This window comes from Pseudomonas sp. LFS044, assembly GCF_047978245.1.
Classification (GTDB): Bacteria; Pseudomonadota; Gammaproteobacteria; order Pseudomonadales; family Pseudomonadaceae; genus Aquipseudomonas.
On sequence record NZ_JBFPFX010000004.1, the window covers coordinates 112,517 to 224,440 of the forward strand.

A 111,924-nucleotide genomic window follows, 5' to 3' on the forward strand; every position below is an offset into this window, starting at 1 on the left:
CGCGGGCGTCATCGGCCTGGAGCTGGGGTCGGTATGGCGTCGCCTGGGTAGCCAGGTCACCGTCATCGAATACCTCGACCGCATCTGCCCGGGCACCGACGAGGAAACCGCCAAGACCCTGCAAAAAGCCCTGGCCAAGCAAGGCATGGCCTTCAAGCTCGGCAGCAAGGTGACCCAGGCCACAGCGTCGGCGGACAGTGTCAGCCTGACCCTCGAACCGGCTGCCGGCGGTGCGGCAGAAACCCTGCAGGCCGATTACGTGCTGGTCGCCATCGGCCGTCGGCCCTACACCAAAGGCCTCAACCTGGAGAGCGTCGGCCTGGAAACCGACAAACGCGGCATGCTCACCAACGAGCACCATCGCACCTCGGTGCCGGGTGTCTGGGTGATCGGCGACGTGACGTCCGGCCCGATGCTGGCGCACAAGGCCGAAGACGAAGCGGTCGCCTGCATCGAACGCATCGCCGGTAAACCCCATGAGGTCAATTACAACCTGATCCCGGGGGTGATCTACACACGCCCTGAACTGGCCAGCGTTGGCAAGACCGAAGAGCAGCTCAAGGCCGAAGGCCGTGCCTACAAGGTTGGCAAGTTTCCCTTCACCGCCAATAGCCGGGCCAAGATCAACCACGAGACCGAAGGCTTCGCCAAGGTCATCGCCGATGCCAATACCGATGAAGTCCTGGGCGTGCACCTGGTAGGCCCAAGCGTCAGCGAGATGATCGGTGAGTTCTGCGTAGCCATGGAATTCTCGGCCTCGGCCGAGGACATCGCCCTCACTTGCCACCCACATCCGACGCGTTCCGAGGCCTTGCGCCAGGCGGCGATGAATGTGGACGGGATGGCGATGCAGATCTGAGTTTCAAGCGCCTGAAACAACAAAACCCCCTTTCGGGGGTTTTGTTCTACAACCATCAATTACCGTGGGTTATTCCACAGTCACCGACTTCGCCAGGTTACGTGGCTGATCCACATCAGTGCCCTTGAGCACCGCCACGTAGTAAGACAGCAGCTGCAGCGGGATGGTGTACAGGATCGGCGCCAGCGCGTCAGCGATGTGCGGCACCTTGATCACGTGGGTGCCTTCGCCGTTGCTCATGCCGGCGTGCTCGTCGGCAAACACCACCAGCTCACCGCCACGGGCGCGAACTTCCTGCAGGTTCGACTTGAGCTTTTCCAGCAGTTCGTTGTTCGGCGCTACGGTTACCACCGGCATGTCGTTATCCACAAGCGCCAGCGGGCCATGTTTGAGCTCACCCGCTGGGTAGGCTTCCGCGTGGATGTAGGAAATCTCCTTGAGCTTGAGCGCACCTTCCATCGCTACTGGGTACTGCGCGCCACGGCCCAGGAACAGGGTGTGGTGCTTGTCGGCGAACAGCTCGGCAACCTTCTCGACGGTGCGGTCCATGGCCAGCGCCTCACCCAGACGCGCCGGCAGGCGACGCAGCTCTTCGACCAGTTCGGCTTCCACACCGGTCTCGAGCGTGCCGCGCACCTGGCCCAGCGCCAGGGTCAGCAGCATCAGGGATACCAACTGTGTGGTGAACGCCTTGGTCGAGGCCACGCCGATTTCCGGCCCGGCCAGGGTCAGCAGGGTCAGGTCGGATTCGCGCACCAGCGAGCTGATACCCACGTTGCAGATCGCCAGGCTACCCAGGAAGCCCAGTTCCTTGGCATTGCGCAGGGCGGCCAGGGTGTCGGCAGTCTCGCCGGATTGGGAGATCGATACGAACAGGGTGTCAGGCTGCACCACCACCTTGCGATAACGGAACTCGCTGGCCACTTCGACCTGGCAAGGGATGCCTGCCAGGCTTTCCAGCCAGTAACGGGCAACCATGCCGGCGTGGTAGCTGGTACCGCAAGCTACGATCTGCACGTTGCGCACTTTGCCGAACAGCTCGGCAGCCTGCGGGCCAAAGGCCTGCACCAGTACATGGTCCTTGCCCAGGCGGCCTTCCAGGGTGCGCTGCACCACGGACGGCTGTTCATGGATTTCCTTGAGCATGAAGTGGCGATATTCGCCCTTGTCAGCCGCTTCGGCACCTTCGTGATACTGCACGGTTTCGCGCTGGACTGGGTTGCCTGCCTGATCCCAGATCTTCACCTGATCACGGCGGATCTCGGCGATATCGCCCTCCTCCAGGTACATGAAGCGGTCGGTAACCTGGCGCAGCGCCAACTGGTCGGATGCCAGGAAGTTCTCGCCCAGGCCCAGGCCAATCACCAGCGGGCTGCCACTGCGAGCGGCCACCAGGCGGTCAGGCTGCTTCACGCTGATCAGCGCCAGGCCATAGGCACCGTGCAGGCGCTTGACTGCGGCCTTGAGCGCGTCAGCCAGGTCCGGAATGGTCTTGAGGGTGTGGTGGATCAGGTGGACGATGACCTCGGTGTCGGTCTGGGAGGCGAACACATAACCCAGGCCTTTGAGTTCTTCACGCAGCTCTTCGTGGTTTTCGATAATGCCGTTGTGCACTACCGCCACTTCGTCACCCGAGAAATGCGGGTGAGCATTGCCTTCGGTGGGCGCGCCGTGGGTAGCCCAGCGGGTGTGAGCAATGCCCAGCTGGCCGATCAACGGCTCGGCTGCATTGGCAGCGTCCAGTTCGGCGACCTTGCCGATGCGACGGCGGCGCTGCAGTTCACCGTCTTGGGTATATACGGCCAGGCCAGCACTGTCGTAACCACGATACTCGAGGCGCTTGAGGCCTTCGATGAGGATGGCGGTGATGTTTCGTTCAGCTACGGCACCAACGATTCCACACATGTTTATTGCTCCTGGCTGATCGCGGCGCAGATCAGGTTGATGCCGCGGGCTTGAATGTGTTCGCGCGCTGCTGCGGGCAGGCGCTCGTCTGTAATAAGGGTGCTGACACTGCCCCAGGGCAGCTCGAGGTTGGGGATCTTGCGCCCGACCTTGTCAGACTCGACCATCACGATCACTTCGCGGGCCACCTCGGCCATGACTCGGCTCAGGCCCAGCAGTTCATTGAAGGTAGTGGTGCCGCGGTTCAGGTCTATGCCGTCCGCGCCGATGAACAGCTGATCGAAATCGTACGAGCGCAGTACCTGCTCGGCGACCTGGCCCTGGAACGACTCGGAGTGCGGGTCCCACGTACCGCCCGTCATCAACAGCACCGGCTCGTGCTCGAGCTCGCTGATGGCACGGGCCACGTTTAACGAATTGGTCATCACAACCAGGCCGGGCTGGCGGCCGAGTTCGGGAATCATGGCGGCAGTGGTGCTTCCGCTGTCGATGATGATCCGCGCGTGCTCGCGAATACGGCCCACGGCGGCGCGGGCGATGGCCTTCTTGTAGGCGGAGACCGGCAGTGCGGTTTCGCCAAGCATTTCTTGCGGAACCGGCACCGCGCCGCCGTAGCGACGCAATAACAGCCCGTTGGCCTCAAGGGCGGCAAGGTCCTTACGAATGGTCACTTCCGACGTCTCGAAGCGCTTGGCCAGCGCATCGACACTGACCTCGCCCTGCTCGCTGAGCATGGCCAGGATGTTGTGTCGGCGCTGGGGGGTATTTCGTTTCGACATGAGTGGTTAAGTTTCGATTCGAAAGATAATGATTGCAATCAAAACCTAATATGCGCGATTCGTCAAGCGCCGCTGGCCCCGTGCAGGAGCCGCACCACGCCCACAAAAAAAGCCGACTTATCCACATAAGTCGGCTTTCGATCGAAACAGCTGTGGATAATCAGCTCTTCTTGATCTTCTCCGGCCGCTTCCAGCCATCGATGTTGCGCTGACGCGCCCGCGCCACAGCCAGCTGCCCAGGTTCAACCGCCTGAGTGATGGTAGAACCCGCAGCAGTGGTAGCACCGGCCTTGATATCCACAGGCGCCACCAGCGAGTTGTTCGAGCCGATGAACACGTCCTCGCCCATGACCGTCTTGAACTTGTTGGCCCCATCGTAGTTGCAGGTGATGGTGCCAGCACCGATGTTGGTGCGCGCGCCGATTTCGGCATCGCCCAGGTAGCTCAGGTGGCCCGCTTTGGCGCCTTCGCCCAGGTGGGCATTTTTGAGTTCTACAAAGTTACCCACATGGGCCTTGGCGTCGAGCACGCTGCCGGGGCGCAGGCGAGCGAACGGGCCGGCATCGCTGCCCTCGCCCATCACGGCGCCTTCGATATGGCTGTTGGCCTTGACCACCACGCCCTTGCGCAAGGTGCTGTTCTTGATCACGCAGTTGGGGCCGATCTGCACGTCGTCCTCGATCACCACCTTGCCTTCGAGGATCACGTTGATGTCGATCAGCACATCACGACCAACGGTCACTTCGCCGCGTACGTCGAAACGCGCCGGATCACGCAGGGTGACACCCTGGGCCATCAGGCGGCGGCCTTCGCGCAGCTGGTAGTGGCGCTCCAGTTCGGACAACTGGCGACGATCATTGGCGCCCTGCACTTCCATCGGGTCGTGCGGCTGCTCAGTGGCAACCACCAGGCCATCGGCCACCGCCATGGCGATAACGTCGGTGAGGTAGTACTCGCCCTGGGCGTTGTTGTTCGACAACCGGCCCATCCAGTCGGCCAGGCGTGCGGCGGGCAAGGCCAGAATACCGGTGTTGCCTTCTTTGATCGCCTTCTGCGCTTCGCTGGCGTCCTTGTGCTCGACGATCGCGGTAACCTTGCCGTCGGCGTCACGCACGATGCGCCCGTAGCCAGTCGGGTCTTGCAGGGTAACGGTGAGCAGGCCCAGTTGCTGTTCGCTGACTTTGGTCAGCAGGCGTTGCAGGGTTTCCACTTCAATCAGCGGCACGTCCCCGTACAGCACCAGCACCGTGTCGGCTGTAATGGCCGGCAGTGCCTGCGCAACAGCGTGACCAGTACCCAGTTGCTTGTCCTGCAGCACGAAATTCAGGTCGTCGGCCGCCAGGCGCTCGCGGACCTGTTCAGCACCGTGGCCAATCACCACGTGAATACCCTGCGGCTGCAGTTGGCGGGCGCTGTGGATAACATGGCCGAGCATGGAATTGCCAGCGACCGGGTGCAGCACCTTGGGCAGCGCCGAGCGCATGCGGGTACCTTGGCCGGCGGCGAGAATAACGATATCGAGTGACATTGACTGGCTACCAATCCTGGGCGGTCAGTGAAATGACCGGGGGGGGGAAATTCGGAAAAAGAAAAAGGGTAGCCGAGGCTACCCTTTTACTCAATCGCAACAGAAGTGATCAGCCGTTAGCCGATTACTTGCCTTTGCGCATTTGCTGGACGGTACGCAGCTGGGCTGCGGCCTCGGCCAGACGTGCGGCGGCGGCGCCGTAGTCGAAGTCCGCGCCTTTCAGATTCAGGGCGTTCTCGGCAGCCTTGAGGGCTTCCTGAGCCTGCGCTTCATCCAGGTCTGCAGCACCTTGCACGGTATCGGCAAGCACCTTGACCATGTTCGGCTGAACCTCGAGGAAACCACCAGAGATGTAGAACACCTCTTGAGCGCCACCCTGCTTGGTCAGCGTGATCGGACCAGGCTTGAGATTGGTGATCAGCGGCGCGTGGCCCGGAGCGATACCAAGATCACCCAGGTTACCGTGCGCAACTACCATCTCGACCAGGCCGGAGAAAATCTCTCCTTCCGCGCTGACGATATCGCAATGGACTGTCATAGCCATCTGCTTGCCTCAACCTGATAGCGCCCCTTGCGGGGCGCAGGAATTACAGTTTCTTGGCTTTCTCGATCGCTTCGTCGATGCTGCCGACCATGTAGAACGCTTGTTCTGGCAGGTGGTCGTAGTCACCTTTGAGGATGCCGCTGAAGCCAGCGATGGTGTCCTTCAGGGAAACGTACTTGCCTGGCGAACCGGTGAAGACTTCGGCCACGAAGAACGGCTGCGACAGGAAGCGCTGGATCTTACGAGCGCGGGCTACCAGTTGCTTGTCGGTCTCGGACAGTTCGTCCATACCCAGGATCGCGATGATGTCCTTCAGCTCTTTGTAGCGCTGCAGAACATACTGAACGCCACGAGCGGTGTCGTAGTGCTCGTTGCCGATCACGTTCGGGTCCAGCTGGCGCGAAGTCGAGTCCAGTGGATCGACCGCTGGGTAGATACCCAGGGAGGCGATGTCACGGGACAGAACGACGGTGGCGTCCAAGTGGGCGAAGGTGGTCGCTGGCGACGGGTCGGTCAAGTCGTCCGCAGGTACGTATACGGCCTGTACGGAGGTGATCGAACCTTCCTTGGTGGAGGTGATGCGCTCTTGCAGAACGCCCATCTCTTCAGCCAGGGTCGGCTGGTAACCTACTGCCGAAGGCATACGGCCCAGCAGTGCGGATACTTCGGTACCGGCCAGGGTGTAACGATAGATGTTGTCGACGAACAGCAGAACGTCGTTACCTTCGTCACGGAACTTCTCAGCCATGGTCAGGCCGGTCAGCGCTACACGCAGACGGTTTCCTGGTGGCTCGTTCATCTGACCGTAGACCAGCGCTACCTTGTCGAGAACGTTGGAGTCCTTCATCTCGTGGTAGAAGTCGTTACCCTCACGAGTACGCTCACCCACACCAGCGAACACGGAGTAACCGCTGTGTTCCATGGCGATGTTACGGATCAGTTCCATCATGTTAACGGTCTTGCCGACACCGGCACCACCGAACAGACCAACCTTACCACCCTTGGCGAACGGGCAAACCAGGTCGATAACCTTGATGCCGGTTTCCAGCAGGTCGTTGCCGCCTGCCTGGTCAGCGAACGAAGGCGCTGGCTGGTGGATACCGCGACGCTCTTCTTCACCGATCGGGCCGGCTTCGTCGATCGGGTTGCCCAGTACGTCCATGATACGGCCGAGGGTGGCCTTACCAACTGGAACGGAAATGGCAGCACCGGTGTCGACGACATCCAGACCGCGCTTCAGGCCTTCGGTCGAGCCCATCGCAATGGTACGAACCACGCCGTCGCCCAGCTGCTGCTGAACTTCGAGGGTGGTTTCCGCGCCTTGTACTTTCAGCGCGTTGTATACACTCGGCACGACGTCACGTGGGAATTCCACGTCGATGACGGCGCCGATGATTTGAACGATACGTCCGCTACTCATAGCTGGATCCTCTGAATATTTGAACCGTTAAACCGCGGCAGCGCCGCCGACGATTTCCGAGATCTCCTGGGTGATCGCAGCCTGACGCGCCTTGTTGTAGATCAGCTGAAGCTCTTTGATCAAATCACCGGCGTTGTCTGTGGCGTTCTTCATGGCGATCATCCGGGCCGCTTGTTCAGCAGCGTTGTTCTCGACCACCGCCTGGTATACCTGCGACTCCACGTAACGCACCATCAAGCCGTCCAGCAGCTCTTTTGCGTCGGGTTCGTACAGGTAATCCCAGTGATGCTTGAGATCCTGATCCGGGGTTGCCACCAACGGTACCAATTGCTCGACCGTCGGCTTCTGGGTCATGGTATTGATGAACTTGTTCGAAACCACGGAGAGGCGATCGATACGGCCGTCCAGGTAGGCGTCCAGCATCACTTTGACGGAGCCGATCAGATCGTTGATCGATGGCTCTTCGCCCAAGTGGCTGATCGCTGCTACGACGTTGCCGCCAAAGATGCGGAAGAAAGTCGCACCCTTGCTGCCGATCACGCACAGGTCGATTTCCACGCCCTGTTCGCGGTTTGCGTTCATGTCCTTGACCAGGGCCTTGAACAGGTTGGTGTTCAAGCCACCGCACAGACCACGGTCACTGCTCACCACGATATAACCGGTGCGCTTTACAGGGCGCTCGATCATGAAGGGGTGGCGGTATTCCGGGTTGGCGTTGGCCAGATGACCGATCACCTGGCGGATACGCTCCGCGTAAGGACGGCTAGCAGCCATGCGCATTTGTGCCTTGCGCATCTTGCTGACCGCCACTTTCTCCATGGCGCTGGTAATTTTTTGCGTGCTTTTGATGCTCGCAATCTTACTGCGAATCTCTTTTGCGCCTGCCATGTATCACCTATCAGGTTAGCAAGCGGGGGCCTGAGCCCCCGCTGCGGCTTACCAGGTCTGGGTGGCCTTGAACTTCTCGATGCCGGCTTTCAGGCCTGCGTCGATTTCGTCGTTGAAGTCACCCTTCACGTTGATCTTCGCCATCAGTTCAGCGTGATCACGGTTGAAGAAGGCGATCAGTGCTTGCTCGAAGCTGCCGATCTTGGAGACTTCTACGTCAGTCAGGAAGCCACGCTCAGCGGCGTACAGCGACAGAGCCATGTCCGCGATGGACATCGGCGCGTACTGCTTCTGCTTCATCAGCTCGGTAACGCGCTGACCATGCTCCAGCTGCTTGCGGGTCGCTTCGTCCAGATCGGAAGCGAACTGGGCGAATGCAGCCAGCTCACGGTACTGAGCCAGAGCGGTACGAATACCACCGGACAGCTTCTTGATGATCTTGGTCTGAGCGGCACCACCTACGCGGGATACCGAAACACCGGCGTTCACTGCAGGGCGGATGCCCGAGTTGAACATGGCCGATTCCAGGAAGATCTGACCGTCGGTGATCGAGATCACGTTGGTCGGAACGAACGCGGAAACGTCGCCAGCCTGGGTTTCGATGATCGGCAGCGCGGTCAGGGAACCGGTTTTGCCAGTTACAGCACCGTTGGTGAACTTCTCGACGTACTCTTCCGAAACGCGCGATGCACGCTCCAGCAGACGGGAGTGGAGATAGAACACGTCGCCTGGGTACGCTTCACGTCCTGGTGGACGGCGCAGCAGCAGGGAGATCTGACGGTAGGCAACGGCCTGCTTGGACAGGTCATCGTAAACGATCAGTGCGTCTTCACCGCGGTCGCGGAAGAACTCGCCCATGGTGCAACCGGCGTATGGCGCCAGGAATTGCAGTGCGGCGGATTCCGAAGCACTGGCAACCACCACGATGGTGTTGGCCAGGGCGCCGTTTTCTTCCAGCTTGCGAACGATGTTGGCAACGGTGGAACGCTTCTGGCCGACAGCTACATAAACACAGAAAATACCGGAGTCTTTCTGGTTGATGATGGCGTCGATGGCCATGGCGGTCTTGCCGATCTGACGGTCACCGATGATCAGCTCACGCTGGCCACGGCCGACAGGGATCATGGCGTCGACGGATTTGTAGCCAGTCTGTACAGGCTGGTCTACCGACTTACGCCAGATCACGCCTGGAGCAACTTTCTCGACCGCATCGGTCTCGGTGTTGCCCAGCGGGCCTTTGCCGTCGATTGGGTTACCCAGTGCGTCGACGACGCGACCCAGCAGTTCCTTACCAACCGGAACTTCCAGGATGCGGCCGGTGCACTTGGCGCTCATGCCTTCGGCGAGGGTGTCATAGGCACCCAGGATCACTGCACCTACGGAGTCTTGCTCCAGGTTCAGGGCCATGCCGTAGACGCCGCCCGGGAACTCGATCATTTCGCCGTACATGACGTCGGCCAGACCGTGGATCCGCACGATACCGTCGGAAACCGAAACGACGGTACCTTCGTTACGGGCTTGAGAGCTCACATCGAGGTTGTCGATGCGGCCCTTGATGATTTCACTAATTTCGGAAGGATTGAGTTGCTGCATTGCTCTGCTGCCCCTTCAAACTCAAGATTTCAATGCTTCGGCCAGTTTCGCGATCTTGCCGCGAACAGAGCCATCGATTACCAGGTCACCAGCGCGGATGACGACGCCGCCAATCAGGCTGGCATCCTCCGACGCGTGCAGGCGCACTTCCTGGCCTAACCGTGCACTGAGAACCTTGGCGAGTTTGTCTTGCTGTTCTTGGTTCAACGCGAAGGCACTGGTGACTTCCACGTCCACGGATTTCTCTTGCTCGGCCTTGTACAGGTCGAACAGAGCGGCAATCTCCGGCAGAAGCAGGAGACGGTCGTTTTCCGCGGCAACATGAATGAAATTCTGTGCCTGTGCATTGAACTTGTCACCGCACACGTCAATGAACGTGGCGGCCTTTTCTGCGCTCGTCAGTCGCGGGGCCTTGAGCAGGCGCTGCATGGTGTCGTCTTGCGACACCGCAGCAGCCAGGCCGAGCATGGCTGACCAATTGGCCAGTTGCTGATGGGCCTGGGCATGCTCAAAGGCAGCCTTAGCGTAAGGTCGGGCCAACGTGGTCAGTTCTGCCATGATCGCCCTCGCTTAAATTTCAGCGGCCAGTTTGTTAACCAGCTCCGCATGCGCGTTTTGATCGATTGTGGCGCCAAGGATCTTTTCAGCACCGCCGACAGCCAGAGCACCCACTTGGGCACGCAGGGCGTCTTTAGCACCGTTCAGTTCCTGTTCGATCTCGGCCAGAGCCTGAGCCTTCACACGGTCAGCTTCGACGCGGGCCTGTTCACGGGCTTCCTCGACAAGCTGAGCAGCGCGTTTCTTGCTTTGCTCAATGATTTCGGCTGCCTGTGCTTTAGCTTCACGCAGTTGCTGACCCGCTTTCTCTTGGGCCAGCTCCAGGTCGCGAGCTGCGCGGTTGGCAGCGTCCAAGCCGTCGGCAATCTTCTTTTGGCGCTCTTGCAGAGCAGTAATGACCGGAGGCCATACGTACTTCATGCAGAAGAGTACAAAAATCAGAAAAGCAACGGATTGGCCAATCAGGGTTGCATTAATGTTCACGCCAACACCTCGCTCGGTCTTAATTCATACAGCCATCAACTCGTGAATACGAGTGATTAGCCGGCGATCTGACCAACGAACGGATTCGCGAAGGTGAAGAACAGAGCGATACCAACACCGATCATGGTTACGGCGTCGAGCAGACCGGCAACGATGAACATTTTGACCTGCAGCATCGGAACCATCTCAGGCTGACGAGCAGCACCTTCCAGGAATTTGCCGCCCAGCAGGCCGAAACCAATGGCGGTACCCAGAGCACCCAGGCCGATCAGCAGAGCAACAGCGATAGCGGTCAGACCAACTACAGTTTCCATCTTTCCTCCCGACTTTTACGTCGTATTGGTTAGGTTTTTAGTTTGAAGCGGTAAAACAAATCGTTTGGAACAGCTGCCCTTGCGGACTTTTTAAGCCCTCCCCCCAAACGAGCGGGGAAGGCTATCAGACACGCCAGGCGGTCTTAATGGTTATCTTCGTGAGCCATCGACAGGTAGACGATGGTGAGCATCATGAAGATGAAAGCTTGCAGGGTGATGATCAGGATGTGGAACACAGCCCACGCCCACTGCAGCACCACACCCAGGCCGCTCAGCCACAGCAGGCCGGAGCCGAACATCACGGCGATCAGGATGAACACCAGCTCGCCGGCGTACATGTTGCCGAACAGACGCAGTGCCAGCGAGATCGGCTTGGCGATCAGGGTGACGAATTCCAGCAGGAAGTTCACCGGGATCAGCAGGATCTGCACAAAGATGTTCTTGCTGCCGAACGGGTGCAGGGTCAGCTCACCGATGAAGCCGCCCAGGCCCTTCACCTTGATGCTGTAGAAGATGATCAGGGCGAATACGCTGAAGGCCATGGCCAGCGTCGCGTTCGGGTCGGTGGTCGACACGGCGCGGAACGGAATGTGCGGGTCACCGGAGATCAGGATGGCCAGCTGAGGAATCCAGTCGACCGGGACCAGGTCGACGGCGTTCATCAGGAATACCCAGACGAAGATGGTCAGCGCCAGCGGTGCGATCACCGGGCTACGGCCGTGGAAGGAGTCCTTCACGCTGCCGTTGACGAAATCGACCATCACCTCGACGAAGTTCTGCAGACCGCCAGGTTGGCCGGAGGTCGCCTTCTTCGCCGCCATGCGGAAGATGAACAGGAAGATCAGACCCAGCGCGACGGACCAACCCAGGGTGTCCAGGTGGAACGCCCAGAAGCCCATTGCCTTGGCTTCTGCAGCCGAATGGGCGAAGCCCCAGCTGCCGTCTGGTAGTTGACCGTAGGTCAGGTTCTGCAAGTGGTGCTGGATATAGCCCGAAGCGGTTTCTGCTGCCATGGTTGCCTCAAACGCCCTAAGGTCTCGAAAGTCTTTTATTCATCAGCAGGGGCGCAAACCAGCTGACCAAAAGGGTCAACACGAAGACGCCGAATACTGCTAACGGCGCCAGTGGCTTCACTCCTGCGAAGGTCAGTGCGAACAGCACTGCCGTCAAAATCATCTTGCCAGCCTCGCCTGCGTAAAACGACTTGACGATGGCTTGTGCCGCCCGGGCTCCGCTAAAGCGAAAAGCCTTCCAGGCGAAATACATGTTGGGTAGCCAGGCAATCAAACCTCCGCAGAGACCTGAATATCCACTGACCGCCCCTTTCCACTGCCACAACACCAACGTTGCCAGCAGCAGTACGACAAATTGAGCCAACAGTACCGGAAAAACCGCCCAGCGATGGAAAGGCAGGCGGTTTGGCGTGCGGATTTCCATCACAACTGCTCCTCGGAAGTCGACCAACAAGTCAGTATCGACTTGGCATAATTTGTGCCGACAAAATGCGCGCAGAGTATAGGGGTGGATTAACCCCTATTCAACTCTTCGGTAGTGATTTCCGACTGCGCGCTACAACGGGAATTGTTTCAGCGGATGTGAGAAAGGACGCCCTGCAACTCGTCAAGCGAATTATATCGAATAACCAACTGGCCTTTTCCCTTGTTCCCATGACGTATCTGCACGGGGGAGCCCAGGCGCTCTGCGAGCCGCTGTTCAAGGCGCTCGATATCCGGATCAGGTTTGCTCGGTTCTACCGGATCAGGTTTGCCGCTGAGCCACTGGCGCACCAGTGCCTCGGTTTGGCGCACGGTGAGGCCGCGTGCGACAACATGACGCGCCCCCTCTTCCTGCCGATCTTCTTCCAGGCCGAGCAAAGCACGGGCGTGGCCCATTTCCAGATCGCCGTGGGCGAGCATGGTCTTGATCGCTTCAGGCAGCGAGATCAGGCGCAGCAAGTTGGCCACGGTAACCCGCGACTTGCCGACGGCATCGGCCACCTGCTGCTGGGTCAACTCGAACTCCTGCTGCAGGCGCTGCAGTGCCAGGGCCTCTTCCAGCGGGTTGAGGTCCTCGCGCTGGATGTTCTCGATCAGGGCCATGGCGATAGCGGCTTCGTCCGGCACTTCACGGACCATTGCCGGGATGGTGTCCAGCCCGGCCTGCTGCGTGGCGCGCCAGCGGCGCTCACCGGCAATGATCTCGAAGCGGTTGCCATCGACCGGGCGCACCACGATCGGCTGCATCACGCCATGGGTGCGGATCGAGTGCGCCAGCTCTTCCAGCGCTTGCGGATCCATGTCCCGGCGCGGCTGGTATTTGCCACGCTGGATCAGCTCGACCGGCAGGTGTTGCAGTTCTTTCTGGTCGATCTTCACAGCCTGCTCTTCGAGCGCGCTGACGGACGGACCACTGAGCAGTGCATCCAACCCACGTCCGAGACCCCGTTTCTTAACGGCCATGCGGATTCCTTAAGTTGTCTGTGCAGTGCGTGATTGACGGCGTTGACGGCGAACCAGTTCCCCGGCCAGGGCCAGGTAGGCCAATGCGCCACGCGATTGCTTGTCGTACGCCAGCGCCGGCATGCCGAAGCTCGGTGCCTCGGCCAGGCGGATGTTGCGCGGAATGACGGTGTCGTACAGCTGCTCGCCGAAGTGTTCCTTGAGCTGCGCCGAAACATCGTTGTTCAGGCTCAGGCGCGGGTCGTACATAGTGCGCAACAAGCCTTCGATCTTCAGCTGAGGATTCAGACGAGCGGCAATGCGCTTGATGTTATCCACAAGGTCGCTGAGACCTTCCAGTGCGTAGTACTCGCACTGCATCGGGATAATCACCCCATCCGAAGCGACCAGCGCGTTGAGCGTCAGCATCGACAGCGACGGTGGGCAGTCGATGAGGATGTAGTCGTAGTTCTCGCGGATCGGCGCCAGGGCATTGCGCAGGCGGCTCTCCTTGACCTGCATTTCCAGCAGCACCACTTCCGCGGCAGTCAGGTCGCGGTTGGCCGGCAACAACTGGAAGCCGCCGTGCTCGGAGTAGTGCATGGCCTGGGCAAGGTCGCATTCCCCGATCAGCAGGTCGTAGACCGAGTGCTCGAGTTCATGTTTGTCCACGCCGCTGCCCATGGTGGCGTTGCCCTGCGGATCGAGGTCGATCAGCAGCACACGACGTTTGGTCGCGGCCAGCGATGCAGCGAGATTGATACAGGTGGTGGTTTTACCCACACCACCTTTCTGGTTCGCGATTGCGAATACCTTAGCCATTGTTGCGTGTGTTCCCAGTCATGCCTTGCGGCGCAGTATCAGCAGATGGCGCTGGCCCTGGCAACCTGGAACGGTCAGGGCCTGCTCGCTTTCCACTGTGAAGTCTGCGGGCAATGCTACCAGTTCATCGGCAGGATGCAGCCCCTTCATTGCAAGCCATTGCGTCCCGGTGTCGCCCAAGTGGCGGGTCCAGTTGGTGAAGTTCTCCATGCTGCTGAAGGCGCGGGAGATGATGCCGCTGAACGGCTGTGGTGGCTGGAAGGCCTCGACCCGGCTGTGGATAACCGAGAGGTTGTCGAGCTTCAACTCCATTTTCACCTGGGTGAGGAAACGGGTTTTCTTGCCATTGGCATCCAGCACGGTCACGCGTTTGTGCGGGTGCAGGATAGCCAAGGGAATACCCGGCATGCCACCCCCGCTGCCGACATCCAGCCAGCTGTCGCGCTCGTTGTGGATAAATTCCATGACGCTGAGGCTGTCGAGCAGGTGGCGCGAAACCATCTCGTCCGGGTCGCGCACCGCGGTCAGGTTGTACGCTTTGTTCCACTTGATCAACAAGGCCAGGTAGCCGAGCAGACGTTCATGTTGTTCGGCGCTCAGCTCGACACCGAGCTGGCGCGCGCCTGTGGACAACTCTTCAGCGTGTTGCGGGGTGACCAGGGAACTCAAGCGCTTTGCTCCAATTCGCGGCCAGCGCCGCGTTTTTTCAGATGAATCAGCAACAGGGAAATCGCCGCAGGCGTGACGCCTGGGATACGCGAAGCCTGGCCCAGGGTTTCCGGGCGAGTCTGGCCGAGCTTGCCCTGAATCTCCTTGGACAGGCCGGAAATCGTTGTGTAGTCGATATCCACAGGCAGGCGGGTGTCTTCGCTGGCCCGCAGGCGCGCGATCTCATCCTGCTGGCGGTCGATGTAACCGGCGTACTTGGTCTTGATCTCGACCTGTTCGGCAACCTGAGGGTCGATTACCTCACCGCCGGTGGCTTCGATCAGCCCGGCGTAGTCGATTTCGGGACGCGCCAGCAGGTTGAGCAGGCTGTATTCGTGGCTCAGTGGGGTACCGAACTTATCCACAACGGCCTGGCCTTGCGGTGTGTTCGGGCGGACCCAGGTCGACTTCAAGCGTTGTTCTTCGCGCTCGATGCCGTCGCGCTTGGCGCAGAACGCCGCCCAGCGCTCGTCGTCAATCAGGCCAAGCTCACGGCCTTTCTCGGTCAGGCGCAGGTCGGCGTTGTCTTCACGCAGGATCAGCCGGTATTCGGCACGCGACGTGAACATGCGGTACGGCTCCTGGGTACCCAGGGTGATCAGGTCGTCGACCAGTACCCCGATGTACGCCTCGTCACGGCGCGGGCACCAGCTTTCGCGGCCCTGCGCGCGTAATGCGGCGTTGGTCCCGGCCAACAGGCCCTGGGCGCCGGCTTCTTCGTAACCGGTTGTGCCGTTGATCTGGCCCGCGAAGAACAGGCCGCCGATGACTTTGGTCTCGAGGCTGTACTTGAGGTCACGCGGGTCGAAGTAGTCGTACTCGATCGCATAGCCCGGGCGCACGATGTGGGCGTTTTCCATGCCGCGGATCGAGCGAACCAGCTGCAGCTGCACGTCGAACGGCAACGAAGTTGAAATCCCGTTGGGGTACAGCTCGTGGGTGGTCAGGCCTTCCGGCTCGATGAACACCTGGTGGCTTTCCTTGTCGGCAAAGCGGTGGATCTTGTCTTCGATCGACGGGCAGTAACGTGGGCCGACGCCTTCGATTACACCGGAATACATCGGCGAACGGTCGAGGTTCGAGGCGATGATCTCGTGGGTGCGCGCGTTGGTGTGGGTAATCCAGCAGCTGACTTGGCGCGGGTGCATCGCCGCGTTGCCCATGAACGACATGACCGGGATCGGCGTGTCGCCCGGTTGCTCGGTCATGACCGAAAAGTCCACCGAACGCCCATCGATACGCGGTGGGGTGCCGGTTTTCAGGCGGCCGACGCGCAGCGGCAGTTCACGCATGCGGTGAGCCAGAGCAATCGAAGGTGGGTCGCCGGCACGCCCACCGGAATGGTTCTGCAGGCCAATGTGGATAAGGCCGCCGAGGAAAGTGCCGGTAGTCAGTACGACGGAGTCGGCGAAAAAGCGCAGCCCCATCTGCGTGACCACGCCTTTGACCTGGTCCTGCTCGACGATCAGGTCGTCACAGGACTGCTGGAATATCCACAGGTTGGGCTGGTTTTCCAGGATCTCGCGTACCACAGCCTTGTAGATGGCGCGGTCTGCCTGTGCACGGGTGGCGCGCACGGCCGGCCCCTTGCGGTTGTTCAGGACGCGGAACTGGATGCCGCTCTTGTCGGTGGCCAGTGCCATTGCACCGCCGAGCGCATCGATCTCTTTGACCAGATGGCTTTTGCCGATGCCACCGATGGCCGGGTTGCAGCTCATGTGACCGAGGGTTTCCACGTTATGGGTCAGCAGCAGGGTTTTTACACCCATGCGTGCAGACGCAAGCGCAGCCTCGGTACCGGCATGGCCGCCGCCGATGACGATCACTTCAAAACGGGAAGGGAAATCCACCACGCACCTCGTGCCTGTTTTTGCGAATAGAGAAGGTAAGCGGACAAGTATAGGGACTTCACCCCCTCTAAAGAAACCTTATGGGCAAATTTTGACCAGGCTGTGGATGAGTGGCAGACAACAGAAATCAGAGAGAAGAAATTTAAAAAGCTTTGTTTTTATGTTTATTCTTATGCACGGCATGTTCTGTGGATAAGGTTCTGTAGCCCACTATATTCGCTGTGTACAGCAAAATTAAAACCTGTGCCTGGAGTGCCCTGAGGGCTCTGGATAAGCCGATTTAGCCTGTGGATGAAATGCCCATTTACCCACAGGCGGTTTTGTCCTCATGAAAAAAGCAGGGTTATCAACTGATCCTATGGTTAGTTTTCCACAGGGCTCCTGAGCGTAGATTTGCGGTCTTCGCTTGAAATTTTCTTGCCCAGGTACGCGTCAGGTTTCTGGATTACTCGAATTTCAGGCAAAAAAAAGCCGCTCCGTAGGGAGCGGCTGTGGATGGTTTGGCGAAAAAAACTATTTGCCGATGCAGAAACTGGAGAAGATCCGCCCTAGCAGGTCATCGGAACTGAACGCCCCAGTGATCTCGGCAAGCGCTTGTTGTGCCTGCCGCAGGTCCTCGGCCAGCAGCTCTCCAGCACCGGCCAGGGTCAATTGCGCACGGCCATGTTCCACGTGGGTGCTGGCCTGATGCAGGGCATCCAGGTGCCTGCGACGGGCGCTAAAGCCGCTCTCGGCGGTCTGTTCATAGCCCATGCACGCCTTCAGGTGATCGCGCAGCAACTGCAGCCCCTGGTCGTCGCCCTTGGCGCTCAAAGTGATCGTCACGTGGCCGTCGTCGCACTGCTCAAGCCCCACCTGCTCGCCACTGAGATCAGCCTTGTTACGTATCAGCGTGACCTTGCCCGGCTCGGGCCGCTGGTCCAGAAACTCAGGCCACAGGGCGAACGGGTCGCAGGCTTCCGGCGCGGTGGAGTCGACCACCAGCAACACCCGATCGGCCTCGCCAATGGCCTTGAGCGCGCGTTCTACACCAATCTTTTCCACATGGTCGTCGGTGTCGCGCAAGCCCGCTGTATCGACCACATGCAGCGGCATGCCGTCGATGTGGATATGTTCACGCAGAATGTCCCGAGTGGTGCCGGCGATGTCGGTGACGATAGCCGCCTCACGCCCGGCGAGGGTGTTGAGCAAGCTCGACTTGCCGGCATTGGGCCTGCCGGCAATGACGACTGTCATGCCGTCGCGCAGCAATGCACCCTGCCCGGCTTCACGCTGCACTGTGGACAACTCGGCGCGCACGGTATCGAGCATCGACAAGACATGGCCATCGGCGAGGAAGTCGATTTCTTCCTCAGGGAAGTCGATGGCCGCCTCGACGTAGATACGTAACGCGATCAGCGCTTCGGTAAGGCTGTGCACACGTTTGGAAAATTCGCCCTGGAGCGAGCGCAGGGCATTGCGCGCCGCCTGGCTGGAGCTGGCCTCGATCAGGTCGGCGATGGCTTCGGCCTGGGCCAGGTCGAGCTTGTCGTTGAGGAATGCCCGCTCGCTGAACTCGCCGGGGCGCGCCAGCCGGCAGCCGACCTGTACGCAACGCTGCAGCAGCATGTCCAGCACCACCGGGCCGCCGTGCCCTTGCAACTCGAGCACGTCTTCACCGGTGAACGAGTTCGGCCCAGGGAAGAACAGCGCAATGCCCTCATCCAGCACCAGCCCTTCCTGGTCGCGGAACGGGCCGTAATGGGCATGGCGCGGCGTCAGCGTGCGGCCGGTAATGAGCTGGCCAGCCTGGGCCGCCAGTGGCCCGGACAGCCTGACGATGCCCACGCCTCCACGGCCTTGGGCAGTAGCGATGGCAGCGATGGTTTCACGCACAGTGTTCATGCTCGAAAGCCTCTACGACAAAAACGACAGATAGCAAAAACGCCCCCGAGGGGGCGTTTTTATTCACAGGCTAGCGCAGTAGCCCGTCAAGCAGCAGCTTTTTTGGTCGCTGCTTCGATACGGCGGGTGATGTACCACTGCTGCGAAATCGACAGGCAGTTGTTCACAACCCAGTACAGCACCAGGCCCGCCGGGAACCACAGGAAGAAGAAGGTGAAGATGATTGGCATCATTTTCATCACCTTGGCCTGCATCGGATCCGGCGGCGTCGGGTTCAGGCGCTGCTGGATGAACATGGTCGCGCCCATGATGATCGGCAGGATGAAGAACGGATCCTTGATCGACAGGTCGGTGATCCACAGCATCCATGGGGCTTGGCGCATCTCTACGCTTTCCAGCAGTACCCAGTACAGGGCCAGGAATACCGGCATCTGAACCAGGATCGGCAGGCAGCCACCCAGCGGGTTGATCTTCTCTTTCTTGTACAGCTCCATCATCGCCTGGGACATCTTCTGGCGATCGTCACCGAAGCGTTCCTTCAGCGCAGCAAGCTTCGGCGCAACGGCACGCATACGCGCCATCGAGCGGTAGCTGGCAGCCGACAGCGGGAAGAACAGGCCCTTGATGAGCATGGTCAGGACGATGATCGACCAGCCCCAGTTACCCAACAGGCTGTGGATATGTTGCAGCAGCCAGAAGATCGGCTGGGCGATGAACCACAGGAATCCGTAGTCGACGGTCAGTTCCAGGCCTGGGGACAACTCCTTGAGCTTGGACTGAATTTTCGGACCGGCGTACAGCATCGCGCTGGTTTCGACCTTACCGCCAGCAGGTACGCTGATGGCTGGGCCGGTGTAGCCGATGATGTAGTTGCCCTGGCTGTCCTTGCGCGTCTGAACAACGTTGTTGTCGGACTTGGCAGGGATCCACGCAGTCACGAAGTAGTGCTGCAGCCAGGCAACCCAGCCGCCGGACACATTTTCTTTCAAACTACCTTTGTCGATGTCCTTCATCGACACTTTCTTGTACGGCTCGCCAGCTGTCCACAGGGCAGCGCCCAGGTACGTGGCAGTACCGGTTGCAGTGCTCGAAGATGGATCGCCGCTGGCGTCACGCTTGAGCTGAGCAAACATGTTGCCGCTCCAGGCCTGGCCGCTCTGGTTGTCGATCAGGTAGCTGACGTTCAGGTCGTACTCACCGCGCTTGAAGCTGAAGCGCTTGATGTAGTTGACGCCGTTGTCGCTGAACTTCAGGTCGACAACCAGTTGTTCCTGGCCGTCGGCCAGCTGGTAGGACTTCTGCTCGGCTGCATAGAGCGGACGGCCGGTAGAACGGGCATCCGGGCCATTGGCGCCGGTCAGGCCGCTCTGGGCCAGGTACACACGCTCGCCACCGTTGTCGAACAGCTGGAACGGAATGTCCGGATGGTCCTGACGGCGTGGGTACTTCGGCAGGTTCAGCTGGACGATGTCACCGCCGACTGGGTCGATAGCCAGTTCCAGCACATCGGTCTTGACCCGGATCAGATCCTTGCTGAGTGCAACGGGTGCCAGTTCGGCAGGGCTCGCCTCGCCGTTGGCGCTCGGTACATCGGCGCTGGCGCCGTTGTTTGCGGCAGGTACGCCATCGGGCAGGCCCGGAGCAACTGTGCTGGCAGCAGTATTCTGAGTCGGCAGGGCAGCCTGGCCGTAGTCATCGTTCCACTTCAGGACCATGACGTAGGACACGATTGCCAGGGCGGCGATCAGGATCGTGCGTTTAATATCCATGATTACTCGGCTATCGAAGAAGTTCGGGAGGAAGGCGCGGGGGGAACGGGATCGAAACCACCGTCGTTCCACGGATGACAACGCCCCAGGCGACGAACGGTTAGCCACCCGCCACGCAAGAGGCCATGAGTTTCAATGGCTTCTAACGCATAACAGGAGCAACTGGGGTAGAAACGACAGTGGCTGGCCATCAGAGGACTGATGGCGTAACGGTAAAACTGGATCGGAACGAGGGCCAGTTTACGCATTTTGACTGTCTACCCCTGCGGAATTGGCGTCTGCCGCTGGAGTGGGCCGGCTGCGCGCCAGGCGTTTCCAGAGCTTGCCAAAGTGTTGGTGCAATTCCGGGTTTTCTATCTCACCCAATCCCTTGCGCGCGACGATCACTATGTCCAGGCCAGCCAGCATGTGCTGGTGCAGACGGAAGGAATCGCGCATCAAGCGCTTGAGGCGATTGCGTTGAACAGCGAGCTTGACGCTCTTCTTGCCGATCACCAAGCCGAGGCGTGGGTGATCGAGACCGTTCTCGCGAGCAAGGATCAGCAGGTTTTTCCCTGGAACCTTGCCGGTTGGGGAGTCGAAGACCGCTTTGAAATGCCGGGGTGTAAGCAGTCGCTTTTCCCGACTGAAGTCCTGACTCACCACCTGTGCCGAAAAATCAAATGGCCAGACGCTTACGGCCTTTGGCACGACGACGCGACAGAACAGCGCGGCCGTTCTTGGTAGCCATACGGGCACGGAAGCCGTGGGTGCGAGCGCGCTTGATGGTGCTTGGTTGGAAAGTACGTTTCATGGCGTTGTTACCTGGGTTTGTCGACAACGGGCCGGAATGGCCCCCTTTTTAAGAGATCGGCGATTCTAGAGAAAGCAAGCCAATAGGTCAATTTCCAACCAGCCTTTCCTTATGGATGGTGCCGTGGCTGACCCCCTTCCAACGTTCGTCGGGGCGGAGCATGATCGAGCAGGCAAACGGATGACAAAATGAAAAAAAAGAAGAGACATATAAAAAGCTTTTCTGAATAACTTATAAATCTTAAGTGGATAAGTTTCTGTGGATAAACCTCTAGAGGCCATGGGTCACGGGCTGTACAGAGTTTTGAAACGTTGTCCACAACCGGTGCTGCGCTTGTGTCACGGCTGAGCATAGCCTGTGGATGAAAAGGGTCATTATCCACAGGTGAGTTATCAACAGGGCTCGACCCAGGGTTGTGCATAGCCCTCAGGTACGGTTATCCACAGAGCTTATTCACAGTGCCGAAGTGTCTTTTTGGTCGCTAAATGGCTGTTTTGTCATGGCTCTGAATGTTTCCACATGTGGATAACTGGTCGCTCGACCGGTACAATGGCGGTTTGTTTTTGCCTCATCCGGCTTTCAAACTCAGGGGATATCCGTGTCAGTGGAACTTTGGCAGCAGTGCGTGGAGCTTCTGCGCGATGAACTGCCTGCCCAGCAATTCAACACCTGGATCCGTCCACTACAGGTCGAAGCCGAAGGCGACGAGTTGCGCGTGTATGCGCCTAACCGTTTCGTTCTCGATTGGGTGAATGAAAAGTACCTCGGCCGTCTGCTCGAACTGTTGGGTGAGAACGGGACCGGCATTGCGCCTGCCCTTTCCTTGTTAATAGGCAGCCGTCGCAGCTCCGCCCCGCGCGCTGCACCTAATGCACCGGTCAGCGCGGCGGTAGCTGCTTCTCTTGCGCAGAATCCTGCGCAACCTGCAGCCGCACCCGTCATGGCGGTCGCTGGCCCAGTGTCGTCGCCGGTGGCCGAGCCAGTGATGGCCAACGACCCGGCCGAGCCGTCTTCGCGCGACACTTATGACTCGATGGCCGACAGCGCTCCGGCAACCGTCGCATCAGGTCGCACCGAACAGCGCAACGTGCAGGTAGAAGGTGCGCTCAAGCACACCAGCTACCTGAACCGCACCTTCACCTTCGAAACGTTCGTCGAAGGTAAGTCGAACCAGCTGGCCCGGGCTGCTGCCTGGCAGGTTGCCGACAACCCCAAGCACGGTTACAACCCGCTGTTCCTGTATGGCGGCGTAGGCCTGGGCAAGACGCACCTGATGCACGCTGTGGGTAACCATCTGTTGAAGAAGAACCCGAATGCCAAGGTGGTCTACCTGCATTCCGAGCGTTTCGTCGCCGACATGGTCAAGGCCTTGCAGCTCAACGCGATCAATGAATTCAAACGCTTCTACCGTTCGGTCGATGCGTTGCTGATCGACGACATCCAGTTCTTCGCCCGCAAGGAGCGTTCGCAGGAGGAGTTTTTCCACACCTTCAACGCGCTGCTTGAAGGTGGTCAGCAGGTGATTCTTACCAGCGACCGCTATCCGAAAGAGATCGAAGGCCTGGAAGAGCGCCTGAAGTCACGTTTCGGCTGGGGTTTGACGGTGGCCGTGGAGCCGCCGGAGCTGGAAACCCGCGTGGCGATCCTGATGAAGAAGGCCGACCAGGCCAAGGTCGAGCTGCCGCACGATGCGGCGTTCTTCATCGCCCAGCGTATTCGCTCCAACGTGCGTGAGCTTGAAGGCGCATTGAAGCGGGTTATCGCCCACTCGCACTTCATGGGCCGCGACATCACCATCGAGCTGATTCGTGAATCGCTGAAGGACTTGCTGGCGCTGCAAGACAAGCTGGTGAGTGTGGATAACATTCAGCGCACTGTCGCTGAGTACTACAAGATCAAGATCTCCGATCTGTTGTCCAAGCGCCGTTCGCGCTCGGTCGCCCGCCCGCGTCAGGTGGCCATGGCGTTGTCGAAGGAGCTGACAAACCACAGTCTGCCGGAGATCGGCGACATGTTTGGCGGCCGTGACCACACCACCGTGCTGCACGCCTGCCGCAAGATCAACGAACTGAAAGAATCCGACGCGGACATCCGCGAGGACTACAAGAACCTGCTGCGCACGCTGACTACCTGATGGCCGTCAGCGCAGCTAATTGAAGGCAAGGGACTAGACCATGCATTTCACCATTCAACGCGAAGCCCTGTTGAAACCCCTGCAACTGGTCGCCGGTGTCGTCGAGCGCCGTCAGACCTTGCCGGTCCTGTCCAACGTACTGCTGGTCGTGCAAGGCCAGCAGTTGTCGTTGACCGGTACCGACCTGGAAGTCGAACTGGTAGGCCGCGTGCAACTGGAAGAGCCGGCAGAGCCCGGCGAAATCACTGTCCCGGCGCGCAAGCTGATGGACATCTGCAAGAGCCTGCCGAACGACGTTCTGATCGATATCAAGGTCGACGAGCAGAAGCTGTTGGTCAAGGCCGGCCGTAGCCGTTTCACCCTGTCGACCCTGCCTGCCAACGACTTTCCGACGGTGGAAGAAGGCCCAGGTTCGCTCACTTGCAACCTGGAGCAGAGCAAGCTGCGTCGCCTGATCGAGCGCACCAGTTTCGCCATGGCTCAACAGGACGTGCGTTACTACCTCAACGGCATGCTGCTCGAGGTATCCCGCAATACCCTGCGCGCAGTCTCCACTGACGGTCACCGCCTCGCGCTGTGCTCCATGAGCGCAGCCATCGAGCAGGATGAGCGTCACCAGGTTATCGTGCCGCGTAAAGGTATCCTCGAGCTGGCGCGCCTGCTAACCGACCCAGAAGGCATGGTCAGCATCGTCCTGGGGCAGCACCACATCCGTGCGACCACTGGCGAATTCACCTTCACCTCGAAACTGGTGGACGGCAAGTTCCCGGATTACGAGCGTGTACTGCCCAAGGGCGGTGACAAGCTGGTCATCGGCGACCGTCAGGCGCTGCGTGAAGCGTTCAGCCGCACCGCGATCTTGTCTAACGAGAAGTACCGCGGTATCCGCCTGCAGTTGGCTGCAGGCCAGCTGAAGATTCAGGCCAACAACCCTGAGCAGGAAGAAGCAGAAGAAGAGATCAGCGTGGACTATGAAGGCACCTCGCTAGAGATCGGCTTCAACGTCAGCTACCTGCTGGACGTATTGGGTGTGATGACTACAGAACAGGTGCGTCTGATTCTGTCCGACTCCAACAGCAGTGCGCTGTTGCAGGAAGCGGGCAATGACGACTCGTCCTACGTTGTCATGCCGATGCGTCTGTAACACGTAGCAGGCCTAATGTCCCTTAGACGTATCATGGTCACCGCGGTGCGCAATCTGCACCCGGTGACCCTCTCACCCTCCCCGCGCATCAATATCCTCTACGGCGCCAACGGCAGCGGCAAGACGAGTGTGCTTGAAGCGATTCACTTGCTTGGGCTGGCCAGGTCGTTTCGCAGCACTCGCCTGAACCCCGTCATTCAGTACGAGCAAGCGGCGTGCACCGTTTTTGGCGAAGTGCAGTTGGCCGAAGGCGGCACTACCAATCTGGGCGTATCGCGTGAGCGGGCGGGCGATTTCACTATCCGTATAGACGGGCAGAACGCCAAGAGCGCCGCTCAGCTGGCTGAGCTTTTGCCGCTACAGCTGATCAACCCAGATAGTTTCCGCTTACTGGAAGGTGCGCCGAAGATCCGGCGGCAGTTTCTGGATTGGGGAGTGTTCCACGTGGAACCCCGCTTTATGCCGGCCTGGCAACGGCTGCAGAAGGCGCTGCGGCAGCGGAACTCATGGTTGCGGCATGGTACACTTGATCCAGCTTCGCAAGCGGCCTGGGACCGGGAATTGTGCCTCGCCAGTGCCGAAATAGATGAATACCGTCGCAACTACATCAAGGCCTTGAAGCCCGTCTTCGAGCAAACCCTGAGCGAACTGGTCGAGCTGGACGGGTTGACCCTTAGCTACTACCGAGGCTGGGACAAGGACCGGGAACTCAACGAAGTACTCGCCTCTTCTCTTCTTCGCGATCAGCAGATGGGCCACACCCAGGCCGGTCCGCAGCGTGCTGATCTACGTCTTCGTCTGGCTGCCAATAACGCAGCCGACATCTTGTCGCGTGGTCAGCAAAAGTTGGTGGTCTGTGCATTGCGCATTGCCCAAGGTCACCTCGTTAGCCAGGCCCGCCGCGGACACTGTATTTATCTGGTGGATGACTTGCCGTCCGAATTGGACGATCAGCATCGCCGTGCGCTGTGCCGCTTGCTAGAAGAATTACGCTGCCAGGTGTTCATCACCTGTGTAGATCACGAATTACTGAGGGAAGGCTGGCAGACGGAAACGCCAGTTGCTTTGTTCCACGTGGAACAAGGCTGTATCACCCAGACCCACGACCATCGGGAGTGAAGGCATGAGCGAAAATCAAACGTACGACTCCTCCAGCATTAAGGTGCTGAAAGGTTTGGATGCCGTGCGCAAGCGTCCCGGCATGTACATTGGCGACACCGATGACGGTAGCGGCCTGCACCACATGGTCTTCGAGGTGGTCGACAACTCGATCGACGAAGCCCTCGCGGGGCACTGCGATGACATCACCGTCATCATCCACACGGATGAATCCATCAGTGTGCGCGACAACGGTCGCGGCATTCCGGTCGACGTGCATAAAGAAGAAGGCGTTTCCGCAGCCGAGGTCATCATGACCGTGCTGCACGCTGGCGGTAAGTTCGACGACAACTCCTACAAGGTTTCCGGCGGTCTGCACGGTGTAGGTGTTTCGGTTGTAAACGCCCTTTCCGAGAAGCTGGTACTCACCGTTCGTCGTAGTGGCAAGATCTGGGAACAGACTTACGTACACGGTGTTCCACAGGCGCCTATGGCCATTGTGGGCGAAAGCGAAACCACCGGTACTCACATCCACTTCAAGCCGTCGGCTGAAACCTTCAAGAACATTCACTTCAGTTGGGACATCCTGGCCAAGCGTATTCGTGAACTGTCGTTCCTGAACTCTGGCGTGGGTATTCTGCTGAAGGACGAGCGCTCGGGTAAGGAAGAGTACTTCAAATATGAAGGCGGCCTGCGTGCGTTCGTTGAGTACCTGAACACCAACAAGACTCCGGTCAACTCTCAGGTGTTCCACTTCAACGTGCAGCGTGACGATGGCGTGGGTGTTGAAGTCGCCCTGCAGTGGAACGACAGCTTCAATGAAAACCTGCTGTGCTTCACCAACAACATCCCGCAGCGCGATGGTGGTACCCACCTGGTCGGTTTCCGTTCCTCTCTGACCCGTAGCTTGAACAGCTACATCGAGCAGGAAGGCCTGGCGAAGAAAAACAAGGTCGCCACCACCGGTGACGATGCCCGTGAAGGCCTGACCGCGATTATTTCGGTCAAGGTTCCGGACCCTAAGTTCAGCTCGCAGACCAAGGACAAGCTGGTCTCCTCGGAGGTGAAAACCGCCGTGGAACAGGAGATGAACAAGTACTTCTCCGACTTCCTGCTGGAAAACCCGAACGAAGCCAAAGCGGTTGTCGGCAAGATGATCGACGCGGCCCGCGCCCGTGAAGCCGCGCGCAAGGCTCGTGAAATGACGCGCCGTAAAGGTGCGCTGGACATCGCTGGCCTGCCGGGCAAACTGGCGGACTGCCAGGAGAAGGACCCTGCCCTTTCCGAACTGTACCTGGTGGAGGGTGACTCCGCAGGTGGTTCGGCCAAGCAAGGCCGTAACCGTCGTACCCAGGCAATCCTGCCGCTGAAGGGCAAGATCCTCAACGTCGAGAAAGCGCGTTTCGACAAGATGATCTCGTCCCAGGAAGTGGGCACGCTGATCACTGCCCTGGGCTGTGGCATCGGCCGCGAAGAGTACAACATCGATAAGCTGCGCTATCACAACATCATCATCATGACCGATGCTGACGTTGACGGTTCGCACATTCGTACCTTGTTGCTGACCTTCTTCTTCCGTCAGCTGCCTGAGCTGGTCGAGCGTGGCTACATCTATATTGCGCAGCCACCGCTGTACAAGGTGAAGAAAGGCAAGCAGGAGCAGTACATCAAGGACGACGAGGCCATGGAAGAATACATGACCCAATCGGCCCTCGAAGATGCCAGCCTGCACCTGGACGAATCGGCGCCAGCCGTTTCCGGTGTACAACTGGAAGCGTTGGTCAACGAATTCCGTAGCGTGATGAAGACGCTCAAGCGTTTGTCGCGCCTGTACCCGGAAGAGCTGACCGAGCACTTCATCTACCTGCCGGAAGTCACCCTGGAGCAGCTGGGCGACCACGCTGTCATGGAGAGCTGGTTGGCTAAGCTGCAAGAACGCCTTAACAACAGCCAGAAGTCTGGCCTGGCGTACAAGGCTACGCTGCGCGAAGACAAGGAACGAAATGTGTGGCTGCCGGAAGTGGAAATCACCTCCCACGGCCTGGCCAGCTACATCACCTTCAACCGCGACTTCTTCGGCAGTAATGACTACCGCACTGTGGTCAACATCGGCTCCAAGCTGGCTAGCCTGCTGGGTGAAGGTGCCTACGTGCAGCGCGGTGAGCGTCGCAAGGCGATTGTCGAGTTCAAGGAAGGCCTCGATTGGCTGATGAACGAGACCACCAAGCGTCACACCATCCAGCGATACAAAGGGCTGGGTGAGATGAACCCGGACCAGCTGTGGGAAACCACGATGGACCCAACCGTGCGCCGCATGCTCAAGGTCACCATCGAAGATGCGATCGCCGCGGACCAGATCTTCAACACCCTGATGGGTGATGCGGTCGAGCCACGTCGCGAGTTCATCGAAAGCAACGCCCTGTCGGTATCGAACCTGGACTTCTGATTCGGTAGATTGACCGCCAATAAAAAAGCCCGCGCAAGCGGGCTTTTTATTGGCAGCTGATTCCAAGGCTTCAATAGCCGGTGAGAATGTTCGCGATTACCCCAGATGCAATCGCCACCAATACGTAGTCACCGTTAACGTACAACCAGCGGTGGTCGCGCGGCGGTGGCGACAGGTGGCGGGCGCGCCAGTCAGTTACCCAGTAGCGGTCATCACGGTAGTGCGGGTCCACAACATGGCCGCGTTGCCATTGCTGGTGAGGTATCGGCATACCGGGTTGCGGGCGATAGTTGGGGTTGCGGTAGCCCTGAGCGTGGCCGTTGCCGGGTTTGCCTTGTGGCTGCGGATGACCCTGCTGCTGCCCTTTATGTGGGCGGCCCTGATCCTGGTGCGATGGGCCGCCATCGTGCCCCTGAGGTGGGCCAGGTTGAGCGAAGCTGGCCAGTGGTGCGCTGAGCATCAGCGTGGCGCATAGCACGGAGAGGGTTTTTTTCATCGAATGTCGATCCTTGCAAGTTCACGCCCGGCGGTGTGATCGGGACGCTTGGTACGGTTGATACGTCAGACCATGATTCGATCAGAGTAATCCGTGCCCAGAGGTAAAGGTCCGGTAAAGAACTACGGTGCGCTCAGCCCCAAGGCTTTCAAGCGCCGATACAGGGTGCGTTCACTCATGCCCAGGTGGCGCGCCAATTCACTGCGTGGCCCTTGGAACTGCGCCAGCGCATGGGCCAGATCACTCAGGTTGTTCCCCCTGCTCAACCCGGCTGGCTGAGGGTTGATATCCTCCGGCAGGTGCTCAGGCCGGATCAGCCCGTCATCGGCGAACAATCGTGCCCGCTCCAGGATGTTGCGCAGTTCGCGAATATTGCCGGGGAACGGATGCAGTGCCAGTTGCTGCAGTGCCTCAGCCGTCAGGCTTGCGCTGGGTTTGCCAGCCATACGTTGCAACAGGCTCTGCGCGAGCAGTGGCAGGTCCTCAACCCGCTCACGCAAAGCGGGCAAGCGGATCGGAAAACCGCTGATGCGGTAATACAGGTCTTCACGGAAAGTACCTGCTGCCACCATCTGCTTGAGCGGTTTATGAGTGGCTGACACCAGGCGGAAATCCGCATGCACGGTCCGTGTGCTGCCAACCGGGCGGAAACTGCCGGACTCGATCAGACGCAGCAATTTGACCTGCATCGTCAGCGGCACTTCGCCGATCTCGTCGAGGAATAGCGTACCGCCATGGGCAGCTTCGGCAAGGCCGACCTTGCGTTGGTGGGCACCGGTAAAGGCGCCCTTCTCATAGCCGAACAATTCACTCTCGAACAGCGACTCTGTCAGGCCGGTACAGTCCACCACTACCAGGGGGCCATTTGCCCGTGGGCTGCCCATATGGATCGCCCGGGCGAACAGCTCTTTGCCGGTGCCTGATTCGCCTTGGAGCAATACCGGGATCTGCGCGGGTGCTGCCCGTTGCAAGCTGGTCAGCGCAGCCTTGAACGCCGGCGCACGGCCGACCAGGCCCTGTTGCTGAGGCTGTGCCGAGGCCAGCGTGATTGTGGTCAGGCGCTCGACAAAGGCCACCACCCTACCCTGCTCATCCAGGATCGGCCGCAGTTCCACATCCACATGTTCGGGCCCGCGCGGGGTGTGGTGAATGTGCAGTACGCGCTCCGGCAGCTTACTGTCCCAGGCCTTGCGCATCGGGCAATGCTCGCCAGCCTGATCGCAAGGCACGGCGTAATGATGGGAAACCCGGTGGCATTTCTCACCCAGCGGCGCCTGGTCGTCACGGCCGAATTGCCGGCGATAGGCAGCATTGGCGGCGAGGATGTTGTAGTCGGTGTCCAGTACGATGGTAGGCAGCGCATCGTGTTCGAGGTAGGAAACCAGAGCTAGGATGAGTGAATGGGAATCAGACATGACGGCACCGGATGGATAACCCGGCGCAGGGTAACAAGGACTGCCAAACACTGCCATTGGCTGACAGTCGACTGCCACTACGGCTGACAGCCTGCCAGCCGCACGCCACTTAGGCCCGTTATTACTAGCCATGACGCTGGCAAATTCCTGGCATGCATCTTGATAAACCACCTGTCACCGCCTACGCCTGCACAAGGCGCGGTGGATTACTTGGAGAACGAGATGATCATCGGCAACAACTTGCACGTGGAAGCTTTCTACGACGAGGCGACCTCGACCATCAGCTACCTGGTGCTGGACCGTGAAACCAACCAGTGCGCGTTGATCGACAGCGTGCTGGATTACGACCCCAAGTCAGGCCGCACCTGCACTGCATCCGCCGATCGGCTTGTCGAGCGGGTACAGGCCTTGGGCGCCCAGGTACAGTGGGTGCTTGAAACCCATGTGCATGCCGACCACCTTTCGGCTGCGGCTTATCTCAAGGAAAAGCTCGGGGGCCACACCGCCATCGGTGCCGAAATAATCAGGGTACAGAAGACCTTCGGCGCCTTGTTCAACGTCGAGCCTGGCTTTGCCCGTGACGGCAGCCAGTTCGATGTGTTGCTGATGGATGAGGAAGGCTTTCGCATCGGCAACCTGAATGCACGTGCCCTGCATACCCCAGGGCATACGCCGGCCTGCATGAGTTACCTGGTAATGGATGCCGGGGAACAGGCGCTGTTCGTGGGCGACACCCTGTTCATGCCCGACTACGGCACCGCGCGCTGCGACTTCCCGGGTGCCGACGCGCGTACCTTGTACAAGTCGATCCGGCGCCTGCTGGCCTTCCCGGACCAGACCAAGCTGTTCATGTGCCACGACTACCTGCCAGGCGGGCGCGACATGCAGTACGTCACCACTGTGGCTGAGCAGCGCGCCAACAATATCCACATCCATCAGGGTATCGACGAGGACAGCTTCGTGACCATGCGTGAAGCCCGCGACAAGACCCTGGAGATGCCGGTACTGATTCTGCCGTCGGTACAGGTCAACATGCGCAGCGGTCATTTCCCTGAGCCTGAAGACAACGGTGTGAGCTACCTGAAGATTCCGCTGAACAAGCTCTGAATGCCCTGCCCATAACCAGATTTCCAGGATTTACCGCCATGCCTGCCTTGTTGTCCCCTGCCACTTCCGACCACCACAAGGTGGTGATCGTCGGTGCCGGCGCTGCCGGAATCGCCACGGCTTCCAGCCTCATCAACCGCGACCCCTCACTGGACATTGCAGTGATCGACCCCGCGGACGTGCATTACTACCAACCTGGCTGGACCATGGTCGGCGCTGGCGTGTTCAACGCGCCAAGCACTGCTCGTACCATGGCTTCGACCATTCCCCGGGGTGTGCACTGGGTCAAGGCGCGCGTTCAAGGTTTCGACCCATTGCGCCAGTTGGTCCTGCTAGATGACGGCCGTTCCATCAGTTACGAACAGTTGGTGGTCTGCCCTGGCCTTAAGCTCGATTGGGCTGCCATCGACGGGCTCAGCGAAACCCTTGGCCGTAACGGCGTGACCTCCAATTACCGCTACGACCTGGCACCTTATACCTGGGAGCTGGTGCAAAACCTCAAACAAGGCCGCGCCCTGTTCACCCAGCCGCCCATGCCGATCAAATGCGCGGGTGCGCCGCAGAAGGCGTTGTACCTGTCATGCGACCATTGGTTGCGCCACGGTCAGCTGGGCGATGTAAAAGCCAGCTTCTTCAATGCGGGCACCGTGCTGTTCGGTGTGCCCGACTATGTGCCTGCGCTGATGGCCTACATCGACAAGTACGGCGTCGACCTCAACTACAGCCAGCGCCTTGTGGCGGTAGATGGCCCCAACAAACGCGCCACGTTCGTGCGTACCCTGGCCGATGGCAGCAGCGAAAGCCGCACCGAGGCCTTCGACATGTTGCACGTGGTACCGCCGCAGGTTGCCCCGGACTTCATCCGCCAGAGCCTGTTGGCCGATGCTGCCGGCTGGGTCGATGTGGACCCGCATACCCTGCGCCATCGTCAATTCGCCAATATCCATGCCTTGGGTGATGTGGCCAGCACCAGCAATGCCAAGACCGCCGCCGCCGCGCGCAAGCAAGCGCCGGTGGTGGCCAACAACGTGCTGGTGGCGCTGGGTCGGCTGCCTACGCTCGCCCAGTACGATGGCTATGGCTCCTGCCCGCTGACCGTCGAGCGCGGCAAGATCGTCCTCGCCGAATTCACCTACGGTGGCAAGGTCGCGCCGAGCTTCCCTCGCTGGTTGCTCGATGGCCGCAAGCCCACGCGCCTGGCTTGGCTGCTCAAGGCGCGGGTGCTGCCACCGCTGTACTGGCAAGGCATGCTCAAGGGGCGGGAGTGGATGGCCCGGCCCCAGCCGCTGGTAGCCGAGGCGGCGCAGTGATCGATCATCAATTGCTCGGTGCCATGTTGGGCGCGATCATCGGCGCGGTGCTGGCGCTGACCGGCGCAGGCGGTGGCATCCTGGCGGTGCCGCTGCTGGTGTTCGGCCTTGGCCTGTCGATGGTCGAGGCTGCGCCGATCGGCCTGCTTGCCGTAGGCCTTGCTGCTGCTGTCGGGGCGATACTTGGTTTGCGCCAAGGGCTGGTGCGTTATCGCGCGGCTGTGTTTATCGCCCTGATCGGCATAGCAGCAGCGCCACTCGGCCTGATGCTCGCCCACCGCTTGCCTGATACACCGTTGGCGCTGGTGTTCGCCGGGGTGCTGGTCTATGCCTGCCTACGCATCTGGCGCAAGGCGGCCAGGGAGCTGCGTGGCGAAACCAACGACGCACACCGCTTTATCGAACCCTGCGTGCTCAACCCGTTGCAGGGCCGGCTGCGTTGGACGCTGCCCTGCGCCAGGGCGCTGGCCATGACTGGCGCAGCTTCTGGGCTGTTGTCCGGCTTGCTGGGTGTGGGCGGCGGCTTCGTGATCATCCCAGCCCTGAACCGCTACACCAACCTGCGCATGAAAAGCATCGTCTCGACCTCGCTGGCGGTGATCGCACTGGTGTCCACCGGCAGCGTGGTCAGCGCCAGCGTGGCCGGTGTGATGCACTGGCGGGTCGGTGCACCGTTTGCCGTCGGCGCAGTGCTCGGTTTGCTGCTGGCGCGGCCATTGGCAAACAAGGTGGCCGGGCCCCGCCTGCAGCAGCTGTTCGCGGTGGTTGGCGTTGGCGCTGCGCTGCTGCTGGCCGGCAAGGCACTACTCGGCTAGCAGCTCGTCCTGCTCGGCCGCGCACAGCGCCAGCAGGTAGTCCCAGACCACCCGCAGGCGCACCGACTTGTGCAACTCGCGGCGGGTGCAGATCCAGTAGCTGCGCTGGATGGTTTCGCTGGGCAGCACGCGCACCAGGCTTGGGTCGTGGCGGGCCATGTAGTTGGGCAGCACGGCGATGCCCAACCCTGCTCGGGCAGCGGTTTGCTGGGCGATCACGCTGGTGCTGCGAAAGGCCACGCTGGGCGCCCGGCAGAAGCTGTTGAGGAACAGCAGTTCCTGGCTGAACAGCAGGTCGTCGACGTAACCAATCCAGCTATGCCGGGCGAGGTCTTCACGGTTGCGCAGGGGCGGCGCGCGGTCGAGATACGCCTGGCTGGCATACAACGCCAGGCGGTAGTCGGTGAGTTTGCGGGTGATCAGCAGGTCGGCGTTGGGCCGCTCGAGGTGAATGCTGATTTCCGCCTCGCGGTTGAGGATGCTGACAAACCGCGGCACTGCCACCAGTTCCACCTCAAGGCCCGGGTAACGCTCGAACAGCGGGTTCATGCGCGGGGTGAAGAACATGATGCCGATGCCTTCGGTTACCCCCAGGCGCACTTTGCCCAGCGGCGTGATGGCCTGGGTGATTTCTTCCTGCGCCAGCAGCGCGACGTTCTCCATGGCTTCGGCGTGCTTGAGCAATGCCTGGCCGGAGGGCGTCAGTTCGTAGCCTTGGGCATGTTGCACGAACAGGGCAGTGCCCAGGCTCTTCTCGATGCTTTCGATGTGCCGGGCGACAGTGCTGTGGGTAGTGTTGAGGCGTTTGGCGGCGCTCAGCAGACGGCCGCTGCGCTGCAACTCGAGGAAAAACCGCAGATCATTCCAGTCGAACATGCATCCTTTCCCTGTTTGTCGCTGTGCTAAAACGCACAACGGCTGCGCGAAATCACGTGTTCCCTCAGCGAAATTAATCAATAAGATGTGGGACGACAAGAATAAAAATCAGGCGCGAGGTTGCACATGCCATCAGCCGATTCTGTCTTCGATTACGTGGTCGTCGGTGCCGGGCCCGCCGGGTGCCTGCTGGCCAATCGTTTGTCTGCCGACCCTTCCTGCCGCGTGCTGCTGCTCGAAGCGGGCGGCCGCGATAACTATCCCTGGATTCATATCCCCGTCGGTTACCTCTACTGCATCGGCAACCCCCGCACCGACTGGTGCTTCAAGACGCAAGCGCAAGCCGGCCTGGGTGGCCGCAGCCTGGGTTATCCACGGGGCAAGGTGCTCGGTGGCTGTTCTTCGATCAACGGCATGATCTACATGCGTGGCCAAGCCGCCGATTACGACGCCTGGGCCGCCCAAGGCAACGACGGTTGGGCCTGGAATGACGTGCTGCCGCTGTTCAAGGCCAGCGAAAACCACTTTGCCGGCGCCAGCGAGCATCACGGTGGCGCTGGCGAATGGCGGGTAGAGCGCCAGCGTTACAGCTGGCCAATCCTCGATGCCTTCCGCGACGCTGCCGAGCAGAGCGGTATCGGCAAGGTCGACGATTTCAACACGGGTGACAACCTGGGCTGTGGATACTTTCAGGTGAACCAGCGCAGTGGTGTGCGCTGGAACGCATCCAAGGCTTTCCTGCGGCCTGTGCATAACCGCACCAACCTGACGGTGCTGACGGGTGTGCAGGTTGACCAGGTGTTGCTGAACAATACCCGCGCCCGCGCCGTGAAAGCGTTCTGGCAAGGCGCCTGGCATGAGTTCGCGGCGCGCCGCGAGATTATCCTTTGCGCTGGCGCCATGGGCTCGCCCGGCATCCTGCAGCGCTCCGGTATCGGCCCGCGCCCACTGCTGGAAACCTTGGGCATAGGCGTACGCCACGACATGCCAGGTGTCGGCGGCAACCTGCAGGACCACCTGCAATTGCGCCTGATCTACCAGATCCGCAACACCCGCACTCTCAACCAGATGGCCAACAGTATGTGGGGCAAGATGGGCATGGGCCTGCGCTACCTCTACGACCGCAGCGGCCCGCTGGCCATGGCGCCGAGCCAGCTGGGCGCGTTTGTGCGCTCCAGCCCGGAGCAGGCCACCGCCAACTTGCAGTATCACGTGCAACCCCTGTCGCTGGAGCGCTTCGGTGAGCCGTTGCATCGCTTCCCGGCGTTCACGGCGTCGGTGTGTAACTTGCGCCCGGTGAGCCGAGGGCGTATCGACATCTGCAGCGCGGACATGAACAGCGCACCGTCGATCGACCCCAATTACCTGAGCGACCCGCAAGACCTGCGCGTTGCCGCCGACGCCATCCGCCTCACCCGGCGGATTGTCCAGGCCCCTGCCCTTGCGGCCTTCGACCCGCAGGAATACCTGCCCGGCGCTGCCCTGCAGAGCGAAGAGGACCTGTTCGAAGCCGCCGGCAAGATCGGCACGACCATTTTCCACCCAGTGGGTACCTGCCGTATGGGCAATGGCCCGCTCGACGTTGTGGATAACCAGCTGCGCGTGCACGGCATCCCTGGCTTGCGCGTGGCGGATGCTTCGATCATGCCGCAGATCACCTCCGGCAATACCTGTTCACCCACGCTGATGATCGCCGAGAAGGCGGCACAACTCATTCTCAAGGGAGCGGCTACTCAAACCTACCTCAACGAAGACGCGCTACCGACGCCCTGACCGGGTGCGTGCAGTACCGGCAGCTTGCGGTCGAAGGCTGCCGACAGTGGAACAACAAGAATAATCACTGTGGCCTGCGGGCCGAGGACAGCAACGATGTCGGATTACATCCAAGAGCAGGGTACGACGGCGGCCAGCCCTAGCCGCCGTGAAGAACGCAAGATCATTTTCGCGTCATCCCTCGGGACGGTTTTCGAGTGGTATGACTTTTTTCTCTATGGCGCGCTGGCCGCGGTCATCAGCAAGCAGTTCTTTGCTGGCGTGAACGACACCACCGCCTTCATCTTTGCCCTGATGGCCTTTGCCGCCGGCTTTCTGGTCCGGCCCTTCGGCGCGCTGGTGTTCGGCCGCCTGGGTGACATGATCGGGCGCAAGTACACCTTCCTGGTGACCATCGTGCTGATGGGCCTGTCGACCTTTGCCGTGGGTCTGCTGCCGACCTACGCCAGCATCGGCATTGCTGCGCCGATCATCCTGGTGATCCTGCGCATGCTCCAGGGCCTGGCGCTGGGTGGTGAGTACGGTGGTGCGGCCACCTATGTGGCGGAACACGCGCCGCACGGCAAGCGCGGTTTCCACACGGGCTTCATCCAGTCCACCGCCACCCTCGGCCTGCTGTTGTCGTTGCTGGTGGTACTGGGCAGCCGCTATATCAGTGGCGACCAGTTCGAGACCTGGGGCTGGCGCCTGCCCTTCCTGCTGTCGATCGTGCTGCTGGCGATTTCGACGTGGATCCGCATGAGCATGCACGAGTCGCCGGCCTTCGTGAAAATGAAGGCCCAGGGCAAGATCAGCAAGTCGCCGATCCGTGAGTCGTTCACCTCGTGGCCCAACCTCAAAGTGGTGCTCACTGCGCTGTTCAGCATCAATGCCGGCCAGGCTGTGACCTTCTATACGGCGCAGTTCTACGTGCTGTTCTTCATGACCCAGATGCTCAAGATGGACCCGGCACAGGCCAATACCCTGCTGATCATCAGCGTGGTGATCGGTGCACCGTTCTTCGTGTTCTTCGGCTGGCTGTCCGATCGTGTCGGCCGTAAACCAATCCTGATGCTCGGCCTGTTGCTGGCCACCGTCCTGTACTTCCCGCTGTTCAAGGCCCTCAGCCACTACGCCAACCCGCAGATCGACATGGCCAGCCGCCAAGCGCCGATCGTGGTCACCGCTGACCCGCAAGGCTGCACCTTCCAGTTCGACCCGGTCGGCAAGGCGCGCTTCGACAGCCCTTGCGACAAGGTCAAGACCTTCCTGGTCAAGCAGGGCCTGCCGTACAGCTCGGTGAATGTGGCCGGCAGCCAGGTGGTGGTGAACATTGGCGACAAGAGCATCAATGGCTTTGACGAAACCGCCATGCGCACGGCAATCGAGCAGGCTGGCTACCCGGCGAAGGCGGACCCGGCGCAGGTCAATCAGGTGATGGTGGTGGTGCTGATCGTAGCGATGATCCTGATCGCGACCATGACCTATGGGCCACTGGCAGCCGTCATGGTCGAGCTGTTCCCCACCCGTATCCGCTACACCTCGATGTCCCTGCCTTACCACATCGGCAATGGCTGGTTCGGCGGCTTCTTGCCCACGGTGTCATTTGCACTGGTGGTGTACACCGGGGATATCTTCTACGGGCTGTGGTACCCGGTGCTGGTGACGGGGATCAGCCTCGTGGTGGGCATCTTCTGCCTGAAAGAAACCAAGGATGTGGATATCGACAAGGTCTGACTGAAGCCATAAAAAAACCGGCTGTAAAAGCCGGTTTTCTTATGCCTCGAAAAAACTTATGCACGTTTTTCAGAAAAATGTCATACGCAGAAATAAACAGCTAATTCATACACTTAGCGATCACTTCGGGTATTGCGTTGAAAAACTGCTAACAAGTTATCCACAGAACGTCAGGCAATCTGCTCGTGGGGTTTTTCATCCACCGGTGGCAGCGAGCCCATCGCCCGTTGGGTCGCTTCATTCCAGGCAGCCGCGCGGTCATTGAGCTCGGCAATGGCACGCGGGCCGGTGCCATTGGCGTACATCGGCGCGCCGATCACCACCTCGATGGTACCTGCGCGTTTGCCCCAACCCGTCTTCGGCCAGAACTTGCCAGCGTTGTGCGCGATCGGCAGCACCGGCAGCCCGGCGTTCACCGCCAGTGCGGTACCCCCGCGGGAGAACTTGCCCACCGTACCGAACGGCACCCGCGTACCTTCCGGGAAAATCAGTACCCATACCTTTTGCTTGAGCAGCTCATCACCCTTGCTGGCTACATGGCGCAGCGCTTCCTTGGGGTTGTCGCGGTCAATCGCGATCGGCCGCAGCATGGCCATTGCCCAGCCGAAGAACGGTACGTACAGCAGCTCGCGCTTGAGCACCTGGCTCAGCGGCGAAAAGTACTGGGAAAGGAAGAAGGTCTCCCAGGTGCTCTGGTGGTTGGACAGGATCACGCATGGCTCACTCGGCACATTCTCGGCGCCGGTGATCTTGTAATCGATGCCAAGGATGGTGCGGGTCAAAAACAGCGCGCAGCGACACCAGTACACGTTGATGAACTTGTAACGCTTGGGGAACGACAAGAATGGCGCGATAAAAAAGCTCAGCGAGCACCACAGCAGCGAACTGGTGCCCAGCAGCAGGTAAAAAAGAAAGATTCTGATCGCCTGCAGGATCGACATAGTGGCATGTACCATTGCGGGGCTCGCCCGCCTGAGAAAAATGCGCCCTGGGGCGCATCGTTTAAATTAGTTCTCTGGCGATAGCTGCCAGATCGTCGAAAATCAGTGTAGTTTCAGCGACGCCTTTTTCCAGGGTTCGCTCGCCCTTGCCGGTTTTCACCAACACGGGTTGTGCACCGACGGCCAGGGCGGCCTCCAGGTCACCTTTGCTGTCGCCGACGAACCATACGCCGTGCAGGTCGGCGTGGTAGTGGTCGGCGATTGCCCGCAGCATGCCTGGCTTGGGCTTGCGGCATTCGCAGCCCTCGTCCGGCCCATGCGGGCAATACACGATATGGCCGACTTCGCCGCCCTGCTCGGCCACCAGCGTGCGCAGGCGCGCATGCATGGCCTCGAGGGTTGCCAGCGAATAGTAGCCACGGGCAATGCCGGACTGGTTGGTGGCCACGGCCACCGTCCAGCCCGCTTTGCTCAACTGCGCGATGGCCTCGACCGAACCTGGGATCGGCACCCACTCCTCCAGCGACTTGATGTAGGCGTCGGAGTCGTGGTTGATCACCCCGTCACGATCGAGAATCAGCAGTTTCAAGGCTTACCCCAGCAGCGAAATGTCGGCCACACCCAGGAACAGACCGCGCAGGCGGCTGAGCAGGGCATAACGGTTGGCGCGCACCTTGGCGTCCTCGGCGTTGACCATCACCGCCTCGAAGAAGGCGTCGACCGGGTCACGCAAGGCAGCCAGGCGGGCCAGCGCTTCGCTGTACTGACGCGCAGCCGCCATCGGTTGCACGGCCTGGTCGGCCTGCTGGATGGCGGAGTACAGGGAGAACTCGTTGGCGTTGTCGAAGTACTTCGGCTCGACCTGTTCGGCGATGGCGCCTTCGGCCTTGCCCAGCAGGTTCGACACGCGCTTGTTCACCGCGGCCAGGGCTTCGGCTTCGGGCAGCTTGCGGAAGGCCTGCACGGCCTGCACACGCTGGTCGAAGTCCAGCGCCGAGCCCGGCTTCAGGGCACGGACCGACAGGTAGGTGGCGACGTCGATGCCTTCGTCTTCGTAACGCGCACGCAGGCGGTCGAAGATGAACTCCAGCACCTGCTCGGCCAGGCCGGCAGCCTTGATCTTGGCGCCGAACTGCTTGACCGCGAACTCGACCGCACCGGTCAGGTCCAGGTCCAGCTGCTTCTCGATCAGGATGCGCAGCACGCCCAGGGCGGCACGGCGCAGGGCGTACGGGTCTTTGCTGCCGGTGGGCAGCATGCCGATGCCGAAGATGCCGACCAGGGTGTCGAGCTTGTCGGCGATGGCCACGGCAGCACCGGTAAGGGTCTGCGGCAGCTCGGCGCCAGCACCGCGCGGCATGTACTGCTCGTTCAGGGCCAGGGCGACGTCTTGCGGCTCGCCGTCGTTGAGCGCGTAGTAGTAACCGGCAACGCCCTGCATCTCAGGGAATTCACCGACCATCTCGGTGGCCAGGTCGCATTTGCACAGCAGGCCGGCGCGGCTGGCGCGCTGGGCGTCGCCGCCGATCAGCGGGGCAATGAAGGCTGCCAGCCTGGAAACGCGCTCGGCCTTGTCGTAGACGGTACCCAGCTGTGCCTGGAACACCACGTTCTTCAGGCGCTCGTTGAAGGTTGCCAGCGGCTGCTTCTTGTCCTGCTTGAAGAAGAACTCGGCGTCGGTCAGGCGCGGGCGCACGACCTTTTCGTTACCCTGGACGATCTGCTGCGGGTCACGGCTTTCGACGTTGGCCACGGTGATGAACCGCGGCAGCAGCTTGCCTTCGCTGTCCAGCAGGCAGAAGTACTTCTGGTTGTCCTGCATGGTGGTGATCAGGGCTTCTTGCGGCACCTCGAGGAACCGCTCCTCGAACGAGCACACCAGCGGCACTGGCCACTCGACCAGGGCAGTCACCTCGTCCAGCAGCGCCGGTGGCACGATGGCGGTGCCTTCCTGCTGCATGGCCAGTTCTGCGGTGCGCTTGGCAATCAGCTCGCGGCGCTCGGCGAAGTCGGCCAGCACGTAGGCTTTGCGCAGGTCTTCGACATAGTTGGCCGGGGTGGTGATAACCACGTTTTCGGGGTGGTGGAAACGGTGGCCACGCGATTCACGGCCGGCCTGCTGCGAGAGGATGGTGCAGTCGACAACCTGGTCGCCGAGCAGCATCACCAGCCACTGGGTCGGGCGCACGAATTCTTCACGGCTGGCGGCCCAGCGCATGCGCTTGGGGATCGGCAGGTCGTTGAGCGAGTCTTCGACGATGGTCGGCAGCAGGCTGGCGGTTTCTTTACCCGGGATGTGCTGGGAGAAACGCAGCTTGGCGCCGCTCTGGTCGATTTCCGACAGCTCTACACCGCACTTTTTGGCAAAGCCCAAGGCAGCCTGGGTCGGCTCGCCGTCTTTGAAAGCCGCCTGCAGGGGCGGGCCATCGATATTGATGCTGCGGTCAGGCTGCTGCACGTCCAGCTGGCGAATCAGCACGGCCAGGCGGCGCGGCGCGGCGTAGACCTGCTTGCCGGTGTAGTTCAGGCCAGCGGCCTGCAGGCCTTTCTCGATGCCGGCCAGGAAGGCGTCGCCGAGGGTGGCCAGGGCTTTGGGTGGCAGCTCTTCGGTGCCCAGTTCTACCAGGAAATCTTGAGCACTCATTGTGCAGCCTCCAGCTTAGCCAACACTTCGTCACGCAGTTCAGGGGTGGCCATCGGGAAGCCCAGGCGTGCGCGGGCTTGCAGATAGCTTTGCGCCACGTCCCGGGCCAGGGTACGGACACGCAGGATGTAACGCTGGCGCTCGGTCACCGAGATGGCGCGGCGGGCGTCGAGCAGGTTGAAGGTGTGCGAAGCCTTCAGCACCATTTCGTAGGTCGGCAGCGGCAGGTCCAGCTTGATCAGGCGGTTGGCTTCGCTTTCGTAGAAGTCGAACAGCTCGAACAGTTTCTCGACGTTGGCGTGCTCGAAGTTGTAGGTCGACTGCTCCACTTCGTTCTGGTGGAACACGTCGCCGTAGGTGACCTTGCCGAACGGGCCGTCGGCCCAGACCAGGTCGTACACCGAGTCGACACCCTGGATGTACATGGCCAGGCGCTCCAGGCCGTAGGTGATTTCACCGGTGACCGGGTAGCACTCGATGCCGCCCACTTGCTGGAAGTAGGTGAACTGGGTGACTTCCATGCCGTTGAGCCAGATTTCCCAGCCCAGGCCCCAGGCGCCCAGGGTTGGCGATTCCCAGTTGTCTTCGACGAAACGGATATCGTGGACCAGCGGATCCAAGCCAATGGCTTTCAGCGAGCCGAGGTACAGCTCCTGGAAGTTGGCCGGGTTTGGCTTGAGCACTACCTGGAACTGGTAGTAATGCTGCAGGCGGTTGGGGTTTTCGCCATACCGCCCGTCGGCAGGGCGACGGCTTGGCTGCACGTAGGCGGCGTTCCAGGTTTCTGGGCCGACGGCGCGCAGGAACGTGGCGGTATGGAAAGTGCCGGCGCCTACTTCCATATCGTAGGGCTGAAGCACCACACAACCTTGAGCTGCCCAGTAGTTCTGCAGGGCGAGGATCAGGTCTTGGAAGGTACGCACGGCTGGCGTAGGCTGGCTCACGAAATTCACCTGTATCTGGGGATGCGGATGTAAAGAGCGGGAGTATAACCTGATTCGCCTCGCCCTCTACTCATTGGAGCCTTATGCCACGCTGCTTTTGGTGTACCGACGATCCGTTGTACCAGGCCTACCATGACCAGGAATGGGGAACGCCGCAGCGTGATCCGGCGTTGCTGTTCGAGATGCTTTTGCTCGAAGGGTTCCAGGCAGGCCTGTCATGGATCACCGTTTTGCGTAAACGCGAGCGCTATCGCGAGGTGCTGGAGGGCTTCGACCCGGTCAAACTGGCGCAGATGAGCGATGAGCGGATCGAGGAGCTGATGCTTGATGCCGGCATCATCCGCAACCGCCTCAAGCTCAATGCCGTAAGGCGCAATGCCAAGGCCTGGCTGGCTGTGGATAACCCCGCCGAGTGGCTCTGGTCGTTCGTTGGCGGCGTGCCGAAGGTCAACCACTTCAAGGGCCGCAGCGATATCCCGGCGGTTACCGACGAGGCCAGGGCGATGAGCAAGGCCCTGCAGAAGGCCGGCTTCACCTTCGTTGGCCCGACCATCTGCTACGCCTTCATGCAGGCTACCGGCATGGTCATGGACCACACCACCGATTGTGATCGCTACGCCGCCTTGCTGCGCTGAGGGGTTACAATGCGCGCCTTGCTGAAATAAGGAATTCGCCTGTGGAAAAGTTCAAGGGCGCCCTGATGGTCGGGGTGCTGCGTCTGTTTGCCAAGCTGCCCTGGGGCGCGGTGCAGCGCGTCGGCGCCGGGATCGGCTGGCTGATGTGGAAAATCCCCAACGGTTCGCGCAACGTCGTGCGGATCAACCTGGCCAAGTGCTTCCCGGAGATGGCCCCGGCCGAGCGTGAGCAACTGGTCGGCCGCGCGCTGAGAGACATCGGCAAATCCTTTGTCGAAAGTGCCTGCGCCTGGATCTGGCCGCCCCAGCGGTCGCTGGACCTGGTCAAGGAAGTGCACGGCCTGGAAGTGCTGGAGCAGGCCCTGGCGTCTGGCAAGGGCGTGGTGGGTATCACCAGCCACCTGGGTAACTGGGAAGTGCTCAACCACTTCTACTGCAACCAGTGCAAACCGATCATCTTCTACCGCCCGCCGAAGCTCAAAGCTGTGGATGATCTGCTGCGCGAACAGCGCGTGCAGATGGGTAACCGGGTGGCGCCTTCGACCAAGGAAGGCATCCTCAGCGTGATCAAGGAAGTGCGCCGGGGTGGCCAGGTGGGCATCCCCGCAGACCCCGAGCCGGCTGAATCGGCGGGTGTGTTCGTGCCCTTCCTGGGTACCCAGGCGCTCACCAGCAAGTTCGTGCCTAACATGCTGGCGGGTGGCAAGGCGGTCGGGGTTTTCCTGCATGCGCTGCGGCTGCCCGATGGCTCGGGCTTCCGGGTGATTCTGGAAGCGGCACCAGACGCCATGTACAGCACCGATGTGACCGAATCGGCGGCGGCCATGAGCAAGGTGGTCGAGCGCTATGTGCGCGAGTACCCGAGCCAGTACATGTGGAGCATGAAGCGCTTCAAGAAGCGCCCGGCTGGCGAGCCGCGCTGGTACTGAGATTGTTGGGGGCGCTTTGCGCCCCTTTCGCTGGCAAGCCAGCTCCCACCTTGACCGTGCCGGCCCGAGCTCATGCTTTCGCCTTAGACAGCCTTTGGCTTGTACAAAGCCCATGGGCTTGCTCGGCCCCTGTGGGAGCTGGCTTGCCGGCGATGGGCTGCAAAGCAGCCCCGGCAATCTCAGACCTTGTCGAGTTTCTTCAGGAACACGGTCATCTCTTTCTCGGCCTGCTTGTCGCCATGGGCCTGTGCCGCCACGATGCCGTCTTGCCAGGCCTTGCGCGCCGCTGGCAGGTCACCCTGCAACTGATGCGCCTTGCCCAGCAGTTTCCACGCTGCAGAATACTTCGGATCCTGCTCCACACACCGTGCCAGGTGCACCGCCGCCTCAACGCCGTTGCCCTCGTCCAGCCAAGCCTTGCCCAGGCCGAACCTCAGCAGCGGGTTATCCACACCCTTGGCCAGCATTTTCTCCAGCGATTCGCGCATGCCCTCTTCCCCTAGAAGAAACTCAAGCCGACGTGGAACAGCTTCTCCACATCCCGAATATGCTTTTTATCCACAACGAACAGAATCACATGGTCGCCCGATTCGATCACCGTGTCGTCGTGGGCAATCAGCACTGCTTCGTCGCGGATGATCGCGCCGATGGTGGTGCCGGGTGGCAGGGTGATGTCTTCGATGGCCTTGCCCACCACCTTGCTCGACTTCGAGTCGCCGTGTGCAACCGCCTCGATAGCCTCGGCGGCGCCGCGGCGCAGGGAGTGGACGCTGACGATATCGCCACGGCGCACATGCGCCAGCAGGGTACCGATGGTGGCCAGCTGCGGGCTGATGGCGATATCGATGTCGCCGCCTTGCACCAGGTCGACGTAGGCCGGGTTGTTGATGATGGTCATCACCTTGCGTGCACCCAGGCGCTTGGCCAGCAGCGACGACATGATGTTGGCTTCGTCATCGTTGGTCAGGGCCAGGAAGATGTCGGCATCGGCGATGTTCTCTTCGAGCATCAGGTCCTTGTCCGAGGCACTGCCCTGCAGCACCACGGTGCTTTCCAGGGTGTCGGAGAGGTGGCGGCAGCGTGCCGGGCTCATCTCGATGATCTTCACCTGGTAACGGCTTTCGATAGCCTCGGCCAGCCGTTCGCCGATCTGCCCGCCGCCGGCGATGACCACGCGCTTGTTGGTCTCGTCGATGCGCCGCAGTTCGCCCATTACGGCGCGGATGTCTTTCTTGGCGGCGATGAAGAACACTTCGTCGTCGGCCTCGATCACGGTATCCCCGCGCGGGGTAATCGGCCGGTCACGGCGGAAGATCGCCGCCACGCGGGTATCGACGTTTGGCATATGCGCACGGATCTGGCGCAGTTGCTGGCCCACCAGTGGGCCGCCGTAGTACGCCTTGACCGCTACCAGCTGCGCCTTGCCTTCGGCAAAGTCGATCACCTGAAGCGAACCCGGGTGTTCGATCAGGCGCTTGATGTAGTTGGTCACCACCTGCTCGGGGCTGATCAGCACGTCCACCGGGATGTGGTCGTTGTGGAACAGCTCTTCGCGGGTGAGGTAGGCCGACTCACGCACCCGGGCAATCTTGGTCGGGGTGTGGAACAGCGAATAGGCCACCTGGCAGGCGACCATGTTGGTCTCGTCGCTGTTGGTCACCGCCACCAGCATGTCGGCGTCGTCGGCACCGGCTTGGCGCAGCACCGTCGGCAGCGAGCCGCGGCCCTGCACGGTACGGATATCCAGGCGGTCGCCGAGGTCGCGCAGGCGGTCGCCGTCGGTGTCGACCACGGTAATGTCATTGGCTTCGCTTGCCAGGTGCTCCGCCAGCGTGCCGCCCACCTGCCCTGCGCCGAGGATGATGATCTTCATCCGCTACTCCCTACCCTGTTTATTCACCCGCGCGAGGCGGCGATCTTGATCAGCTTGGCATAGTAGAAACCGTCGTGACCGCCTTCCTGGGCCAGCAGCTGGCGGCCATGCGGCTGGCGTATGCCCGCCTCGGTGGCCAGGTCCAGCTCACGGGCACCCGGGGTGCGAGCGAGGAACGCCTCGATCACTTCGGTGTTCTCGGTCGGCAGGCTTGAACAGGTGGCGTACAGCAGCATGCCGCCCACTTCCAGGGTCGGCCACAGGGCATCGAGCAGCTCGCCCTGCAGCGTGGCCAGGGCCGGAATATCGTCGGCCTGGCGGGTCAGCTTGATGTCCGGGTGGCGGCGGATCACGCCGGTGGCCGAGCACGGGGCGTCGAGCAGGATGCGCTGGAACGGCTTGCCGTCCCACCAGCTGGCGGTGTCACGGGCGTCGCAGGCGATCAGCTCGGCGTCCAGCTGCAGGCGGTCGAGGTTCTCGCGCACACGGGTCAGGCGCTTGGCTTCGAGGTCGATGGCAACCAGGTGCGCCAGGCCGGCTTCGGCTTCGAGCAGGTGGCAGGTTTTGCCGCCCGGCGCGCAGCAGGCGTCGAGCACGCGCTGGCCGGGTGCCAGTTCGAGCAGGTCGGCCGACAGCTGCGCGGCCTCGTCCTGCACACTCACCCAGCCCTCGGCGAAGCCCGGCAGGCTGCGCACGTCACAGGCCTCGCTCAGCACGATACCGTCGCGGCTGTACTGACAGGCGCTGGCGTCGATGCCGGCCTCTGCCAGCAGCGCAAGGTAGTCATCGCGGCCGTGGTGGCGGCGGTTGACCCGCAGGATCATCGGCGGGTGCGCGTTGTTGGCGGCGCAGATGGCCTCCCACTGCTCGGGCCAGAAGGCCTTCAGCGTCTTTTGCAGCCAGCGCGGGTGCGCGGTACGGACCACCGGGTCGCGCTGCATGCCGGCGAGCAATGCTTCGCCTTCGCGCTGGGCACGGCGCAGCACGGCATTGAGCAGGCCCTTGGCCCAGGGCTTTTTCAGTTTGTCGGCGCAACCGACGGTTTCGCCGATGGCGGCATGGGCCGGGATGCGTGTGTAGAACAGCTGATAAAGGCCGACCAGCAGCAAGGCTTGCACATCCGCATCAGCTGCCTTGAAAGGCTTCTGCAGTAGTTGCGCAGCGAGCAGGTCGAGGCGCGGCTGCCAGCGGGCGGTGCCGAATGCCAGGTCCTGAGTCAGGCCACGGTCGCGTTCATCGACCTTGTCCAGTTGTGCCGGCAGCGAGCTGTTCAGCGAGGCCTTGCCACTGAGTACAGCGGCCAAGGCACGGGCGGCGGCGAGGCGTGGGTTCATTGGCCGAGTACCTTGCCGGTGGCGAACTTGTCGCGGCGGCTGTTGAACAGGTCGCTGAAGGCCAGGGCCTTGCCGCCGGGCAATTGCAGGCGGGTCAGGCTGAGCGCCTGGTCACCGCAGGCGACCACCAGGCCGTCCTTGCTGGCGGACAGGATCTCACCCGGGGCACCTTTGCCTGTGGACAGGTTGGCGGCCAGCACCTTCACACTTTCGCCATCCAGGGTGCTGTGGCACACCGGCCAAGGGTTGAAGGCGCGGATCAGGCGCTCCAGCTCGACGGCCGGGCGGCTCCAGTCGATGCGCGCTTCGTCCTTGTTCAGCTTGTGAGCGTACGTTGCGAGGGTGTCGTCCTGCACTTCACCTTGCAGGCTGCCGTCGGCCAGGCCGGCGATGGCTTGAACCACGGCAGGCGGGCCCATTTGGGCGAGGCGGTCATGCAGGCTGCCGCCGGTGTCTTCGGCGCTGATGGGCGTCACTACCTTGAGCAGCATCGGCCCGGTGTCCAGGCCGGCTTCCATGCGCATCACGGTCACGCCGCTCTCGGCATCGCCGGCTTCCACGGCGCGCTGGATCGGCGCAGCACCGCGCCAGCGTGGCAGCAGCGAGGCGTGGCTGTTGATGCAACCCAGGCGTGGGATGTCCAGCACCGCCTGCGGCAGGATCAGGCCATAGGCGACCACCACCATCAGGTCTGGCTTCAGTGCCGCGAGTTCAGCCTGGGCATCTGCGTTGCGCAGGGTTGGCGGCTGGAACACCGGGATGTCATGGGCCACGGCCAGCGCCTTGACCGCGCTTGGCATCAGCTTCTGGCCACGCCCCGCGGGGCGGTCGGGCTGGGTGTAGACCGCGACGATCTGGTAAGGGCTGTCGAGCAGGGCCTTGAGGTGTTCGGCGGCAAACTCTGGAGTGCCTGCAAAGACGATGCGCATGGAGTTCTCGCTTCAAAAAAGAAAAAGGCTTGCCGGAGCAAGCCTTCTGGAAGGTGGGGATCAGGCTTGCTGGCGGTGCTGCTTTTCCAGCTTCTTCTTGATCCGGTCGCGTTTGAGCTGCGACAGGTAGTCGACGAACAGCTTGCCGTTGAGGTGATCGAATTCGTGCTGCACGCACACGGCCAGCAGGCCTTCGGCTTCCAGTTCGTAGTGCTTGCCGTCACGGTCCTGGGCTTTGACGCGCACCCGCAGTGGGCGGTCGACGTTTTCGTAGAAGCCAGGTACCGACAGGCAGCCTTCCTGGTACTGGCCCATGTCGTGGGTCAGCTCTTCGACGGTCGGGTTGATGAAGACGCGCGGCTCGCTGCGGTCTTCGCTCAGGTCCATCACCACGACCTGCAGGTGGACATTGACCTGCGTGGCAGCCAGGCCGATGCCGGGCGCTTCGTACATGGTTTCAAACATGTCGTCGATCAGCTGGCGCAGGGCGTCGTCAAACTCCGTCACCGGTTTGGCAATGGTGCGCAGGCGCGGGTCTGGGAATTCGAGAATGTTCAAGATGGCCATAAGGTCAGGCAGTCACTGTGCGTTCGGTTGAAAACTGAGCACACATAATAAAGGGAATCGGCGATTTCGGCACCTGGCAAGCTCGTCTAGGGTGTCTATGGGCTTGATAGCGTCCACTTAATGGACAGCTTTTCAAAGTGTTACCCACAAAGTTATCCACAGGTTGTGCCACGTAAATGGCCCTGTTTCGATCAAGGACGATCACCATGCCGACCCACCATTCGTCGCTCTGCCCACCTGCCGAACTGGAGGCCCGATTACGCCTGCACCGCCTTCCCGAGACAGGCTTGCGTCGTTTTCACACCTTGCTGGAAGCCTTTGGCAGCGCCTCTTCGGCGCTCAGTGCTCCCGCCGGGGCGTGGCGTGCGCTGGGCATTGCCCAAGCCACAATCGACGCCCGCCGCAGCCCAGAAGTTCGCGATGGGGCCTTGGCTGCAATGGCCTGGCTAGAGCAGCCGGGCCAGCATTTACTGATGTGGGACAGCCCTGGCTACCCTGCGCTGCTGGCTGAAATCGACGATGCGCCGCCCCTGCTGTTCGTCGCAGGCGACCCCACGTTGCTCGACCGACCGCAGCTTGCGATCGTGGGCAGCAGGCGTGCTTCACCACCGGCAATCGACACGGCCCGCGCCTTTTCTCGTTACTTGGCCCAAGCCGGTTTCACCATCACCAGCGGGCTTGCCCTGGGCATCGACGGTGCCGCCCATCGGGCTGCTTTGCAAGCTGGAGGCGGCACCATTGGCGTGCTCGGCACGGGGTTGCAAAAACTTTATCCACAACGCCACCGGGAGCTTGCCAAGTCGATAATCGACAGCGGCAGCGCGCTGGTTTCCGAGTACCCGCTGGACGCCGGGCCGCTGCCAGGTAACTTCCCACGGCGCAACCGCATCATCAGCGGCCTGTCGCTGGGTGTGCTGGTGGTCGAGGCTAGCCTGGCCAGCGGTTCTTTGATAACAGCGCGCCTGGCTGCGGAACAGGGGCGGGAGGTTTATGCCGTCCCAGGCTCCATTCACCACCCCGGTGCCAAGGGTTGCCACCAGCTGATCCGTGACGGCGCGCTGTTGGTGGAAAGCGTGCAACAGATTCTAGAAAGCCTGCAGGGTTGGCAGAACCTGCCGCCCGCTGTGGCGGATAAACCCAACCACCCGTTGCTGGCCTTGCTGCATGCCGCACCGCAGACCAGCGAGGCGCTGGCGCTGTGCAGCGAGCAGCCTCTGGCGCAGGTATTGGCACAACTGACCGAACTGGAGCTCGAAGGCCGAGTAACGAATGAAGCTGGGCGTTGGTTTGCCCGCGTGGGCTAAGTAAACTGCGCCCATGGCTTAAATGCGGAGAATACAAATGGTGAGCAGTTGGCGTGTGCAACAAGCCGCACGTGAGATCCGGGCTGGCGCAGTGATCGCCTACCCGACGGAAGCGGTCTGGGGCCTGGGCTGCGACCCGTGGAACGAGGACGCGGTGTATCGCCTGCTGGCGCTGAAGTCACGGCCTGTGGATAAAGGGCTGATTCTGGTCGCCGACAACATCCGCCAGTTCGACTTCCTGTTCGAGGATTTCCCCGAAGACTGGATCGACCGCATGGGCAGTACCTGGCCGGGCCCGAACACCTGGCTGGTGCCGCACCAGGACCTGTTGCCCGAGTGGGTGACCGGGCAGCATGACACGGTGGCGCTGCGGGTCAGTGACCACCCGGTGGTGCGTGAACTGTGCGCGCTGGTGGGGCCGCTGATTTCCACCTCGTGCAACCCCGGCGGGCGCCCGGCGGCGAAGACCCGGTTGCGGGTTGAGCAGTACTTCCACGGCCAGCTGGACCTGGTGCTTGGCGGGGCGCTGGGGGGCCGGAAGAACCCGAGTGTGATTCGCAACCTGGCAACTGGCGAGGTTGTGCGCCCGGGCTGATACCGCTGGCGAGGGCTTCGCCCTCGATCGCCGGCAAGCCAGCTCCTACAGGTACTGCACATGGCTCGAAGCCGGTGCGGTCGGTGTAGGAGCTGGCTTGCCGGCGATTGGGCCGCAAAGCGGCCCCAAAACCCCGCAGATTTTTTTCTGATTTTGCCAAAATGGCTGTCCAGCTTGCGGCTTGGGAAATATCCTACGAGCCGGGTCCTCTGCCATCACCTTCTCAGTGGGAACCTCTGCCCTCAGGCTTAAACCGTCGCCGAATAACTTGGCGATCGGGTGTTGTAACCCGGATGTGCGAATTCTGAATGGCAGCCATGGCGGCTGTGCGCGGGAGGCTTTCGGGCCTGCCGGGTTTGGGATTCGTCCGGTTTACCACCCCGCGTGCAGCTGCCACCCGAAGCCGACGCAGTACCTGTAGGAGCGGGCTTGCCCGCGAACACCGGCAGAGCCGGTGCCATCCACCGAGGTGGCTTCTTCACGGGTAAACCCGCGCCAACACGGAACGTGTGTGGCTCACGGAGTGAGTACAGTCGACCCTACAGTACGCCGCGCCGACAGCTCCGCCTGTGCCTTGGCCGCCTCACTCAACGGATACCGCTGCTGGATATCCACAACCAGCTTGCCACTCGCAATCATCGCAAACAGGTCATCGGCCATGGCCTGGGTGTTCTCGGCATTATTCGCATAGGTCGCCAAGGTTGGCCGGGTGACGTACAGCGAGCCCTTCTGCGCCAGGATCCCCAGGTTCACCCCGCTGACCGCGCCGGACGCATTGCCAAAGCTCACCATCAACCCGCGTGGCTGCAGGCAGTCCAGCGAGGTCAGCCAGGTATCGGCGCCTACCCCGTCATACACCACCGGGCATTTTTTGCCGTCGGTCAGCTCCAGTACACGCTTGGCCACGTCTTCGTGGCTGTAGTCGATGGTCGCCCAAGCCCCCAGCGCCTTGGCCCGTTCCGCCTTCTCGGCAGAACTCACGGTGCCGATCAGCTTGGCGCCCAGCGCCTTGGCCCACTGGCAGGCCAGCGAGCCCACACCGCCGGCTGCAGCATGGAACAGAATCACATCGCCCGCCTTCACCTCATAGGTCTGCTTCAGCAGGTACTGAACGGTCAAACCCTTGAGCATCACCGCCGCAGCTTGCTCGAAGCTGATGTTGTCGGGCAGCTTGACCAGGTTGGCCTCCGGCAACGTGTGCAGCTCGCTGTAGGCACCCAGCGGGCCGCCGCCGTAGGCCACGCGGTCACCCACTTTCAGGCGGGTGACGCCCTCGCCCACCGCATCGACCACGCCGGCGCCCTCGGTGCCCAGGCCCGACGGCAGCGCGGGCGGGGCATACAGCCCGTTGCGGAAATAGGTGTCGATGAAGTTCAAGCCGATCGCATGGTTACGTACGCGCACTTGCTGCGGCCCCGGCGGTGCCGGGTCGAACTCTACAAGCTGCAGCACTTCGGGGCCGCCATGCTGGCTGAACTGGATACGCTTGGCCATCTCGCACTCCTGTTGTCGGGATCGGAAAAGGCCTTCTATCGGACGCCTTTGCTTGATCGCCGTCAACTGCGGCGCGCAGGTTTGCGGTGGTATGCTACGCGGCGAATTCTTCCCTGCCCGTTCCTGGTGACCCGATGACTAGCCGCACCGAGGCCGTGAAAGCCTACCTGCTCGACCTGCAAGACCGCATCTGTTCTGCCCTCGAAACCGAGGACGGCGGCGCCCGCTTCGTCGAGGATGCCTGGGTGCGCGAAGCCGGTGGCGGGGGCCGCACGCGAGTGATTGGCGACGGCAAGGTGATCGAAAAAGGCGGGGTCAACTTCTCCCATGTGTTCGGCTCTGGCCTGCCACCGTCGGCCAGTGCACACCGGCCCGAGCTGGCGGGCCGAGGGTTCGAGGCATTGGGCGTTTCGCTGGTGATTCACCCGCACAACCCGCACGTGCCGACGTCCCACGCCAACGTGCGCTTCTTCATTGCCGAGAAAGAAGGCGAAGAGGCGGTGTGGTGGTTCGGCGGCGGTTTCGACCTGACCCCGTACTACGGCAATGAAGAAGACTGCATTCACTGGCACCGCGTGGCCGAGCAGGCCTGTGCGCCCTTTGGCGCAGACGTATACCCCCGCTACAAAGCCTGGTGCGATCGCTATTTCCATATCAAGCACCGTGGCGAGCCACGAGGCATCGGCGGGCTGTTCTTCGATGACTTGAACGAGTGGGATTTCGATACCTGCTTCGCGTTCATTCGCGCCATCGGCGATGCTTTCGTCGACGCCTACCTGCCGATCGTCCAGCGCCGCAAGGGCATGCCTTACACCGCCGAGCAGCGCGAATTCCAGGAGTTCCGCCGCGGCCGCTACGTGGAGTTCAACCTGGTCTACGACCGGGGCACCCTGTTCGGGCTGCAGTCCGGCGGCCGCACCGAGTCCATCCTGATGTCGCTGCCACCGCAAGTGCGCTGGGGTTACGATTGGAAGGCCGTGCCCGGCAGCGAAGAAGCCCGCCTGACCGAGTACTACTTGCAGGACCGCGACTGGCTCGGCCAGTAAGCCTGTGGATAACCGAGGAGCCCCCATGGACCAGTACGTCGTGTTTGGTAACCCCATCGGCCACAGCAAGTCGCCGCTGATTCACCGGCTGTTCGCCGAACAGACCGGACAGGATCTGGAATACAGCACGCTGCTGGCGCCGCTGGACGAATTCAGCGACTGCGCCCGCGGCTTCTTCAAGCAAGGTAGCGGCGCCAACGTGACCGTGCCATTCAAGGAAGAGGCCTACCGCCTGTGCGACAGCCTCACCCCACGGGCCCAGCGCGCGGGTGCGGTTAACACCTTGAGCAAGCTGGCCGACGGCACGTTGCGGGGTGACAACACCGATGGTGCTGGCTTGGTGCGTGACCTGACGGTGAATGCCGGGGTGGTGCTGGCCGGCAAGCGCATTCTCATCCTGGGTGCCGGTGGCGCGGTGCGTGGCGTGCTGGAGCCGATCCTGGCACACGACCCGCAGTCACTGGTGATTGCCAACCGCACCCTGGAAAAGGCCGAGCAGCTGGCGCGTGAGTTCGATGAGATGGGGCCTGTCGTTGCCAGCGGTTTTGCCTGGCTGCAGGAGCCGGTGGATGTGATCATCAACGCCACGTCGGCCAGCCTGTCCGGCGAGCTGCCGCCGATTGCCGACAGCCTGGTCGAGGCTGGGCGGACCGTGTGCTACGACATGATGTATGGCAAGGAGCCCACGCCGTTCTGCCAGTGGGCCAGCAAGCTGGGCGCGGCAAAGGTGCTGGATGGGCTGGGCATGCTGGCTGAGCAGGCGGCTGAGGCGTTCTTCATCTGGCGTGGGGTGCGGCCGGATACGGCGCCGGTGTTGGCAGAGTTGCGCCGGCAGCTGGCTCGCGGGTGAGGTATTGGGGCTGCTTCGCAGCCCATCGCCGGCAAGCCAGCTCCTACACCTAGAGCGCCGGCCTCAGGCCTTGTGATACCTCTGTGGGAGCCGGCTTGCCGGCGATGGGCTGCAAAGCAGCCCCAATGCTCATTCCGCAAATTGAATTGGGCAAAGCTCCACCCCTTCCAGCTTCTGCAATTCCTCGACCACCTGCGGCCTGGCGCGCAGCAAGGTCAAACTCCCGCCCGCCCGCCGCAACCGCCGCGCTTCGCGGTGCAACATATCCACACCCGAATAATCGATGAAGTTCACCTGCCGCGCGTCGATTACCACATCCGGCCCTTGGCAGCGTTGCAGGCGCACCTGCAGGTAATGCGCTGCGCCGAAGAAGATCGACCCACCCACCCGCAGTACATCGGCCTGCCCTTCGCGGCTGTGCTGCACCCGTGGTCGTGAAGTGCGCTTTAGGTAGAAGAACAACGAAGCCAGCACGCCGGCGTAAATCGCGGTCTGCAGTTCCAGCAGCAAGGTTGCGGCGGCGGTCAGGGCCATGACCAGAAATTCTGAGCGGCTGACCCGGAACAGTGCCCGTATGGCCCGGTGGTCCACCAACCCCCAACAGATCAGCAAAATGCTGCCCGCCATGGCCGGGATCGGCAAGTGGGCGATCAAGCCCGCGCCTGCGACCGCAAACAGCGCGACCCACAGCGCCGAGAACACCCCCGCCATAGGGGAGCGGGCGCCTGCGTCGTAGCTCAGGCCCGAGCGGGTGAATGAGCCGGATGACAGGTAACCGGAGAACCAGGCGCCGACGATGTTCGACAGGCCCTGGGCGCGGATCTCCTGGTCGGCGTCGATCAGCTGTTCGGAGCGCGAAGACAGCGACCTGGCGATCGACAGGCTGGTCACCAGGCCGAGCATGCCCACGGCTACCGCCGTCGGCAGCAGCCGCAACATCAGCTCAAGGTCCAGCAACGGCAGGGGGCTCAGGGGCGGCAACTGGCCGGTGAAGGCCGGCACCCTCGGCACATGGCCAAACAACCCTGGCAGCAACCAGGCCAGCAGGCTGACCAGGATCAGGCTGATCAACAGGCTCGGCCAGCGCGGCCGCCAGAGTTTGAAGCCCACGCCGACCAGCACTGTGGCCAGGCCCAGCATCAGCGAGGGCACGTCGACCTCACCGGCGTGGCTGGCCAGGTCCTGGACGGTTTTCAAGGCCGTGGCCTGGCTCGGCAGGTCCATGCCCAGCAGGTTGGGCAACTGCCCGAGGGCGATGACGATGGCGGCACCCAGGGTGAAGCCGAGCACCACCGAATGGGAAACAAAATTGACCAGCGCACCGAACCGCAGCAGCCCGAGCACCAGCTGAAAGATGCCGGCAATGAACGTCAGCAGCAGGACCAGGGTGACGTAGTCGGCGCTGCCGGGCACCGCCAAGGGGCTGACGCTGGCGTACAGGACAATGGAGATGGCCGCAGTCGGGCCGCAGATCAGGTGCCAGGACGAGCCCCACAGGCAGGCGATAAGCACCGGAACAATGGCGGCGAACAGGCCGTATTCGGCGGGCAGGCCGGCAATCAGGGCGTAGGCGATGGATTGCGGCAAGGCCAGGATTGCACCGCTCAGGCCTACCAGCAGGTCCTGACGCAGGCTGCGGCCCGATTGGCGGGGCAGCCAGGCGAGGAAGGGCAGCAGGTGGCTCAGGCGGTGCATGGGCTGTTTTGAACTCCGATTAAAGTTTGGCTTTGACGGCCTCTTTGGCATCGCCACCGTCTTTGCTGGTGACGCCTGCCAACCAACCTTCCAACAGCTCCGGATGCGCCTTGACCCAAGCCTTGGCAGCTTGATCGAAGGTGGTCTTCTTATCCACAACCTCGGCCATGATGCTGTTCTCCATATCGAGCGAGAACTTCAGGTTGCTCAGCAGTTTCGCTGGATTCGGGCAAGCCTGTGGATATCCTTTGCGGGTCAGCGTATAGACATCACCTTTGCTGCCAAACCACTTCTCCCCGCCCGTCAGGTAGTGCATCTTCAACTTCACGTTCATCGGGTGCGGCGTCCAGCCGAGGAAGGTGATGAACTGGTTCTTCTTCACCGCCCGGTCCACCTGCGCCAGCATTGCCTGCTCACTCGATTCGACCAGCTTCCACTGGCCGAGGTCGAATTCGTTCTTGTCGATGATCTCCTTCAGCGACAGGTTGGCGGGTGCTCCAGAGCCAATCCCGTACAGTTTCTTGTCGAACTGGTCGGCGTGCTTTTGCAGGTCGGCGAAGTCCTTCACGCCGGCATTCCACACATAATCGGGGACCGCCAGGGTGAACTCGGTGCCTTCCAGGTTGCGCGCCAGCTGCTGCACGTCGCCATTGGCGATGAACTTGTCATGAAAGCCCTGCTGCGCGGGCATCCAGTTGCCGAGGAAAGCATCGACTTTGCCGTCCTTGAGGCCGCCATAGATGATCGGCACCGCCAGGCTGTCGATCTTCACCTGGTAGCCCAGGCTTTCCAGAAGCAGGCGGGCGATGGCGTTGGTAGTTGCGATGTCGCTCCAGCCGGGGTCGGCCATTTTCACGGTGCTGCATTGCGCGTCGTCGGCTTGGGCTGTGGCGGCGCCCAGGCTCAGGGCTACTGCGAACACGGCGGTGGAGAACTTCTGCATGGCGGCCTCTCTGTCTCAATCCATGGGGGCGGGCTGTGGATAACGTGCCTTGCGCTCGAGGTCGTCGAGATCGATGTGGTTACGCATGTACTGTTGGCTGGCGTCCACCAGCGGTTGGTGGTCCCAGCTTTTCAGCTTGCCGATGGCCAGTGCCTCGGCCACTAGGCGGCGGCGCCGTTGGCTGCCCAGTACCTGTTGCCGCAGGCTGGGGATATCCCAACGCTGGCGTGCTTCATCGACAAATGCCTGCAGCAGCGCCTGATGGTCCGGGCTGCTGGTGAGGTTCTCCCGCTCGTGCGGGTCGCGGCTCAAGTCATAGAGTAAACAGGGGTCGTCCTCGCTGTACACGAACTTGTACGCGCCACGGCGGATCATCATCAACGGGCCGACCGTGCCTTCGGCCATGTATTCGCCAATCACTTCGTCGTGGCCGCCCTGCCCTTGCAAGTGGCCGAGCAGCGATTTGCCATCCAGGGCCAGGCTTTTATCCACAGCCCCGCCGGCCAAGTCCACCAAGGTCGGCAGCAAGTCGCAGGTCGATACCGAGGCGCCGACTCGCCCTGCGCTAAAGCGCTGGGGCGCGTGAACCAGCAGCGGCACCCGCGCCGACATCTCGAACCAGTGCATCTTGTACCAGAGCCCGCGCTCGCCAAGCATGTCGCCGTGGTCGCCAGAAAACACGATCACGGTGTCCTCGGCCAGGTTGCATTCTTCGAGGGTTTGCAGCAGCTGGCCGATGTTGTCGTCGATATAGCTGCAGGCACCGAAGTAGGCGCGGCGGGCGTCGCGAATCTTTTCCACAGGCAAGGGCTTGTCCCACAGGTCGTAGACCTTGAGCAGGCGCTGCGAATGTGGGTCCAGCTCATGCTGGCTGAACTCGGCACGTGGCATGGGGATATCCACACCCTCGTAGCGATCCCAGTAGCGTTTCGCAATGGTGTACGGGTCATGGGGGTGGGTCATCGAGACGGTCAGGCAAAACGGCCGGCCATCGTTCTCGCGCACATGGTCATAGAGGTACTGGCGGGCCTTGAACACCACTTCGTCGTCGAAATCCAGCTGGTTGGTACGCACACAGGGGCCTGCCTGCAGGACGGACGACATGTTGTGGTACCAGCTCGGGCGCTCGTCGGGGGCATCCCAGTTCACCGCCCAGCCGTAATCGGCGGGGTAGATATCGCTGGTCAGGCGTTCTTCATAACCGTGCAACTGGTCCGGGCCGCAGAAATGCATCTTGCCCGACAAGGCCGTGCGGTAGCCGAGCCGGCGCAGGTAGTGGGCGTAGGTCGGCACGTCGGCAGGCAAGTCGGCGGCGTTGTCAAAGGCGCCGATGCGGCTGGGTAGCTGGCCGCTGACCAGGGTGAAGCGCGACGGTGCGCACAGGGGGCTGTTGCAGTAGGCCGAATCGAAAACCACCGCCTGTTCGGCCAGGCGGCTCAGGTGCGGCATCTGGATTGGCGAAGGGCCGTAGATCGGCAGCAAGGGTGCGGCCATCTGGTCGGCCATGATGAACAGGATATTCGGGCGCGTCATGATCGGCTTCCATCGTTCAAGGTTATGCGAACTGCTTGCCTACCAAGATGCGACTGTGGATAACATGGGTAAAGCCCATGGCGGGCAATGACTGGGATTAGCTGAGCTTATGTTTGACCACCTCGCCGAGTTGTCGCTCGATGCCCTGCGTGTGTTCGAGGCCGCTGCGCGCTTGCGCGGCTTCACTGCCGCAGCGCTGGAGCTGGGCACCACCCAGCCGGCGGTGAGCCAACAGGTCAAACGGCTGGAAGCCCAGCTGGGCACGCGGCTGTTCGATCGCATCTATCGCGGTATCGCGCTGACCGATGCTGGCCAGCTGTTGTTCGCGCAGGTCCATCAGGGCCTGCAGGCCATGGATGATGGCATCGCCCAAGCCAGCGGGCGCGGGCAGCGCGAGGTGCTGCAGGTGGCTACCGACTTTGCCTTTGCAGCGTTCTGGCTGATGCCGCGGCTGCAGCGTTTTCACGAGGCTTATCCACAGGTGGACGTGAGCCTGGTGACAGGTGAGCGCAGCCAGGCAATGCTGCGGCCGGATATCGATGTGGCGGTGCTGTTTGGCGATGGGCGGTTTCATCAGGGGGAAAGCCGCTGGTTGTTCGATGAAGAGGTTTTCCCGGTTTGCAGCCCTCGGTTGATTCATGGCAAACCCTTGTCAGCCGTGGCTTTGCAACGATTGCCCCTGCTTCATTTGCGCGGCGAACAGGCCAGCGGATGGTTCGACTGGGCGGGTGTGTTTCGTGGTTTTGGCGTCGCCACCCCGCCGCCGCCTGGTCAGTTGCGTTTTGATAACTACACCTTGCTGATACAGGCGGCGATTGCCGGGCAAGGGGTGGCGATCGGCTGGGGGCATCTGGTCGATGGGCTGGTCGAGCAAGGGTTGTTGTGCCGGCCGCTGGAGGGCAGTTTGCGCTCGGCGCGCGGGTATTACGTGGTGCTGCCGCCGCGCAAACGGCGCGGGGCGTTGATCAAGCGGTTCGTGGATTGGCTGGAGGCTGAGCGTAGTCAGTGATTGCGGCTGCTGTGCAGCCGATCGCCGGCAAGCCGGCTCCCACAGGTTCACCGCAGGTCGCGGGCCTGGCGCAATCCCTGTAGGAGCTGGCTTGCCGGCGATGGGCCGCAAAGCGGCCCCGGCATCTTAAACCACGAAGTTGAGGTGCTCGCCCCGGTGCAAATTCAGGTCGAGCATGTCGGCCATCCCCGCCGCCACTCTATCCAGGTCTGCCAATGCCTGCGGCGCATTGATCAAGGTCCAGTGCAATGCACTGCGCTGCAGCGAATTGACAACGCGGTCCACGCATCCGCGCTCCTCGTCGGTGTATTTACCCGGTGCATCCAGCACATCGAAATCGCCCACCAGCAACACCCGGCGTATAGTCGTGCGGGAAAGCCCGGCCACCAGCGCTTCGCTCATGCGCCCTTGCGCTGCCAGGTCACCCGGCGCCAGCGCGGACAACAGCGCAATCACCGCCGAACCACCCGCCGCGCCTTGCTCCGCCTGGTCGGCATCGCTCAACCCGCCTATCTTGAAATGCAGGCCGGGGCGCGGCGCATGGCGGTTCAGGTCGTCCACCACGGCCGTGACCTCGTGCTGGCGTGACAGCAACTCGACCATCAGGGCACTGCCCAGGCTGCTTTCAGCCCCGAACAGCACCAGTTTGAACACTGGGGTTTCGGCATTTTTCACCGCATCACTCCCTTTGCAGGTGGGTGATGGTTGGACCGCTATCAGGAGATATCGTGCAGAGGATCAAGGGTTATCACGCCCACGTTTACTACGACGCGAGCACCATCGAACAAGCGCGTGAGCTGTGCGAGGAGGCTGCAAGGCTGTTCCCCGTGACCATGGGGCGCATGCACCAGAAACCCGTCGGGCCGCACCCGGACTGGAGCTGCCAGCTGGCATTCGAGCCAGAGGTGGTGGGGGTGGTGTTGCCGTGGTTGGCGTTGTATCGCAAGGGGCTGGTGGTGTTCTTGCACCCGCTCACTGGGGATGAGTTGGCCGATCACCGGGACCATGCGATCTGGATGGGGGCGGTGCGCCCTTTGAAGTTATCGTTGTTCGGGGGATAGTGGGTGGGCCGCTTGGCGGCCCATTCGCGGGGCAAGCCCGCTCCCACAGGTTCAGCGACGAGCGCCGCGCACCCCTTCAGCCAGTGCCGAGCACAGGCCCAATACATCGGCCACAGCCTGGTCGGCATCCTTGGCCTGGGCGATCTTGTCGACCAACGCCGAGCCCACCACCACACCATCAGCCAGGCGCGCGATTGCGGCAGCCTGCTCCGGGGTGCGAATGCCGAAGCCAACGCTGATCGGCAACTGGGTATGCCGGCGCAGGCGGGCAATGGCTTCGGTCACATGTTCGGTGGTCGCCGAGCCAGCACCGGTCACACCCGCCACCGACACGTAGTAGACGAACCCGGAGCTGCGCTCCAGCACGCGCGGCAGGCGCGCATCGTCAGTGGTCGGGGTGGTCAGGCGGATGAAGTCGATACCCGCGGCCTGGGCCGGGGTGGCGAGTTCGGCGTCGTGCTCTGGCGGCAGGTCGACGATGATCAGGCCATCGACACCCGCTTCTTTGGCTTGCGCGACAAACTTCGCCACGCCAAAGCGGTGGATCGGGTTGTAGTAGCCCATCAGCACGATCGGCGTGGCCTGGTTGCCAACGCGGAATTCGCGAACCATCTGCAAGGTCTTGGCCAGGGTCTGGCCAGCCTCCAGCGCGCGCAGGGTGGCGAGCTGGATGGCAACGCCATCGGCCATGGGGTCGGTGAACGGCATGCCCAGTTCGATCACATCGGCGCCGGCCGCTGGCAGGCCCTTGAGGATCTGCAGCGAGGCGTCGTAGCCAGGGTCGCCGGCGGTGACGAAGGTGACCAGGGCGGAGCGGCCTTCGGCTTTCAGCTCGGCGAAGCGTTGTTCAAGACGGCTCATGCCTGTTTCTCCTGGGCTGCCATGTGGTTCATCACGGTTTGCATGTCTTTGTCGCCACGGCCGGACAGGCAGATCACCATCAGGTGGTCCTTGGGCAGGTTCGGCGCGCGTTTGATCGCTTCGGCCAGCGCATGCGAGCTTTCCAGTGCCGGAATGATGCCTTCCAGCCGGCAGGTGGCGTGGAACGCGTCGAGGGCTTCGTCGTCGGTGATGCTGACGTACTCCACACGCTTCACTTCGTGCAGGTAGGCATGCTCCGGGCCGATGCCCGGGTAGTCGAGGCCGGCGGAAATCGAGTGGGCGTCGGTAATCTGGCCGTCGTCGTCCTGCAGCAGGTAGGTGCGGTTGCCATGCAGCACGCCCGGTACGCCGCCGTTGAGGCTGGCGGCATGCTTGTCGGTGTGCACGCCGTGGCCCCCGGCTTCGACACCGATGATCTGCACGCTTTGGTCTTCGAGGAAGTCGTGGAACAGGCCCATGGCATTGGAGCCGCCGCCGACGCAGGCGATCAGGCTGTCGGGCAGGCGCCCTTCTTTCTCTTGCAACTGGGCGCGCGTTTCCTTGCCGATGATCGACTGGAAGTCGCGGACCATCGCCGGGTACGGGTGCGGGCCGGCCACGGTGCCGATCAGGTAGAAGGTGTCGTCGACGTTGGTGACCCAGTCGCGCAGGGCTTCGTTCATGGCGTCCTTCAGCGTGCCGGTGCCAGCGGTGACCGGGACGATTTCGGCGCCCAGCAGCTTCATGCGGAACACGTTGGCCTGCTGGCGCTCGATGTCGGTGGCGCCCATGTAGATCACACAAGGCAGGCCAAAGCGCGCGGCGACGGTGGCGGTGGCCACGCCGTGCATGCCAGCGCCGGTTTCCGCGATCAGGCGTTTCTTGCCCATACGCTTGGCCAGCAGCACCTGGCCGATGCAGTTGTTCACCTTGTGGGCGCCGGTGTGGTTCAGCTCTTCACGCTTGAAGAAAATCTTCGCACCGCCGCAATGCTCGGTCAGGCGCTCGGCGAAATACAGCGGGTTCGGGCGGCCGATGTAGTCGCGCTGGAAGTAGGCCAGTTCTTCGAGGAACTTGGGGTCGGCCTTGGCCGCTTCGTACTCGCGGGCCAGGTCCAGCACCAGTGGCATCAGGGTTTCGGCCACGTAGCGGCCGCCGAACGAGCCGAACAGGCCGTTGGCATCGGGGCCGGCGCGGTATTGGGACTGGGTCATGGGTCGCTCCAGGGCGTATTGAATGAGTGATGGGCTTTACTCTACCCACGGCAAGCCCGGCTGAAAACCGATAAGATTGCGCAAACCTGTCAGGAAAACTCACAAGTCATATGGCCCAGGATCTCCCACCCCTAAACGCCCTGCGCGCCTTCGAGGCGACTGCCCGGCTCAACAGTGTCAGCCAGGCTGCGGAAGCCTTGCATGTCACGCATGGGGCCGTCAGCCGGCAGATCAAGGTACTTGAGGAACACTTGGGCGTGGCGCTGTTCGTCAAGGACGGGCGTGGCATCAAACTCACAGATGCCGGCACCCGGTTGCGAGATGCCAGTGGCGAAGCCTTCGACAGGTTGCGCAGCGTGTGCAGCGAGTTGAGCCGCGATGTCAGCGAGGCGCCTTTCGTCCTGGGCTGTTCAGGGAGCCTGCTGGCGCGGTGGTTCATCCCCAGGCTGGGGCGCCTGAAGGCCGACCTGCCGGAGTTGCGCCTGCACCTTTCGGCAGGCGAAGGTGACTTCGACCCGCGTCGGCCAGGGCTGGATGCGCTGCTGGTGTACGCGCAACCCCCTTGGCCTGCGGACATGCAGGTGCACGTGTTGGCCGAGGAGCGGATCGGGCCGGTGCTCAGCCCGCATTACGCGGGCTTTGAGCGGCTGCGCGATGCCCCCGCGAGCGCCCTGCTGGACGAAGCAGTGCTGCACACCACGTCGCGGCCGCAAGCCTGGCCGACCTGGGTTGATGAACAGGGGCTGGACCCCGCCGCGTTGAAGTACGGGCAGGCCTTTGAGCATTTGTATTACTTGCTGGAGGCAGCGGTTGCGGGCCTTGGCGTGGCCATCGCGCCTCAGCCGCTGGTGGCTGACGACTTGCGAGCTGGACGCCTCAGCGCACCGTGGGGCTTTTCCCCTACCCCGGCAGCGCTGGCGTTGTGGGTGCCCCGGCGCGCCGCGGATGGGCGCGCCGAGCAGTTGGCGCAGTGGCTGCGCCGTGCGCTGGAACGGCAGGCGGGTTAGTTGCGGCGGTACAGCAGGTAAGCGGCCAGCAGGCCGAGGGCGCCAATCGCCACACCTGCGGTGGTTACCGGGTGTTCCTGGGCATAGTCACGGGTAGCGATGCCGGTCTGGCGGGTGCGTGTCTTCACTTCCTCATAGGCATCGCTGAGCAGGCTGCGCGAGTGTTTAAGCGCGCTTTCGGCGTTGCTGCGAATGGCCTTCACCGATTTCTGGGATTCCTCCGAGGCATCATGTTTGAGGCTCTCCAAGCTTTTCAGCAGGCTCTCGATCTCCGCTTCCATGCTTTCCAGGGATGTTTTACGCAGCGTATTGCGGTGCATGTTGACTCTCCTTTGCAGTATGGGCTCTAAGGATTGCGACTACGCGCTGCGGGGAAAGTGCGATCGAACTTTCCCAAGGGATGATGGCTCGCAGGTAAACCAGGCCTGCGCTGCTAGGCTCATTGTCACCGTCATCCAAGGAGAGCGCTCATGACTGATCATCACACCTACAAGAAGATTGAACTGGTAGGTTCTTCAGCCACCAGCATCGAAGAAGCGATCAACAATGCGCTGGCCGAAGCGGCCAAGAGCATCAAGCATCTGGAATGGTTTGAAGTGGTCGATACCCGCGGCCATATTGAAGGCAACAAGGTCGCGCATTTTCAAGTCACGCTGAAGGTGGGCTTCCGCATCGCCAACAGCTGAAACATTGTCGGGCTGGCTAAGCCCGGCGTGATGGCGTTATACAGACAAGGGCGCCTTTGCCGGCGCCCTTTTCCATTTTCATCTGCACAAGGAACGCGAGTGATGAAGAAACTGATTCTGGCGGTGGGCCTGATGACGCTGGCGGGAGGCGCGCTGGCGGCGGGCAAGCCTTGCGAAGAACTGAAGGCTGAGATTGCGGCGAAACTGGATGCCAAAGGTGTGAAGGGCTACACGCTGGAGGTCGTCAAGAAGGGCGACCCGGCTGGCAAGGTGGTCGGTAGCTGTGAGGGTGGCAGCAAGGAAATTGTCTACCGGCGTGGTTGAGCGGTGGCCGCTTCCACAGGTATTCATAGGCCCCTGTGGGAGCGGGTTCGCCCGCGAAGAGTCTCACTCGGATTTCAAGGCCTGCGCCATCAACTCATAGGACTTGACCCTGTCTGCATGCTCATACAGGTCGCAGGTAAAGATCAGTTCGTCCGCCCCGGTCTGTTCCAGCAGCACTTGCACCTTGGCCCGTACCTTCTGCGGGCTGCCGATCATCGCCAGGCCCAGGAAATTACCCACCGAATCCCGTTCATGCGGTAGCCACAGGCCATCCATGCTGGCCACCGGTGGCCGCTGCATCAGGCTCTGCCCGCGTAAAAGGGCCAGAATCCGCTGGTAGACCGACGTGGCCAGATACTCAGCATGTTCGTCGGTTTCGGCCACCACCATTGGAACGCCGAGCATTACGTAGGGCTTATCCAGCGTCGTCGACGGCTTGAAGTGGTTGCGGTAGACGCGGATCGCCTCATGCATGTAGTGCGGGGCGAAGTGCGAGGCGAAGGCGTAAGGCATGCCGCGCATGCCGGCCAGCTGGGCGCTGAACAGGCTGGAGCCGAGCAGCCACATCGGCACCTCGGTGTCATGGCCCGGCACGGCGATCACTTTTTGATCATCGGTGCGGGGGCCCAGGTAGCGCGACAGCTCCTCGACATCGTCCGGGAAGTCATCGGCGCTGCCCGAACGCTCGCGGCGCAGGGCATAGGCGGTCATCTGGTCGGAGCCGGGCGCACGGCCCAGGCCCAGGTCGATGCGGCCCGGATACAAGCTGGCCAAGGTGCCGAACTGCTCGGCGATTACCAGCGGCGCGTGGTTGGGCAGCATGACGCCGCCCGACCCGACCCGGATGGTCGAGGTGCCGCCGGCCAGGTAGCCGATCAGTACCGAGGTCGCAGAACTGGCGATGCCATCCATGTTGTGGTGTTCGGCAACCCAGAAGCGGTTGTAGCCAAAACGCTCGACGTGCTGGGCCAGGTCCAGTGAATTGCGCAGCGATTGCGCGGGGCCTGCGTCAGCGCGCACGGGCACCAGGTCGAGGGTGGAAATTTTCAGGTCACGCAGCTGCGTCATTGGAGCCTCCGCAAGAATGTTTGGCCGAAGGCCTTTTCATCTCTGTATGGGCACATTCGGAGTATTCAATGTTTGCTGTGCGATTGCTCTGAACTTGCCGCAGGCGGGTGACCTCTGAAGCCATAGGTATGTAACCGAGTGACCAGGAGGCAATATGAAAAAGACAGCATCGGCGATCTGGCAAGGTGGCTTGAAGGATGGCAAGGGCCTCCTCTCGACCGAAAGTGGTGCGCTCAAGCAGAACCCTTATGGCTTCAACACCCGTTTCGAGGGCTCACCCGGGACCAACCCAGAGGAATTGATCGGCGCGGCACATGCCGGTTGTTTCTCGATGGCGCTGTCGATGATGCTCGGCGAGGCGGGGCTGACCGCTGACCGCATCGATACCATTGCCGAAGTGAACCTGGACAAGCAGCCCGACGGCTTCGCCATCACTGCCGTGCACCTGATCCTCAAGGCCAAGGTACCGGGGGCCAGCGAAGCGCAGTTCCTCGAGATCGCCAACAAGGCAAAGGCCGGTTGCCCGGTGTCCAAGGTACTGAACGCGACCATCAGCCTGGATGCCACACTGGTGGGCTAGGCGGCGCAACAGGGGCGCTTTGCTGTAGTCTAAACAGCGTCGGCAGCGCTGCTGCCCTTTCAGGAGCCGTTCCATGATCCGCGTAGCAATCGCCGTGCTGGCTTCTCTGCTGGCCACTTCTGCACTGGCGGCGGTCAAACCGTGCGAGGAACTGAAGGCCGAGATCGAAGCCAAGATCCAGGCCCAGGGGGTGCAGTCCTACACCCTGGAGATCGTGCCCAACAGCGACGTCAAGGATCAGAACATGGTCGTTGGCAGCTGTGATGGCGGGACCAAAAAGATCATTTACCAGAAGAATGATCGCTAGCACCTGAGGGCTGCACTGCAGCCCTCAGGTTTCAAGGAATGCAGAACACGTTACTGGGCTCGTTGACCAGCACCTTGCGGCTGGCGTCGTACAGCAGCACCTGCGGCTCCATCACCGGCGCCCGGGCCTCCAGGCGATAGCGCTCGCCCGCTTTGAAATTATCGAAGCGCACGGTCAGGTAACAGGTTCGGTCCCTGGGTTGGCTCATCATGCCCCCAGAATAGATTTCGTAATCGAAACGCACCACCAGTTCGTGCTTGCCAGGTGTCACCTGGAAATAACGGCCATCTTCAAGGCGCTGGCCATCGAGCTTGTCGGCCATGATCACGCGGCCGGGGGTGATGGTGTAGAGGTCGACCCAGGCCTGCTTGGGGTCGACGGGCGGCAAGGGGCTGGCGCAAGCCCCCAGTGCACTGAGGGCGATCAGCATCATGGGCTGGCGCATGGCAAAACTCCCACTTGCGATTCACAAGTTACAAGCATAGCGCCGTTTGTGCGGTTCAGGTGCGTTGGCAGCCCGCTGGCAGGCCCTGCCCGACCAGCTTCTGCTGGTGGTCATAAAGTTTGATCCACGGCCGAAAGCCAATGCTGCCCGCCTGCAACTGGTAACGCTGGCCGGCATTGAAGTCCTTGAAGGTCAGGTTGAGCTGGCAATCGCGCCACAGCGGCTCGTCGACCGGGCCGATATTGCTGGGCGTAACGGGGAATTGATAGCGCACCGTCAGTTCGTGGCTACCGGGCTGAACCTCGAAGTAGCGGGTGTCGGCCCAGTCGCGTTCATCCACCTGCACCGCGTGCAGCGAGGTGTCGTCGTGGGGAGTCAATTCGACCCAGGCTTGGTTCGGGTCCGGGTCGGGCAAGGTCGAACAGGCGGATACGAGTAACAGTGAGCCGGCGACGAACAGTGCACGCATGGCGAAACTCCCCCTTGGCGAGATAGTCTTGGAGCGCATCGGCCGTGAGCGAGTTGGATTGCCCAAGATGGTATGGTTTTTTCTTTTGAAGCGCTCAGGCCCTGGGCCACTCGACCGCGTTTTCAGAGGTTTGGTTCCCGTGCTGGGCGCCTTTCTGCTGAACGGTTGCAGCAGCCTGGGCTATTACGGCCAGCTGGCCGAGGGGCAGTGGCAGTTGCTGCGCGCGCGCCAGCCGGTGCAGCAGGTGCTTGCCGACCCCGCCAGCACACCGCAGTTACGGGCCCGGTTGCAGCACGCAGAGCAGGCGCGGGTGTTTGCCAGCGAGCAGCTTAAGCTGCCGGACAATCGCAGTTATCGGGTGTACGCCGACCTGGGGCGGCCCTATGTGGTGTGGAATGTGTTCGCAACGCCCGAGCTGTCGCTGCAGCCCGTGACGCACTGCTTCCCCATCGCCGGCTGCGTTGCCTACCGCGGCTATTACCGCCAGGGCGCCGCGCGTGGCGCTGCAGCGCTGATGCGCCAGGAGGGCATGGATGTCTATGTGGGAGGTGTGGAGGCCTACTCCACGCTGGGCTGGTTCGATGACCCTATTCTGTCCTCGATGGTCGGCTGGGGCGATGAGCGCCTGGCGACACTGATCTTCCATGAGCTGGCGCACCAGCGCGTCTATGTGCAGGACGACACCGAATTCAACGAGTCCTTTGCCACCTTCGTCGAGCAGGAGGGAACGCGGCAATGGCGCGTGGCGCGTGGGCTTGCAGCAAATCAGGGTGATCAGGGGCTGCAGCGTGAGCAGTTCATCCGGTTGGTGTTGGCCAGCCGCGACCGGCTGCAGGCGATCTATGCCGGGCCTATGAATGATGCCCAGAAACGTGCGGCCAAGCAGGCGGAGTTCGAGCGGTTGCGGCGTGAGTATCGTCAGGTTCGTGACACCCAGTGGGCGGGGGACAAGCGCTATGACGCCTGGATGTATGCGCCGATGAGCAATGCCAAGTTGTTGCCGTTCGGGCTGTATGACCAGTGGGTGCCGGCGTTTGCTGCGGTGTTTCGGGAAGCCCGGGGTGACTGGGCGCGGTTTTACCAGGAGGTAGAAGCGTTGGGGCGGTTGCCGGCTGAACAGCGTAAGGCGGCGTTGGCGCGGTTGTCTGTGGGGCAGTGAGCATTTGGGGCCGCTTTGCGGCCCATCGCCGGCAAGCCAGCTCCTACAGGAACCGCGCAAACTTCAGGTTCGAATGAACGCCTGATGCAGCTCGGCCAAGGTGGCGAAGTGGAATTCCGGGGTGTGCGCCTTCAACTCTTCATCGCTACCAAACCCGTACCCCACCGCTACCGCCTGCAACCCGTTACTGCGCGCACCGATCAGGTCGTGCTTGCGGTCGCCGATCATCAGCGTCTGTGCCGGGTCCAGCCCTTCTTCATCCAGCAAGTGACGGATCAGCTCGACCTTGTTGGTGCGGGTGCCATCCAGCTCGCTGCCGTAGATCACCTTGAAGTGATGATCGAAGGCGAAATGCCGGGCAATTTCGCGGGCGAACTCCCAAGGTTTGGAGGTCGCGATGTACAAGTTGCGGCCCTGGCCGTTCAAGGCCTCGAGCAGCTCCGGCACGCCTTCGAACACCAGGTTTTCATACAGACCGGTGACGCGGAAGCGCTCGCGGTAGTAGTTCACCGCGTCCCACGCCTTGGCTTCATCGAAGCTGTAGAACTGCATGAATGCCTGCAGCAGGGGTGGGCCGATGAAGTGCTCGAGGCGCGCCAGGTCCGGTTCGTCGATGCCCAGCTTGGCCAAGGCGTACTGGATCGAGCGGGTGATGCCCAGGCGCGGGTCGGTCAGGGTGCCGTCGAGGTCGAAAAGGATGTTCTGCTGGTGCATGGTCGTCTCGGTAGTCAGGTTCATTCCGGGCGGTCGTAGCCTTCGGCCAGATGCTGGTCCTTGAGCTTCACGTAGTTGCCGGCGCTGTAGGGGAAGAAAGCGCGCTCCTTGTCGGTCAGTGGCCGGGCCTGTTTCACCGGGCTGCCGACGTACAGGTAACCACTCTCCAGGCGCTTGCCGGGTGGCACCAGGCTGCCAGCGCCGATGATCACTTCGTCTTCGACGATGGCACCGTCCATGATCGTGCTGCCCATGCCGACCAGGATGCGGTTGCCCAGGGTACAGCCATGCAGCATGACTTTGTGACCGATGGTCACCTCATCGCCGATGATCAGCGGGAAGCCGTCAGGGTTGAAAGGGCCGGCGTGGGTGATGTGCAGCACACTGGCGTCCTGCACGCTGGTGCGGGCGCCTATGCGGATGCGGTGCATGTCGCCGCGGATCACCGTCAACGGCCAGACCGAGCTGTCTTCGCCGATCTCCACGTCGCCCAGAACCACCGCCGAACGGTCGACGAAGGCCCGCAGTCCAACTTTCGGAGTGTGTTGCTGGAAGCTTCGGATGGCCATGATAGGGTCTCTCATCTGTGCCGATAGGCAGGCTGCCTGCTGCGGTCGGCGTCGATTGTAATTAAGATGGGGAAGTGTTTCTTCTGCCAAGGTAGCCAAACCGTGAGTGCGAACAACCCACTTCTGCAGTCCTATGATCTGCCACCCTTCTCGGCGATCCGTGCCGAACACGTGCTGCCGGCGATCGAAGAGATCCTCGCCGACAATCGTAAAGCCATTGACGAGATCCTCGAAAAGCAAGGCAAGAACCCCACCTGGGCTGGCCTGGTGCTGGCCATGGACGAACTCAATGACCGCCTGGGCGCGGCCTGGAGCCCGGTCAGCCACCTCAATGCGGTGTGCAACAGCAAAGAGCTGCGCGAGGCCTATGAGTCCTGCCTGCCAGCGCTGAGTGCCTACTCTACCGAACTGGGCCAGAACCGTGCGCTGTTCGAAGCCTACGAGGCATTGATCAACAGCCCGGAAGCCGCCAGCTTCGACGTGGCGCAGAAGACCATCCTCGAGCATGCTCTGCGTGACTTCCGCCTGTCGGGTATCGACCTGCCTGCCGAACAGCAGCAACGCTATGCCGAAGTGCAGAGCAAGCTCAGCGAGCTGGGCAGCCGCTTCTCCAACCAGCTGCTCGACGCCACCCAGGCCTGGACCAAGCATGTCACCGACGAAGCCGCGCTGGCCGGCCTGACCGATTCGGCCAAGGCTCAGATGGCCGCAGCCGCCCAGGCCAAAGGCCTCGAAGGCTGGCTGATTACCCTGGAATTCCCCAGCTACTACGCGGTGATGACTTACGCCAGCGACCGCGCCCTGCGTGAAGAGCTGTATGCCGCCTACTGCACCCGTGCCTCGGACCAGGGCCCGAATGCCGGCCAGTTCGACAATGGCCCGGTGATGCGCGAGATCCTCGACCTGCGCCAGGAGCTGGCAACCCTGCTGGGCTACCCGAACTACGCAGAACTCAGCCTGGCGACCAAGATGGCCGAGTCCAGCGACCAGGTGCTGAGCTTCCTGCGCGACCTGGCCAAGCGCTCCAAGCCATTCGCCGCCCAGGACCTGGAACAGCTCAAGGCTTATGCTGCCGAGCAGGGCTGCGCCGAGTTGGCCAGCTGGGACGCCGGTTACTTCGGCGAGAAGCTGCGCGAACAGCGCTACAGCGTGTCGCAGGAAACCCTGCGCGCCTACTTCCCGATCGACAAGGTGCTGTCTGGCCTGTTCAGCATCGTTCAGCGCCTGTACGGCATCGAAATCGCCGAACTCAAGGGCTTCGACAGCTGGCACCCGGATGTCCGCCTGTTCGAGATCAAGGAGCACGGCCAGCACGTGGGCCGTTTCTTCTTCGACCTCTACGCCCGCGCCAACAAGCGTGGCGGTGCCTGGATGGACGGCGCCCGTGACCGTCGCCGTACCGCAGTCGGCGAGTTGCAGAGCCCGGTGGCCAACCTGGTGTGCAACTTCACCCCGGCTGCGCCCGGCAAGCCTGCGCTGCTGACCCACGATGAAGTCACCACCCTGTTCCACGAGTTCGGCCACGGCCTGCACCACCTGCTGACCCGCATCGAGCATGCCGGCGTGTCGGGGATCAATGGCGTGGCCTGGGATGCGGTCGAGCTGCCGAGCCAGTTCATGGAGAACTGGTGCTGGGAGCCGGAAGGCCTGGCGCTGATCTCCGGCCATTACGAAACCGGTGCTGCCCTGCCCCAGGACCTGCTGGACAAGATGCTCGCTGCGAAGAATTTCCAGTCCGGCATGATGATGGTGCGCCAGCTGGAGTTCTCGCTGTTCGACTTCGAACTGCACGCAAGCCACGGCGATGGCCGTAGCGTGCTGCAGGTGCTCGAGGGTGTGCGCGACGAGGTGTCGGTGATGCGCCCACCGGCGTACAACCGCTTCCCCAACAGCTTCGCGCACATCTTCGCTGGCGGTTATGCGGCGGGCTACTACAGCTATAAGTGGGCCGAAGTGCTGTCGGCCGACGCTTTCTCGCGGTTCGAGGAAGAAGGCGTGCTGAATGCCGAGACCGGTCGCGCCTTCCGCGAGGCGATCCTGGCCCGGGGCGGCTCGCGTGAGCCGATGGTGCTGTTCGTCGACTTCCGTGGCCGTGAGCCATCCATCGATGCATTGCTGCGCCACTGCGGGCTGAGCGAAGGCGCAGCGGCATGAGCGAGGTAGCTGTGAACAAGACCAAGAAGCGCTTCATCGCCGGGGCGGTCTGCCCGGCGTGCAGCGAGCCGGACAAGCTGATGATGTGGAGCGAAGACGACGTGCCGCACCGTGAGTGCGTGGCCTGCGGATTCACTGACACCCTCAATGAACAGGGCTTGTCGGTACCCAAGGAGCTCGGCACCCGGGTCAACCACCTGGCGCCCAAGGCGGCGCCGGCCAAGGTGCAGACCGTGCAGTTCTTCCCCAATCCGAAGCTGAAGAAACCGGCCGAGTAAGGCCATCGTGCAGCCCGGGCGCAATGCCCGGGCAGGCATGTCCCTGCCTGTCCCCTGGGGTGGTAGATAGTCAGGCCGTCCCCTGCTCGCTCGCCGTGCATGCTCGCCAGCTCTTCAACTCGAGCCAGGCGCTGCCCATGGACAATCCCCTTCTGCAAAACAGCAGTACCCCCATCGATTACCCATCAATTACCCTGGAAAACATGGCCGTTGCGTTCGACCATGTGCTGCAGGCCCACGCGCAAGGTATCGCGCGCATCATCGAACAGCAGCAGGCACTCCCCACCTGGGATGACCTGGTGCTGGCGGTGGATGGGCTGGATGCGCAGTTGCTGGGCGTGCTTTATGCGGTTGTCCCACTGGTGGGCAAGCATCCGACCTGGGCTGAGGCAATTGACGGTTTCTACGTCCGGACCCTTGCGCGTTTCGACCAGAAGTTCACCAATGGTAGGTTGCTGGCGTTGTACCAGCGCCTGGCGACCAGCGCTATCGGCTTGAATCTGGACACAGAGCAACGCACCACTTTACGCTGGCACCTGGACAAGTTTGCCGCCAGTGGCGCTTTACTCGACGCAAGCGACAAAGCTCGCCTGGCTGAATTACGGGCGCAGATCACTGCCCTGCGTGGGGCGTTCCGCCATAGCATCAACCGGCCTGGGCTTCTGGTCGAAGACGCCAGTGAACTGCGAGGCCTTTGCCAGAGGCTGCGCGACGAGTTGGCTGCGCGGGCCAGTGAGGCCGGCGCGGATGGCTGGCTGATCGCCTGCGAAAGTGCGCCCACCGAAGCCGTGCTACGGCAAGCCGAGCATCGCCCGTTGCGCGAAAAACTCTACCGCGCCTACCACACCCGCGGGGCCAGTAGCGATCCGCTGGATGATAATGGCACGCGCCTGCAGCGCCTGGCCGAATTGCTGGATGAAGAAGCACGCTTGCTTGGTTTTGCCAGCCACCCCGAACGGAGCCTGAAGGCCAAGAGTGCAGGCACGTTAAGCGATGTACTCGAGTTTCTCCAGGGCCTGGCAATGGCGGTAAACCCCGGCATGCTTCAATGGCGATCGGGCCTGGAGCAGAGGGCGCTGGCGCAGGGCCTGGAGCGTGTGGAACCTTGGGACATCCTCTACCTGCAAGGTGGCGCGGATGACGCGCAACCGCCCGAGGCATTTCGCGAACATTTCCCGTTGAGCACAGTGGTCACGGCGCTGACCGACCTGGCGCAACGGCTGTTTGCCCTCGAGTTGCGGCCCGGGCAACTGGCGAGTTGGGACAACAGCGTGCAGGCGTTCGAGGTGTGGCAGGACCATGCACGCATCGGCCTCCTCTACCTGGATGCCGTGCAACACCCTGGCAAACAGGCCGATGCCGTATTTACCACCTATGTGCGCAACCGGCGGGTGGATGCCGAAGGTATCTACCAGCTAGCGGTCGTGGTGGTTAACAGCGATATCCCTGCAGCGCTGGCCGGTGGCGAGCCGCTGCTGGACCATTTGTCACTGCGCAAGCTCTATCACGAGTTCGGCCATGCCCTGCACCATCTGCTGGTGCGCACCGGCAACCACGTCATGTCGAATGTCCCGGAGTTGGGTACCGACGGCGTAGAGCTGTTCGGCAAGCTGCTGGAGCGCTGGGTGTGGGATGCTGGCTATCTGGCGGGTATTGCCGTGCCGAACACGGAAGGCAGCGTGCTGGACCAGGCTCAGGCTGAAAGCTATTTGAGCCAGCTCCGTCAGGAGGGCATCGAGGAAATTGGCCGCGACCTTAGCCTTGCGCTTTTCGACCTGGACCTGCACGGCACACCCGGGGATGGCAGAACGATCATGCAGCGCCTGGAAAATGCGCGTGAGCGTTGCGGCTACTGGCCATTGGCGGGCTTCGAGCGCCCTGTGCAAGCGTTCGACCATCTGGTCGATGGGTACGATGCCGGCTACTACGCTTACCTGTGGGCGGATGTTCACGCGTTCGACTTGTTCACCCGCTTCGATGCACAGGGCCTGCTCGACCGCGAAACGGGTCGGGCACTACAGGAGGTGTTATTCGAGCCTGGGGCCTCACGGCCACTGCGTGAGGGCATCGAAGCGTTCCTCGGGCGCAGGCCCAGCCAGGCAGCCTACCTGCGTTGGCATGGGCTGGCCTGACCGGAGGTGCTGGCAAGATGTGCAGTACCCCGATACTGTATATGAATACAGTATCGGGGTTAGCCATGAATCCTTCAGCACCGCAAAAAGGCCGTGGTACGGCGCACAACCCGCATAATCGCTTCGCTGCAAACCATTCAGTTGCGCAAGATGACGGCTGGTACCAAGAGGTTCCACCCACCCAAGTTACAGAGGTGCGGGTCGAGATCGCCAAGACGGTCATCAGCCGGAACACATCGCCTGACTTGCCGTTCGACCGCTCCATCAACCCCTACCGTGGCTGTGAACATGGCTGCATTTACTGCTATGCCCGGCCTTCGCATGCCTATTGGGACCTATCCCCTGGCCTGGATTTCGAGACCAAGCTGATCGCCAAGACCAATGCAGCCGAGGTGCTTGCGCAACAATTGAGCAAGCCGGGTTACGTTTGCGCCCCGATCAACCTGGGGGCCAACACCGACCCTTATCAACCGATCGAGCGCGAGCAGCGGTTGACCCGGCAATTGCTCGAGGTGCTGCTTCGTTTTCGCCACCCCGTGACCATCGTCACCAAAGGCTCTCTGGTACTGCGTGACCTGGACTTGCTGGCGGAGATGGCCAGCCAGCGGCTGGCGCGGGTGATGATCAGCCTGACCACGCTGGACGATGACCTCAAGCGGGTGCTCGAACCCCGTGCGGCGTCGCCCAAGGCTCGGCTGCGCGCCATCCGGGTGCTGCGCGAGGCAGGCGTACCGGTGGGGGTGCTGTGTTCGCCGATGATCCCGATGATCAACGACTGTGAGCTGGAGCAGTTGCTGGAGGCCGCCAAGGAGGCCGGTGCGCAGAGTGCGGCTTACATGATGTTACGCCTGCCGCTGGAAGTGGCACCGCTGTTCGAGCAGTGGCTGCAGGACCATTACCCGCAGCGGGCCAGCCATGTGCTGAGCCTGATCCGGCAAAGCCGAGGCGGGGAGCTTTATGACAGCCGCTTCGGTGCGCGGATGCGTGGCGAGGGCGTGTTTGCCGAGCTGTTGGCGCAACGCTTCGCGAGGGCGATGCGGCGTTTGGGCTTTGAGGGGCGCGAAGCCCAGGCACTGGATTGCTCGGCATTCTGCCCCCCGGGCGGGCAGATGGCGTTGTTTTGATCCCCAGTACAACTAATCAAAGCACACAACCCTATTACAGGCTCTTGGCATTTGATGGTTTTTTGCTATTATCTTATTCCCGCCTTTTGTATCTGGAACACCCGTTCTAGAGCCTCCGAATTAAGTTTCAGTTAAGTTTTCCCCGCTAGCGTAGGAAACCAGTCCACGAAGACTGTGATCTATGGCCTGTGCGTGTCATCTAATTCCTCGCATAGCCAGAATCTTTCACCGGTAAAATGGATTTACCTACACACCGTCAAGAGGATGAATCATGCCCGTCAAGGACCCATCCAAGGTCGTTCCGCAGGCCCCCGCGGAGAGCGCCGATGCCGCCCTTAAGCACATCGTCGACGGCTTCCTGCGTTTCCACCATGACGTCTTCCCCGAGCAGCAAGAGCTGTTCAAGAAGCTCGCCACCGCGCAAACGCCGCGCGCCATGTTCATCACCTGCGCCGACTCGCGGATCGTCCCCGAGCTGATCACCCAGAGCTCGCCTGGCGACCTGTTCGTGACCCGTAACGTCGGCAACGTGGTGCCGCCGTATGGCCAGATGAACGGCGGCGTTTCCAGCGCCATCGAGTACGCCGTGTCGGCGTTGGGCGTGCACCACATCATTATTTGTGGCCACTCCGACTGCGGCGCCATGCGTGCGGTGCTCAACCCGCAATCACTGGCCAAGATGCCGACTGTTTCCGCCTGGTTGCGGCACGCTGAAGTGGCGCGCACCGTGGTCGAGAACAACTGCTCTTGCGGCAGCGAGCACGAAACCATGCAGGTGCTGACACGTGAAAACGTCATCGCCCAGTTGCACCACTTGCGTACCCACCCGTCGGTGGCCTCGCGTTTGGCGGCCGGCGAGCTGTATATCCACGGTTGGGTCTACGACATCGAGACCAGCAAGATCGAAGCTTACGACGCCGCCAGCGACAGCTTCATGCCCCTGGCCGCGGGTGAACCGGTCCCCTGCGCCACTCCGAGAGGCCGCTACTAAGCGACCCATCCACAGCTAGAACCTTGATAGCCGGCTGCACCCAGCGGGGTGTGGCGCGGCTTTCGGCTGCCCTGAATTCCCTGACTGCCCTGCCGGCATGCTCGCTGGCGGCCCGCGCCTGCGCGTTCGTCAGGGGCCAACGTGCCCACGACCAGAGGAATGGCCGTGTGACAGAGAAAGGAGAAACACGGTGAACATTACACAGTTGAAAGCGGCGCTGCCGCGTGAGTTGTTGGCATCGGTGGTGGTGTTCCTGGTGGCCCTGCCCTTGTGCATGGGCATCGCGATCGCTTCGGGTATGCCACCGGCCAAAGGCCTGATCACTGGGATCATCGGTGGTGTAGTGGTGGGCTTCCTGGCGGGCTCGCCACTTCAGGTCAGTGGCCCTGCGGCAGGTTTGGCGGTGCTGGTGTTCGAGCTGGTGCGCCAGCACGGCGTGGCCATGCTCGGGCCGATCCTGTTATTGGCGGGCCTGTTGCAGTTGCTGGCCGGGCGCCTGCGCCTGGGGTGCTGGTTCCGCGTGACGGCTCCGGCCGTGGTGTATGGGATGCTGGCCGGTATTGGTGTGCTGATTGTGTTGTCGCAGGTGCACGTGATGTTCGACACAGCACCGCAGCCTTCGGGCATGCAGAACCTGCTGGAGTTTCCGGCGACCCTGGCCTCTGCCCTGCCGCTGGAAAGCGCAGGTTCCGGCTGGCAAGCCGGTGCCCTAGGCTTGGGGACCATCGCCATCATGTGGGCCTGGGAGCGCTTGCGGCCGCAAAAGCTGCGCTTTATTCCTGGTGCCTTGCTTGGCGTGGCGACAATGACGCTGATCAGCATGTGGCTTGCGCTGCCGGTGAACCGTGTGGAGGTCCCAGCGGACCTTTCCCAGGCCATTGACTGGATCCGCCCGGATGACCTGATGAAGCTCGCGGACCCTACCCTACTGGTCGCCGCCTTCGCCCTGGCCTTCATCGCCAGTGCCGAAACCTTGCTGTCTGCCGCCGCCGTCGACCGCATGCACAGCGGCCAGCGTTCGGACTTCGACCGCGAGCTGTCGGCTCAGGGCATCGGCAACATGCTGTGCGGCGTACTCGGCGCCTTGCCGATGACCGGGGTGATCGTGCGCAGCTCGGCCAACGTTCAGGCAGGCGCGCAGACCCGTGCCTCGGCCATTCTGCATGGTTTGTGGCTGCTGGCGTTCGTCGTGGTGTTGAGCAGCGTGCTGCAGCAGATCCCTGTCGCGAGCCTGGCCGGCGTGCTGGTGTACACCGGCATCAAGCTGGTGGACTTCAAGGCGTTTCGCGGCCTGGGCCGGTACGGCCGGATGCCGATGTTCACCTACGCGGCCACCGCGCTGGCGATCATTTTCACCGACCTGCTGACCGGTGTATTGCTGGGCTTCGCGCTCACTTTGCTGAAGTTGGCACTCCAGGCGGCGCGCTTGAAGATCAACCTGGTCAGCCTGGACAAGCCGCGGCACATGGAGTTGCGGCTCAGTGGCGCGGCGACCTTCCTCAAGGTGCCTGCACTGACCCAGGTGCTGGACAAGGTGCCTGCGGGCACGCAGCTGCACGTGCCGCTGGCCAACCTGCACTATATCGACCATTCGGTACTGGAGATGCTTGAGGACTGGGGGCGCGCCCAACGCAGTGCCGGCTCGCGCCTGATCATCGAGCAGCGAGGCTTCAAACGCCGCATCGAGGGGCGTGTGCGTACTGCTGCAGAGTGCTAAGGCTGGTCTTCTTCGACGACGCTGATGGAGGGCGAGCCGGGCCAGGTACCGTACAGGTTGATGGTCCGGCTGCCGCCCAGCCACTGGCTCAGAGGCGTAGCCCAATGCTTGGTGATCACCTGGTTATTGCCGAGGTTGACGAACTCGGCCTTGAACTCGAGGTTTCTGGCACCCAGTGGAATGTCGAAGCTATTGGAAAGACCGCCGGAGATTGCGAGCGGACCTTCGGTTTTGCGAGGCTGGCCAGGCAGGTCGTAGGCAATAGACACCTTGGTGATATAGGTGGTGGCGGAGGTGGCTTTGCTGTCCACGGCCAGCCGCAGGCTGCCGATTTTTCGCACCCAGATCGGAATGATCAGTTTGTCAGGGCCGAAGGATGCAAAACTGTAGGCCACAGGCAGTGGCGTGGTTGCTACCTGGCCGTCTTGCGCGGGCAGTGTGTGTGTCTCGACCGAAGTGGTATCGCGAGTGGAGATGAATGTTGCCCCACCTTGGCCGGTAGTGCCGTTTTCACCCAACAAGCTATTAAGGCCACTGGCCGAGCCTGAAAGGGAAAACCTGGCATTTTTGCTCTTCGCTCCCGCATTCACGCCGCTGTCGGCAAGGATGACACTGGTCACCACGCCGAACCCTTCGGCAATCCTGCCATCGCTCGCCATGCCGACCTTCTGGGCCTGGGCGTACAGCCAGTCGTATTGATCATGAATCACGGCCATGTCGCTCAATCGCTGTTCACCATTGAGTGCAAACTCTGAAGCAATCGACTCTTCTTTGCAGAAGTTCCACTCGAGGGTCAGCTCTGGCTTTACCTGGATGCCGGTGGCTGGGTCCAACACTGTACCAGCCACATTGGCTTTGGTTTCCTTGCGGGAAACGTCCTTTGAGCTGATAGCCCAGCGGCGCCCTTGCTGGATGTTGGTAATGTCCACATTCGGCAGCGCTTCGCTGACAAGGGTGAAATCGCCGGAGGACGGGTCGATGATGCCGACTGCGCCCGGCTTGATGACCGGATTGAGCGCCCAGTTGCCCCAGAGGGTCGAGCGGCTGCCGCGTAACAGGTCGGTATAGAGCCTGTTCCATTTGATGCTCATTGATTCTTCCTCGCCTGATAAGGGAAATGCCTACCCAAAGGCAGGCGGGAAGAGTCTATCCGTGCACGCTTCAGCCGATCAGCGGGAGCCGATTCCGATGGGGCTACTGGCGGACATCAGGCCGGCTGGCCCAACTCGACGCCCAGTTGCCGCGACAGGCAAGGCCAGCGCTTCCATGCTGCGCCGGTTTCGGGGCTGCTCAAGGTGTCGCGATAGGCCTCTACCGATTCAGCAGCGAAGCTTTCGTCATTGAGCATTTCATCCACCGAGTGGTGCACCACCTCGTCCAGCTGGTTGGCGAAGTCCTCGCCGATCAACTGATGGGCGATCAGGTTGGCCATGGTGGTATCGAAGGGGATCAGCGGTTGCTGGAAATGGCGGATATACAGGTCGTTCACTTCCTCCACCAGGCGATGCGCGAGGTAGGCCTCATCCAGCAGGCAGTCCACGCCGACATGCCCATCCATCACATGGGGCGGCTGCAGGAAGTAGGCTTCGGCAATCTTCAGTACAGGTTTGATCTGCGATTCGATACCGGCTTCGAGTGCCACCGCGTGGGCAGCCTCCAGCAATTCCGGAACCTGGTCGATGTAGGCGCTGACGAAGCGCGCCAAAGTACCCTGGGCGTCCTGCTCAGGCAGTTGGATCGAGGGGTGCAGGTGTGGCAGTTGGGCCTCGAGACGCTCTTTCAGTTGGCCAGTACGGCGTTCGTGATCGTGGGCTTGGCTGATTTGCTCGCGTACAGCAGCGATGTTCATGACAACTCCAGGGACAAGACGTTTCAAACGGAAGACACTAAATTAGCTCGGTATACAGAATACCTAAGACGCATTTGTTATAAATCCCGCAAACGTGTGCGCTCTTGGCTATATGTTGGCGCCACTATTATGCCATGCCCTATCTAGAATGGGCCTTGCGGGGTATTTGGGTATTTCGTGAAGTTCATTTCATGCTCGCCGTTGCGTGCCATTGGTCGCTGTCTATACTCGGGTTGAACGTGATTCGTTGATGAGGCCCGACTGCATTTCGCAGGGGCTCGGTCGTCGAAGCCAGGCAGTCTTGACCGCCGTTCCCTCTTGCCGCAGGCCACGCCTCCGGGACAACAAGAATTAGAAGGGGAACCCGCAATGATGCGACATCCACATGTCTGGATGGGCCTCCTGTTGTGGACGGTTTTCGGTCAGGCCAACGCCGCCTGGACCGTGAACATGGCACCGGGGGCGACGGAAGTCTCCAACGCTGTGTTCGACCTGCACATGACCATTTTCTGGATCTGCGTGATCATCGGCATCGTGGTGTTCGGTGCGATGTTCTGGTCCATGGTCGTCCACCGGCGCTCCACCGGCCAGCAGGCTGCGCATTTCCACGAGCACACCTGGGTGGAGATCATGTGGACCGTGGTCCCCTTCCTCATTCTGGTGGCCATGGCCATACCGGCCACCAAGACCCTGATCGACATCTACGACGCCAGCGAGTCGGACATCGATATCCAGGTCACCGGATACCAGTGGAAGTGGCATTACAAATACCTGGGCCAGGACGTGGAGTTCTTCAGCAACCTGGCCACCCCTGCCGACCAGATTCACAACAAGGCGCCCAAGGACGAGCACTACCTGCTCGAAGTCGACCAGCCGCTGGTGTTGCCGGTGGGCGCCAAGGTGCGCTTCCTGGTCACCGCTGCCGACGTGATCCATTCCTGGTGGGTACCCGCGTTCGCGGTCAAGCGTGACGCCATCCCGGGCTTCGTCAACGAAGCCTGGACGCGTATCGAGAAGCCCGGCATCTACCGCGGCCAGTGCACCGAGCTGTGCGGCAAGGACCACGGGTTCATGCCGGTGGTGGTGGAGGTCAAGTCCAAGGCCGACTACGACACCTGGCTGGGCGAGCGCAAAGCCGAAGCGGCCAAGCTCAAGGAGCTGACCAGCAAGGAATGGACCCTCGAAGAGCTGGTGGAGCGCGGCGACAAGGTCTACCACACCACCTGCGTGGCCTGTCACCAGGCCGAGGGCCAGGGGTTGCCGCCGATGTTCCCGGCCCTCAAGGGCTCGAAGATCGCCACCGGGCCGAAGGAAGGCCACCTGGGCATCGTCTTCCACGGCAAGCCCGGCACTGCCATGGCCGCGTTCGGCAAGCAGCTCTCGGAAGTCGATATCGCCGCGGTGGTCACCTACGAGCGCAACGCCTGGGGCAACAACAAGGGTGACATGGTCACGCCGAAGGACGTGCTGGCGCTCAAGCAGGCAGAAGCGCAATGAACCGGGTTACTCGCGGCAGTCAGCAGATTGCAGGAGACAGGACATGAGTGCAGTGATCGACGACCACGCCCACGGCCATGAGCACGCGCACGGCCCAGCGAAGGGCCTGATGCGCTGGGTGCTGACCACCAACCACAAGGACATCGGCACGATGTACCTGTGGTTCAGCTTCATGATGTTCCTGCTCGGCGGCTCGTTCGCCATGGTGATCCGCGCCGAACTGTTCCAGCCCGGGCTGCAGATCGTCGAGCCGGCGTTCTTCAACCAGATGACCACCATGCACGGCCTGATCATGGTGTTCGGTGCGGTGATGCCGGCCTTCGTCGGGCTGGCCAACTGGATGATCCCGCTGATGATCGGCGCGCCGGACATGGCCCTGCCGCGGATGAACAACTTCAGCTTCTGGTTACTGCCGGCTGCCTTTCTGCTGCTGGTGTCGACGCTGTTCAGCCCAGGCGGCGGGCCCAACTTCGGCTGGACCTTCTACGCGCCGCTGTCGACCACCTACGCGCCGGCCAGCGTGACCTTCTTCATCTTTGCCATCCACCTGATGGGCATCAGCTCGATCATGGGCGCGATCAACGTCATCGCCACCATCCTCAACCTGCGTGCGCCCGGCATGACCCTGATGAAAATGCCGCTGTTCGTCTGGACCTGGCTGATTACCGCCTTCCTGCTGATCGCGGTAATGCCGGTGCTGGCGGGGGTGGTGACGATGATGCTGATGGACATCCACTTCGGCACCAGCTTCTTCAGCGCGGCCGGTGGCGGTGACCCGGTGTTGTTCCAGCATGTGTTCTGGTTCTTCGGCCACCCCGAGGTGTACATCATGATCCTGCCGGCGTTCGGCGCGGTCAGCTCGATCATCCCGGCGTTCTCGCGCAAGCCACTGTTCGGCTACACCTCGATGGTCTACGCCACCGGTGCGATCGCCTTTCTATCGTTCATCGTCTGGGCGCACCACATGTTCGTGGTCGGCATTCCGGTGGTGGGCGAGCTGTTCTTCATGTATGCCACCATGCTGATCGCCGTGCCCACTGGGGTGAAGGTGTTCAACTGGGTGAGCACCATGTGGGAAGGTTCGCTGACCTTCGAGACGCCGATGCTGTTCGCCATCGCCTTCGTCATCCTGTTCACCATCGGCGGGTTCTCCGGCCTGATGCTGGCGATTGCACCGGCGGACTTCCAATACCACGACACCTACTTCGTGGTGGCGCACTTCCACTATGTGCTGGTGCCCGGGGCAATCTTCGGCATCTTCGCCTCGGCGTACTACTGGCTACCGAAATGGACCGGCCACATGTACGACGAAACCCTTGGCAAGCTGCACTTCTGGCTGTCGTTCATCGGCATGAACATGGCCTTCTTCCCCATGCACTTCGTAGGCCTGGCCGGCATGCCGCGGCGGATTCCCGATTACAACCTGCAATTCGCCGACTTCAATATGGTGTCGTCGATCGGTGCCTTCATGTTCGGCGCCACACAGATCTTCTTCCTGTTCATCGTCATCAAGTGCATCCGCGGTGGCGCGCCGGCCCCGGCCAAACCCTGGGATGGCGCCGAAGGGCTGGAGTGGTCGGTTCCGTCGCCGGCGCCCTATCACACCTTCCAGACACCGCCGGAAGTGAAATAGGACCCCGCCCATGACCGGCCAACCGCTCAAACGCCTGGTACTGCGCCTGCTGATGCTGACGGTGGTGATGTTCGCGTTCGGCTTTGCCTTGGTGCCGATCTACGACGTGATGTGCAGAGCCTTCGGCATCAATGGCAAGACCGGCGGGCAGTACGAAGGCAGCCAGGTCAGCGACCCCACGCGGTCGGTGCGGGTGCAGTTCATGTCGACCAATGCCAGCGACATGGTCTGGGATTTCTACTCCACCGCCGACCAGCTCGAGGTCAACCCGGGGGCCGTCAACCAGATGATCTTCGTCGCCCACAACCCGACCGACCGGCCGATGAGCGCCCAGGCCATACCGAGTATTACGCCGGCTGAAGCCGCGGCTTATTTCCACAAGACCGAGTGCTTCTGCTTTACCCAGCAGGTGCTGCAGCCCGGCGAACGCATCGAGATGCCGGTGCGCTTCATCGTCGACCGTGACCTGCCGGCCAGCGTGAAGCACCTGACACTGGCCTACACCTTGTTCGACATCACCGCTCGCCACCCGCCGGTCGCGCACATCGTGGCCCAAGACGTTCAGGGCGCCCGTTAAGGGAAGGAGAACAGCAATGGCAAGTCACGATCACTACTACGTCCCGGCGCAGAGCAAATGGCCGATCATCGCCACTATCGGCATGTTCATCACCGTGTTCGGCCTGGGCACCTGGTTCAACGACCTCAAGGCCGGCCACCCTGATTCCCATGGGCCGCTGATTTTCTTTGTCGGTGCGTTGTTCCTCGCCTACATGTTGTTCGGCTGGTTCGGGGCGGTGGTGAAAGAAAGCCGCGCCGGGCTGTACAGCCCGCAGCTGGACCGCTCGTTCCGGTGGGGCATGAGCTGGTTCATTTTCTCTGAAGTGATGTTTTTCATGGCGTTCTTCGGCGCGCTGTTATATGTGCGCGTGTGGGCCGGGCCGTGGCTGGGTGGCGAGGGTGCCAAGGGTGTGGCGCACATGTTGTGGCCAAGCTTCGAATTCACCTGGCCGCTGCTGCACACCCCGGACCCCAAACTGTTCCCGCCGCCCAAGGACGTCATTGACCCCTGGCACCTGCCGCTGATCAATACCATCTTGCTGGTCAGCTCCAGCGTGACCATCACCATCGCCCACCACGCCCTGCGCCGTGGCCATCGTGGCCCGCTGAAACTGTGGATGGCATTGACCATTCTGCTGGGTATCAGCTTCATTGCCTTGCAGGCGTACGAGTACCACGAGGCCTACACCAAGCTGGGGCTGACGCTGGGGTCGGGGATCTACGGCGCGACGTTCTTCATGCTCACGGGCTTCCACGGGGCCCACGTGACCCTGGGCACGATCATCCTCATCGTCATGTTCGTGCGCATCCTGCGCGGGCACTTCAACCCCGAAAAGCACTTCGGTTTCGAGGCGGCCAGCTGGTACTGGCACTTCGTCGATGTGGTGTGGGTCGGGCTGTTCATCTTTGTGTACGTGCTTTAGGGCCCTGTCGCCGGCGCCCCCCCCCACCCCCACACACCCCGGGGGGGCGCGGGCTGGCGGGCGACAGGGCCAGTGGATCCGCTGAAGCATCAGAACGGCGCGTGAGACATCAGCTGACCACTGATCAAGCCGTAAGCCACCAGGCCGACGGTCAAGGCTGCCAGGGTGACACGCACCGTCAGCGCCTTCAGCAAGCGGGTCGAGTTTTCATCGTCCTTGACCAGAAACACAAGGCCACTGAACAGGCTGGCGATGGTGGCCAACAGCATCAGGACAATCGCGGCCTTGAGCATGGCGCTTCTCCAGGGGGATGCGGTAATGAGGATAAGTATAGCGAGGCGCCAGTGAGGCCGTTTCGGCCGGGCTGGGTACCGACCCTGGTGGTGCTTGCGCTACTGCCAGGGCTGATTGCGCTTGGTTGCTGGCAACTGAGCCGGGCCGATGAGAAGCGCGCCCTGCTGGCGACTTATGCCGAGCGCAGCGTTGATGCGCCGCTCTCCACTGCCCAGTTGCAGCAAAGCGACGATGCCGCCTTCCGTCGCGTGCACCTGTATGGCCGTTTCGATGCCGAGCACAGCCTGCTGCTGGACAACCGCATGCGCGATGGCCAGGCCGGCGTCGAGCTGCTGCAGCCTTTCCATGACCAGCCCAGCGGCCTGTGGCTGTTGGTCAATCGCGGTTGGCTGCCGTGGCCGGACCGGCGTGTACCGGTAACCTTCGACACACCGGTGCAGGCAATGGCCATGGATGCTTCCGTGTATGTGGCACCGGGCAGCACCTTCCAGCTGCACCCCGACCCGGTGGGCGGCCAATGGCCGCATCTGCTCACCGCCGTTAACCCCGCTCAATTATGGCAACAGCTTGACCGCGAAGGCTTCGGCCATGAGCTGCGCCTGCAGCCAGGCCCTGCGGCCTACCGCCTGGATTGGCCGGTGGTTGCCATGGGCCCGGAAAAACACCTGGGCTACGCCGTGCAATGGTTTGCCCTGGCCGTTGCCCTGGTACTGCTTTACCTCTATTTCGGCTGGCACAACAAAAAGGAGAACCCTCATGGCCGCCGCCACCACTCCACTGGAAGTGCCTGAACGTCGCAAACCCAGAGCCCGTGGGCGCTTGCAGCTGATCCTGATTCTGCTGGTGGTGCTCGGCCCGATGATCCTGGCCACCAGCATGTACAAACTGAAGTTCTGGGTGCCGGAAGGTCGCAACTACCACGGCGCGATGATTGGCAACGGCGAGAGCCGCAGCGATATCGGCATTGCCGGCGATGACGCACGTTGGCAGTTGCTGGTCAGCGCCCCCGAGGCGTGTGCCGAGGAGTGCCAGCAGTTGGTCTACCTGGCCCGGCAGATTCAGATCGGCCTGGGCCGGGATGCCAGCCGCGCCAGCCATGCCCTGGCCACTTCCCAGGCCCTGAGCGGTGACTATCAGGCCTTGCTGGGCCGCGAGTACCCGCAATTGCAACGTTACCCGCTGGATGCCCAGCGCTACGTCCAGAAGGTTGGCGAACTGGCGCCGCAGCTGTGGATCGTCGACCCCCACGGCAACCTGGTACTGCGCTACGACGGCAAGGTCAACGGCAAGCATGTGCTGGACGACCTGCGCCACCTGCTCAAGCTGTCCAACATCGGCTAGGAGCCTGCCATGGCCAGACCCGGATTCCGCCTCGCTGTGTTCGCTACCTTGCTGGCACTGCTGGTCGTTCTGCTCGGTGCCTATACCCGCCTGACCCATGCCGGCCTGGGGTGCCCTGACTGGCCGGGTTGCTATGGCTTCATCAGCGTGCCTAAAACCGACGCGCAGCTGGCCCATGCCGAGATGCATTTTCCCGAGCATCCAGTGGAAGAAGCCAAGGGCTGGGCCGAGATGGTCCACCGCTACTTTGCTGGCACGCTCGCCCTGGTGATTGCACTGCTCGCTGTTCAGGCCGTGCGGCGCCATGCCCGCGACGGCCAGCCGTACCGCCTGCCGGTAATGTTGCTGGGCGTGGTGCTGGCCCAGGCAGCGTTCGGCATGTGGACGGTTACCCTCAAGCTGTGGCCGCAGGTGGTCACCGCACACTTGCTGGGTGGCTTCACCACCTTGAGCCTCTTGTTTCTGTTATCCCTGCGTCTATCACGGGCCTTTGCGCCACCGCCCAAGTTGCCGCTGAGCCTGCGGCGTATCGCGGCCTTGGCGCTGCTGGTGGTGGTCGGCCAGATCGCGCTGGGCGGCTGGGTCAGCGCCAACTATGCGGCCGTCGCCTGCATCGACCTGCCCACCTGCCATGGCCAGTGGTGGCCGGCAGCCGACTTCAGCAACGGTTTCCACCTCACTCAGCACATTGGCCCCAATTACCTGGGTGGGCAGCTGGACAGCGACGCGCGTACCGCCATTCATATCAGCCATCGCCTTGGGGCGTTGCTGGTCACCTGCGTGCTGCTGATGCTCAGCTGGAAGCTGCGCCGCTGCGGCTTGCCTGGGCTAGCGCGGCTGGTGCTGCTGGCGCTGGCGCTGCAGATCGGCCTGGGCATCAGCAACGTGGTGTTCCATCTGCCGCTGGCCGTGGCCGTGGCCCATAACGCCGGGGGCGCAATGCTGCTGCTGAGCATGGTCCTGGTGAACTACCGCATTCGGGTGGTCGACAAGGTGCGCGTCGGCCATGGCTGGCGCCTGACACCGGTAACCGGGCTGGGTGTGTCCCATCACATGAGGAATGACGCGTGGCGACGCTTCTGAATGTCCGGCGTGCCGGTTGGCGCGACTACCTGGAGCTGACCAAGCCCAAGGTGGTGGTGCTGATGTTGATCACGTCGCTGGTGGGCATGTTCCTGGCGACCCGTGCCGGTGTGCCTTGGAGCGTGCTGCTGTTCGGTAACCTGGGCATCGGCTTGTGTGCGGGCGGCGCGGCGGTGGTCAACCACGTGGTGGACCGGCGGATCGATGCGCTGATGGCGCGCACCCACAAACGGCCGCTGGCCGAGGGGCGGGTCGAGCCGCTGCCGGCGCTGCTGTTCGCCCTCGCCTTGGCGTTGCTGGGCATGGCCCTGCTGCTGGTATTCACCAACGCCCTCACCGCCTGGCTGACGCTGGCTTCGCTGCTTGGCTATGCGGTGCTCTACACCGGCTTTCTCAAGCGTGCCACGCCGCAGAACATCGTCATCGGTGGCCTGGCCGGGGCGGCCCCGCCGCTGCTGGGCTGGGTGGCGGTAAGTGGCCATGTCAGTGCCGAGCCGCTGCTGCTGGTGCTGATTATCTTCACCTGGACCCCGCCGCACTTCTGGGCGCTGGCCATCCACCGCAAGGAGGAGTACGCCAAGGCCGATATCCCGATGCTGCCGGTGACCCACGGGGAGCGCTACACCAAACTGCACAGTCTGCTCTACACCTTGATATTGCTGGCGGTCACGCTGCTGCCCTACGCCATTCACATGAGCGGCCCGCTGTACCTGGCCTGCGCCCTGGCATTGGGCCTGCGCTTCCTGCAATGGGCCTGGGTGTTGTACCGTGGCAGCCGGCCGCACGCGGCGATCGGCACCTTCAAGTACTCTATCGGGTACCTGTTCGCGCTGTTCATCGCGTTGCTCGTTGACCACTACCTGTTGCTGAACCTATGACCCGAACCCAGAAAACCGTCTTCATTCTCGTTGCCCTGGTCGCGTTGATCATGGGCCTGACCGTCAACAAGGTGCTTAACGGCCGCGATCAGCCCAACCCGACCGAGCTGATCGATGCCGGCATCATTCTTCTGCCACAAAGCCGTGCGGTGGCCGATGTGACCATGACCAACCAGGACGGCCAGCCGGTGGCGCTGGATGACCTCAAAGGCAAGTGGTCGCTGCTGTTCTTTGGTTACACCTACTGCCCGGACATCTGCCCGACCACCCTGGCCCAGTTGCGCCAGGTGAAGAGCGAGCTGCCCAAAGAGGCGGTGGACCGCCTGCAGGTGGTGTTGGTGAGCGTGGACCCGAACCGCGACACGCCGAACCAGCTCAAGCAGTACCTGGGCTATTTCGACAAGGATTTCGTTGGGGTGGCGGGGTCCATCGCGGATACCCAGAAGCTCGCCAATGCCTTGAGCATCCCGTTCATTCCGGCTGATACCAGCAAGCCGGGGTATACCGTGGATCACAGCGGCAACCTGGCCATCGTCGGGCCGGATGGGCGTCAGCGTGGGTTCATTCGGGCGCCGTTCAACAACCAGAAGCTGGTGGCGCAGCTGCCTGGGCTGGTCAAGCGGGACTGAAATTTGCGGGTCGGTTAGGATAGCCGCCCGTACACCTGGCATGGAGAGCCTCAAATGACGTCGCGTGACAAGCGCATTCTGGCCTGGCGCCTGGTCTTGCTGCCACTGTTGCTGATAGCGATGGCGGTTTGGCAAGTACAGCGTGCCGACGCGCACCGTACCCTGCTGCTGGAAGACAAGGCGCAACTGCAGCGTTTCATCGCCGAAATGGCACACATGGAAGCGGTAAACGACAGCCGTCACGTCCAATTCAACGGCAAGGCCTACGAGCCCTACGTGGCCCACAGCCTGGCCTACAATCGGCTCTATTACGTTGACCGTGAATTGGGCTTTGCCAAGGTCGGCACCTGGTTGGCGCATTTCTCCCTACGCTTCTCCCTCCTGCTGACGCTGCTGGGCGTTGCGTCGTTGCTGGCTTTTCACTGGGCGGGCAAGGCCGCGCTGGTATCAAGGGACCGCCTGGTTCGCCTTTTCTTCACCGTCAGCCAGGTGCTGCCGGTGGTATTGGTCGCCTGTATTCTGTTGCTCACGCTAACCGTCGTGCTGGAGATCGGCTATGAGGCGCTGTGGGTGTTTGCTTTGCAGCAAACGTCCGCAGGGGTCATCAAATTGCAGTTGCTGGTGGGCTTCTTGATGCTGGCGATGCTCTGGCCCCTGTATCGCCTGCCGGGCCAGCTGAAAAACATGTTGCAGCTGTTCAAGAATGAGCCCCTCGATATCTACGGGGGCGAGCTCACCGAGCAGCAAGCTCCCGCGCTATGGGCACGGGTGCGCGGCCTGGCCAAGCAAATGGAAGCACTGGAGCCGGACAACATCGTGGTCGGCTTCCTGGACGGTTTCTATGTGACATCCAGCGATGTGCTGTTGCACCCCGGCAATCGTAGGCTAGAGGGGCGTACCCTGTACCTTCCATTGCCTCTGCTTGCCGTGATCAGCCGCAATGAAAGCGATGCAGTGATCGCCCACGAACTGGCGCACTTCTCGGGCGAGGACACCGAGTACAGCATGCGCTTCATGCCCATCTACCAGGGTGCCGGGCGCAATATCGGCGTTGTCGGCGAACACATGGAGTCGGGTGTTCTGCAGGGCCTGCTGACACTGCCGGCGTATGCACTGGCGGTGCATTTCATGCAACGTTTCGACGGTGCTGTCAGCCACTGGAGCCGTCAACGCGAGCTGCTGGCCGATGCTGCAGGTGCGCGGATCGCCGGCCCTCAGGCCGTGGTGGACTCACTGGTGCGCATCAGCGCGCTGGAGGTGCTGATCGACCAGCACCAGACCGAGCTATGCAGGGTCCCCGAGGCGTGGCCCGAGGACTTGCTCGTCGCCACGCTTGATTACCTCGCTACACAAGATATCTGCCTGCCAGACGACGAGCTGGCCGACGGGCTGGGCCACCCCACCGACAGCCACCCACCCACTCGCGAGCGCATCGAGGCGTTGGGCTTGTCTGTGCAGGACGTACGCGGCAGTGAGGCCTTGCGCCCCGTCGTTGCGGCGCAAGCACTGGCTTGCCTTGCCGAGCTGCTCCCGGATCTGAAGGCATTGTCGCTGGAGCTGAGCGCGGCGATCGGCAGCCGCTTGCTGGAGCAGCGCAACGAGGTGCATGAGTACCTAAGGGCGCGCGCCGAGGCTGTAACGGGGACTTGCGTGCTGCACGAAGGTGCGCAGTGGCGTGGCCGCTTGCTGGTAGTCGTGTGCATTGCCTGCCTGGGTGCGGCGCTGTGGGTGCGTTTCGGGCTGCATGTGCAAAGTGCCAAGCCTGGGCTGGTTTCCTTCCTGAACTACTCGGCACTCGCCATCGCTGCCCTGGGCGTGTGGGTGGGCGTAATGGGCTGGCGCATGGTCCGCCGTGCGGCTACACCAGCGATGGTCCTGACACCGCATTGCGTCCAGTTTGCCAATACCCCTGAACCGATCGCCTTGCATCAGTTCGATCAATATGGGGTCAAAGTGACGCCGCAGCTTTCGGTGATGTTGAAGTTGGCAGACGACGCGCCCTTGCCAGTGTTTCACAAGCGACGCTTCTGGGAGCCGGATGCTCGGTTCGATGCCAAAACCCGTTGGGTCAGCCTGGCGCTCGGCCGCTGGAGTATGGAGGGGAAAGGCCTGAAGGCAGGGGAGCTGGCCGAGTTGGTCGAGCGCTACCTGGAGGCAGGGGCCGCGCGGCAGGCGCTGGAGGAGTTCGAGGCGGCGCCATCGGATGTGTCAGGCGCAGGGGCTTAATTGCAGCGGCGCCTCAATCGCCGGCAAGCCGGCGATTGAGTGCAGCCTACGGCTTAGAACGCCGGTACGACAGCACCTTTGTACTTCTCGGTGATGAACTGCTTCACCTCAGCCGAGTGCAGCGCAGCTGCCAGCTTCTTCATGTCATCCGAGTCCTTGTTGTCCGGGCGGGCAACCAGGATGTTCACGTAAGGCGAGTCGCTGCCTTCGATGGCCAGCGCGTCCTTCTCAGGGTTCAGCTTGGCTTCCAGCGCGTAGTTGGTGTTGATCAGGGCGGCATCGACCTGGGTCAGCACACGCGGGATGGTGGCCGCTTCCAGCTCACGGAACTTGATGTTCTTCGGGTTCTCGGCAACGTCTTTCACGGTCGACAGGATGTTGCTGCTGTCCTTGAGCTTGATCACGCCTGCCTTGTCCAGCAGCAGCAGGGCACGGCCGCCGTTGGTGGCGTCGTTGGGGATGACCACGGTGGCGCCGGACGGCAGCTCGTCGAGCTTCTTGTACTTGTTCGAGTACACGCCCAGCGGCTCGATGTGCACGCCGGCAACGCTGACCAGTTGGGTGCCCTTGGCCTTGTTGAACTCATCCAGGTACGGCTGGTGCTGGAAGAAGTTGGCGTCCAGGCGCTTTTCGGCCACCTGCACGTTTGGCTGGATGTAGTCGGTGAACTCTTTCACCTTGAGGTTCACACCGTCTTTCGCCAACTGCGGTTTGACGAAGTTGAGAATCTCGGCGTGGGGCACCGGGGTGGCGGCGACAGTCAGGTCACCGGCGTGGGCCGAGAAGGCCGCAATGGCGGCAGCGACAGCAAGCAGCTTCTTCATGAATCACTCCTTGTGAGGGCCGCGACGGCCCCCGAACGGGTCGGCCAGGCCGACCCCATTGGGGTTACTTACGGGAAAAATGCACGACCAGTTTGTCGCCCAGGCTCTGCAGCACTTGAACCAGTACCAGCAGCATGACCACGGTGACGACCATCACGTCGGTCTGGAAACGCTGGTAACCGAAGCGGATTGCCAGGTCGCCCAGGCCGCCGGCGCCGACCACACCTGCCATGGCGGTGTACGACACCAGGGTGATGGCGGTGACGGTAATGGCTGCAAAGATGCCCGGGCGGGCTTCTGGCAGCAGCGCATTGGTGATGATCTGGCGCGTAGTGGCGCCCATCGACTGGGTGGCCTCGATGATGCCGCGGTCCACTTCACGCAGGGCGGTTTCCACCAGGCGCGCGAAGAACGGCGTGGCACCCACCACCAGCGGCGGGATGGCGCCGGCGACGCCCAAGGAGGTGCCGGTGATCAGCACGGTGAACGGGATCATCACGATCAACAGGATGATGAACGGCAACGAGCGCAGGATGTTGACGATCAACGACAGCAGCGCATACACGCCCTTCTGCTCGAACATCTGCCGCGGGCCGCAGAGGAACAGCAGCACGCCCAGCGGCAGGCCCAGCAGCACGGTGAAGAACAGCGAGCCGAACAGCATGATCATGGTGTCGATGGTGGCCAGCCAGATTTCGGCCCAGTCGACGTTGGCGAAGAAATTCAGGGCGTCCATCAACGCAGTACCTCCATATGTACGTCAGCTGCGGTGAAGCGGTCGAAGGCCGCTTCCATGTCGCCGCCGGTGACGGCCAGGGTCAACTGCCCGTAGGGGACGTCCTTGATGCGGTCGATGCGCCCGGCAAGGATGCTGTAGTCCACACCGGTTTCGCGGGCCACGGTGCCCAGCAGCGGCGCATAGGTGGCGTCGCCCTGGAAGGTCAGGCGCACGATGCGGCCCGGTACGTGGGCGAAGTCGTCACGTTGCTCGCCTTCGTCGACCTGCTCGTCTTCCTGGACGAAGCGCTTGGTGGTCGGGTGCTGTGGGTGCAGGAACACCTCGGCCACCGAGCCTTGCTCGACGATCTGCCCGGCATCCATCACCGCCACGCGGTCGCAGACCCGGCGGATCACGTCCATTTCGTGGGTGATCAGCACGATGGTCAGCTTCAGCTCACGGTTGATCTCGGCCAGTAGTTGCAGCACCGAAGCCGTGGTCTGCGGGTCGAGGGCGCTGGTGGCCTCGTCGCACAGCAGGATTTTCGGGTTGGTGGACAGGGCGCGGGCGATGCCGACGCGCTGCTTCTGGCCACCCGACAGCTGCGCCGGGTACTTCCTGGCGTGGTCTTGCAGGCCGACGCGGGCCAGCAGCTCGGTGACGCGCTTGTCGATCTCGCTGCGCGAAAGCTCGCCGGCCAGGGTCAGCGGCAGGGCGACGTTGTCTGCAACGGTCTTGGAGGCCAGCAGGTTGAAGTGCTGGAAGATCATCCCGACCTGTTGGCGGAAGCCGCGCAGCTGGGTGGCGTTGAACGCGGTCACGTCTTCACCGTCGACGATGATCTTGCCGCCGGAAGGCTCTTCCAGCCGGTTGATCAGGCGCAGCATGGTGCTTTTGCCTGCGCCGGAATGGCCGATCAGGCCGAATACCTGGCCGTCTTCGATGGTCAGGCTGGTCGGATTCAGAGCGGGGATTTCCCTACCGGCGACGCGGTAGGTCTTGTGTACATGTTGGAACTCGATCACGTAGCGAACCTTGTGGGGCGCATGGAATTTGGGGTCAGCGGTTTGCTGGGGTGGCGCATTTTAGCCTTTTCCAATAGCTGTTCTTAGCATTTATTTCGTAATGGACCAACCCAGCCGGCATAACGCGACAACTGGTAAAGCTTATTGAACGTAGCCAAAGGCGCTCCAGTCACTACTAGAACAATGCCCCAAGGGCAGCCTGATGACTGATGAGGAGGCCAAGATGCCTAGCAAGAAGACGGACACGTCCAAGCAAAGCCAGCTCGCGGGTACTGACACACCCGACCGCGCCAATACCAATGCCAAGGTGCAAAGCCTTGAGGATGTGCGCAGCGACGCCACGGGCGAGGCGCTGCGCACCAACCAGGGCGTGCGCATTGCTGATAACCAGAACACGCTGAAGGCAGGTGATCGCGGGCCGTCGCTGCTCGAAGACTTCATCATGCGTGAGAAAATCACCCACTTCGACCACGAGCGCATTCCTGAGCGCATCGTTCATGCCCGCGGCACGGGCGCGCATGGCTTCTTCCAGAGCTATGGCAACCATGCGCAGCTGACCAAGGCCGGTTTTCTTCAGGACCCGGAAAAGATCACCCCGGTATTCGTTCGCTTTTCCACCGTACAGGGCCCACGGGGTTCGGGCGACACTGTGCGCGACGTTCGTGGTTTTGCAGTGAAGTTCTACACGGATGAGGGTAATTTCGACCTCGTTGGCAACAACATGCCGGTGTTCTTCATTCAGGATGCGATCAAGTTTCCAGACTTCGTCCACGCCGTGAAGCCTGAACCGCACAACGAGACCCCTACCGGCGGTTCCGCCCATGACACCTTCTGGGACTTCGTCTCGCTGGTGCCGGAGTCCGCGCACATGGTCATGTGGGCGATGTCCGACCGCGCCATCCCGCGCAGCCTGCGCATGATGGAAGGGTTTGGCGTGCACACCTTCCGCCTCATCAACGCCGAGGGTGTATCCAGTTTCGTCAAGTTCCACTGGAAGCCGGCCCAAGGCGTGCACTCGGTGCTGTGGGACGAAGCGCAGAAACTGGCGGGCAAGGACGCCGACTTCCACCGTCGTGACCTGTGGGAGGCCATCGAGACCGGCGATTACCCGGAATGGGAGCTGGGCGTGCAGATCGTACCGGAGGCCGATGAGCATAAATTCGACTTCGACCTGCTCGACCCGACCAAGATCATCCCTGAAGAAACGGTGCCGGTGACCCCGCTGGGCAAGATGGTACTCAACCGCAACCCGGACAACTTCTTCGCCGAGGTCGAGCAGGTTGCCTTCTGCCCAGGGCATATCGTGCCGGGCATCGACTTCAGTAATGACCCGCTGCTGCAAGGCCGACTGTTCTCGTATACCGATACTCAACTAAGCCGCCTGGGCGGGCCGAATTTTCACGAGATCCCGATCAACCGGCCGGTGGCGCCCAACCACAATAACCAGCGCGATGCATTGCACCGGCAAACCATCCACAAGGGGCGCGCGTCCTACGAGCCGAACTCGATCGACGGCGGTTGGCCCAAGGAAACCCCTGCCGGCCCGCAGGACGGCGGTTTCGAGAGCTATCACGAGCGTATCGACGCTTACAAGATCCGCCAGCGCAGCGAGTCGTTCGGCGATCACTTCTCGCAGGCGCGCTTGTTCTTCCAGAGCTTGAGTGCAAACGAGCAGCAGCACGTTATCAAGGCCTACAGCTTTGAGCTCGGCAAGGTCGAGCGTGAGCCTATTCGCGCCCGTGAGGTGAATGAAATCCTTGCCAACATCGACTTGAAGCTGGCAGCTGCGGTGGCGGCCAACCTTGGCCTGCCAGCGCCAAAAGCCGGCACGGTGAAAGTCAAAGGCAGCAAGCTGGCGCAATCGCCTGCCCTGAGCCAGATGAACCATCCTGGCACGGTTGGCGTGAAGGGGCGCAAGATCGCCCTGCTGGTGGCTGATGGCGTAGACGGCGCCAGTGTCGATCGCCTGGTGAAAGCGCTTGAAGCCCATAGCACGCGCATCCTGTTGCTGGGGCCGACTTCGGCGCCAGTGAAGACGGCCGATGGCAAAGCGCTGCCAGTGGATGCATCGATGGAGGGCATGCCTTCGATCATGTTCGACGGGATCGTCGTGCCGGCGGGCAAGGCGTCACTGGATGCCCTGGCCGCCAGCGGCCTGGCCAAGCACTTCTTGTTGGAGGGCTACAAGCACCTCAAGGCGATTACCTTGGCCAGTGAAGGCAAGGGCCTGCTCGGGGCGCTGGGGCTCAAGGAAGACAAGGGCCTGGTGCTGGGGGATGACCAGAAGACCGTGGATGCTTTTGTCAAAGCGGTCGCGGGGCACCGGGTTTGGGAAAGGGAGGCGGCTGCGGAGGGTGTGCCTGCGTAAAGGGCTGCGTTGCAGCCCATTGCCGGCAAGCCGGCTCCCACGAATGCTCCACAGTTTTCAAGGGCTGTGGGGTGCCTGTGGGAGAGGGCTTGCCTGCGAAGCACTCAATGCTGATGCGGGACCAATACTACCTGGGCCGGCAATTTGCGTTGAATTTCATGCTTCTGCTTCAGCTCGAAGCTGCTGTCGAGCTTGTGAACGCGCTTCGCCAGCAGGTTTTTCAACCACGGTGCATCCTCGGTGCGTGGCACCTGGAACACCACTTCACACTGGTAATTCACCACGTCTTTGGCAATTTCATCGAGCTGTCGGCGCATGGCCGCGATATCCGTGGTCTTCAGTGCAATGACCGTGCTCGGCGCTGTCGGGTCTATCACCCGTGCCATGGGTTTGGCTTCGGCCGCTTTCAACGCAGCCTCGGCCTTTTCCAGCTCTGCCTTGCGGGCCTGGCTGACGGCGTCACCGCCCGTCACCGCAGGTGCTTGCGGCATCAGCGCACGCGCACGGGCCAGCGCGGTGGCGGCAGCGTTCACATCGCCCTTTTGCAGGACGATCTGGCTGCGCTTGAGGTATGCCTCGGCCAACTGCCGCTGGAACGGCTCCAGGCGGGCATCGTCAGGCGATTGCGCCTGCAGTGAGGCCAACTGGTCTTCGGCGGTGGCCAATTCATTGCTGGTAATACTTTGCTGCAGCTGCTGCCAGGCATCGGCTTGGGCAGGTGCACTGGCCTGCTCGACCGGCGCGCTGGAACACGCGGCCAGGAACAGGGAAAACGCGGCAACAAGCAGATAACGGGATGCGAACGGCTTCATTCCTGCGACTCTCTATTTGCGCAAAAAGCGAGCAAGTCTACACCCAGGTGCGCACGCTCGAAAACAAGTCTTACAGACCTTTTACCCGCGGAAAGGTTGCAGGGTGCGCCTTGGCACACCCCGGTTTTCAGCGTTTTGGCAGGGCCAGGCTCAGCAAGAATAGCACCGCCGCGCAGACCACGATCGATGGGCCGGCCGGCGTGTCCTTGAACCAGGACATGGCCAGGCCGCCGCATACCGCGGTTACACCCAGCAGGCTGGCGCCCAGGGCCATCTGCTCCGGCGAGCGTGCGTGGCGTTGTGCCGCAGCCGCCGGGATGATCAGCAGCGAGGTGATCAACAGCACACCGACGATTTTCATGGCTACGGCGATTACCACGGCAATCAACAGCATCAGCGCCATGCGCAGGCCGGCAACTGGCAAGCCTTCGACCATGGCCAGCTCCTCGTGCACGGTGACCGCCAGCAACGGCCGCCACAGGGCGGCAAGCAGCAGCAACACCAGCGCGCTGCCGCCAAGGATCCAGGCGAGGTCCGTGGTGCTGATGGCCAGCAGGTCACCGAACAGGTAGGCCATCAGGTCGATGCGCACGTCGTGCATGAAGCTCAGCACCACCAAACCTAGAGACAGGGTACTGGGCGCGAGGATGCCCAGCAGCGTGTCGGACGCCAGCGGCTGGCGTTGCTGCAGGGTCACCAGCAGGATCGCCAGCAGCAGGCAGCCCACGGTTACCGCCAGCGCGGGGCTGACATCCAGCACGAAGCCCATTGCCACGCCCAGCAGGGCCGCGTGGGACAGCGTGTCGCCGAAATAGGCCATTCGCCGCCACACCACGAATGAGCCCAGCGGGCCAGCCACCAGCGCCAGGGAAAGACCCGCGAGCAGGGCGTAGAGAAGAAAATCAGCCATGCTTGCAGTGGTCTCCGTGAACATGGGTGCCAGGGGCGACCACCGAGCCATGCAGGTCGTGGCTGTGGTCGTGGTGGTGGTGGTAGACGGCAAGGCTCGGGGCGTTCTGGCCGAACAGCTCGACGAAGGCCGGGTCGTTGCTGACTTGCTCGGGGTGGCCTGAGCAGCACACATGGCGGTTCAGGCAGACCACCTGGTCGGTGGCGCTCATCACCAGGTGCAGATCGTGCGAAACCATCAGCACGCCGCAGCCGTGGCGGTCGCGCAGGCGGGTGATGAGGTTGTACAGCTCGGTCTGGCCGACCACGTCGACGCCTTGTACAGGCTCATCCAGCACCAGCAGCTGCGGCTCGCGCAGCAGCGCCCGGGCCAATAGCACACGCTGCATCTCGCCGCCGGAGATGGTCTGGATCGGGCTGTCGATAACCTGCTCGGCGCCGACTTCCTGCAGTGCCGACAGGGCTGCCGCGCGGTCTACACCGGGCACCAGGCGCAAAAAGCGCAGTACTGACAATGGCAGCGTGGCGTCCACCTGAATTTTTTGCGGCATGTAGCCGATGCGCAGTTTCGGCTTGCGCCAGACCTTGCCGCGATGCGGCTTGAGCAGCCCTAACACGGCACGCACCAGCGTGGTTTTGCCAGCCCCGTTAGGGCCGATCAGGGTCACGATCTGGCCGGGTGCCACCGAGAGGTCGATGCTGTCGAGCACCGGCTCGCCGCCAAACGTGACGCCGACCTGCTCGAGGCGGATCAGTGCGTTGCTCATGCCGCCCCCCGGCAGTTGCCGCACAGGCCGACGATCTCCACCGTCTGCGTTTCGACGCTGAAGCCCACGCCCTTGGCGCTGTCGATGATCGCATTGCTGATGCTGTCCTGCTCCAACTCAATGGCCACATGGCACTCGCGGCAGATCAGGAACTGGCCTTGGTGCGCATGTTCCGGGTGGCTGCAGCCGATGAAGGCGTTGAGCGACGCAATACGGTGCACAAGGCCATTCTCCAGAAGAAAATCCAGCGCCCGATAGACGGTCGGCGGCGCTGCGCGGCGACCGTCCTGTTCGCTGAGCACGGCGAGGATGTCGTAGGCGCCCAGTGGTTTGTGGCTCTGCCACACCAGCTCCAGCACACGGCGGCGCAGCGCGGTCAGGCGCAGGCCCTGGCGGGTGCACAGCACCTCGGCTTCGGCCAAGGCGCTGTGCACGCAATGGGAATGATCGTGGGGACGGTGAGCCAGCGGCGTGATGGACATGGGCAGCGACGGTTCTGGATGGAGACGTTATTATGTTACCTGTTTCTGACGACTCGAGTATTCACCGTGTCCCGATTCCTTGTGCTTTTTGTCGCTTTCCTCGCCTGCTCGGCGCAGGCCGATGTACGTGTGCTGACCAGTATCAAACCGCTGCAGCAGATTGCCGCCGCCGTACAGGACGGTGTTGGCACGCCCGAGGTGCTGCTGCCGCCTGGCGCTTCGCCGCACCATTACGCCCTGCGCCCGTCGGACGTACGCCGCGTCGGCGATGCCGACCTGCTGTACTGGATTGGCCCGGACATGGAAGGCTTCCTGCCGCGGGTGCTGGGCAGCCGCAGCAAGCCGACGGTGGCTGTGCAGTCGCTGGCGGGCATGTCGCTGCGCCACTTTGGCGAGGACAGCCATTCCCACGAAGGCGATGACCACGACGACCATGACCACGATCACCGCCCAGGCAGCCTGGACGCTCACTTGTGGTTGTCGTCAGTGAACGCCCGGGTCATTGCCACGAAGATGGCGGCGGACCTGGCGGCGGCGGACCCAGCCAACGCGGCGCGCTACCAGAGCAACCTCAAAGCCTTCACCGAACGCCTGGATGGCCTGGATGCGCGTATCAAGGCGAGGGTGGCGGGCATTGCCGACAAGCCCTACTTCGTGTTCCACGAAGCGTTCGACTACTTCGAGTCGGCTTATGGCCTGAAGCACACCGGCGTGTTCAGCGTGGCGGCCGAAGTGCAGCCGGGCGCGCAGCATGTGGCGGCCATGCGCAAGCGCCTGCAGGAAGTGGGCAAGACCTGTGTGTTCAGCGAACCGCCGCTGCGCCCGCGGTTGGCTGAGACGCTGACGGCCGGGTTGCCGGTGAGGTTGGCGGAACTGGATGCGCTGGGTGGGAACGATCCGGTGGATGCCAAAGGTTACGAGCGTTTGCTGGATAAGCTGGGCAGTGACTTGGTGGGGTGCCTGGAGCAGCTTTGACAACAGTGCCGGCCTCATCGCGGGCAAGCCCGCTCCTACCGGTTGGTCACTGCCCTTGAGGACGGTGGTGTACCTGTAGGAGCGGGCTTGCCCGCGATGAGGCCGCCGCAGTGCCTGGAGCAGCTCTAAACACTTTCCGACCTCTCGCGGATGAATCCGCTCCTACAGGTTCACCAACGCCCTTGTAGGAGTGGATTCATCCGCGAAGGGGTTACAAGGCGAACGGCAAGTGCAGCGCCACCTGCTGTCGCTGCGCCAAACGCACTTCGAACTCGCTCGGGTCATGGATCATCACATCCATCCCCGCGAACGATTCGGCCGCGATCAAGCGCGACAGCCAGAAGCGCACGCACCCTACCCGCAACATTTCGGGCCACAACTCGGCCTCGGCTGCCGTGAACGGCCGCAGCGCCGCGTAGGCCGCCAGCAATGCCTGGGCGCGGGGCACCTCGATTGCGCCGTGCTCGTCCAGGCACCAGTCGTTCACGGTGATGGCGATGTCATACAGCATCGGCCCCGAGCAGGCGTTGTAGAAGTCGATCACGCCGGTCAGGTGAGTGCCTTCGAACATCACATTGTCGCGGAACAGGTCGGCATGCAGGTTGGCCCGGGGCAAGGCCAGGATCTGCGCCTTGTGCGCGATGATTTCGTCCAGCGCGGGCTGCAGCAGCGCTGCCTGTTCGTCGGTCAGGCGCGGCATCAGCTCGGCGCCGGACGCCAGCATCCAGTCCAGCCCGCGGTCGGTCTTGCGCTCGATGACGTGGTCGCGGGTGGCCAGATGAATGTGCGCCAGCAGCTCGCCGACCTGGGCGCAATGCTGATTGTTCGGGGCCTTGATGTGCTTGCCCGACAGCCGCGGTTGCAAAAGCGCCGGCTTGCCGCACAGCGCGCGCAGGCCATTGCCGTCGCGGTCGCGGATGGCGTAAGGCACCGGCATGTCGGCAGCGTGCAGGGTGTCGAGCAGTTCGATGAAGAACGGCATGTCCTCGCTGGGCCCGCGCTCGATCAGCGTCAGGACGAACTCCCCCTGTTCGAGGCTGACGAAGAAATTGCTGTTTTCGGTGCCGGCGGCAATGCCCTGGAAGTCGAGCAGACGGCCCAGATGGTACGGCGCCAGAAAAGTTTCCAGCTCAGGCCGGGTCACGGGGGTGAAGACTGACATGATGAAAAAATGCCCATACGGGCACTTCCGCCGGGAAGTGCCGGGTTGATGTGAACGATACGCGTCAGATTACCACTCGAAGATCTTCCAGGACGGGATCAGCATGTCCGGTTGGTCGGAACGAATGAAATTGCCATCAGAGCCATCGGCGCGTACCAGAAAATAAGGCTTGCCGTTTTTCGGTGTGATCTTGATCGCATACAGGAAGCCGTTCTGCCGGTATTCCTGGATGGTTTTATCGCCTTCCGTGCGAATGGTCACCTCGGGATCTGCCGAGGGGGCGTCGTCCGCCGCCAGGGTGACGACTGGCATGGTTGCCATCAGGCCGAGCAGTAACAGGCGATTGAGTGTACGCATGATAACCTTGTCCCTTTGTCGTCATTGATCCGGCTATTCTAGCTCCGGACCCGCCGAAAAGGTTGATTCTGCTCATGAGCCAAGCGCCCCTCGTCCTGGTGGACGGTTCCTCCTACCTTTACCGCGCCTTCCACGCGCTGCCGCCGCTGACCACCTCCAAAGGCATGCCCACCGGCGCGGTCAAAGGTGTGCTGAACATGCTCAAGAGCCTGCGCAAGCAATACCCCGACAGCCTGTTCGCGGTGGTCTTCGACGCCAAAGGCGGCACTTTCCGCGATGCCATGTTCGCCGAGTACAAGGCCAACCGCCCAAGCATGCCGGATGACCTGCGGGTGCAGGTCGAGCCCCTGCATGCCAGCGTCAAGGCTCTGGGTTACCCGCTGCTGTGCGTCGAAGGCGTTGAGGCCGACGACGTGATCGGCACCTTGGCACGCAGCAGCGCGGCCATGGGCCGGCCGGTGATCATTTCGACCGGTGACAAGGACATGGCGCAGTTGGTGGATGACCACGTTACCCTGGTCAACACCATGACCGGCAGCGTCATGGACGTCGCCGGTGTGCACGAAAAGTTCGGCGTCGGCCCGGAACACATCATCGATTTCCTCGCCCTGATGGGCGACAAGGTCGACAACATCCCGGGCGTTCCTGGTGTTGGCGAAAAGACTGCGGTGGGCCTGCTGACCGGTATCGGCGGTGGCCTCAGCGACCTGTATGCCAACCTCGACAAGGTGCCGACGCTGGCCATCCGCGGCGCGAAGACCTTACCGGCCAAGCTTGAAGAACACCGCGACGCCGCGTTCATGTCCTACGAACTGGCAACCATCAAGCTCGACGTGCCGCTCGATATCGAAGTGGACGCGCTGGTGTGTGGCGAGCCGGACCGCGAGGCGCTACTGGCGCTGTATACCGAGATGGAGTTCAAGAGCTGGATTGCTGACGTGCAGCGTGACGCCGCCAGGGCCGGTGCTGAAATTGCGCCGGCCGAGGCGCCTGTGGAAAAGGTCGAGCCGAAGTACGAGACCATCCTCGACCAAGCCCGTTTTGACGCCTGGCTGGAGAAGCTGCGCCAGGCGCCGCTGTTCGCGTTCGATACCGAAACCACCAGCCTGGATGCGCAACAGGCGCAGCTGGTTGGCCTGTCCTTCGCCGTGCATGCCCACGAAGCGGCGTACGTGCCGCTGGCCCACGACTACGAAGGCGCGCCGGTTCAGCTGGATCGCGAAGCCGTGTTGCTGGCGTTGAAACCGCTGCTGGAAGACCCGGCCAAGGCCAAGGTCGGGCAGAACGCCAAGTACGACATCAACATCCTCGCCAATGGCTCGCCGGCCATTCAGATGCAGGGGGTGGCCTACGACACCATGCTGGAATCGTACGTGCTGAACTCCACCGCCACCCGTCACGACATGGACAGCCTGGCGCAGAAGTACCTCGACCACGCGACCATCTCGTTCGAGGACATCGCCGGCAAGGGCGCCAAGCAGCTGACCTTCAACCAGATCCACCTGGACAAGGCCGGCCCGTACGCGGCGGAAGATGCCGACATCACCCTGCGCCTGCACCAGGCGCTGCAAGCCCGCCTGGCCCAGACGCCGAGCGTGCAGCCCGTGCTGATGGACATCGAAATGCCGCTGGTGCCGGTGCTGGCCAAGATCGAGCGCCAAGGTGCGTTGGTCGATGCCGCCTTGCTGCAGGTACAGAGCGGTGAACTGGGTGTGAAGATGGCCGACCTTGAACGGCGCGCCTACGAGCTGGCCGGTGAACAATTCAACCTGGGCTCGCCCAAGCAGCTTGGCTCGATCCTCTACGACAAGCTGGGCATGCCGGTGCTGAGCAAGACCGCCAAGGGCCAGCCGTCCACGGCCGAAGCGGTACTCGACGACCTGGCCGTGCAGGGCTACCCGCTGCCCGAGGTACTGATGCAGTACCGCAGCCTGAGCAAGCTCAAGAGCACCTACACCGACAAGCTGCCGGGGCAGATCAACCCGCGCACCGGGCGCATCCACACCTCCTATCAGCAGGCCGTAGCCGCGACCGGTCGCTTGTCGTCAAGCGACCCGAACCTGCAGAACATCCCCATCCGTACAGCCGAAGGCCGGCGCATTCGCCAGGCCTTCGTCGCAAGCCCCGGCTACAAGCTGCTGGCTGCGGACTATTCGCAGATCGAACTGCGCATCATGGCCCACCTGGCCAAGGATGAAGGCCTGCTGCACGCCTTCCGCAACGACCTCGATGTGCACCGTGCCACGGCGGCAGAGGTCTTCGGAGTTGCGCTTGAAGAGGTCACGACCGATCAACGGCGCAGCGCCAAAGCGATCAACTTCGGCCTGATCTATGGCATGAGTGCCTTCGGCCTGGCCAAGCAGATCGGCGTGGACCGCAAGCAGTCGCAGGACTATATCGACCGCTATTTCGCCCGCTACCCCGGCGTACTGGCCTACATGGAGCGCACCCGTGCCCAGGCGGCCGAACAAGGTTTCGTCGAGACCCTGTTCGGGCGTCGCCTGTACCTGCCGGACATCAATGCCAAGAACCCGGCCCTGCGCAAAGGCGCGGAACGCACCGCGATCAACGCCCCGATGCAGGGTACTGCCGCCGATATCATCAAGCGGGCAATGGTCAATGTGGACAACTGGCTGAGCGAAAGCGGGCTGGACGCGCGCGTGATCCTGCAGGTGCACGACGAATTGGTGCTGGAAGTGCGCGAAGACCTGCTGGAGCAGGTGAAGGATGAAATTCGCGGGCACATGAGCCGCGCCGCACAACTGGATGTGCCGCTGCTGGTCGAAGTAGGTGTTGGCTCGAATTGGGATGAAGCTCACTGATTGAGCCGGGAAACCTGTGTAGGATCTGCGCTGTAGCGACGCGGATCCTGGCATGGCTCGATGCCATTAGTTCTACGGTTTCATGAAACTATCGCAAATAGTTTTGCGAGCTTCGGAACTAAACCGGTGAAGCGGAACTCAGAGTAACTGAATGGCTGGTGAAGCCCTTCGATGCTCCTATGTTGTGTTAAGTGTTGGCAGATACCTGGACCCCGCCCTAGCGGTCCAGACTTGAACCCCGAACTTCCCCCTCCCCATACGAAGTCCGGGGTTTTTTTTGCCCGCAATTCCTGGTTTGCGCGGCCCCTTGTGGGCGCGGCCATGTGTCGCGATGGGCCGCAAAGCGGCCCAGCATCCAAGTGTTGCCTGGTGCAGGCCTCAGGCTACCGGCTTGTCTTCCAGCGCCATCCAACCCGCCAGCACCCGGTAGGCCTCTTCCAACCCCAGGCGCTTGGGTGCCGAGAACAGCTGGATGGTCACGCCATCCCCCCAGCCCTTGCGGATTTCCGACTGGACCTTGAGCAGGGTGTTCTTGCCCGCGCCGTGGGTCAGCTTGTCGGCCTTGGTCAGCAGGATGTGCATCGGCATGCCGCTGGCGCGGGCCCAATCGAGCATCATCTTGTCGAAGTCGGTCATGGGGTGGCGCACATCCATCATCAGGATCACGCCGCGCAGGCATTCGCGGCCGCCCAGGTAGGCTTCCAGGTGGCGCTGCCAGTGCTGCTTGAGCGGGATCGGGACTTTTGCATATCCGTAGCCCGGCAGGTCGACCAATCGCCGTTCATCGTCCAGACTGAAGAAATTCAACAGCTGGGTGCGCCCTGGGGTCTTCGAGGTACGCGCCAGGCTGGCATGAGTCAGGGTATTGAGGGCGCTGGATTTGCCGGCGTTGGAACGGCCGGCGAAAGCCACCTCGTAACCCTGGTCGTCCGGGCATTGTTCGACCTTGGCAGCGCTGAGGGCGAATGTGGCTTTCTGGCAGAGGCCGAGGATGGGGTTCTTGACTTGCATGGGATATCCGATGTGGGTGTTGCCAAAGCCTAGGCCGGCAAGCGGTGTCGTTTCCGTTTGGATGGCGGAAGTATATAATGCCCCAGTTTTTGTGTGCTCATTATCCCAGCGAAGGAGAATGGGCATGGGGTGTCGAACAATAGCTCGCGCATCAGAACGCAGCGCGTCCCCCAACCCTGTCAGGTCGTTTCGCTTGGCGAAATGGCTGCTAGCTGTCGGTATGTTCCTGCCGTTTTTCAGCGCACAGGCTACACAGGATCCCGAGGCGTTGTACAACCGCACGTGTGCGGCCTGTCACGCCGGGCAGTTGCCACAGGCGCCCAGAAAGGGTGACCGGGCAGCCTGGGAGCCAAGGCTGGCGCAAGGCATGGAGGTACTCATGACGCATGTTTTTCAGGGTTTCAAGGCTATGCCGCCGCGTGGATTGTGCATGGACTGCAGTGCCGAGGACTACCGTTTGGTCATCCTTTGGATGAGCGGCAGTCCCGATACATAACATTTCACCCTTAGCCGTGTTGGATTAGCTGATGAACAAACTAGTCGTGAGTCTGCTGTTGACCATGGGTGTCGCAGGTGCGGCCACTGCTGCGCAACCTATAAAAGGCGATGCCGCCGCCGGCCAGGCCAAGACGGCCATCTGTGGTGCCTGCCACAACCCGGACGGCAATAGCCTGGCGCCGAACTTCCCGAAACTGGCCGGCCAGGGCCAGCGTTACCTCGAAAAACAACTGCACGAGATCAAGTCCGGCAAACGTACGGTGTTGGAAATGACCGGCATGCTGGCGAATTTCAATGACCAGGACCTGGCCGACATCGCCGCTTACTTCGCCAGCCAGAAAGGCAGCGTCGGCGCCGCCGATCCCAAGCTGGTCGACCGCGGTCGTGAGCTGTTCAACGGCGGCGACCTGGAAAAAGGCCTGCCCGCCTGTACTGGCTGCCACTCGCCCAACGGCGCAGGCATCGCCTTGGCCGGCTTCCCTCACCTCAGCGGCCAGCATACCCAGTACATCACCAAGCAACTCACCGACTTCCGCGAAGGCAACCGCACCAATGATGGCGACGCGATGACCATGCGCACGATTGCCGGCAAGCTGAGCAACCATGATATCGAAGCGTTGGCCAGCTACATCCAGGGCCTGCATTAACGTTCGGTTAATGCTGTAACGCTAAAGATGAAAGGGCGGCGCGGATCGCCCTTTTTTCAGTCCGCAGCCGTTACACTACAGAACTCGGGCCCTTCCCGACCTGTCTCAACACAGGTCGCGTCGAGGCGACCAATGACTGCTCAGGAGTAAAGCATGCGTAAACTGATTCTCAGCGCTGCGCTGGTCGCCGCCAGCGTATTCGGTATGGCCGCTGTCCAGGCCGCCGAGCCTGCCACGGCCGGCAAGGAATACCTCGAGCTGAGCAACCCTGTCCCGGTATCCGTCCCTGGCAAGATCGAAGTGGTCGAGCTGTTCTGGTACGGCTGCCCTCACTGCTACCACTTCGAGCCGGTAATCAACCCATGGGTTGAAAAACTGCCCAAGGACGTCAACTTCAAGCGCGTGCCTGCCATGTTCGGCGGCCCTTGGGATGCCCACGGCCAGATGTTCCTGACCCTCGAAGCCATGGGCGTGGAGCACAAGGTTCACGCCGCCGTGTTCGATGCCATCCAGAACAAGCGCATGCACCTGACCAAGCCTGACGAAATGGCCGATTTCCTCGCCACCCAAGGCGTCGACAAGGACAAGTTCCTCGCCACCTTCAACTCGTTCGCCATCAAAGGCCAGGTCAACCAGGCCAAGGAGCTGGCGAAGAAGTACGAAATCACTGGTGTACCGAGCATGGTGGTCAATGGCAAGTACCGCTTCGACCTCGGCACCGCTCAAGGCCCGGAAGGCGTGCTGAACGTTGCCGACCAGCTGATCGAGAAGGAGCGCGCCGCTAAGTAAGCGGCGAACCCCATGCGCCGCTTCAGAACCGCGCGTGGCATTGGCCTGCATGAGCCGCAGGTCAACGAGCATCATCTGCAGGCCAACGGCCTGCCGGAAGATGGTCGCCTGCGGCTGCTCAGCTTCAATATCCAGGTCGGCATCAGTACCGAGCGCTATCGCCATTACCTGACCCGCAGCTGGCAGCATTTGCTGCCGCATACCGGGCGTGCCAGCAACCTGCAGAAGATCGGCGACCTGCTCAACGACTTCGACCTGGTGGCCCTGCAGGAGGCCGACGGCGGCAGCCTGCGTTCGGGTTACGTCAACCAGGTGGAGCACCTGGCCCACCTGGGGGGCTTCCCCTACTGGTACCAGCAGCTCAACCGCAACCTCGGGCGCTTCGCCCAGCACAGTAATGGCGTGCTCAGCCGCCTGAAACCCCAACTCCTTGAAGACCACCCGCTGCCCGGCCCTGCTGGCCGCGGTGCAATCCTGGTACGCTTCGGCGAGGGCGAAAACGCGCTGATCGTAGTCATGATGCACCTGGCGCTTGGCGCCAAGACCCGCGCTCGCCAGTTGGCGTACATTCGTGAGCTGATCGGCGGCTACCGCCATCAGGTGCTGATGGGCGACATGAACACCCACGCGAACGACCTGCTCGACCACTCACCCCTGCGCGATCTTGGCCTGATCGCCCCTCAGGTCGAAGCCACCTTCCCCAGTTGGCGACCGCAGCGTTGCCTGGACCATATCCTGCTCAGCCCAACCCTGACCCTGGAGCGGGTCGAGGTGTTGGCACAGCCAATTTCCGACCATCTTCCGGTTGCCGTGGAGATCCGATTGCCTGATGCATTGACTGTGGATACGCTGCCGGTCTTGAGTTAGATCAGCATGCGCGTACTTGGGCCCTCAAGTGTTCGGGCCGCGCGCCGACAGCGTGTAACTACAGCCCAATAGATGCATCACCCGTCGCGGATCCAGGCATGACCGAAGAAGCCGAGCGCTGGAAAGAAAAATACCTTAAAAGCATCGAACAGCAGGAAAAACTCGAGCGGCGCTGGGAAGCGCGTCTCGACTTGCTGCGCCGAGGCCTGGTGCGCAGTACCCTGGCCGCCGAAGGCAGTGACAAGGTGGTCGACCAGTGCATGAAGGAAATGCGCGAGGTCATCCGCAGTGACAACATGGACGCAGGCCTCGCCGGGCTGATCCCACGGCTTGAGAAGGCCGTGCTGGACTCCGAGCAACGCCGCGAAACCCGTATGAACCAGGTCAGCGACGCGCTGACCGCACTGGTGACGCAGCTTCAGGGCCTACCGCTGCCTGGGGATGTATCGCGCCCGCTGAAGAAACTGGCGAAAAAGCTCGACGGCGGCGTCAGCCAGTCGCGCGAGTTGCCGCCACTGCTGGGCGAGCTAAGCGGCCTGCAAGGGCGCGCGCTTTCAGCATTGGGCAAGCCGGCTGAAGAAACCAGGCCAGGGCTGTTGCAGCGCTTGTTCGGTAACCGTGACGGTGAGCCGCAGGCTGATGTGCCTGCCGACCCGGAGCTTGCGCCGGCAACAGCACATTCCGAACCGCACCCAGTGGCGGATGGCCCCGTCCTGGTAGACCTGCCGCCATCGGATATGGACGAACTGCGTCCGGTGCAGGCGCCTGTTGAGGAGCCTCAAGAGGCGGCTATCGTCGAGCAGCAAGCTGCAGCCGACCCTGAACCGCAAGCACTGGAGCCTGAGCAGGCCGACGATGCCGAGGCAGCACCGGCACCTGCCGAAGCGCCGCTGCCTGCTGAACCCGAACCCACCGAGCAGGCGAAACAGCCCGACGAGCCGGCAGCCGAACCTGCAGCGCTGCCCCTCGAGGAAACCTTCGGTGAGGACGGCCCCTACTCGCTGCCCGACGCGGTCGAGCCGCCCTATAGCCAGGTTGCCGCGCACATTGAACAAACGCTGCTCGGCCTGCTCGACGACCTCAGCCTGCCGGAGCGCCACAAGGCGCAGGCCTTGGAGATGCGCGAGCGGGTGGCGCGTGGGCTGAACTGGTATGAGCTGATTCCGGTGCTCGATGACCTCGCCGTGCTCATGCTGGCGATCACCGACAGCGGGCAACACGAATTCGAGACTTACCTGCAGCAGCTCAACGAGCGCCTTGAAAGCTTCCAGAGCCATTTGCACGAAGCCAGCACCGGCCATGCCGACAACAGTGAGGCCGCCCGTGAGCTGGACAGCCAGTTGCGCGAACAGGTCGATGGCCTGCAGAACAGTGTCCAGGGTGCGGCCGACGTGGACAGCCTCAAGCACATTCTGGAAAACCGCCTGGAAGGCCTGCTGGGCACGATGGACGAGCATCAACACGCACGTGATCGCCGCGAACAAGAGCTCGCCGGGCGCCTGCAGGGGTTGGCTGAGCGTGTGGCCAGCATGGAACAGGAGGCGCTCGGTTATCGCGAGCATCTGGAGGAGCAGCGGCAGAAGGCTCTGATCGATCCGCTGACCGGCCTGCCCAATCGCGCCGCCTGGACCGAGCAGGTCGAGCGGGAAATACTCGACTGGCAGGAGAACGGCGGCCACCTGGCGATGGCGATACTCGACCTGGATCATTTCAAGCGTATCAATGACAGCTACGGCCACCTGGCCGGGGACAAAGTGCTGAAGATCGTCGCCGATCAGTTGCGCAAGCGCCTGCGCGCACGTGACTTCATCGCGCGTTTTGGTGGGGAAGAGTTCGTGCTGTTGCTGCCGCAGACTTCACCGGCTGCAGGTGCGCAGGTCGCCGAAGTGCTGCGCGCCGCGATCGAAGCCTGCCCGTTCCATTTCAAGGGAGAGCGGGTGGTGATCACCGCGTCCATCGGCCTGAGCACCTTCCGCTCCGGTGAGCGCGGCGACCAGGTGCTCAAGCGTGCCGATGCAGCCTTGTATCGCGCCAAGGACCTCGGCCGTAATCGCGTGGAACAAAGCTGAGCGGGTGGGCGTTGTGCGCATACGTTATGCTAATGCGCTACCGGCAATCACCGTGGCTTTTCCCATGAGAGCGTTATTTTCCGTACTTTTGCTGGTCGTGCTGGCCGGTTGTTCTACCGGCCTGCGCATCGACCGCAGCCACCCTTCGGCCAACCAGGATAACCGCATCCAGTTCGTTGTCCTGCATTACACCAACGCCTCGCTGGAGCGCTCGCTTGCACTGCTTACCCATGGCGAGGTCAGTGCCCATTACCTGATCGGCGATGGCCCGGCCACCGTTTACCAGCTGGTTGACGAAAACCGTCGGGCCTGGCACGCCGGCGACAGCCAATGGGATGGGCGTACCTGGCTGAACTCGAGCTCCATCGGCATCGAGATCGTCAACCCAGGCTTCGACACCACCCCCAATGGCCGTGTCTGGTACCCCTATAGCGAAGCGCAGATCCAGTCGTTGATCGCCTTGCTCAAGGACATCGTCAAACGCAACAACATCAACCCGCGCTACATCATCGGCCACAGCGACATCGCGCCCTTGCGCAAGCTCGATCCGGGGCCGCTGTTCCCGTGGAAGCGCCTGGCCGATGCGGGGCTGGGGGTGTGGCCAGAGGCGAATGCCGTGGCGCGGCAGCAGGCGTACTTCAACGCCAACCCGCCGACAATCGGCTGGTATCAGCAGGAGCTTGCACGCTTCGGCTACGCTATCGAGCAGACTGGGCAGCTGGATGTCGCCACACGGCATGTCATCGCGGCCTTCCAGATGCGCTTCCGGCCACAGCGCTTCGACGGCACGCCAGATGCGCAGACGGCTGCCATGTTGCAGGTAGTCAACCGGATGCGCTGACGCCCATCACGCTATCGCCCTCCGCCAAACGGCCAAGCTAAACCAGCATTCCGTTGCTATACCTTGTATATCAACTGGATGCTGCCCATGTCGGCTCTGATAACTGCTCTGCGCCAATTTTTTTACCGCCCCTGGATGCTGGCCTCCTTGGCAGCAATGGCCAGCGCTGCGGTATTGCTGACGGCCAGCATCGCCATTGCCCTGCATCAGATGAAGCAGAGCGAAAGTGCGCAGATGAATGCTCAGGGCGAGCGCTTCCTCGACCGCCTTGAGCAGGTATTCGGCCAGTTGCGTGAGGGCGTCGATGATCTGCAGGCGCAGCCGCTGCGTGGCTGCAGCCCTGCGATGCTGGCGCAACTGCAGCAGGTGGGCCTTGGCTCACGCTTCATCTATGAAGCGGCCTATGTAGACGCCAGCGTCGCCTGCTCGAACCGTGGAGGGGCCAGGGCGTTCGTGCCCACCCGGGCTCCGGACATCCAGGGGCCTACCTACAGTTACTGGCTGAACACCACGACCGAACCCAACGAAAACCTGGCCGCACTGATGCTTGCGCGTGGCAACTTCCTGGTCTCCACATCACGCGGGCACCTGACCGATGTGGTCGACCTGCCTCCCGGTGGCAGCCTGCTGGTGGTGCTGGACAACGGCACACGGGCGATTCCAGTGCTGGGCCCACCGCAAACCTGGCCACCGTCCAACAATTGGTCGCCCTCCAGCACAACCTCTTTGTTCGAGATGCATGACCGCCTTGTCTATCGAATGCCAACCAAGTCGCCGGATTACCAACTCGTCCTGATTGCCCCAAGGGCGAGCCTGCCGTTGCGGATGAACGGCATGCTCTGGTTGTTGTTCCCAGGGAGCGTTCTGGCGGCTTGCTGCATTGGCTGGCTGGTGCTGCAGTTGATCCTGCAGCGCCGCTCGATGAGCTCGGAGCTGCAAAATGCGCTGCGCCGCGGTGAGCTGCAGGTGCTGTACCAGCCCATCATGGAGCTGGATAGCCGGCGCTGCGTGGGCGCTGAGGCGCTGGTGCGCTGGCGACGCCCGGACGGCACGCTGACCAGCCCGGACTTGTTCATTCCGTTGGCGGAAAACACCGGGCAGATCCGCCAGATCACCGACTTCGTCCTGCAGCGTGTGCTGGAGCAACTGGGCCAGTTACTGCGTTCGCACCGTAACCTGTATATCTCGGTGAACCTTGCGGCCTGCGATGTGATGGTGCCGCGAATTGGCCGGGTAGCGGCGCGGTTGTTGGCGCTGCACCGCGTGGCGGCCAGCCAGATCGCCTTTGAAGTCACCGAGCGCGGGCTGATCGATGTGGTGGTGGCCCGTGACAACCTGCAGGCCCTGCGTTCGGTGGGGCATCAGGTGCTGATCGATGATTTTGGTACTGGCTATTGCAGCCTGGCCTATCTGCAGACCCTGCCGGTGGACTGCTTGAAGATCGACAAGGCTTTTATCGACGCACTTGGCCATGACGCTG

Annotated in this window: 108 protein-coding genes and 1 pseudogene (2 of these 109 only partly in view); 50 read left to right on the forward strand and 59 right to left on the reverse strand. The window is 62.0% G+C overall.

Annotation, left to right across the window (positions count from 1 at the left end; genetic code table 11):
* On the forward strand, window positions 1-859 hold the 3' portion of the coding sequence (gene lpdA / locus ACNQPL_RS04590) for a dihydrolipoyl dehydrogenase (protein WP_416466098.1). The gene continues 542 nt to the left of window position 1, outside the view; the window shows 859 of its 1,401 coding nt (coding positions 543-1,401); the start codon falls outside the window, past its left edge; it ends in the stop codon at window positions 857-859.
* Between the two features lie 69 nt (window positions 860-928).
* Here the strand turns inward: lpdA and glmS are convergent, their stop codons facing one another.
* From glmS to rpmH, 21 genes are all read right to left on the reverse strand, one after another.
* Window positions 929-2,764 (reverse strand): glutamine--fructose-6-phosphate transaminase (isomerizing), encoded by a 1,836-nt coding sequence (gene glmS, locus ACNQPL_RS04595; protein WP_416466099.1) that lies wholly within the window; start codon window positions 2,762-2,764, stop codon window positions 929-931.
* 2 nt (window positions 2,765-2,766) lie between these two features.
* Window positions 2,767-3,543 carry a DeoR/GlpR family DNA-binding transcription regulator gene (locus ACNQPL_RS04600; RefSeq protein ID WP_346612726.1) on the reverse strand — a complete coding sequence of 259 codons (777 nt, stop codon included), beginning with the start codon at window positions 3,541-3,543 and terminating at the stop codon, window positions 2,767-2,769.
* Window positions 3,544-3,703: 160 nt separating this feature from the next.
* The gene (glmU, locus tag ACNQPL_RS04605) at window positions 3,704-5,071 is read right to left on the reverse strand and encodes a bifunctional UDP-N-acetylglucosamine diphosphorylase/glucosamine-1-phosphate N-acetyltransferase GlmU (protein WP_387523207.1); all 1,368 of its coding nucleotides are present in this window, start codon (window positions 5,069-5,071) and stop codon (window positions 3,704-3,706) included.
* Between the two features lie 124 nt (window positions 5,072-5,195).
* On the reverse strand, window positions 5,196-5,615 hold the full coding sequence (locus ACNQPL_RS04610) for a F0F1 ATP synthase subunit epsilon (protein WP_416466100.1): 420 nt from the start codon (window positions 5,613-5,615) through the stop codon (window positions 5,196-5,198).
* Between the two features lie 43 nt (window positions 5,616-5,658).
* The gene (atpD, locus tag ACNQPL_RS04615) at window positions 5,659-7,035 is read right to left on the reverse strand and encodes a F0F1 ATP synthase subunit beta (RefSeq protein WP_016489910.1); all 1,377 of its coding nucleotides are present in this window, start codon (window positions 7,033-7,035) and stop codon (window positions 5,659-5,661) included.
* Window positions 7,036-7,062: 27 nt separating this feature from the next.
* Window positions 7,063-7,923 carry a F0F1 ATP synthase subunit gamma gene (atpG, locus tag ACNQPL_RS04620; RefSeq protein ID WP_016489911.1) on the reverse strand — a complete coding sequence of 287 codons (861 nt, stop codon included), beginning with the start codon at window positions 7,921-7,923 and terminating at the stop codon, window positions 7,063-7,065.
* Between the two features lie 48 nt (window positions 7,924-7,971).
* Window positions 7,972-9,516, reverse strand: a complete 1,545-nt coding sequence (gene atpA / locus ACNQPL_RS04625) for a F0F1 ATP synthase subunit alpha (protein ID WP_021785310.1) — start codon at window positions 9,514-9,516, stop codon at window positions 7,972-7,974.
* A 21-nt stretch (window positions 9,517-9,537) separates the two neighbouring features.
* Window positions 9,538-10,074, reverse strand: coding sequence for a F0F1 ATP synthase subunit delta (locus ACNQPL_RS04630; protein ID WP_003253191.1), 537 nt, complete (start codon window positions 10,072-10,074; stop codon window positions 9,538-9,540).
* 12 nt (window positions 10,075-10,086) lie between these two features.
* Complete coding sequence (locus ACNQPL_RS04635; protein WP_172225118.1) at window positions 10,087-10,557, reverse strand: F0F1 ATP synthase subunit B; 471 nt, start codon at window positions 10,555-10,557, stop codon at window positions 10,087-10,089.
* A gap of 56 nt (window positions 10,558-10,613) precedes the next feature.
* Window positions 10,614-10,871, reverse strand: a complete 258-nt coding sequence (gene atpE, locus ACNQPL_RS04640; RefSeq protein ID WP_003097235.1) for a F0F1 ATP synthase subunit C — start codon at window positions 10,869-10,871, stop codon at window positions 10,614-10,616.
* A 143-nt stretch (window positions 10,872-11,014) separates the two neighbouring features.
* Window positions 11,015-11,884 (reverse strand): F0F1 ATP synthase subunit A, encoded by an 870-nt coding sequence (atpB, locus tag ACNQPL_RS04645; protein WP_016489912.1) that lies wholly within the window; start codon window positions 11,882-11,884, stop codon window positions 11,015-11,017.
* A gap of 16 nt (window positions 11,885-11,900) precedes the next feature.
* A complete protein-coding gene (locus tag ACNQPL_RS04650) occupies window positions 11,901-12,308 on the reverse strand; it encodes a F0F1 ATP synthase subunit I (protein WP_012316950.1) in 408 nt (135 codons plus the stop codon).
* Between the two features lie 149 nt (window positions 12,309-12,457).
* Window positions 12,458-13,330 carry a ParB/RepB/Spo0J family partition protein gene (locus ACNQPL_RS04655; RefSeq protein WP_416466101.1) on the reverse strand — a complete coding sequence of 291 codons (873 nt, stop codon included), beginning with the start codon at window positions 13,328-13,330 and terminating at the stop codon, window positions 12,458-12,460.
* A 9-nt stretch (window positions 13,331-13,339) separates the two neighbouring features.
* A complete protein-coding gene (locus ACNQPL_RS04660) occupies window positions 13,340-14,131 on the reverse strand; it encodes a ParA family protein (RefSeq protein ID WP_016394317.1) in 792 nt (263 codons plus the stop codon).
* A gap of 18 nt (window positions 14,132-14,149) precedes the next feature.
* Window positions 14,150-14,800 carry a 16S rRNA (guanine(527)-N(7))-methyltransferase RsmG gene (gene rsmG, locus ACNQPL_RS04665; protein ID WP_416466102.1) on the reverse strand — a complete coding sequence of 217 codons (651 nt, stop codon included), beginning with the start codon at window positions 14,798-14,800 and terminating at the stop codon, window positions 14,150-14,152.
* Window positions 14,797-16,689 (reverse strand): tRNA uridine-5-carboxymethylaminomethyl(34) synthesis enzyme MnmG, encoded by a 1,893-nt coding sequence (gene mnmG / locus ACNQPL_RS04670; protein WP_346612730.1) that lies wholly within the window; start codon window positions 16,687-16,689, stop codon window positions 14,797-14,799. Before mnmG ends, rsmG begins: the two co-directional genes overlap by 4 nt.
* A gap of 513 nt (window positions 16,690-17,202) precedes the next feature.
* On the reverse strand, window positions 17,203-18,573 hold the full coding sequence (gene mnmE, locus ACNQPL_RS04675) for a tRNA uridine-5-carboxymethylaminomethyl(34) synthesis GTPase MnmE (protein WP_416466103.1): 1,371 nt from the start codon (window positions 18,571-18,573) through the stop codon (window positions 17,203-17,205).
* A gap of 86 nt (window positions 18,574-18,659) precedes the next feature.
* Complete coding sequence (gene yidC / locus ACNQPL_RS04680; protein ID WP_416466104.1) at window positions 18,660-20,342, reverse strand: membrane protein insertase YidC; 1,683 nt, start codon at window positions 20,340-20,342, stop codon at window positions 18,660-18,662.
* A gap of 2 nt (window positions 20,343-20,344) precedes the next feature.
* Entirely contained in the window at window positions 20,345-20,590 is a 246-nt protein-coding gene (gene yidD, locus ACNQPL_RS04685) for a membrane protein insertion efficiency factor YidD (protein WP_080516506.1), read from the reverse strand.
* Window positions 20,583-20,987: a ribonuclease P protein component gene (rnpA, locus tag ACNQPL_RS04690; RefSeq protein ID WP_346612860.1), complete on the reverse strand. Its 405-nt coding sequence runs from the start codon at window positions 20,985-20,987 to the stop codon at window positions 20,583-20,585. The genes yidD and rnpA overlap by 8 nt, the downstream gene beginning before the upstream one ends.
* A gap of 13 nt (window positions 20,988-21,000) precedes the next feature.
* Window positions 21,001-21,135 carry a 50S ribosomal protein L34 gene (gene rpmH, locus ACNQPL_RS04695; protein ID WP_003253163.1) on the reverse strand — a complete coding sequence of 45 codons (135 nt, stop codon included), beginning with the start codon at window positions 21,133-21,135 and terminating at the stop codon, window positions 21,001-21,003.
* A gap of 598 nt (window positions 21,136-21,733) precedes the next feature.
* Between rpmH and dnaA the strand changes: the two genes are divergently transcribed.
* Genes dnaA through gyrB form a run of 4 tightly spaced genes read left to right on the forward strand, consistent with a single transcriptional unit; the run spans window position 21,734 to window position 27,957 of the window.
* Window positions 21,734-23,269 carry a chromosomal replication initiator protein DnaA gene (gene dnaA, locus ACNQPL_RS04700; RefSeq protein WP_416466105.1) on the forward strand — a complete coding sequence of 512 codons (1,536 nt, stop codon included), beginning with the start codon at window positions 21,734-21,736 and terminating at the stop codon, window positions 23,267-23,269.
* A 40-nt stretch (window positions 23,270-23,309) separates the two neighbouring features.
* A complete protein-coding gene (dnaN, locus tag ACNQPL_RS04705) occupies window positions 23,310-24,413 on the forward strand; it encodes a DNA polymerase III subunit beta (RefSeq protein WP_346612734.1) in 1,104 nt (367 codons plus the stop codon).
* A gap of 15 nt (window positions 24,414-24,428) precedes the next feature.
* On the forward strand, window positions 24,429-25,532 hold the full coding sequence (gene recF, locus ACNQPL_RS04710; RefSeq protein ID WP_346612735.1) for a DNA replication/repair protein RecF: 1,104 nt from the start codon (window positions 24,429-24,431) through the stop codon (window positions 25,530-25,532).
* Window positions 25,533-25,536: 4 nt separating this feature from the next.
* Entirely contained in the window at window positions 25,537-27,957 is a 2,421-nt protein-coding gene (gene gyrB / locus ACNQPL_RS04715; RefSeq protein ID WP_346612736.1) for a DNA topoisomerase (ATP-hydrolyzing) subunit B, read from the forward strand.
* A 70-nt stretch (window positions 27,958-28,027) separates the two neighbouring features.
* On the opposite strand, the gene ACNQPL_RS04720 is transcribed toward gyrB, so the two are convergent.
* Both ACNQPL_RS04720 and ACNQPL_RS04725 read right to left on the reverse strand, forming a co-directional pair.
* Window positions 28,028-28,453, reverse strand: coding sequence for an RcnB family protein (locus tag ACNQPL_RS04720; protein ID WP_346612749.1), 426 nt, complete (start codon window positions 28,451-28,453; stop codon window positions 28,028-28,030).
* A 122-nt stretch (window positions 28,454-28,575) separates the two neighbouring features.
* The gene (locus tag ACNQPL_RS04725; RefSeq protein ID WP_416466106.1) at window positions 28,576-29,868 is read right to left on the reverse strand and encodes a sigma-54 interaction domain-containing protein; all 1,293 of its coding nucleotides are present in this window, start codon (window positions 29,866-29,868) and stop codon (window positions 28,576-28,578) included.
* Between the two features lie 222 nt (window positions 29,869-30,090).
* Between ACNQPL_RS04725 and ACNQPL_RS04730 the strand changes: the two genes are divergently transcribed.
* The 3 genes from ACNQPL_RS04730 to ACNQPL_RS04740 are packed head-to-tail and all read left to right on the forward strand — an operon-like array spanning window position 30,091 to window position 33,100.
* Window positions 30,091-30,975, forward strand: coding sequence for an MBL fold metallo-hydrolase (locus tag ACNQPL_RS04730; protein WP_416466107.1), 885 nt, complete (start codon window positions 30,091-30,093; stop codon window positions 30,973-30,975).
* 38 nt (window positions 30,976-31,013) lie between these two features.
* Window positions 31,014-32,285 carry an NAD(P)/FAD-dependent oxidoreductase gene (locus tag ACNQPL_RS04735; protein WP_416466108.1) on the forward strand — a complete coding sequence of 424 codons (1,272 nt, stop codon included), beginning with the start codon at window positions 31,014-31,016 and terminating at the stop codon, window positions 32,283-32,285.
* Window positions 32,282-33,100, forward strand: a complete 819-nt coding sequence (locus ACNQPL_RS04740; RefSeq protein WP_416466109.1) for a sulfite exporter TauE/SafE family protein — start codon at window positions 32,282-32,284, stop codon at window positions 33,098-33,100. The genes ACNQPL_RS04735 and ACNQPL_RS04740 overlap by 4 nt, the downstream gene beginning before the upstream one ends.
* Here the strand turns inward: ACNQPL_RS04740 and ACNQPL_RS04745 are convergent.
* On the reverse strand, window positions 33,089-33,976 hold the full coding sequence (locus tag ACNQPL_RS04745) for a LysR family transcriptional regulator (RefSeq protein ID WP_346612754.1): 888 nt from the start codon (window positions 33,974-33,976) through the stop codon (window positions 33,089-33,091). The two genes, ACNQPL_RS04740 and ACNQPL_RS04745, sit on opposite strands and share 12 nt — an antisense overlap.
* A gap of 126 nt (window positions 33,977-34,102) precedes the next feature.
* Here ACNQPL_RS04745 and ACNQPL_RS04750 point away from each other — a divergent pair, with 126 nt between their 5' ends.
* Together ACNQPL_RS04750 and ACNQPL_RS04755 are read left to right on the forward strand one after the other, a co-directional pair.
* Window positions 34,103-35,749, forward strand: a complete 1,647-nt coding sequence (locus ACNQPL_RS04750) for a GMC family oxidoreductase (RefSeq protein WP_416466110.1) — start codon at window positions 34,103-34,105, stop codon at window positions 35,747-35,749.
* A 96-nt stretch (window positions 35,750-35,845) separates the two neighbouring features.
* Window positions 35,846-37,465 (forward strand): MFS transporter, encoded by a 1,620-nt coding sequence (locus tag ACNQPL_RS04755; RefSeq protein ID WP_346612756.1) that lies wholly within the window; start codon window positions 35,846-35,848, stop codon window positions 37,463-37,465.
* 170 nt (window positions 37,466-37,635) lie between these two features.
* Here the strand turns inward: ACNQPL_RS04755 and ACNQPL_RS04760 are convergent, their stop codons facing one another.
* The 4 genes from ACNQPL_RS04760 to glyQ are packed head-to-tail and all read right to left on the reverse strand — an operon-like array spanning window position 37,636 to window position 41,994.
* Window positions 37,636-38,421, reverse strand: a complete 786-nt coding sequence (locus ACNQPL_RS04760) for a lysophospholipid acyltransferase family protein (protein ID WP_346612757.1) — start codon at window positions 38,419-38,421, stop codon at window positions 37,636-37,638.
* Between the two features lie 46 nt (window positions 38,422-38,467).
* A complete protein-coding gene (gmhB, locus tag ACNQPL_RS04765; protein ID WP_416466111.1) occupies window positions 38,468-38,995 on the reverse strand; it encodes a D-glycero-beta-D-manno-heptose 1,7-bisphosphate 7-phosphatase in 528 nt (175 codons plus the stop codon).
* Window positions 38,996-38,998: 3 nt separating this feature from the next.
* Entirely contained in the window at window positions 38,999-41,050 is a 2,052-nt protein-coding gene (glyS, locus tag ACNQPL_RS04770; RefSeq protein WP_416466112.1) for a glycine--tRNA ligase subunit beta, read from the reverse strand.
* Window positions 41,047-41,994 (reverse strand): glycine--tRNA ligase subunit alpha, encoded by a 948-nt coding sequence (gene glyQ / locus ACNQPL_RS04775; protein ID WP_012312032.1) that lies wholly within the window; start codon window positions 41,992-41,994, stop codon window positions 41,047-41,049. Before glyQ ends, glyS begins: the two co-directional genes overlap by 4 nt.
* A gap of 83 nt (window positions 41,995-42,077) precedes the next feature.
* Here glyQ and ACNQPL_RS04780 point away from each other — a divergent pair, with 83 nt between their 5' ends.
* Both ACNQPL_RS04780 and ACNQPL_RS04785 read left to right on the forward strand, forming a co-directional pair.
* On the forward strand, window positions 42,078-42,629 hold the full coding sequence (locus ACNQPL_RS04780) for a DNA-3-methyladenine glycosylase I (RefSeq protein WP_346612760.1): 552 nt from the start codon (window positions 42,078-42,080) through the stop codon (window positions 42,627-42,629).
* Between the two features lie 41 nt (window positions 42,630-42,670).
* Window positions 42,671-43,558: a lysophospholipid acyltransferase gene (locus ACNQPL_RS04785; RefSeq protein WP_346612761.1), complete on the forward strand. Its 888-nt coding sequence runs from the start codon at window positions 42,671-42,673 to the stop codon at window positions 43,556-43,558.
* A 179-nt stretch (window positions 43,559-43,737) separates the two neighbouring features.
* On the opposite strand, the gene ACNQPL_RS04790 is transcribed toward ACNQPL_RS04785, so the two are convergent.
* From ACNQPL_RS04790 to def, 5 genes are read right to left on the reverse strand one after another with little or no spacing between them, the layout of a single operon-like run.
* On the reverse strand, window positions 43,738-44,046 hold the full coding sequence (locus ACNQPL_RS04790) for a tetratricopeptide repeat protein (protein ID WP_346612762.1): 309 nt from the start codon (window positions 44,044-44,046) through the stop codon (window positions 43,738-43,740).
* An 11-nt stretch (window positions 44,047-44,057) separates the two neighbouring features.
* On the reverse strand, window positions 44,058-45,431 hold the full coding sequence (gene trkA / locus ACNQPL_RS04795) for a Trk system potassium transporter TrkA (protein WP_346612763.1): 1,374 nt from the start codon (window positions 45,429-45,431) through the stop codon (window positions 44,058-44,060).
* Between the two features lie 23 nt (window positions 45,432-45,454).
* Window positions 45,455-46,765: a 16S rRNA (cytosine(967)-C(5))-methyltransferase RsmB gene (rsmB, locus tag ACNQPL_RS04800; RefSeq protein WP_416466113.1), complete on the reverse strand. Its 1,311-nt coding sequence runs from the start codon at window positions 46,763-46,765 to the stop codon at window positions 45,455-45,457.
* Window positions 46,762-47,694 carry a methionyl-tRNA formyltransferase gene (fmt, locus tag ACNQPL_RS04805; protein WP_416466114.1) on the reverse strand — a complete coding sequence of 311 codons (933 nt, stop codon included), beginning with the start codon at window positions 47,692-47,694 and terminating at the stop codon, window positions 46,762-46,764. Before fmt ends, rsmB begins: the two co-directional genes overlap by 4 nt.
* A gap of 60 nt (window positions 47,695-47,754) precedes the next feature.
* Window positions 47,755-48,261, reverse strand: a complete 507-nt coding sequence (def, locus tag ACNQPL_RS04810) for a peptide deformylase (RefSeq protein ID WP_346612766.1) — start codon at window positions 48,259-48,261, stop codon at window positions 47,755-47,757.
* Between the two features lie 206 nt (window positions 48,262-48,467).
* On the opposite strand from def, the gene dprA reads away from it, so the two are divergent.
* Complete coding sequence (gene dprA, locus ACNQPL_RS04815; RefSeq protein ID WP_416466115.1) at window positions 48,468-49,565, forward strand: DNA-processing protein DprA; 1,098 nt, start codon at window positions 48,468-48,470, stop codon at window positions 49,563-49,565.
* Window positions 49,566-49,602: 37 nt separating this feature from the next.
* Window positions 49,603-50,160 (forward strand): L-threonylcarbamoyladenylate synthase, encoded by a 558-nt coding sequence (locus tag ACNQPL_RS04820; protein ID WP_416466116.1) that lies wholly within the window; start codon window positions 49,603-49,605, stop codon window positions 50,158-50,160.
* A 516-nt stretch (window positions 50,161-50,676) separates the two neighbouring features.
* On the opposite strand, the gene ACNQPL_RS04825 is transcribed toward ACNQPL_RS04820, so the two are convergent.
* Window positions 50,677-51,654 (reverse strand): NADPH:quinone reductase, encoded by a 978-nt coding sequence (locus ACNQPL_RS04825; RefSeq protein ID WP_416466117.1) that lies wholly within the window; start codon window positions 51,652-51,654, stop codon window positions 50,677-50,679.
* 134 nt (window positions 51,655-51,788) lie between these two features.
* On the opposite strand from ACNQPL_RS04825, the gene hemF reads away from it, so the two are divergent.
* Window positions 51,789-52,700 (forward strand): oxygen-dependent coproporphyrinogen oxidase, encoded by a 912-nt coding sequence (gene hemF, locus ACNQPL_RS04830; RefSeq protein ID WP_346612771.1) that lies wholly within the window; start codon window positions 51,789-51,791, stop codon window positions 52,698-52,700.
* Window positions 52,701-52,725: 25 nt separating this feature from the next.
* The gene (aroE, locus tag ACNQPL_RS04835; protein WP_416466118.1) at window positions 52,726-53,550 is read left to right on the forward strand and encodes a shikimate dehydrogenase; all 825 of its coding nucleotides are present in this window, start codon (window positions 52,726-52,728) and stop codon (window positions 53,548-53,550) included.
* A gap of 129 nt (window positions 53,551-53,679) precedes the next feature.
* Here aroE and ACNQPL_RS04840 read toward each other — a convergent pair whose 3' ends face one another.
* The 3 genes from ACNQPL_RS04840 to betC are packed head-to-tail and all read right to left on the reverse strand — an operon-like array spanning window position 53,680 to window position 57,724.
* Window positions 53,680-55,245, reverse strand: a complete 1,566-nt coding sequence (locus ACNQPL_RS04840; RefSeq protein ID WP_416466119.1) for a SulP family inorganic anion transporter — start codon at window positions 55,243-55,245, stop codon at window positions 53,680-53,682.
* Window positions 55,246-55,264: 19 nt separating this feature from the next.
* On the reverse strand, window positions 55,265-56,188 hold the full coding sequence (gene choX / locus ACNQPL_RS04845; RefSeq protein WP_416466120.1) for a choline ABC transporter substrate-binding protein: 924 nt from the start codon (window positions 56,186-56,188) through the stop codon (window positions 55,265-55,267).
* Between the two features lie 15 nt (window positions 56,189-56,203).
* Window positions 56,204-57,724 carry a choline-sulfatase gene (gene betC / locus ACNQPL_RS04850; protein WP_416466151.1) on the reverse strand — a complete coding sequence of 507 codons (1,521 nt, stop codon included), beginning with the start codon at window positions 57,722-57,724 and terminating at the stop codon, window positions 56,204-56,206.
* Window positions 57,725-57,830: 106 nt separating this feature from the next.
* Here betC and ACNQPL_RS04855 point away from each other — a divergent pair, with 106 nt between their 5' ends.
* Window positions 57,831-58,730: a choline sulfate utilization transcriptional regulator gene (locus ACNQPL_RS04855; RefSeq protein WP_416466121.1), complete on the forward strand. Its 900-nt coding sequence runs from the start codon at window positions 57,831-57,833 to the stop codon at window positions 58,728-58,730.
* A gap of 126 nt (window positions 58,731-58,856) precedes the next feature.
* Here the strand turns inward: ACNQPL_RS04855 and ACNQPL_RS04860 are convergent, their stop codons facing one another.
* The gene (locus ACNQPL_RS04860) at window positions 58,857-59,405 is read right to left on the reverse strand and encodes an NAD(P)H-binding protein (protein WP_346612776.1); all 549 of its coding nucleotides are present in this window, start codon (window positions 59,403-59,405) and stop codon (window positions 58,857-58,859) included.
* A 53-nt stretch (window positions 59,406-59,458) separates the two neighbouring features.
* Here ACNQPL_RS04860 and ACNQPL_RS04865 point away from each other — a divergent pair, with 53 nt between their 5' ends.
* Window positions 59,459-59,791 (forward strand): DOPA 4,5-dioxygenase family protein, encoded by a 333-nt coding sequence (locus tag ACNQPL_RS04865; protein ID WP_346612777.1) that lies wholly within the window; start codon window positions 59,459-59,461, stop codon window positions 59,789-59,791.
* Window positions 59,792-59,842: 51 nt separating this feature from the next.
* On the opposite strand, the gene trpA is transcribed toward ACNQPL_RS04865, so the two are convergent.
* Window positions 59,843-60,652 (reverse strand): tryptophan synthase subunit alpha, encoded by an 810-nt coding sequence (trpA, locus tag ACNQPL_RS04870; RefSeq protein WP_416466122.1) that lies wholly within the window; start codon window positions 60,650-60,652, stop codon window positions 59,843-59,845.
* Window positions 60,649-61,866 (reverse strand): tryptophan synthase subunit beta, encoded by a 1,218-nt coding sequence (gene trpB / locus ACNQPL_RS04875; RefSeq protein ID WP_346612779.1) that lies wholly within the window; start codon window positions 61,864-61,866, stop codon window positions 60,649-60,651. Before trpB ends, trpA begins: the two co-directional genes overlap by 4 nt.
* Before the next feature lie 110 nt (window positions 61,867-61,976).
* Here trpB and ACNQPL_RS04880 point away from each other — a divergent pair, with 110 nt between their 5' ends.
* The gene (locus ACNQPL_RS04880; RefSeq protein ID WP_416466123.1) at window positions 61,977-62,873 is read left to right on the forward strand and encodes a LysR family transcriptional regulator; all 897 of its coding nucleotides are present in this window, start codon (window positions 61,977-61,979) and stop codon (window positions 62,871-62,873) included.
* On the opposite strand, the gene ACNQPL_RS04885 is transcribed toward ACNQPL_RS04880, so the two are convergent.
* Complete coding sequence (locus tag ACNQPL_RS04885; RefSeq protein WP_346612781.1) at window positions 62,870-63,193, reverse strand: DUF883 family protein; 324 nt, start codon at window positions 63,191-63,193, stop codon at window positions 62,870-62,872. The two genes, ACNQPL_RS04880 and ACNQPL_RS04885, sit on opposite strands and share 4 nt — an antisense overlap.
* A gap of 150 nt (window positions 63,194-63,343) precedes the next feature.
* Here ACNQPL_RS04885 and ACNQPL_RS04890 point away from each other — a divergent pair, with 150 nt between their 5' ends.
* The gene (locus ACNQPL_RS04890; protein ID WP_416466124.1) at window positions 63,344-63,559 is read left to right on the forward strand and encodes a dodecin; all 216 of its coding nucleotides are present in this window, start codon (window positions 63,344-63,346) and stop codon (window positions 63,557-63,559) included.
* A 102-nt stretch (window positions 63,560-63,661) separates the two neighbouring features.
* Window positions 63,662-63,883 (forward strand): DUF1161 domain-containing protein, encoded by a 222-nt coding sequence (locus ACNQPL_RS04895; protein ID WP_400802688.1) that lies wholly within the window; start codon window positions 63,662-63,664, stop codon window positions 63,881-63,883.
* A 63-nt stretch (window positions 63,884-63,946) separates the two neighbouring features.
* On the opposite strand, the gene ACNQPL_RS04900 is transcribed toward ACNQPL_RS04895, so the two are convergent.
* Window positions 63,947-64,951 carry an LLM class flavin-dependent oxidoreductase gene (locus ACNQPL_RS04900; RefSeq protein ID WP_346612784.1) on the reverse strand — a complete coding sequence of 335 codons (1,005 nt, stop codon included), beginning with the start codon at window positions 64,949-64,951 and terminating at the stop codon, window positions 63,947-63,949.
* Window positions 64,952-65,105: 154 nt separating this feature from the next.
* On the opposite strand from ACNQPL_RS04900, the gene ACNQPL_RS04905 reads away from it, so the two are divergent.
* Together ACNQPL_RS04905 and ACNQPL_RS04910 are read left to right on the forward strand one after the other, a co-directional pair.
* Window positions 65,106-65,531, forward strand: a complete 426-nt coding sequence (locus ACNQPL_RS04905; protein WP_416466125.1) for an OsmC family protein — start codon at window positions 65,106-65,108, stop codon at window positions 65,529-65,531.
* 73 nt (window positions 65,532-65,604) lie between these two features.
* Window positions 65,605-65,838 (forward strand): DUF1161 domain-containing protein, encoded by a 234-nt coding sequence (locus ACNQPL_RS04910; RefSeq protein ID WP_346612786.1) that lies wholly within the window; start codon window positions 65,605-65,607, stop codon window positions 65,836-65,838.
* Window positions 65,839-65,869: 31 nt separating this feature from the next.
* On the opposite strand, the gene ACNQPL_RS04915 is transcribed toward ACNQPL_RS04910, so the two are convergent.
* Both ACNQPL_RS04915 and ACNQPL_RS04920 read right to left on the reverse strand, forming a co-directional pair.
* Window positions 65,870-66,283, reverse strand: coding sequence for a hypothetical protein (locus tag ACNQPL_RS04915; RefSeq protein WP_346612787.1), 414 nt, complete (start codon window positions 66,281-66,283; stop codon window positions 65,870-65,872).
* Between the two features lie 55 nt (window positions 66,284-66,338).
* On the reverse strand, window positions 66,339-66,752 hold the full coding sequence (locus ACNQPL_RS04920) for a hypothetical protein (protein WP_346612788.1): 414 nt from the start codon (window positions 66,750-66,752) through the stop codon (window positions 66,339-66,341).
* Between the two features lie 85 nt (window positions 66,753-66,837).
* Here ACNQPL_RS04920 and ACNQPL_RS04925 point away from each other — a divergent pair, with 85 nt between their 5' ends.
* A complete protein-coding gene (locus tag ACNQPL_RS04925) occupies window positions 66,838-67,911 on the forward strand; it encodes an aminopeptidase (protein ID WP_416466126.1) in 1,074 nt (357 codons plus the stop codon).
* A gap of 63 nt (window positions 67,912-67,974) precedes the next feature.
* Here ACNQPL_RS04925 and ACNQPL_RS04930 read toward each other — a convergent pair whose 3' ends face one another.
* Both ACNQPL_RS04930 and ACNQPL_RS04935 read right to left on the reverse strand, forming a co-directional pair.
* Complete coding sequence (locus tag ACNQPL_RS04930) at window positions 67,975-68,625, reverse strand: HAD family hydrolase (RefSeq protein ID WP_416466152.1); 651 nt, start codon at window positions 68,623-68,625, stop codon at window positions 67,975-67,977.
* A gap of 20 nt (window positions 68,626-68,645) precedes the next feature.
* Complete coding sequence (locus ACNQPL_RS04935; RefSeq protein ID WP_403132377.1) at window positions 68,646-69,194, reverse strand: gamma carbonic anhydrase family protein; 549 nt, start codon at window positions 69,192-69,194, stop codon at window positions 68,646-68,648.
* A gap of 66 nt (window positions 69,195-69,260) precedes the next feature.
* On the opposite strand from ACNQPL_RS04935, the gene prlC reads away from it, so the two are divergent.
* The 6 genes from prlC (at window position 69,261) to ACNQPL_RS04965 (ending at window position 77,590) form a co-directional block, all read left to right on the forward strand.
* Window positions 69,261-71,348 (forward strand): oligopeptidase A, encoded by a 2,088-nt coding sequence (gene prlC / locus ACNQPL_RS04940; RefSeq protein WP_416466127.1) that lies wholly within the window; start codon window positions 69,261-69,263, stop codon window positions 71,346-71,348.
* Window positions 71,345-71,626: a YheV family putative zinc ribbon protein gene (locus tag ACNQPL_RS04945; protein ID WP_046786820.1), complete on the forward strand. Its 282-nt coding sequence runs from the start codon at window positions 71,345-71,347 to the stop codon at window positions 71,624-71,626. Before prlC ends, ACNQPL_RS04945 begins: the two co-directional genes overlap by 4 nt.
* A gap of 137 nt (window positions 71,627-71,763) precedes the next feature.
* A complete protein-coding gene (locus ACNQPL_RS04950) occupies window positions 71,764-73,758 on the forward strand; it encodes a M3 family metallopeptidase (protein ID WP_416466128.1) in 1,995 nt (664 codons plus the stop codon).
* 65 nt (window positions 73,759-73,823) lie between these two features.
* Window positions 73,824-74,882, forward strand: coding sequence for a PA0069 family radical SAM protein (locus ACNQPL_RS04955; protein WP_416466129.1), 1,059 nt, complete (start codon window positions 73,824-73,826; stop codon window positions 74,880-74,882).
* 271 nt (window positions 74,883-75,153) lie between these two features.
* A complete protein-coding gene (locus ACNQPL_RS04960; RefSeq protein ID WP_346612794.1) occupies window positions 75,154-75,873 on the forward strand; it encodes a carbonic anhydrase in 720 nt (239 codons plus the stop codon).
* Between the two features lie 190 nt (window positions 75,874-76,063).
* Window positions 76,064-77,590, forward strand: a complete 1,527-nt coding sequence (locus ACNQPL_RS04965) for a SulP family inorganic anion transporter (RefSeq protein WP_346612795.1) — start codon at window positions 76,064-76,066, stop codon at window positions 77,588-77,590.
* Here the strand turns inward: ACNQPL_RS04965 and ACNQPL_RS04970 are convergent.
* Together ACNQPL_RS04970 and ACNQPL_RS04975 are read right to left on the reverse strand one after the other, a co-directional pair.
* On the reverse strand, window positions 77,587-78,681 hold the full coding sequence (locus ACNQPL_RS04970; RefSeq protein WP_346612796.1) for a hypothetical protein: 1,095 nt from the start codon (window positions 78,679-78,681) through the stop codon (window positions 77,587-77,589). The genes ACNQPL_RS04965 and ACNQPL_RS04970 overlap by 4 nt on opposite strands.
* Window positions 78,682-78,797: 116 nt before the next feature.
* On the reverse strand, window positions 78,798-79,439 hold the full coding sequence (locus ACNQPL_RS04975; protein ID WP_346612797.1) for a hypothetical protein: 642 nt from the start codon (window positions 79,437-79,439) through the stop codon (window positions 78,798-78,800).
* A 369-nt stretch (window positions 79,440-79,808) separates the two neighbouring features.
* Here ACNQPL_RS04975 and coxB point away from each other — a divergent pair, with 369 nt between their 5' ends.
* The 4 genes from coxB to ACNQPL_RS04995 are packed head-to-tail and all read left to right on the forward strand — an operon-like array spanning window position 79,809 to window position 84,050.
* A complete protein-coding gene (gene coxB, locus ACNQPL_RS04980; RefSeq protein ID WP_274097810.1) occupies window positions 79,809-80,936 on the forward strand; it encodes a cytochrome c oxidase subunit II in 1,128 nt (375 codons plus the stop codon).
* A gap of 43 nt (window positions 80,937-80,979) precedes the next feature.
* Entirely contained in the window at window positions 80,980-82,569 is a 1,590-nt protein-coding gene (ctaD, locus tag ACNQPL_RS04985) for a cytochrome c oxidase subunit I (protein ID WP_346612798.1), read from the forward strand.
* Window positions 82,570-82,579: 10 nt separating this feature from the next.
* Window positions 82,580-83,146: a cytochrome c oxidase assembly protein gene (locus ACNQPL_RS04990; RefSeq protein WP_346612799.1), complete on the forward strand. Its 567-nt coding sequence runs from the start codon at window positions 82,580-82,582 to the stop codon at window positions 83,144-83,146.
* A 16-nt stretch (window positions 83,147-83,162) separates the two neighbouring features.
* Window positions 83,163-84,050 carry a cytochrome c oxidase subunit 3 gene (locus ACNQPL_RS04995; RefSeq protein ID WP_416466130.1) on the forward strand — a complete coding sequence of 296 codons (888 nt, stop codon included), beginning with the start codon at window positions 83,163-83,165 and terminating at the stop codon, window positions 84,048-84,050.
* Window positions 84,051-84,139: 89 nt separating this feature from the next.
* Here ACNQPL_RS04995 and ACNQPL_RS05000 read toward each other — a convergent pair whose 3' ends face one another.
* Window positions 84,140-84,343, reverse strand: a complete 204-nt coding sequence (locus ACNQPL_RS05000) for a twin transmembrane helix small protein (RefSeq protein WP_416466131.1) — start codon at window positions 84,341-84,343, stop codon at window positions 84,140-84,142.
* A 51-nt stretch (window positions 84,344-84,394) separates the two neighbouring features.
* On the opposite strand from ACNQPL_RS05000, the gene ACNQPL_RS05005 reads away from it, so the two are divergent.
* Genes ACNQPL_RS05005 through ACNQPL_RS05030 form a run of 6 tightly spaced genes read left to right on the forward strand, consistent with a single transcriptional unit; the run spans window position 84,395 to window position 90,501 of the window.
* Entirely contained in the window at window positions 84,395-85,135 is a 741-nt protein-coding gene (locus ACNQPL_RS05005; protein WP_416466132.1) for an SURF1 family protein, read from the forward strand.
* Window positions 85,101-85,685 carry a hypothetical protein gene (locus tag ACNQPL_RS05010; RefSeq protein ID WP_416466133.1) on the forward strand — a complete coding sequence of 195 codons (585 nt, stop codon included), beginning with the start codon at window positions 85,101-85,103 and terminating at the stop codon, window positions 85,683-85,685. The genes ACNQPL_RS05005 and ACNQPL_RS05010 overlap by 35 nt, the downstream gene beginning before the upstream one ends.
* Before the next feature lie 9 nt (window positions 85,686-85,694).
* Window positions 85,695-86,768 carry a COX15/CtaA family protein gene (locus ACNQPL_RS05015; RefSeq protein ID WP_416466134.1) on the forward strand — a complete coding sequence of 358 codons (1,074 nt, stop codon included), beginning with the start codon at window positions 85,695-85,697 and terminating at the stop codon, window positions 86,766-86,768.
* Window positions 86,753-87,646, forward strand: coding sequence for a heme o synthase (gene cyoE / locus ACNQPL_RS05020; RefSeq protein WP_416466135.1), 894 nt, complete (start codon window positions 86,753-86,755; stop codon window positions 87,644-87,646). Before ACNQPL_RS05015 ends, cyoE begins: the two co-directional genes overlap by 16 nt.
* Window positions 87,643-88,275, forward strand: coding sequence for an SCO family protein (locus ACNQPL_RS05025; RefSeq protein ID WP_346612806.1), 633 nt, complete (start codon window positions 87,643-87,645; stop codon window positions 88,273-88,275). Before cyoE ends, ACNQPL_RS05025 begins: the two co-directional genes overlap by 4 nt.
* A gap of 54 nt (window positions 88,276-88,329) precedes the next feature.
* Complete coding sequence (locus ACNQPL_RS05030) at window positions 88,330-90,501, forward strand: M48 family metalloprotease (RefSeq protein ID WP_416466136.1); 2,172 nt, start codon at window positions 88,330-88,332, stop codon at window positions 90,499-90,501.
* A 53-nt stretch (window positions 90,502-90,554) separates the two neighbouring features.
* Here ACNQPL_RS05030 and ACNQPL_RS05035 read toward each other — a convergent pair whose 3' ends face one another.
* The 3 genes from ACNQPL_RS05035 to ACNQPL_RS05045 all read right to left on the reverse strand — a co-directional run bounded on the left by ACNQPL_RS05035 (window position 90,555) and on the right by ACNQPL_RS05045 (window position 93,068).
* Window positions 90,555-91,325, reverse strand: a complete 771-nt coding sequence (locus ACNQPL_RS05035) for a MetQ/NlpA family ABC transporter substrate-binding protein (protein ID WP_346612808.1) — start codon at window positions 91,323-91,325, stop codon at window positions 90,555-90,557.
* A 64-nt stretch (window positions 91,326-91,389) separates the two neighbouring features.
* A complete protein-coding gene (locus tag ACNQPL_RS05040) occupies window positions 91,390-92,061 on the reverse strand; it encodes a methionine ABC transporter permease (protein ID WP_346612809.1) in 672 nt (223 codons plus the stop codon).
* On the reverse strand, window positions 92,061-93,068 hold the full coding sequence (locus ACNQPL_RS05045; RefSeq protein ID WP_346612810.1) for a methionine ABC transporter ATP-binding protein: 1,008 nt from the start codon (window positions 93,066-93,068) through the stop codon (window positions 92,061-92,063). Before ACNQPL_RS05045 ends, ACNQPL_RS05040 begins: the two co-directional genes overlap by 1 nt.
* A 202-nt stretch (window positions 93,069-93,270) precedes the next feature.
* Here ACNQPL_RS05045 and katE point away from each other — a divergent pair, with 202 nt between their 5' ends.
* Entirely contained in the window at window positions 93,271-95,436 is a 2,166-nt protein-coding gene (gene katE, locus ACNQPL_RS05050) for a catalase HPII (RefSeq protein ID WP_346612811.1), read from the forward strand.
* 104 nt (window positions 95,437-95,540) lie between these two features.
* Here katE and ACNQPL_RS05055 read toward each other — a convergent pair whose 3' ends face one another.
* From ACNQPL_RS05055 to zur, 4 genes are all read right to left on the reverse strand, one after another.
* Window positions 95,541-96,248 carry a PA5502 family lipoprotein gene (locus ACNQPL_RS05055; protein WP_416466137.1) on the reverse strand — a complete coding sequence of 236 codons (708 nt, stop codon included), beginning with the start codon at window positions 96,246-96,248 and terminating at the stop codon, window positions 95,541-95,543.
* 127 nt (window positions 96,249-96,375) lie between these two features.
* Complete coding sequence (gene znuB / locus ACNQPL_RS05060; RefSeq protein WP_387523096.1) at window positions 96,376-97,158, reverse strand: zinc ABC transporter permease subunit ZnuB; 783 nt, start codon at window positions 97,156-97,158, stop codon at window positions 96,376-96,378.
* Window positions 97,151-97,924, reverse strand: coding sequence for a zinc ABC transporter ATP-binding protein ZnuC (gene znuC / locus ACNQPL_RS05065; RefSeq protein WP_416466138.1), 774 nt, complete (start codon window positions 97,922-97,924; stop codon window positions 97,151-97,153). Before znuC ends, znuB begins: the two co-directional genes overlap by 8 nt.
* A complete protein-coding gene (gene zur, locus ACNQPL_RS05070) occupies window positions 97,921-98,406 on the reverse strand; it encodes a zinc uptake transcriptional repressor Zur (protein ID WP_346612815.1) in 486 nt (161 codons plus the stop codon). Before zur ends, znuC begins: the two co-directional genes overlap by 4 nt.
* A gap of 18 nt (window positions 98,407-98,424) precedes the next feature.
* On the opposite strand from zur, the gene ACNQPL_RS05075 reads away from it, so the two are divergent.
* On the forward strand, window positions 98,425-99,381 hold the full coding sequence (locus ACNQPL_RS05075; RefSeq protein ID WP_416466139.1) for a zinc ABC transporter substrate-binding protein: 957 nt from the start codon (window positions 98,425-98,427) through the stop codon (window positions 99,379-99,381).
* A 211-nt stretch (window positions 99,382-99,592) separates the two neighbouring features.
* On the opposite strand, the gene ACNQPL_RS05080 is transcribed toward ACNQPL_RS05075, so the two are convergent.
* Both ACNQPL_RS05080 and ACNQPL_RS05085 read right to left on the reverse strand, forming a co-directional pair.
* Window positions 99,593-100,543 carry a homoserine kinase gene (locus tag ACNQPL_RS05080; protein WP_416466140.1) on the reverse strand — a complete coding sequence of 317 codons (951 nt, stop codon included), beginning with the start codon at window positions 100,541-100,543 and terminating at the stop codon, window positions 99,593-99,595.
* Window positions 100,544-100,612: 69 nt separating this feature from the next.
* Window positions 100,613-100,900 (reverse strand): DUF2782 domain-containing protein, encoded by a 288-nt coding sequence (locus tag ACNQPL_RS05085; protein WP_346612818.1) that lies wholly within the window; start codon window positions 100,898-100,900, stop codon window positions 100,613-100,615.
* A 74-nt stretch (window positions 100,901-100,974) separates the two neighbouring features.
* On the opposite strand from ACNQPL_RS05085, the gene polA reads away from it, so the two are divergent.
* Window positions 100,975-103,722, forward strand: a complete 2,748-nt coding sequence (polA, locus tag ACNQPL_RS05090; RefSeq protein WP_416466141.1) for a DNA polymerase I — start codon at window positions 100,975-100,977, stop codon at window positions 103,720-103,722.
* Between the two features lie 378 nt (window positions 103,723-104,100).
* On the opposite strand, the gene yihA is transcribed toward polA, so the two are convergent.
* A complete protein-coding gene (gene yihA / locus ACNQPL_RS05095) occupies window positions 104,101-104,733 on the reverse strand; it encodes a ribosome biogenesis GTP-binding protein YihA/YsxC (protein ID WP_416466142.1) in 633 nt (210 codons plus the stop codon).
* A gap of 193 nt (window positions 104,734-104,926) precedes the next feature.
* On the opposite strand from yihA, the gene ACNQPL_RS05100 reads away from it, so the two are divergent.
* The 7 genes and pseudogenes from ACNQPL_RS05100 to ACNQPL_RS05130 all read left to right on the forward strand — a co-directional run.
* On the forward strand, window positions 104,927-105,229 hold the full coding sequence (locus ACNQPL_RS05100) for a c-type cytochrome (protein WP_346612821.1): 303 nt from the start codon (window positions 104,927-104,929) through the stop codon (window positions 105,227-105,229).
* Between the two features lie 31 nt (window positions 105,230-105,260).
* The gene (locus tag ACNQPL_RS05105; RefSeq protein WP_346612822.1) at window positions 105,261-105,878 is read left to right on the forward strand and encodes a c-type cytochrome; all 618 of its coding nucleotides are present in this window, start codon (window positions 105,261-105,263) and stop codon (window positions 105,876-105,878) included.
* A 153-nt stretch (window positions 105,879-106,031) separates the two neighbouring features.
* Window positions 106,032-106,667 carry a thiol:disulfide interchange protein DsbA gene (gene dsbA / locus ACNQPL_RS05110; protein WP_346612823.1) on the forward strand — a complete coding sequence of 212 codons (636 nt, stop codon included), beginning with the start codon at window positions 106,032-106,034 and terminating at the stop codon, window positions 106,665-106,667.
* Window positions 106,668-106,701: 34 nt separating this feature from the next.
* Window positions 106,702-107,534 (forward strand): annotated as a pseudogene (locus ACNQPL_RS05115) (endonuclease/exonuclease/phosphatase family protein).
* A gap of 98 nt (window positions 107,535-107,632) precedes the next feature.
* Window positions 107,633-109,603, forward strand: coding sequence for a diguanylate cyclase (locus ACNQPL_RS05120; protein WP_416466143.1), 1,971 nt, complete (start codon window positions 107,633-107,635; stop codon window positions 109,601-109,603).
* A gap of 64 nt (window positions 109,604-109,667) precedes the next feature.
* Window positions 109,668-110,444 (forward strand): N-acetylmuramoyl-L-alanine amidase, encoded by a 777-nt coding sequence (locus ACNQPL_RS05125; protein ID WP_346612826.1) that lies wholly within the window; start codon window positions 109,668-109,670, stop codon window positions 110,442-110,444.
* 87 nt (window positions 110,445-110,531) lie between these two features.
* A protein-coding gene (locus ACNQPL_RS05130) for an EAL domain-containing protein (RefSeq protein ID WP_346612827.1) crosses the window boundary here: on the forward strand, window positions 110,532-111,924 show its 5' portion. 227 nt of this gene lie beyond the right edge of the window; the window shows 1,393 of its 1,620 coding nt (coding positions 1-1,393); it begins with the start codon at window positions 110,532-110,534; its stop codon lies beyond the right edge, outside the window.

Excerpts from the sequence above, each read along its gene's own strand:
- glmS (WP_416466099.1), bottom strand. The coding sequence starts at position 2,764 with ATGTGTGGAATCGTTGGTGCCGTAGCTGAACGAAACATCACCGCCATC.
- ACNQPL_RS04600 (WP_346612726.1), bottom strand. The coding sequence starts at position 3,543 with ATGTCGAAACGAAATACCCCCCAGCGCCGACACAACATCCTGGCCATG.
- glmU (WP_387523207.1), bottom strand. The coding sequence starts at position 5,071 with ATGTCACTCGATATCGTTATTCTCGCCGCCGGCCAAGGTACCCGCATG.
- ACNQPL_RS04610 (WP_416466100.1), bottom strand. The coding sequence starts at position 5,615 with ATGGCTATGACAGTCCATTGCGATATCGTCAGCGCGGAAGGAGAGATT.
- atpD (WP_016489910.1), bottom strand. The coding sequence starts at position 7,035 with ATGAGTAGCGGACGTATCGTTCAAATCATCGGCGCCGTCATCGACGTG.
- atpG (WP_016489911.1), bottom strand. The coding sequence starts at position 7,923 with ATGGCAGGCGCAAAAGAGATTCGCAGTAAGATTGCGAGCATCAAAAGC.
- atpA (WP_021785310.1), bottom strand. The coding sequence starts at position 9,516 with ATGCAGCAACTCAATCCTTCCGAAATTAGTGAAATCATCAAGGGCCGC.
- ACNQPL_RS04630 (WP_003253191.1), bottom strand. The coding sequence starts at position 10,074 with ATGGCAGAACTGACCACGTTGGCCCGACCTTACGCTAAGGCTGCCTTT.
- atpE (WP_003097235.1), bottom strand. The coding sequence starts at position 10,871 with ATGGAAACTGTAGTTGGTCTGACCGCTATCGCTGTTGCTCTGCTGATC.
- atpB (WP_016489912.1), bottom strand. The coding sequence starts at position 11,884 with ATGGCAGCAGAAACCGCTTCGGGCTATATCCAGCACCACTTGCAGAAC.
- ACNQPL_RS04650 (WP_012316950.1), bottom strand. The coding sequence starts at position 12,308 with ATGGAAATCCGCACGCCAAACCGCCTGCCTTTCCATCGCTGGGCGGTT.
- ACNQPL_RS04655 (WP_416466101.1), bottom strand. The coding sequence starts at position 13,330 with ATGGCCGTTAAGAAACGGGGTCTCGGACGTGGGTTGGATGCACTGCTC.
- ACNQPL_RS04660 (WP_016394317.1), bottom strand. The coding sequence starts at position 14,131 with ATGGCTAAGGTATTCGCAATCGCGAACCAGAAAGGTGGTGTGGGTAAA.
- mnmE (WP_416466103.1), bottom strand. The coding sequence starts at position 18,573 with ATGAACACTGTGCGTGAAACCATCGCTGCCATCGCTACTGCCCAAGGC.
- yidC (WP_416466104.1), bottom strand. The coding sequence starts at position 20,342 with ATGGATATTAAACGCACGATCCTGATCGCCGCCCTGGCAATCGTGTCC.
- yidD (WP_080516506.1), bottom strand. The coding sequence starts at position 20,590 with ATGCGTAAACTGGCCCTCGTTCCGATCCAGTTTTACCGTTACGCCATC.
- rpmH (WP_003253163.1), bottom strand. The coding sequence starts at position 21,135 with ATGAAACGTACTTTCCAACCAAGCACCATCAAGCGCGCTCGCACCCAC.
- dnaN (WP_346612734.1), top strand. The coding sequence starts at position 23,310 with ATGCATTTCACCATTCAACGCGAAGCCCTGTTGAAACCCCTGCAACTG.
- recF (WP_346612735.1), top strand. The coding sequence starts at position 24,429 with ATGTCCCTTAGACGTATCATGGTCACCGCGGTGCGCAATCTGCACCCG.
- gyrB (WP_346612736.1), top strand. The coding sequence starts at position 25,537 with ATGAGCGAAAATCAAACGTACGACTCCTCCAGCATTAAGGTGCTGAAA.
- ACNQPL_RS04720 (WP_346612749.1), bottom strand. The coding sequence starts at position 28,453 with ATGAAAAAAACCCTCTCCGTGCTATGCGCCACGCTGATGCTCAGCGCA.
- ACNQPL_RS04725 (WP_416466106.1), bottom strand. The coding sequence starts at position 29,868 with ATGTCTGATTCCCATTCACTCATCCTAGCTCTGGTTTCCTACCTCGAA.
- ACNQPL_RS04730 (WP_416466107.1), top strand. The coding sequence starts at position 30,091 with ATGATCATCGGCAACAACTTGCACGTGGAAGCTTTCTACGACGAGGCG.
- ACNQPL_RS04735 (WP_416466108.1), top strand. The coding sequence starts at position 31,014 with ATGCCTGCCTTGTTGTCCCCTGCCACTTCCGACCACCACAAGGTGGTG.
- ACNQPL_RS04745 (WP_346612754.1), bottom strand. The coding sequence starts at position 33,976 with ATGTTCGACTGGAATGATCTGCGGTTTTTCCTCGAGTTGCAGCGCAGC.
- ACNQPL_RS04750 (WP_416466110.1), top strand. The coding sequence starts at position 34,103 with ATGCCATCAGCCGATTCTGTCTTCGATTACGTGGTCGTCGGTGCCGGG.
- ACNQPL_RS04755 (WP_346612756.1), top strand. The coding sequence starts at position 35,846 with ATGTCGGATTACATCCAAGAGCAGGGTACGACGGCGGCCAGCCCTAGC.
- ACNQPL_RS04760 (WP_346612757.1), bottom strand. The coding sequence starts at position 38,421 with ATGGTACATGCCACTATGTCGATCCTGCAGGCGATCAGAATCTTTCTT.
- glyS (WP_416466112.1), bottom strand. The coding sequence starts at position 41,050 with ATGAGTGCTCAAGATTTCCTGGTAGAACTGGGCACCGAAGAGCTGCCA.
- ACNQPL_RS04780 (WP_346612760.1), top strand. The coding sequence starts at position 42,078 with ATGCCACGCTGCTTTTGGTGTACCGACGATCCGTTGTACCAGGCCTAC.
- ACNQPL_RS04790 (WP_346612762.1), bottom strand. The coding sequence starts at position 44,046 with ATGCGCGAATCGCTGGAGAAAATGCTGGCCAAGGGTGTGGATAACCCG.
- trkA (WP_346612763.1), bottom strand. The coding sequence starts at position 45,431 with ATGAAGATCATCATCCTCGGCGCAGGGCAGGTGGGCGGCACGCTGGCG.
- rsmB (WP_416466113.1), bottom strand. The coding sequence starts at position 46,765 with ATGAACCCACGCCTCGCCGCCGCCCGTGCCTTGGCCGCTGTACTCAGT.
- fmt (WP_416466114.1), bottom strand. The coding sequence starts at position 47,694 with ATGCGCATCGTCTTTGCAGGCACTCCAGAGTTTGCCGCCGAACACCTC.
- def (WP_346612766.1), bottom strand. The coding sequence starts at position 48,261 with ATGGCCATCTTGAACATTCTCGAATTCCCAGACCCGCGCCTGCGCACC.
- dprA (WP_416466115.1), top strand. The coding sequence starts at position 48,468 with ATGCCGACCCACCATTCGTCGCTCTGCCCACCTGCCGAACTGGAGGCC.
- ACNQPL_RS04820 (WP_416466116.1), top strand. The coding sequence starts at position 49,603 with ATGGTGAGCAGTTGGCGTGTGCAACAAGCCGCACGTGAGATCCGGGCT.
- ACNQPL_RS04825 (WP_416466117.1), bottom strand. The coding sequence starts at position 51,654 with ATGGCCAAGCGTATCCAGTTCAGCCAGCATGGCGGCCCCGAAGTGCTG.
- hemF (WP_346612771.1), top strand. The coding sequence starts at position 51,789 with ATGACTAGCCGCACCGAGGCCGTGAAAGCCTACCTGCTCGACCTGCAA.
- aroE (WP_416466118.1), top strand. The coding sequence starts at position 52,726 with ATGGACCAGTACGTCGTGTTTGGTAACCCCATCGGCCACAGCAAGTCG.
- ACNQPL_RS04840 (WP_416466119.1), bottom strand. The coding sequence starts at position 55,245 with ATGCACCGCCTGAGCCACCTGCTGCCCTTCCTCGCCTGGCTGCCCCGC.
- choX (WP_416466120.1), bottom strand. The coding sequence starts at position 56,188 with ATGCAGAAGTTCTCCACCGCCGTGTTCGCAGTAGCCCTGAGCCTGGGC.
- ACNQPL_RS04855 (WP_416466121.1), top strand. The coding sequence starts at position 57,831 with ATGTTTGACCACCTCGCCGAGTTGTCGCTCGATGCCCTGCGTGTGTTC.
- trpA (WP_416466122.1), bottom strand. The coding sequence starts at position 60,652 with ATGAGCCGTCTTGAACAACGCTTCGCCGAGCTGAAAGCCGAAGGCCGC.
- trpB (WP_346612779.1), bottom strand. The coding sequence starts at position 61,866 with ATGACCCAGTCCCAATACCGCGCCGGCCCCGATGCCAACGGCCTGTTC.
- ACNQPL_RS04880 (WP_416466123.1), top strand. The coding sequence starts at position 61,977 with ATGGCCCAGGATCTCCCACCCCTAAACGCCCTGCGCGCCTTCGAGGCG.
- ACNQPL_RS04885 (WP_346612781.1), bottom strand. The coding sequence starts at position 63,193 with ATGCACCGCAATACGCTGCGTAAAACATCCCTGGAAAGCATGGAAGCG.
- ACNQPL_RS04890 (WP_416466124.1), top strand. The coding sequence starts at position 63,344 with ATGACTGATCATCACACCTACAAGAAGATTGAACTGGTAGGTTCTTCA.
- ACNQPL_RS04895 (WP_400802688.1), top strand. The coding sequence starts at position 63,662 with ATGAAGAAACTGATTCTGGCGGTGGGCCTGATGACGCTGGCGGGAGGC.
- ACNQPL_RS04900 (WP_346612784.1), bottom strand. The coding sequence starts at position 64,951 with ATGACGCAGCTGCGTGACCTGAAAATTTCCACCCTCGACCTGGTGCCC.
- ACNQPL_RS04905 (WP_416466125.1), top strand. The coding sequence starts at position 65,106 with ATGAAAAAGACAGCATCGGCGATCTGGCAAGGTGGCTTGAAGGATGGC.
- ACNQPL_RS04910 (WP_346612786.1), top strand. The coding sequence starts at position 65,605 with ATGATCCGCGTAGCAATCGCCGTGCTGGCTTCTCTGCTGGCCACTTCT.
- ACNQPL_RS04915 (WP_346612787.1), bottom strand. The coding sequence starts at position 66,283 with ATGCGCCAGCCCATGATGCTGATCGCCCTCAGTGCACTGGGGGCTTGC.
- ACNQPL_RS04920 (WP_346612788.1), bottom strand. The coding sequence starts at position 66,752 with ATGCGTGCACTGTTCGTCGCCGGCTCACTGTTACTCGTATCCGCCTGT.
- ACNQPL_RS04930 (WP_416466152.1), bottom strand. The coding sequence starts at position 68,625 with ATGCACCAGCAGAACATCCTTTTCGACCTCGACGGCACCCTGACCGAC.
- ACNQPL_RS04935 (WP_403132377.1), bottom strand. The coding sequence starts at position 69,194 with ATGGCCATCCGAAGCTTCCAGCAACACACTCCGAAAGTTGGACTGCGG.
- prlC (WP_416466127.1), top strand. The coding sequence starts at position 69,261 with ATGGGGAAGTGTTTCTTCTGCCAAGGTAGCCAAACCGTGAGTGCGAAC.
- ACNQPL_RS04945 (WP_046786820.1), top strand. The coding sequence starts at position 71,345 with ATGAGCGAGGTAGCTGTGAACAAGACCAAGAAGCGCTTCATCGCCGGG.
- ACNQPL_RS04950 (WP_416466128.1), top strand. The coding sequence starts at position 71,764 with ATGGACAATCCCCTTCTGCAAAACAGCAGTACCCCCATCGATTACCCA.
- ACNQPL_RS04955 (WP_416466129.1), top strand. The coding sequence starts at position 73,824 with ATGAATCCTTCAGCACCGCAAAAAGGCCGTGGTACGGCGCACAACCCG.
- ACNQPL_RS04960 (WP_346612794.1), top strand. The coding sequence starts at position 75,154 with ATGCCCGTCAAGGACCCATCCAAGGTCGTTCCGCAGGCCCCCGCGGAG.
- ACNQPL_RS04970 (WP_346612796.1), bottom strand. The coding sequence starts at position 78,681 with ATGAGCATCAAATGGAACAGGCTCTATACCGACCTGTTACGCGGCAGC.
- ACNQPL_RS04975 (WP_346612797.1), bottom strand. The coding sequence starts at position 79,439 with ATGAACATCGCTGCTGTACGCGAGCAAATCAGCCAAGCCCACGATCAC.
- coxB (WP_274097810.1), top strand. The coding sequence starts at position 79,809 with ATGATGCGACATCCACATGTCTGGATGGGCCTCCTGTTGTGGACGGTT.
- ctaD (WP_346612798.1), top strand. The coding sequence starts at position 80,980 with ATGAGTGCAGTGATCGACGACCACGCCCACGGCCATGAGCACGCGCAC.
- ACNQPL_RS04990 (WP_346612799.1), top strand. The coding sequence starts at position 82,580 with ATGACCGGCCAACCGCTCAAACGCCTGGTACTGCGCCTGCTGATGCTG.
- ACNQPL_RS04995 (WP_416466130.1), top strand. The coding sequence starts at position 83,163 with ATGGCAAGTCACGATCACTACTACGTCCCGGCGCAGAGCAAATGGCCG.
- ACNQPL_RS05000 (WP_416466131.1), bottom strand. The coding sequence starts at position 84,343 with ATGCTCAAGGCCGCGATTGTCCTGATGCTGTTGGCCACCATCGCCAGC.
- ACNQPL_RS05010 (WP_416466133.1), top strand. The coding sequence starts at position 85,101 with ATGGCCGCCGCCACCACTCCACTGGAAGTGCCTGAACGTCGCAAACCC.
- ACNQPL_RS05015 (WP_416466134.1), top strand. The coding sequence starts at position 85,695 with ATGGCCAGACCCGGATTCCGCCTCGCTGTGTTCGCTACCTTGCTGGCA.
- ACNQPL_RS05025 (WP_346612806.1), top strand. The coding sequence starts at position 87,643 with ATGACCCGAACCCAGAAAACCGTCTTCATTCTCGTTGCCCTGGTCGCG.
- ACNQPL_RS05030 (WP_416466136.1), top strand. The coding sequence starts at position 88,330 with ATGACGTCGCGTGACAAGCGCATTCTGGCCTGGCGCCTGGTCTTGCTG.
- ACNQPL_RS05035 (WP_346612808.1), bottom strand. The coding sequence starts at position 91,325 with ATGAAGAAGCTGCTTGCTGTCGCTGCCGCCATTGCGGCCTTCTCGGCC.
- ACNQPL_RS05040 (WP_346612809.1), bottom strand. The coding sequence starts at position 92,061 with ATGGACGCCCTGAATTTCTTCGCCAACGTCGACTGGGCCGAAATCTGG.
- katE (WP_346612811.1), top strand. The coding sequence starts at position 93,271 with ATGACTGATGAGGAGGCCAAGATGCCTAGCAAGAAGACGGACACGTCC.
- ACNQPL_RS05055 (WP_416466137.1), bottom strand. The coding sequence starts at position 96,248 with ATGAAGCCGTTCGCATCCCGTTATCTGCTTGTTGCCGCGTTTTCCCTG.
- znuB (WP_387523096.1), bottom strand. The coding sequence starts at position 97,158 with ATGGCTGATTTTCTTCTCTACGCCCTGCTCGCGGGTCTTTCCCTGGCG.
- znuC (WP_416466138.1), bottom strand. The coding sequence starts at position 97,924 with ATGAGCAACGCACTGATCCGCCTCGAGCAGGTCGGCGTCACGTTTGGC.
- zur (WP_346612815.1), bottom strand. The coding sequence starts at position 98,406 with ATGTCCATCACGCCGCTGGCTCACCGTCCCCACGATCATTCCCATTGC.
- ACNQPL_RS05075 (WP_416466139.1), top strand. The coding sequence starts at position 98,425 with ATGGAGACGTTATTATGTTACCTGTTTCTGACGACTCGAGTATTCACC.
- ACNQPL_RS05080 (WP_416466140.1), bottom strand. The coding sequence starts at position 100,543 with ATGTCAGTCTTCACCCCCGTGACCCGGCCTGAGCTGGAAACTTTTCTG.
- ACNQPL_RS05085 (WP_346612818.1), bottom strand. The coding sequence starts at position 100,900 with ATGCGTACACTCAATCGCCTGTTACTGCTCGGCCTGATGGCAACCATG.
- polA (WP_416466141.1), top strand. The coding sequence starts at position 100,975 with ATGAGCCAAGCGCCCCTCGTCCTGGTGGACGGTTCCTCCTACCTTTAC.
- yihA (WP_416466142.1), bottom strand. The coding sequence starts at position 104,733 with ATGCAAGTCAAGAACCCCATCCTCGGCCTCTGCCAGAAAGCCACATTC.
- ACNQPL_RS05105 (WP_346612822.1), top strand. The coding sequence starts at position 105,261 with ATGAACAAACTAGTCGTGAGTCTGCTGTTGACCATGGGTGTCGCAGGT.
- dsbA (WP_346612823.1), top strand. The coding sequence starts at position 106,032 with ATGCGTAAACTGATTCTCAGCGCTGCGCTGGTCGCCGCCAGCGTATTC.
- ACNQPL_RS05120 (WP_416466143.1), top strand. The coding sequence starts at position 107,633 with ATGACCGAAGAAGCCGAGCGCTGGAAAGAAAAATACCTTAAAAGCATC.
- ACNQPL_RS05125 (WP_346612826.1), top strand. The coding sequence starts at position 109,668 with ATGAGAGCGTTATTTTCCGTACTTTTGCTGGTCGTGCTGGCCGGTTGT.